The organism is Oceanobacillus salinisoli (assembly GCF_009733865.1).
Lineage (GTDB): Bacteria > Bacillota > Bacilli > Bacillales > Amphibacillaceae > Oceanobacillus > Oceanobacillus salinisoli.
Window position 1 is genome coordinate 1 of sequence record NZ_WOFB01000006.1, and the last position, 115,343, is coordinate 115,343.

General features: G+C 35.4%; 100 protein-coding genes, 9 pseudogenes and 1 riboswitch (1 of these 110 running past the window's edge). Of the genes and pseudogenes, 30 read left to right on the forward strand and 79 right to left on the reverse strand.

All coding sequences use genetic code 11. The features are described from left to right. Positions 1-134: 134 nt before the first annotated feature. Positions 135-275, forward strand: a pseudogene (locus tag GMJ66_RS20995) (hypothetical protein); the annotation flags it as partial. Positions 276-370: 95 nt separating this feature from the next. Further along, a riboswitch (SAM riboswitch) is annotated at positions 371-473 on the forward strand. Between the two features lie 92 nt (positions 474-565). Beyond that, complete coding sequence (locus GMJ66_RS05925) at positions 566-898, forward strand: hypothetical protein (RefSeq protein WP_156289420.1); 333 nt, start codon at positions 566-568, stop codon at positions 896-898. A 95-nt stretch (positions 899-993) separates the two neighbouring features. Here the strand turns inward: GMJ66_RS05925 and GMJ66_RS05930 are convergent, their stop codons facing one another. Further along, complete coding sequence (locus GMJ66_RS05930) at positions 994-2,022, reverse strand: PD-(D/E)XK nuclease family protein (RefSeq protein WP_156289421.1); 1,029 nt, start codon at positions 2,020-2,022, stop codon at positions 994-996. 805 nt (positions 2,023-2,827) lie between these two features. Between GMJ66_RS05930 and GMJ66_RS05935 the strand changes: the two genes are divergently transcribed. Further along, on the forward strand, positions 2,828-4,351 hold the full coding sequence (locus GMJ66_RS05935; protein WP_156289422.1) for a BCCT family transporter: 1,524 nt from the start codon (positions 2,828-2,830) through the stop codon (positions 4,349-4,351). Between the two features lie 511 nt (positions 4,352-4,862). Here GMJ66_RS05935 and aspD read toward each other — a convergent pair. After that, positions 4,863-6,479: an aspartate 4-decarboxylase gene (gene aspD, locus GMJ66_RS05940; RefSeq protein WP_156289423.1), complete on the reverse strand. Its 1,617-nt coding sequence runs from the start codon at positions 6,477-6,479 to the stop codon at positions 4,863-4,865. A gap of 391 nt (positions 6,480-6,870) precedes the next feature. Here aspD and GMJ66_RS05945 point away from each other — a divergent pair, with 391 nt between their 5' ends. Continuing rightward, the gene (locus tag GMJ66_RS05945; RefSeq protein WP_156289424.1) at positions 6,871-7,836 is read left to right on the forward strand and encodes a 3-hydroxyacyl-CoA dehydrogenase family protein; all 966 of its coding nucleotides are present in this window, start codon (positions 6,871-6,873) and stop codon (positions 7,834-7,836) included. Between the two features lie 754 nt (positions 7,837-8,590). Here GMJ66_RS05945 and GMJ66_RS05950 read toward each other — a convergent pair. Together GMJ66_RS05950 and GMJ66_RS05955 are read right to left on the reverse strand one after the other, a co-directional pair. Next, complete coding sequence (locus GMJ66_RS05950) at positions 8,591-9,157, reverse strand: Uma2 family endonuclease (protein WP_156289425.1); 567 nt, start codon at positions 9,155-9,157, stop codon at positions 8,591-8,593. Positions 9,158-9,715: 558 nt separating this feature from the next. Continuing rightward, entirely contained in the window at positions 9,716-10,186 is a 471-nt protein-coding gene (locus GMJ66_RS05955) for a hypothetical protein (RefSeq protein WP_156289426.1), read from the reverse strand. Positions 10,187-10,249: 63 nt separating this feature from the next. On the opposite strand from GMJ66_RS05955, the pseudogene GMJ66_RS21150 reads away from it, so the two are divergent. Continuing rightward, positions 10,250-11,967 (forward strand): annotated as a pseudogene (locus tag GMJ66_RS21150) (hypothetical protein). On the opposite strand, the gene GMJ66_RS05965 reads toward GMJ66_RS21150, so the two are convergent. From GMJ66_RS05965 to GMJ66_RS05980, 4 genes are all read right to left on the reverse strand, one after another. Continuing rightward, positions 11,936-12,742 carry a short-chain dehydrogenase gene (locus GMJ66_RS05965; RefSeq protein WP_156289427.1) on the reverse strand — a complete coding sequence of 269 codons (807 nt, stop codon included), beginning with the start codon at positions 12,740-12,742 and terminating at the stop codon, positions 11,936-11,938. The pseudogene GMJ66_RS21150 and the gene GMJ66_RS05965 overlap by 32 nt on opposite strands. 436 nt (positions 12,743-13,178) lie before the next feature. Further along, complete coding sequence (locus tag GMJ66_RS05970; RefSeq protein WP_156289428.1) at positions 13,179-14,450, reverse strand: MFS transporter; 1,272 nt, start codon at positions 14,448-14,450, stop codon at positions 13,179-13,181. A gap of 868 nt (positions 14,451-15,318) precedes the next feature. Beyond that, a complete protein-coding gene (locus GMJ66_RS05975; RefSeq protein ID WP_156289429.1) occupies positions 15,319-16,422 on the reverse strand; it encodes a metallophosphoesterase family protein in 1,104 nt (367 codons plus the stop codon). Positions 16,423-16,692: 270 nt separating this feature from the next. Then, a complete protein-coding gene (locus GMJ66_RS05980) occupies positions 16,693-17,307 on the reverse strand; it encodes a LysE/ArgO family amino acid transporter (protein WP_156289430.1) in 615 nt (204 codons plus the stop codon). A gap of 118 nt (positions 17,308-17,425) precedes the next feature. Here GMJ66_RS05980 and pdxR point away from each other — a divergent pair, with 118 nt between their 5' ends. Beyond that, positions 17,426-18,898, forward strand: a complete 1,473-nt coding sequence (gene pdxR / locus GMJ66_RS05985) for a MocR-like pyridoxine biosynthesis transcription factor PdxR (RefSeq protein ID WP_156289431.1) — start codon at positions 17,426-17,428, stop codon at positions 18,896-18,898. A 306-nt stretch (positions 18,899-19,204) separates the two neighbouring features. After that, positions 19,205-20,852: pseudogene (locus tag GMJ66_RS21155) on the forward strand (M20/M25/M40 family metallo-hydrolase). A 284-nt stretch (positions 20,853-21,136) separates the two neighbouring features. On the opposite strand, the gene GMJ66_RS05995 reads toward GMJ66_RS21155, so the two are convergent. Beyond that, positions 21,137-22,120, reverse strand: a complete 984-nt coding sequence (locus GMJ66_RS05995; protein WP_156289432.1) for an L-lactate dehydrogenase — start codon at positions 22,118-22,120, stop codon at positions 21,137-21,139. Positions 22,121-22,370: 250 nt separating this feature from the next. On the opposite strand from GMJ66_RS05995, the gene GMJ66_RS06000 reads away from it, so the two are divergent. After that, positions 22,371-23,657, forward strand: coding sequence for a 2-hydroxycarboxylate transporter family protein (locus GMJ66_RS06000; protein ID WP_156289433.1), 1,287 nt, complete (start codon positions 22,371-22,373; stop codon positions 23,655-23,657). 504 nt (positions 23,658-24,161) lie between these two features. Here GMJ66_RS06000 and GMJ66_RS06005 read toward each other — a convergent pair. Next, on the reverse strand, positions 24,162-24,461 hold the full coding sequence (locus GMJ66_RS06005; protein ID WP_156289434.1) for a metallophosphoesterase family protein: 300 nt from the start codon (positions 24,459-24,461) through the stop codon (positions 24,162-24,164). Between the two features lie 386 nt (positions 24,462-24,847). Between GMJ66_RS06005 and GMJ66_RS06010 the strand changes: the two genes are divergently transcribed. Further along, positions 24,848-26,200, forward strand: coding sequence for an MFS transporter (locus GMJ66_RS06010; protein ID WP_156289435.1), 1,353 nt, complete (start codon positions 24,848-24,850; stop codon positions 26,198-26,200). A gap of 9 nt (positions 26,201-26,209) precedes the next feature. On the opposite strand, the gene GMJ66_RS06015 is transcribed toward GMJ66_RS06010, so the two are convergent. The 15 genes from GMJ66_RS06015 to GMJ66_RS06085 form a co-directional block, all read right to left on the reverse strand. Beyond that, positions 26,210-27,490, reverse strand: coding sequence for a hypothetical protein (locus GMJ66_RS06015; RefSeq protein WP_231514832.1), 1,281 nt, complete (start codon positions 27,488-27,490; stop codon positions 26,210-26,212). Positions 27,491-28,003: 513 nt separating this feature from the next. Beyond that, the gene (locus GMJ66_RS06020; RefSeq protein ID WP_156289436.1) at positions 28,004-28,687 is read right to left on the reverse strand and encodes a hypothetical protein; all 684 of its coding nucleotides are present in this window, start codon (positions 28,685-28,687) and stop codon (positions 28,004-28,006) included. Positions 28,688-29,323: 636 nt separating this feature from the next. Further along, on the reverse strand, positions 29,324-30,358 hold the full coding sequence (locus tag GMJ66_RS06025; protein ID WP_156289437.1) for a hypothetical protein: 1,035 nt from the start codon (positions 30,356-30,358) through the stop codon (positions 29,324-29,326). Positions 30,359-31,296: 938 nt separating this feature from the next. Then, on the reverse strand, positions 31,297-32,289 hold the full coding sequence (locus GMJ66_RS06030) for a TAXI family TRAP transporter solute-binding subunit (RefSeq protein WP_156289438.1): 993 nt from the start codon (positions 32,287-32,289) through the stop codon (positions 31,297-31,299). 11 nt (positions 32,290-32,300) lie between these two features. Beyond that, complete coding sequence (locus GMJ66_RS06035) at positions 32,301-34,235, reverse strand: TRAP transporter permease (protein ID WP_156289439.1); 1,935 nt, start codon at positions 34,233-34,235, stop codon at positions 32,301-32,303. 58 nt (positions 34,236-34,293) lie between these two features. Continuing rightward, entirely contained in the window at positions 34,294-35,487 is a 1,194-nt protein-coding gene (locus tag GMJ66_RS06040) for a thiolase family protein (protein WP_156289440.1), read from the reverse strand. Positions 35,488-35,536: 49 nt separating this feature from the next. After that, positions 35,537-36,187, reverse strand: coding sequence for a 3-oxoacid CoA-transferase subunit B (locus tag GMJ66_RS06045; protein WP_156289441.1), 651 nt, complete (start codon positions 36,185-36,187; stop codon positions 35,537-35,539). Continuing rightward, entirely contained in the window at positions 36,184-36,870 is a 687-nt protein-coding gene (locus GMJ66_RS06050) for a CoA transferase subunit A (RefSeq protein WP_156289442.1), read from the reverse strand. Before GMJ66_RS06050 ends, GMJ66_RS06045 begins: the two co-directional genes overlap by 4 nt. A gap of 33 nt (positions 36,871-36,903) precedes the next feature. Beyond that, positions 36,904-37,614: a carboxymuconolactone decarboxylase family protein gene (locus tag GMJ66_RS06055; protein ID WP_156289443.1), complete on the reverse strand. Its 711-nt coding sequence runs from the start codon at positions 37,612-37,614 to the stop codon at positions 36,904-36,906. 11 nt (positions 37,615-37,625) lie between these two features. After that, the gene (locus tag GMJ66_RS06060; protein ID WP_156289444.1) at positions 37,626-38,471 is read right to left on the reverse strand and encodes an alpha/beta fold hydrolase; all 846 of its coding nucleotides are present in this window, start codon (positions 38,469-38,471) and stop codon (positions 37,626-37,628) included. A gap of 46 nt (positions 38,472-38,517) precedes the next feature. Beyond that, the gene (locus GMJ66_RS06065; RefSeq protein WP_156289445.1) at positions 38,518-39,234 is read right to left on the reverse strand and encodes a carboxymuconolactone decarboxylase family protein; all 717 of its coding nucleotides are present in this window, start codon (positions 39,232-39,234) and stop codon (positions 38,518-38,520) included. Between the two features lie 12 nt (positions 39,235-39,246). Next, positions 39,247-39,930 carry a cyclase family protein gene (locus GMJ66_RS06070; protein WP_197046617.1) on the reverse strand — a complete coding sequence of 228 codons (684 nt, stop codon included), beginning with the start codon at positions 39,928-39,930 and terminating at the stop codon, positions 39,247-39,249. 14 nt (positions 39,931-39,944) lie between these two features. Next, positions 39,945-40,997 carry a zinc-dependent alcohol dehydrogenase gene (locus GMJ66_RS06075; RefSeq protein ID WP_197046618.1) on the reverse strand — a complete coding sequence of 351 codons (1,053 nt, stop codon included), beginning with the start codon at positions 40,995-40,997 and terminating at the stop codon, positions 39,945-39,947. Between the two features lie 41 nt (positions 40,998-41,038). Continuing rightward, positions 41,039-42,379: a short-chain fatty acid transporter gene (locus tag GMJ66_RS06080; RefSeq protein ID WP_156289448.1), complete on the reverse strand. Its 1,341-nt coding sequence runs from the start codon at positions 42,377-42,379 to the stop codon at positions 41,039-41,041. An 18-nt stretch (positions 42,380-42,397) separates the two neighbouring features. Further along, positions 42,398-43,321, reverse strand: coding sequence for a 3-hydroxyacyl-CoA dehydrogenase NAD-binding domain-containing protein (locus tag GMJ66_RS06085; RefSeq protein WP_156289449.1), 924 nt, complete (start codon positions 43,319-43,321; stop codon positions 42,398-42,400). A 154-nt stretch (positions 43,322-43,475) separates the two neighbouring features. On the opposite strand from GMJ66_RS06085, the gene GMJ66_RS06090 reads away from it, so the two are divergent. Beyond that, complete coding sequence (locus tag GMJ66_RS06090; protein ID WP_156289450.1) at positions 43,476-44,282, forward strand: IclR family transcriptional regulator domain-containing protein; 807 nt, start codon at positions 43,476-43,478, stop codon at positions 44,280-44,282. 213 nt (positions 44,283-44,495) lie between these two features. On the opposite strand, the pseudogene GMJ66_RS06095 reads toward GMJ66_RS06090, so the two are convergent. The 10 genes and pseudogenes from GMJ66_RS06095 to GMJ66_RS06135 all read right to left on the reverse strand — a co-directional run bounded on the left by GMJ66_RS06095 (position 44,496) and on the right by GMJ66_RS06135 (position 56,558). Further along, positions 44,496-46,326: pseudogene (locus tag GMJ66_RS06095) on the reverse strand (DUF2357 domain-containing protein). Positions 46,327-46,352: 26 nt separating this feature from the next. Beyond that, entirely contained in the window at positions 46,353-46,964 is a 612-nt protein-coding gene (locus tag GMJ66_RS21160; protein WP_407939203.1) for a DUF2357 domain-containing protein, read from the reverse strand. Continuing rightward, on the reverse strand, positions 46,945-47,211 hold the full coding sequence (locus tag GMJ66_RS06100) for a hypothetical protein (RefSeq protein WP_156289451.1): 267 nt from the start codon (positions 47,209-47,211) through the stop codon (positions 46,945-46,947). The genes GMJ66_RS21160 and GMJ66_RS06100 overlap by 20 nt, the downstream gene beginning before the upstream one ends. Positions 47,212-47,621: 410 nt before the next feature. Further along, positions 47,622-48,887, reverse strand: a complete 1,266-nt coding sequence (locus GMJ66_RS06105; RefSeq protein WP_407939204.1) for a DEAD/DEAH box helicase — start codon at positions 48,885-48,887, stop codon at positions 47,622-47,624. 301 nt (positions 48,888-49,188) lie between these two features. Next, entirely contained in the window at positions 49,189-50,154 is a 966-nt protein-coding gene (locus GMJ66_RS06110) for a serine hydrolase domain-containing protein (protein WP_231514833.1), read from the reverse strand. A 1,108-nt stretch (positions 50,155-51,262) separates the two neighbouring features. Continuing rightward, a complete protein-coding gene (locus tag GMJ66_RS06115; RefSeq protein ID WP_156289453.1) occupies positions 51,263-51,619 on the reverse strand; it encodes a hypothetical protein in 357 nt (118 codons plus the stop codon). A 360-nt stretch (positions 51,620-51,979) separates the two neighbouring features. After that, positions 51,980-52,522 carry a LysM peptidoglycan-binding domain-containing protein gene (locus GMJ66_RS06120; protein WP_197046619.1) on the reverse strand — a complete coding sequence of 181 codons (543 nt, stop codon included), beginning with the start codon at positions 52,520-52,522 and terminating at the stop codon, positions 51,980-51,982. 853 nt (positions 52,523-53,375) lie between these two features. Then, entirely contained in the window at positions 53,376-53,855 is a 480-nt protein-coding gene (locus GMJ66_RS06125) for a hypothetical protein (protein WP_156289455.1), read from the reverse strand. A gap of 399 nt (positions 53,856-54,254) precedes the next feature. Beyond that, positions 54,255-55,478 (reverse strand): amidohydrolase family protein, encoded by a 1,224-nt coding sequence (locus GMJ66_RS06130; protein WP_197046620.1) that lies wholly within the window; start codon positions 55,476-55,478, stop codon positions 54,255-54,257. 3 nt (positions 55,479-55,481) lie between these two features. Beyond that, positions 55,482-56,558: a hypothetical protein gene (locus GMJ66_RS06135; protein ID WP_156289457.1), complete on the reverse strand. Its 1,077-nt coding sequence runs from the start codon at positions 56,556-56,558 to the stop codon at positions 55,482-55,484. Between the two features lie 244 nt (positions 56,559-56,802). Here GMJ66_RS06135 and GMJ66_RS06140 point away from each other — a divergent pair. Continuing rightward, positions 56,803-57,656, forward strand: a pseudogene (locus GMJ66_RS06140) (MBL fold metallo-hydrolase). Between the two features lie 124 nt (positions 57,657-57,780). Here GMJ66_RS06140 and nhaC read toward each other — a convergent pair. Beyond that, entirely contained in the window at positions 57,781-59,166 is a 1,386-nt protein-coding gene (gene nhaC, locus GMJ66_RS06145) for a Na+/H+ antiporter NhaC (RefSeq protein WP_231514834.1), read from the reverse strand. Positions 59,167-59,457: 291 nt separating this feature from the next. Between nhaC and GMJ66_RS06150 the strand changes: the two genes are divergently transcribed. Beyond that, on the forward strand, positions 59,458-59,868 hold the full coding sequence (locus tag GMJ66_RS06150) for a zinc-binding dehydrogenase (RefSeq protein WP_231514835.1): 411 nt from the start codon (positions 59,458-59,460) through the stop codon (positions 59,866-59,868). A 1,115-nt stretch (positions 59,869-60,983) separates the two neighbouring features. Here GMJ66_RS06150 and GMJ66_RS06155 read toward each other — a convergent pair. The 14 genes and pseudogenes from GMJ66_RS06155 to GMJ66_RS06225 all read right to left on the reverse strand — a co-directional run bounded on the left by GMJ66_RS06155 (position 60,984) and on the right by GMJ66_RS06225 (position 70,591). Continuing rightward, positions 60,984-61,721 carry an SDR family NAD(P)-dependent oxidoreductase gene (locus GMJ66_RS06155; RefSeq protein WP_156289460.1) on the reverse strand — a complete coding sequence of 246 codons (738 nt, stop codon included), beginning with the start codon at positions 61,719-61,721 and terminating at the stop codon, positions 60,984-60,986. A 1,129-nt stretch (positions 61,722-62,850) separates the two neighbouring features. Then, complete coding sequence (locus GMJ66_RS06160) at positions 62,851-63,852, reverse strand: DUF3231 family protein (protein ID WP_156289461.1); 1,002 nt, start codon at positions 63,850-63,852, stop codon at positions 62,851-62,853. A 142-nt stretch (positions 63,853-63,994) separates the two neighbouring features. Beyond that, a complete protein-coding gene (locus GMJ66_RS06165) occupies positions 63,995-64,231 on the reverse strand; it encodes a glutaredoxin family protein (protein ID WP_156289462.1) in 237 nt (78 codons plus the stop codon). A 460-nt stretch (positions 64,232-64,691) separates the two neighbouring features. Continuing rightward, positions 64,692-65,117: pseudogene (locus tag GMJ66_RS21010) on the reverse strand (class I SAM-dependent methyltransferase). Between the two features lie 60 nt (positions 65,118-65,177). After that, on the reverse strand, positions 65,178-65,564 hold the full coding sequence (locus GMJ66_RS06180; protein WP_156289464.1) for a DUF302 domain-containing protein: 387 nt from the start codon (positions 65,562-65,564) through the stop codon (positions 65,178-65,180). Positions 65,565-65,592: 28 nt separating this feature from the next. Continuing rightward, positions 65,593-65,892: a rhodanese-like domain-containing protein gene (locus GMJ66_RS06185; protein ID WP_156289465.1), complete on the reverse strand. Its 300-nt coding sequence runs from the start codon at positions 65,890-65,892 to the stop codon at positions 65,593-65,595. Between the two features lie 15 nt (positions 65,893-65,907). Continuing rightward, the gene (locus tag GMJ66_RS06190; protein WP_156289466.1) at positions 65,908-66,258 is read right to left on the reverse strand and encodes a rhodanese-like domain-containing protein; all 351 of its coding nucleotides are present in this window, start codon (positions 66,256-66,258) and stop codon (positions 65,908-65,910) included. Between the two features lie 57 nt (positions 66,259-66,315). Further along, complete coding sequence (locus GMJ66_RS06195; RefSeq protein ID WP_156289467.1) at positions 66,316-66,612, reverse strand: rhodanese-like domain-containing protein; 297 nt, start codon at positions 66,610-66,612, stop codon at positions 66,316-66,318. Positions 66,613-66,749: 137 nt separating this feature from the next. Then, entirely contained in the window at positions 66,750-67,532 is a 783-nt protein-coding gene (locus GMJ66_RS06200; protein WP_156289468.1) for a sulfite exporter TauE/SafE family protein, read from the reverse strand. 62 nt (positions 67,533-67,594) lie between these two features. After that, on the reverse strand, positions 67,595-67,822 hold the full coding sequence (locus tag GMJ66_RS06205; RefSeq protein ID WP_156289469.1) for a sulfurtransferase TusA family protein: 228 nt from the start codon (positions 67,820-67,822) through the stop codon (positions 67,595-67,597). A gap of 129 nt (positions 67,823-67,951) precedes the next feature. Then, positions 67,952-69,079: an MBL fold metallo-hydrolase gene (locus GMJ66_RS06210; RefSeq protein ID WP_156289470.1), complete on the reverse strand. Its 1,128-nt coding sequence runs from the start codon at positions 69,077-69,079 to the stop codon at positions 67,952-67,954. Positions 69,080-69,162: 83 nt separating this feature from the next. Beyond that, positions 69,163-69,558 (reverse strand): DsrE/DsrF/DrsH-like family protein, encoded by a 396-nt coding sequence (locus GMJ66_RS06215; RefSeq protein ID WP_156289471.1) that lies wholly within the window; start codon positions 69,556-69,558, stop codon positions 69,163-69,165. Positions 69,559-69,570: 12 nt separating this feature from the next. Next, complete coding sequence (locus GMJ66_RS06220) at positions 69,571-70,122, reverse strand: sulfurtransferase TusA family protein (RefSeq protein WP_156289472.1); 552 nt, start codon at positions 70,120-70,122, stop codon at positions 69,571-69,573. Positions 70,123-70,330: 208 nt separating this feature from the next. Continuing rightward, positions 70,331-70,591: a metal-sensitive transcriptional regulator gene (locus GMJ66_RS06225; protein WP_156289473.1), complete on the reverse strand. Its 261-nt coding sequence runs from the start codon at positions 70,589-70,591 to the stop codon at positions 70,331-70,333. Positions 70,592-71,296: 705 nt separating this feature from the next. Here GMJ66_RS06225 and GMJ66_RS06230 point away from each other — a divergent pair. Next, the gene (locus GMJ66_RS06230; protein WP_156289474.1) at positions 71,297-71,776 is read left to right on the forward strand and encodes a hypothetical protein; all 480 of its coding nucleotides are present in this window, start codon (positions 71,297-71,299) and stop codon (positions 71,774-71,776) included. A 421-nt stretch (positions 71,777-72,197) separates the two neighbouring features. On the opposite strand, the gene GMJ66_RS06235 is transcribed toward GMJ66_RS06230, so the two are convergent. The 6 genes from GMJ66_RS06235 to GMJ66_RS06260 all read right to left on the reverse strand — a co-directional run bounded on the left by GMJ66_RS06235 (position 72,198) and on the right by GMJ66_RS06260 (position 78,173). Continuing rightward, positions 72,198-72,617 carry a hypothetical protein gene (locus GMJ66_RS06235; protein ID WP_156289475.1) on the reverse strand — a complete coding sequence of 140 codons (420 nt, stop codon included), beginning with the start codon at positions 72,615-72,617 and terminating at the stop codon, positions 72,198-72,200. A gap of 13 nt (positions 72,618-72,630) precedes the next feature. Further along, positions 72,631-73,632 carry an ABC transporter ATP-binding protein gene (locus tag GMJ66_RS06240; protein WP_156289476.1) on the reverse strand — a complete coding sequence of 334 codons (1,002 nt, stop codon included), beginning with the start codon at positions 73,630-73,632 and terminating at the stop codon, positions 72,631-72,633. Beyond that, a complete protein-coding gene (locus tag GMJ66_RS06245; protein WP_156289477.1) occupies positions 73,625-74,653 on the reverse strand; it encodes an ABC transporter ATP-binding protein in 1,029 nt (342 codons plus the stop codon). Before GMJ66_RS06245 ends, GMJ66_RS06240 begins: the two co-directional genes overlap by 8 nt. 25 nt (positions 74,654-74,678) lie before the next feature. Then, the gene (locus GMJ66_RS06250) at positions 74,679-75,521 is read right to left on the reverse strand and encodes an ABC transporter permease (protein ID WP_156289478.1); all 843 of its coding nucleotides are present in this window, start codon (positions 75,519-75,521) and stop codon (positions 74,679-74,681) included. Between the two features lie 24 nt (positions 75,522-75,545). Then, positions 75,546-76,490 (reverse strand): ABC transporter permease, encoded by a 945-nt coding sequence (locus GMJ66_RS06255; protein WP_156289479.1) that lies wholly within the window; start codon positions 76,488-76,490, stop codon positions 75,546-75,548. Positions 76,491-76,571: 81 nt separating this feature from the next. Further along, complete coding sequence (locus GMJ66_RS06260; RefSeq protein WP_156289480.1) at positions 76,572-78,173, reverse strand: ABC transporter substrate-binding protein; 1,602 nt, start codon at positions 78,171-78,173, stop codon at positions 76,572-76,574. 268 nt (positions 78,174-78,441) lie between these two features. On the opposite strand from GMJ66_RS06260, the gene GMJ66_RS20880 reads away from it, so the two are divergent. After that, positions 78,442-79,611: an SEC-C metal-binding domain-containing protein gene (locus GMJ66_RS20880; RefSeq protein ID WP_269321863.1), complete on the forward strand. Its 1,170-nt coding sequence runs from the start codon at positions 78,442-78,444 to the stop codon at positions 79,609-79,611. Between the two features lie 260 nt (positions 79,612-79,871). Beyond that, complete coding sequence (locus GMJ66_RS06270) at positions 79,872-80,051, forward strand: hypothetical protein (protein WP_156289481.1); 180 nt, start codon at positions 79,872-79,874, stop codon at positions 80,049-80,051. 280 nt (positions 80,052-80,331) lie between these two features. Here the strand turns inward: GMJ66_RS06270 and GMJ66_RS06275 are convergent. From GMJ66_RS06275 to GMJ66_RS06285, 3 genes and pseudogenes are all read right to left on the reverse strand, one after another. Further along, positions 80,332-80,577: pseudogene (locus tag GMJ66_RS06275) on the reverse strand (aldo/keto reductase); the annotation flags it as partial. A gap of 210 nt (positions 80,578-80,787) precedes the next feature. Next, a complete protein-coding gene (locus GMJ66_RS06280; protein ID WP_231514836.1) occupies positions 80,788-81,711 on the reverse strand; it encodes a DsbA family protein in 924 nt (307 codons plus the stop codon). A 48-nt stretch (positions 81,712-81,759) separates the two neighbouring features. Continuing rightward, entirely contained in the window at positions 81,760-82,317 is a 558-nt protein-coding gene (locus GMJ66_RS06285; protein ID WP_156289482.1) for an NADPH-dependent FMN reductase, read from the reverse strand. A gap of 169 nt (positions 82,318-82,486) precedes the next feature. Between GMJ66_RS06285 and GMJ66_RS06290 the strand changes: the two genes are divergently transcribed. Together GMJ66_RS06290 and GMJ66_RS06295 are read left to right on the forward strand one after the other, a co-directional pair. After that, positions 82,487-83,041, forward strand: coding sequence for a TetR/AcrR family transcriptional regulator (locus GMJ66_RS06290; protein ID WP_156289483.1), 555 nt, complete (start codon positions 82,487-82,489; stop codon positions 83,039-83,041). Between the two features lie 185 nt (positions 83,042-83,226). Then, the gene (locus GMJ66_RS06295; protein ID WP_156289484.1) at positions 83,227-83,514 is read left to right on the forward strand and encodes a hypothetical protein; all 288 of its coding nucleotides are present in this window, start codon (positions 83,227-83,229) and stop codon (positions 83,512-83,514) included. A 30-nt stretch (positions 83,515-83,544) separates the two neighbouring features. On the opposite strand, the pseudogene GMJ66_RS21165 reads toward GMJ66_RS06295, so the two are convergent. From GMJ66_RS21165 to GMJ66_RS06310, 3 genes and pseudogenes are all read right to left on the reverse strand, one after another. Continuing rightward, positions 83,545-83,673: pseudogene (locus tag GMJ66_RS21165) on the reverse strand (nucleotidyltransferase domain-containing protein); the annotation flags it as partial. A 762-nt stretch (positions 83,674-84,435) separates the two neighbouring features. Further along, the gene (locus GMJ66_RS06305) at positions 84,436-85,584 is read right to left on the reverse strand and encodes an ArgE/DapE family deacylase (RefSeq protein WP_156289485.1); all 1,149 of its coding nucleotides are present in this window, start codon (positions 85,582-85,584) and stop codon (positions 84,436-84,438) included. Positions 85,585-85,769: 185 nt separating this feature from the next. Continuing rightward, entirely contained in the window at positions 85,770-88,055 is a 2,286-nt protein-coding gene (locus GMJ66_RS06310) for an ATP-binding cassette domain-containing protein (RefSeq protein WP_156289486.1), read from the reverse strand. 530 nt (positions 88,056-88,585) lie between these two features. Here GMJ66_RS06310 and GMJ66_RS06315 point away from each other — a divergent pair. From GMJ66_RS06315 to GMJ66_RS06335, 5 genes are all read left to right on the forward strand, one after another. Continuing rightward, positions 88,586-89,098, forward strand: coding sequence for a hypothetical protein (locus GMJ66_RS06315; RefSeq protein ID WP_156289487.1), 513 nt, complete (start codon positions 88,586-88,588; stop codon positions 89,096-89,098). Between the two features lie 520 nt (positions 89,099-89,618). Continuing rightward, positions 89,619-90,284 (forward strand): hypothetical protein, encoded by a 666-nt coding sequence (locus tag GMJ66_RS06320; RefSeq protein WP_156289488.1) that lies wholly within the window; start codon positions 89,619-89,621, stop codon positions 90,282-90,284. Between the two features lie 286 nt (positions 90,285-90,570). Next, positions 90,571-90,969: a hypothetical protein gene (locus tag GMJ66_RS20600; RefSeq protein WP_231514837.1), complete on the forward strand. Its 399-nt coding sequence runs from the start codon at positions 90,571-90,573 to the stop codon at positions 90,967-90,969. 145 nt (positions 90,970-91,114) lie between these two features. Next, the gene (locus tag GMJ66_RS06330) at positions 91,115-91,966 is read left to right on the forward strand and encodes a DUF5677 domain-containing protein (protein WP_156289489.1); all 852 of its coding nucleotides are present in this window, start codon (positions 91,115-91,117) and stop codon (positions 91,964-91,966) included. 30 nt (positions 91,967-91,996) lie between these two features. Next, entirely contained in the window at positions 91,997-92,992 is a 996-nt protein-coding gene (locus GMJ66_RS06335) for an AlbA family DNA-binding domain-containing protein (protein WP_197046621.1), read from the forward strand. A gap of 102 nt (positions 92,993-93,094) precedes the next feature. On the opposite strand, the gene GMJ66_RS06340 is transcribed toward GMJ66_RS06335, so the two are convergent. The 7 genes and pseudogenes from GMJ66_RS06340 to GMJ66_RS06370 all read right to left on the reverse strand — a co-directional run bounded on the left by GMJ66_RS06340 (position 93,095) and on the right by GMJ66_RS06370 (position 98,566). After that, positions 93,095-94,333, reverse strand: coding sequence for an IS256 family transposase (locus tag GMJ66_RS06340; protein ID WP_231514838.1), 1,239 nt, complete (start codon positions 94,331-94,333; stop codon positions 93,095-93,097). Between the two features lie 51 nt (positions 94,334-94,384). Further along, a pseudogene (locus GMJ66_RS06345) lies at positions 94,385-95,623 on the reverse strand (DEAD/DEAH box helicase family protein); the annotation flags it as partial. 223 nt (positions 95,624-95,846) lie between these two features. Continuing rightward, positions 95,847-96,314, reverse strand: coding sequence for a VanZ family protein (locus GMJ66_RS06350; protein WP_156289491.1), 468 nt, complete (start codon positions 96,312-96,314; stop codon positions 95,847-95,849). A gap of 551 nt (positions 96,315-96,865) precedes the next feature. After that, positions 96,866-97,132, reverse strand: coding sequence for an outer membrane protein assembly factor BamD (locus GMJ66_RS06355; protein WP_156289492.1), 267 nt, complete (start codon positions 97,130-97,132; stop codon positions 96,866-96,868). Beyond that, on the reverse strand, positions 97,129-97,800 hold the full coding sequence (locus GMJ66_RS06360; protein ID WP_156289493.1) for a hypothetical protein: 672 nt from the start codon (positions 97,798-97,800) through the stop codon (positions 97,129-97,131). The genes GMJ66_RS06355 and GMJ66_RS06360 overlap by 4 nt, the downstream gene beginning before the upstream one ends. 109 nt (positions 97,801-97,909) lie before the next feature. After that, the gene (locus GMJ66_RS06365) at positions 97,910-98,059 is read right to left on the reverse strand and encodes a hypothetical protein (RefSeq protein WP_156289494.1); all 150 of its coding nucleotides are present in this window, start codon (positions 98,057-98,059) and stop codon (positions 97,910-97,912) included. A 297-nt stretch (positions 98,060-98,356) separates the two neighbouring features. Next, the gene (locus GMJ66_RS06370) at positions 98,357-98,566 is read right to left on the reverse strand and encodes a hypothetical protein (protein ID WP_156289495.1); all 210 of its coding nucleotides are present in this window, start codon (positions 98,564-98,566) and stop codon (positions 98,357-98,359) included. 439 nt (positions 98,567-99,005) lie between these two features. On the opposite strand from GMJ66_RS06370, the gene GMJ66_RS06375 reads away from it, so the two are divergent. After that, positions 99,006-99,845, forward strand: a complete 840-nt coding sequence (locus GMJ66_RS06375; RefSeq protein WP_156289496.1) for a tyrosine-type recombinase/integrase — start codon at positions 99,006-99,008, stop codon at positions 99,843-99,845. 70 nt (positions 99,846-99,915) lie between these two features. Here GMJ66_RS06375 and GMJ66_RS06380 read toward each other — a convergent pair whose 3' ends face one another. Both GMJ66_RS06380 and GMJ66_RS06385 read right to left on the reverse strand, forming a co-directional pair. After that, on the reverse strand, positions 99,916-100,512 hold the full coding sequence (locus tag GMJ66_RS06380; protein WP_156289497.1) for a DJ-1/PfpI family protein: 597 nt from the start codon (positions 100,510-100,512) through the stop codon (positions 99,916-99,918). A 202-nt stretch (positions 100,513-100,714) separates the two neighbouring features. After that, entirely contained in the window at positions 100,715-101,698 is a 984-nt protein-coding gene (locus tag GMJ66_RS06385) for a ketoacyl-ACP synthase III (RefSeq protein WP_156289498.1), read from the reverse strand. 428 nt (positions 101,699-102,126) lie between these two features. On the opposite strand from GMJ66_RS06385, the gene GMJ66_RS06390 reads away from it, so the two are divergent. Further along, positions 102,127-102,555: a DUF2383 domain-containing protein gene (locus GMJ66_RS06390; RefSeq protein ID WP_156289499.1), complete on the forward strand. Its 429-nt coding sequence runs from the start codon at positions 102,127-102,129 to the stop codon at positions 102,553-102,555. A 926-nt stretch (positions 102,556-103,481) separates the two neighbouring features. Here GMJ66_RS06390 and GMJ66_RS06395 read toward each other — a convergent pair. Then, entirely contained in the window at positions 103,482-106,712 is a 3,231-nt protein-coding gene (locus tag GMJ66_RS06395; protein WP_156289500.1) for a PIN domain-containing protein, read from the reverse strand. 408 nt (positions 106,713-107,120) lie between these two features. Further along, positions 107,121-108,176, reverse strand: a complete 1,056-nt coding sequence (locus tag GMJ66_RS06400; RefSeq protein ID WP_156289501.1) for a hypothetical protein — start codon at positions 108,174-108,176, stop codon at positions 107,121-107,123. Between the two features lie 759 nt (positions 108,177-108,935). On the opposite strand from GMJ66_RS06400, the gene GMJ66_RS06405 reads away from it, so the two are divergent. The 6 genes from GMJ66_RS06405 to GMJ66_RS06430 all read left to right on the forward strand — a co-directional run bounded on the left by GMJ66_RS06405 (position 108,936) and on the right by GMJ66_RS06430 (position 112,619). Then, complete coding sequence (locus tag GMJ66_RS06405; RefSeq protein ID WP_156289502.1) at positions 108,936-109,193, forward strand: hypothetical protein; 258 nt, start codon at positions 108,936-108,938, stop codon at positions 109,191-109,193. Beyond that, the gene (locus tag GMJ66_RS06410) at positions 109,190-109,588 is read left to right on the forward strand and encodes a hypothetical protein (protein ID WP_156289503.1); all 399 of its coding nucleotides are present in this window, start codon (positions 109,190-109,192) and stop codon (positions 109,586-109,588) included. Before GMJ66_RS06405 ends, GMJ66_RS06410 begins: the two co-directional genes overlap by 4 nt. Before the next feature lie 20 nt (positions 109,589-109,608). After that, positions 109,609-109,977 (forward strand): hypothetical protein, encoded by a 369-nt coding sequence (locus GMJ66_RS06415; protein ID WP_156289504.1) that lies wholly within the window; start codon positions 109,609-109,611, stop codon positions 109,975-109,977. A 53-nt stretch (positions 109,978-110,030) separates the two neighbouring features. After that, positions 110,031-110,948 (forward strand): nuclease-related domain-containing protein, encoded by a 918-nt coding sequence (locus tag GMJ66_RS06420; protein ID WP_156289505.1) that lies wholly within the window; start codon positions 110,031-110,033, stop codon positions 110,946-110,948. Positions 110,949-111,034: 86 nt separating this feature from the next. Beyond that, entirely contained in the window at positions 111,035-111,499 is a 465-nt protein-coding gene (locus GMJ66_RS06425; protein ID WP_156289506.1) for a hypothetical protein, read from the forward strand. A 73-nt stretch (positions 111,500-111,572) separates the two neighbouring features. Beyond that, a complete protein-coding gene (locus GMJ66_RS06430) occupies positions 111,573-112,619 on the forward strand; it encodes a hypothetical protein (RefSeq protein ID WP_156289507.1) in 1,047 nt (348 codons plus the stop codon). A gap of 299 nt (positions 112,620-112,918) precedes the next feature. On the opposite strand, the gene GMJ66_RS06435 is transcribed toward GMJ66_RS06430, so the two are convergent. From GMJ66_RS06435 to GMJ66_RS06460, 6 genes are all read right to left on the reverse strand, one after another. Beyond that, on the reverse strand, positions 112,919-113,128 hold the full coding sequence (locus GMJ66_RS06435; protein ID WP_156289508.1) for a hypothetical protein: 210 nt from the start codon (positions 113,126-113,128) through the stop codon (positions 112,919-112,921). Positions 113,129-113,346: 218 nt separating this feature from the next. Next, the gene (locus tag GMJ66_RS06440) at positions 113,347-113,631 is read right to left on the reverse strand and encodes a hypothetical protein (protein ID WP_156289509.1); all 285 of its coding nucleotides are present in this window, start codon (positions 113,629-113,631) and stop codon (positions 113,347-113,349) included. Positions 113,632-113,669: 38 nt separating this feature from the next. After that, positions 113,670-114,155 carry a hypothetical protein gene (locus GMJ66_RS06445; RefSeq protein WP_156289510.1) on the reverse strand — a complete coding sequence of 162 codons (486 nt, stop codon included), beginning with the start codon at positions 114,153-114,155 and terminating at the stop codon, positions 113,670-113,672. 189 nt (positions 114,156-114,344) lie between these two features. Further along, positions 114,345-114,770 carry a hypothetical protein gene (locus GMJ66_RS06450; RefSeq protein ID WP_156289511.1) on the reverse strand — a complete coding sequence of 142 codons (426 nt, stop codon included), beginning with the start codon at positions 114,768-114,770 and terminating at the stop codon, positions 114,345-114,347. Positions 114,771-114,885: 115 nt separating this feature from the next. Continuing rightward, positions 114,886-115,143, reverse strand: a complete 258-nt coding sequence (locus tag GMJ66_RS06455; RefSeq protein ID WP_156289512.1) for a hypothetical protein — start codon at positions 115,141-115,143, stop codon at positions 114,886-114,888. Between the two features lie 190 nt (positions 115,144-115,333). Further along, positions 115,334-115,343, reverse strand: partial view of an NIPSNAP family protein gene (locus GMJ66_RS06460; protein WP_156289513.1) — the final stretch only. It continues 353 nt past the right edge of the window; only the last 10 of its 363 coding nucleotides appear in the window; its start codon lies off the right edge, out of view; it ends in the stop codon at positions 115,334-115,336.

The window sequence follows — 115,343 nt, forward strand, 5'->3', positions numbered from 1 at the left end:
AAATCTGCCCGTCAACTCAGGAAGCGGACAAGCTGCGTTATCCATGCCAATTATGACGCCGATAGCAAATTTAAACAGCAGTTCTTGCCTTCCAGTTTGGAGATGGATTTACCAACGCCTTTTATCCTACAAACGGAGGATTAATGGCTGGACTAGCCATTGCAGGCGTCTCTTGGTTGAAATGGGCAAGATTTATGTTGCCACTCGTTATTTTGTTATTTATTACTTGTGCGATTATGGTGTCGATTGTACATCTGTTTGTGTGGCCGGTTTGATGAAGGGTGAGGTATCTCTTTCCTCGTGATATGAATGAAATGACGACATACTGGGATTTTTCCACTTTTTATGATAAAATACAACTAATTCAATAAGGTTATCAAGAGTGAACGAGAGTACTGGCTCGATGACTTCACAGCAACCTCCCCCCCGGGTAAGGTGCTCCAACCAGCAAAGCTTGCTTTGAATGATAACGAACGGTGCTTTAGCCCTTTGTATGCATTCATTTGCTGCAGAGGGCTTTTTCATTGGTCTTGAAACCTATTGATAAATCATGGGAGGATGGCAAATGAACACAACAGGATATAATCGTGACTTTATCGCCCAAGATCAGGAAGGGGAAATTTTTTTAAATCATGTAGTTGGGGTGATTGAAAAACAAATCCTAGAGTGGAATGAAAACGATAAAGTCGAAGGACCTAAAACGGAAGGCTATACCACTTCAGTCCAAGGTAATATGCAAATTTCAAAAATATCCATATCAAGTTCCCTGATAGAGTCTCTTCAACTTAAGCTTCAATCCCCTTACACCTTGGACCAGTATATCTGGATAGAACTCAAAGAAAATGGGGTGGAGGTTAGAGATGCGAATGGGAATTATTTAGATTATGTATTTATGTGAGTATCGGGATTTCCGCCCTATTCCCCCTTATATAGAAAGGTGGAATCCCCACTATCCAATTGTGCCACTATGATGTCCCATCTAATCAATATTTATTAAGCCTGCAGATTTTCACTATTTTCCATTAGTTCATACACAAACTTCTCTACTTTTCTAAGTAATTTCACTGTTTCATCTAAATCTATGATTCCTTCATGATCCGTTCTTCTATAATCATCCCGTAATATTGCTACAGTCATTGTATGCCCATTTCCGAAACTTGTGGGTTTTACTGTTTCTAATTGGTATTTCACACTATTATGTACTATTCGTTTATACCAATTATTTCTAAGGCAGGGCCTTTTTTCCTTTTCCGGAACTGCTATTTTAAAACATAGTTCTCCATATGATTTACCATCTTTTACTTTTTGCTCAAGCTGCAGATGAAGCTTGTGGTCTTCTAAGTCATGAAAGTTCCACCAACATCCCAAGAAACCACCATTGGCATTTGCTACATAGCCCCAATTACCATCTATATATTTTTGTATTTCCGTATAAAATCCTTGCCAGCCTAGCCATGTCCATTTGGAAATTAATCGAGATTCATAGCTCTTATAATTTTCATTAATTTCAACTAGATAATCATAATAATCCCTAAATATATCACTTTCCACTCCACGATTTATACCCTCAGAAAGTAGAGACAGGATTTCACTTCTGGTTACTACTTCATAACCCGCTTCTTTTACAGATGAGTAATCGCTTTGATTACCTATCTTAAAATATATTGGCAATAGCTGTTCATATAAATCTTTTTCTTCTATTTTAGATAAGTACCTTCGCAATTGATCCGAATGATTTTTTGTAAATGTTTTGTCCTCAATTAGAATAGCAATGGTCTCATTAACAATGATCAGAACATCTAATCCTTCTACTTGCCTTTTTACATCAATTGATTCTATAGCTTCCGGTATCTTTTTGTTATGCTTTTTAAATATGTATTTGATGAAGTTAACTGAAACGTCATGCAATAGTTTATGTGAATTATTAAATTTCGAATCACCCCAGCGAAATAGCCAGCAAATAAATGCATCTTGAGATAGCTCACTTGTACCATAAGCAAACAAATTTGGTTTAGCCTTCATTGATATTCCTCCTAATACACTTCACACAATGGTTTGGTATTTTGAAACCCGTTTAATCACATGTCAGGATTTACTAGATTATGTATCCACCTTTAATTAATGTTTTAGATGAAGGATACCTCGTAATTTGTGTAACACCGTACCGTATACAAATCTTACATTTTAATTTTATAACGACTCTCCCTCACCATTTCTAATTGATCTCGGATCTGCCCCTTCCCCCTTTCATGGTGAACCTCCTTTAAGGGTTATATATTCTTACAAACAATCATACCATTTTAATTCATTACAAAATGTTAATTTATAGACAAATGATATAGCTATGGGAACAACCTAGATTGTATTCTACTTGTCACCAACACCATTCGACAAATTCCGGGAAGTACCTGGCACCAAAACCGAGGCACCAAAACCGAGGCACCAAAACCGGCACCAATATGGTGATCCAGAGCGCACAAGAATACCCACTCAGGTGACTGCCCAACAACCTCCCTCACGGGTAAGGTACTCCTACCAGCAAAGCTTGCTTTAAATGATATGAATTAGCCCTTAGTATGCATTCAATTGCTGCTATTCATTAATCTTGGAAACCTATTGAATCTTTTTTATGGTATATACATATAAGTTATCCCGAAAAACAGAAAAAGAATAATTTTACAACCTGGTGAAAAGCTATAGTCAGAATTTAGAATGATTTTTTAGCTAGAGGCAAACTGATTAATCCTGAAACGAAAGGGACAAAGCACTTTATTTGCTTTACATGTATCTATTGTAAACCAACAAAAGATAGGAGTTATTCATAAATATGAAAAAATCACCAGTTGTTTTTTACGTATCATTAGCAATCCTTGCAACTCTTGTTCTCATGGGTGTACTGATACCTGAAACGTTAGAGCGTATCACAAATACCACCCAAAGTTTTATAACAAATTCATTTGGCTGGTATTATTTGGGAATTGTATCGGTGTTTGTCATCGTACTTTTTTATTTATTAGTAAGCCCAATAGGTAAAATTAAGCTTGGGCGACCGGATGATAAGCCTGAATTCTCCCGGCCAACTTGGCTCGCTATGCTTTTTAGTGCCGGCATTGGAATTGGCTTACTTTTCTATGGTACATATGAGCCAATTAGTCACTACGCCATCAGTTCACCTACAGGGGAGCTGGGCACGAATCAAGGAATCCTGGATGCTATGAGATTTACCTTCTTACACTACGGGATCCATCCATGGGCAATCTATGGAACAATTGGCTTAACCCTTGCTTACTTTACGTTTCGAAAAGGAGAACGAAGCTTAATTAGTAAGACATTACGACCAATATTCGGAAAACATGCAGATGGAAAAGTTGGTAGGGCAATTGATATCATAGCTGTCATTTCAACGGTTATGGGGGTTGCCACATCACTGGGATTTGGTGCTGCACAAATTAACGGTGGATTAACTTATTTATTTGGAGCCCCAAGCAATATGACTACTCAAACCATCATCATTTTTGTAGTTACCATCCTGTTTATGATATCTGCCTTAACCGGTATAGGAAAAGGGATCAGGATTCTCAGTAACTTTAATATGGGGCTATCACTCCTTCTTTTCTTATTCGTGTTTGTTTTCGGACCGACCATTTTCATTTTAAATTTATTTATGGATACACTAGGGACGTACCTGCATCATTTTGTGGAAATGAGTTTTAGAATGGCACCGGTTAACGAAGAAGCTCGTAGCTGGATTAATGACTGGACCATCTTCTATTGGGCTTGGTGGATAGCTTGGTCTCCATTTGTAGGTGTGTTTATCGCCAGAGTATCCTTAGGAAGGACCATTCGGGAGTTTATTATATACGTACTGATTAGCCCATCCCTGATTAGTTTCCTATGGTTTACGGTATTTGGAGGGGCAGGCATCTCCACCGAGTTATCTGGTTTTTCCATATCTTCCTTATTACCGGAAGAATCCCTTTTTGGACTATTGGAAGGTTATCCACTTAGTATGGTATTTTCCATATTAGCCATCATTATTATTGTGACATTCTTTGTCACATCCGCAGACTCTGGTACATTTGTTTTAGGAATGATGACAACGAACGGATCCCAGAATCCAAGTAGGGGAATTAAAGTAACTTGGGGAATTTTACTTTCTGTTACGGCACTTGCTCTACTTTATTCTGGTGGATTACTAGCTCTTCAAAACACCATGATTATTGCTGCTCTTCCATTTTCAGTTATATTAGCACTCATGGTATTTAGTTTGATTAAATCCTTACAACAGGAAAAGAAGGAGCTGGGAATTGGCCAACTGAGATACGCCGAGAAAAAGGAAAATATCAAGTAGACGACTAAAGAAAAGTGCAAGCGTCCATTAGCGACGTACGGAATGCGCCTGGCCATGCCAGGTGGTTCGATGTTGCTGCGCAAAGCAGCGGTCTTAATCGAACATTCCACTGCCGTAGGAGATAAAGGAAACATGCCCCTTCATAGGGGTATGCCGACGCCTGAGCGCTAGCCCGCTTTTAGTCGGCCTTCCTAAAAAAAACGAGTCGATGTTGACTTTCACAGCAAGGGTATAAGTGCGACTAAGCCTCTGGTTTCACCAATCGGCAAGTCTTCTTTATCGTACGGAGGTTAGGGAAGTTCTCTAGTCGCTGGGCGATGGGGCTAGACATCAAAGCGCAAATTTATACTTTCTTATCTCACAAAAAAGACCAAAGGGACAGGCTACCTCGGTCCACTATGAAATAGAATGGGTGGACCGAAAACCCTGTCTCTTTGGTCCTTATCATGCGGTTTGATAAATTTAAAGGTTCGAAACCGCCACTCCGTTAATTATCATATTGCAATAAATACTACCCTTCCCCCTTCTTCCATTCCTCTACATAATCCTCGAGTACATTTTTAAGTTCCTTTCCTATACGTGAGTAGGCTTCATCATTCAGATTGGCAAGTGACACGCGAATCGACCAAGCTGGGGCTAAAAATCCTTCACCACTCAATAAAACAATGGATGACTTTTCGGCCAGGCGATATAAAATATCTACCGGTTTATAATTCTGTTTAAGATAGTCGAAGAATCCTTTTTCATAATGAAGCTTACACCAGATTTCCAAATCAATCTCTGTGTAATAGTCTGCGTCGTTTGGTAAATGTTTCTTCGGTAAACCCAGTCCTTCGTATAATAAATTCATTCTCCGATGTAAAATGTCAATGGTTTTCTGTTTGTACTCATTGTTAGTATCGAGCATGGCAAAAATGGAAAATAATGCCATTTGCACTTGCTGTGGTGTGGATAGTCCAGCGGTGTGATTCATCGCAACATCCCTGCTATCTGCTACCATCCGATCGATAAACTTCAGGTTTTCCGGATTCTCTGTAAGGGAAGCATACCTTTTATTCAGAACCGCTTTTTCTTCTTCCGGCAACTCTTTTATTAATTTATCAAACACATTGTTCTGGTTGATGGCAATCGTTCCTAATCGCCAGCCTGTCACACCAAAGTATTTGGAAAATGAATACACACCGATAGTATGGAAAGGTAAATCCGCCATAAGAGAGCGGAACCCTTCAACAAAAGTGCCATACACATCATCGGAAATAATCATTAGGTTTGGATTATCCTGTTTTACAATGCTTATGATTTGGTTGATGGATTCTTTTTTTATTGAAACAGATGGTGGATTACTCGGATTAACTAAAAAGAGTGCTTTTATGTCCTGATCCTTTAACTTTTCTAATTCCTCATATGGGTATTGCCATGTACGATTCCCTTCCTCATCTATTTCTGTTGCCTCTATTTTCACAAGTTCATAAGCATTGTTCGGGAGTTCTGGAATCTCTATGTACGGTGGAAAGATTGGAACCATCACCGCTATTTTGGATCCTTTAGGCAGTAAGTGATTTTTATATAATGTTTCAAATATATAGCACATCGCTGCCGTTGCACCTTCTACAGCAAATAAATCATACGTACCACATGACGTGTCCTGACCACACAGCTCTTTCGATAAAAAGTCATGTACCACTTTTTCTGTTCTGACAAGCATTCGGTCCGGGTTAGGGTAGTTATCCCCAATAATTCCGTCTACCAGTTCATAGACCCATGCATCAGCTTCAAACTGCTTTGTGTTGATTCCGTAATCAATGATTTCTTTCAGCAATTGCATTCCTGGCACCTGCTGATTTTCCTCCACATATTTCTGGAATCTTTCTGCTATTCCTTCACGACTTGGCATGCCAGCTAAATTTCCTTCATTCCATCCTCTTCTTGATTCTGTAACAGCAAATTGTCCAAGGGCAAAAAATGCTTCCCGGGGGGTAGCCGCTATCCAATTTGGATTCCCACGACCTGCATCCAGCATCGTTCTGGTCATTCGCTTTTTTCCTTTTGCAAGATCAATGAGTTTATCCTTCAATTCAAACGGGCTTACCTTTTCTAACTGACGCCTTTCTTTTTTTGGTTCATCCATAAAGATCCTCCTAAACATAAACAAACTGCTATCTTCATAAAGAGTATCCCACAATTGAACTGGAATATAATTGGACTTCAGGATTTATTTCGTATCAGTGTAGAGCATCACTATTTTAAAATAAAAAATTCTATATAGTTGCACATAGAGGAACAATAGTATTTATAAATAACGAAATATTTCTTAAGATGGATGTAAACGTTATCAACGCAGATAGAAAAATATGTCATACTATTAATAAGTCGCAACCCCAGGGAGACCAATTTTTCGATTATGTCATACCTGGTGTCGAAGCACAGATTGATATTAGTTGCCATAGTTATTAAGATGCCTCTGATGTACACAGGGGATTTAAGTCCAGTTAAAAAAATATACGAAAAGGGGTATTGAAATGAAAAATATTACAGTACTTGGAGCAGGTGTTATGGGACATGGTGCCGCTCAATTATTTGCCCAAGCAGGGAAAAATGTACGGATTCGAGCTAGACGCGAGTCATCACTGGAAGAAGCAAAAGAACGCATGACGAACAGCTTAAAAATTATGGTTGAAAAGAACATGCTGACCCAAAGCGATATGGAGCAAGCGTTAGATCGTATAACCTATACTACAGATTTGCATGAAGCGATTCAGGATGCTGATTTCATTTTCGAATCCATTCCAGAAGTTCTTGAAAAAAAGTTGGATACTTACGAAATTATCGAAAGCACTGTCTCAGACAAAACGATTATTTCGTCTAATACTTCCACTTTCCCATTAAAAGAATTAACTCAAAAAGCAAAGAATCCCGAAAGATTTATCATTACTCACTTCTTTAACCCACCACAACTTGTGCCAATTGTGGAGATTGTTAAAGTGGAAAACACAAAGGATAACGTCGTTCAATCCACCTATGACTTAATGAAAGAGATAGGGAAATCTCCAGTAGTTCTTAAAAAAGAGATTACAGGCTTTATCGTTAACCGTGTTCAAGTTGCCATGCTTCGTGAAGCGTTTCATTTAATGGAGATGGGAGTAGCTACCGCAGAAGATATCGATATCGCTATGAAAGGGAGCCTGGGCTTTAAATGGGCATTTTGCGGTCCAATGGAAAGTCAGGATTTAGCTGGCCTGCAAACAACAAAAGCAATGGTTGGAAATATATTACAGGATTTATCTAATACAAGAGAGGTTCCATCCTTCTTAACGGAAATGGTAGAAAACGACCAGCTTGGTATTCGAACAAATGAAGGTTTTTACAAATATGATGATAACGGTGAAAAAGCAATCCATACTCGAGACGATCACTTCTTGGATCTCCTAAAGTTATTACAGCAAAAGGCAGAGAACAACAAAGATAAGGTGTCATCTACCAAATAATAGATCCAGAGGGGCAGGTTCACCAGTCCAAGAATACAAAGAAACCTTTAACACATATTCCGAATTCTTTGAAATACTATATTTTAATCTTCCCATTTTAGAAAGGATAAGAAAAAAATCGGCATTCGCTTCGTCCTTTGGCGAATAGTAAGGTTAATTAGTGTTGTGTCGTTGAAATTTTATAGTGCTATCATAAAATAAATTTTCAATGATTGGTGGGGCTCTTCCTTTCCCATAAAACAAAGAATCCTCACAAATGTTGATGGAACAACATTTATGAGGATTCTAACTTTATTAAACGAATGAATTTCTATATAAGTATTGAATCATCATGCCAGGAATGGCATACATACATTAATTATCTACGTTTCGTGCTGTTGATTTTCCCTTGCTTCTCCTTTGTTCATCTGGTCTTTTGGCTTTGTTATTCTTTTTCTTTGGCGCATGTGAATCTTTGACCATGTTCATCCCTCCAATGTTTTAAAGTATCATTCTTAGTTTTATCGGATGGAGAGGAAATATTCAGTGAAGCGCGGGGACGATTCTTTAGAGAGGACAATCGGAAGTTTTGCACAAAAGAAAGCACAACTAGCGGATTACATCTGCCAGGTGTGCTATTTTGCTTCGTTTTAATATTAAATTAGAAATTGGTTCCTCTATGACACGGTCTGGGCGTTAGACTCAGCTATGTTCGGTAACTGTCCCTGTGGTCCCTCAGACAAGGCAGGCTAGCTAATACCAAGGAAGAGATACATTAACTATTAAAAATGGGTGCTAAGTCAACCCGAAATCCATCCAAAAATTTCGATGTAATTTCCCCTTTATCTGTTTTGATATCGTGTTGCTCATACATTTTTTCATCATTCAAGGCATACACAGTTACCGTATTTAACATGGGATTGACAATCCAATACTCCTTGACACCATAATTCATATAAAGGTTTAACTTTATAACCAAATCATGTGACTGATTGGAAGGGCTTAATATTTCAACGATTAATTCAGGAACCCCAACATATCTAGCATCTGTAAAACCACTTTTATCACAAATAATACTTATGTCTGGTATAACAATTTTGGTTCCTTCGATTGTGTCGTCTTTCAATTCAATATCATATGGTGCTGGAAATACTTCACAACACTTTCCTTCTAAGTAATTTCCCAATTTAATCTGCAATTTGCTGGAAACACGTTGATGCTTTGTCGATGGTGATGGCGACATATAAACAAATCCGTCAATATATTCTAATAAAGCATCGGAGTTTTCTCGAATTTGAAAGTACTCGTTTACTGATATAGGATCATTACGGTATGGATGCATCTTATCACCCTTTTTCCGATATTTGTTACTACCATTTTACCACGTTTACATTGTAAAAGGGGATGATTATATAGGGCTAGTTTGAGTCAGACCACACTATGTTCGGGTACCCCACGATTTATTCCAAACACAGAGGATTAAAAATAACCGGAACAGCTTTATCCAGTATTAAATCCTCCTTTGTTACAACCGTATAATATAAAGCTATAATCTTCCCCTAGCTCCGAAGCTCTGCCCAAATTATTCCCTTCCCTAACCGTTGCCCCGTAAAAAATACTTTTCTACCTTCACTTTCCTTTTTCAAGGTTCGAGCAAGATATCCATCTACCCATTTCAGAAAAGCAATTAAAAAAACTCGGCATTTCAGACCGTAGCGAATGTCGAGTTTTTGTTATGCTTGGTACTTTAAAAATTACTACATTTATCTACTTTTTGATAAAGTGAATCTTCAATCAGTGGTTTTTTTTCATCCCCACTGAGTGTTAGTACATGATCAGTTGAAAATAGTTGAAGTATACGAAGTTGAATAATTGAATAGAGGGAGTCGTTAGGCTCCCTTTAATAATAAAACCGGTCTTTAATTTGGTTTTCCCAGAGCTTGGTTAATCCATAACAAATGGGTATTACTACCAGAAAAAATACACTTAAAAATTTAAAAAGATATATTGTAACTACTATTAACAATAACCAAGAGCCTAGATATACCCCAATACCTCCACGATACGAAAAGTCATAAGATTCTAGTACTGGTAGGTATTGAATGAAAGCAATAATAAGACCACAAAATACTAAAGCTATAGATAAGAACCAAAGAAAAGGCGTCCATTTTTCTATAGTATTCAAAATTGTGTTATTCAATGTGAGTATTTCGTTAGGTACATTAAAGTTAAAATCTTGATTCATAATCCCAAAAAGTTTATATAAGGCATTGATCATTAAATAGTATAACAATATTAACCAAAGATATTGAGGAATTAGATAAATATTTAATTTCCTAACCCTAGTTAAAAATTCATTTGTAATATCCATAATTAATACCTCCTTTCTAAAAGTATATCGACAAGAAATTATATATTTACAGTTGGTGAAGAAGTGCTCTTTTATGACTTTGAAGTATTTTCTCATGATTGGCTAGTAGTTATTACGGATACCGACACCAAGTCAGTCAGAAAAAGTTTTTGTTAACGATGAACAGGGTTTGATAGATTACTATAACCCCATCGTAATGACATTTGGATAGGATATAACAGTCGCCACTATGACCAATATATTATAAAAGCTATCATTTGTGGATTTAGTCCACAGGAAATAAATCACTGGATAATCGTAAAAAGGGAACCAGGATGGAAGTTCTTTAAAGAATTCTGGAAGATACAGCTTTTCAATTATGACGTAATGACAAATAAGTTTAGATTCTTGAAGCAACTGGAAGGTTTTCAAGGCCATGACATTAGAGAAACACTTGTTGACTTTACCATTAATCGAGAATTAACCGAAGTAGAAATCCAAGAAGTCATTAAATATTGTAGGCATGATGTACATGAAACCATGCACATATTTAGTGAGAATATCAGTGAATTTGAATCACAATTGGAACTTCTAAAGATGTTCAATTTACCGTTACGTAACATATCCAAAACAAAAGCGCAACTGTCAGCAGTTATCTTGGAAGCCAAACAACCAAAAGTACAACGTAATGATGAATTTGATTTTCAATTTCCTCCTACTTTGAACATAAATAAATATACCGAGGTCTTAAATTTTTATAAGGAAAATAAAGATTATGGCAAGGTTTTAGAAGTTGATGTAGCTGGAGTGCCGCATTTGTTTGCTTGGGGAGGTCTTCATGGTGCTAGGAACAATTATATTGACACAGGTTACTTCATTGACGTTGCTTCCTATTACCCGGATCTAATGATTGAGTATGATTATCTATCACGAAACGTCAAAAATAAAGCCAAATTTAGGGAAATTCGAGATACGAGACTTAAATATAAAGTAAAGAAAGATAAACGACAGGCTCCTTTGAAAATTGTTATAAATGGGAGTATGGAGCCATGAAAGATAAATATAACGGATTATATGACCCATTACAAGCAAACAATGTTTGTATAGGTGGAATGACTTTGCTTCTTGATTTGATAGAAAAGTTGGAACCGCACTGTACTTTAATACAGAGTAATACAGACGGTCTGCTAGTTAAATTAAATCATCCAGATGACTATGAGTTAATAAATGATATTTGTTATGAGTGGGAGCAACGTACCAAGATGGAATTAGAGTTTGAGAAGTTCGTCAAGGTCATTCAAAAGGACGTTAATAATTATATTCTAGTGGAAACAGATGGAAGTTATAAGTCCAAAGGTTCTTATGTAAAGAAATTAAATCCACTCGATAATGATTTACCAATAGTAAATGAAGCTGTCGTTAATTATTTTATGAAAGGGATAGACCCGGAAGATACCATATTTAATTGTGACCAGCTAATCAAGTTCCAAAAGATAGTGAAAATCAGTAGTAAATATGAATACGCTAGGTAAGGAACCAAGAGAATGTCAGAAAACGTATTTCGAGTTTTCGCTTCAGTAGATAAAAATGATGGTGAATTATTAAAAGTTCGTGATGGTTCTGCAAGCAAAATAGGATACACACCAGACAGATGTTTCATTATCAATGATGAGGTAAGAGGTATGAAAGTACCGTTAAAGCTAGACTACTGGTGGTATCTCGAATTGGCAAATAAGCGATTAATGATTTTTCAGGAAATGGGGAGTAATGTTATTTCAATGTTTCTACAGTTGAAGAAATAAATTTTCTTAGCTGCTGAACTTTACTTGCTTTTTCTTTTTCTGCAAGTTTTTCGTCTAGAATAAGTTCAATAGCAAGCTTAACTTTAGGAATAATCTCTAAACATTCATCTTCAGAGAGTTCATGTATTCCTTTACTTAGTATCGCGTACAATTTTTTATTCTCTACTAATATATTAGGTAAGTAATTACTAAGTAATTCTATTTTCTCATCCATACGAGATTGTTGGTATAGTTCTTTATCAATACTGATTTCTTGAAGCGCTAATTGATGAGATTCTTCAATAAGATTTTCAAATATTCTACGAAGGTATACAAAAGAGCCTATACCAATGCCGTGAGAATATAATCCAATAGCTTTTGAAAATTCTTGATAGTTATCTTTTAAGATTCTTCTATATTTTTTAATCGAGTTGATTTCTATAGAAGCTGTCGAAGGATATTGACCAACTTTTTCAATTTTATAATCAGTGATTCTAAAAATGTATGAATATTTGTGGGAGTGGTTTCTTTGGCAAGTAAACTCATATTGAAAAGGTGTTTTATAGTTATTCAACTGCTCTACATCAAACTTCACATAATAAACAGTGTTTATTTTACTAGATAATTTAAAGGTAGATTCCTCTTCACATTCTATACAAAAACAATCAAACTGAATATCTTCATTCTCATTAAATATGTAACTTAAATTTTCATCATCTGTCCAATCAAAGGATAATTGCTGATACAAGCCCATTTTCAAAAAAATATATTCAGTGTTAATTAGTTCATTTGTCATTTACTGCAACCCCAATCTAGTAATTTTAAGACTATTCTACCATGAAAGTAGGTGATTAACATTTACAAGGGTTATCTCAAAGGAAACGGTAAACATGCAGCTACTAAATTTAAAAATGGTGCAAAACTATTATCCTATCATACAGCACGAAAAGAAGATTCCTATGTTGGTATTTTGGATACAAGGGTATGAGCTAAAGGCCTCTGAGCGAATCAGGAGTTTACTGGCTTCCCGACCCCCCACTTATAATTATTGAAGCTCTCGAATTCTTAAAGTGGGGGTCTTACAGCCAGTTAATCACGTGTTAAAATTTTATATTTTTGGGAGTAAAAAAGGCTTTTTTTCAATGGCCCGAGGCGCTAAGTCCGTATCCAATCATCAATAGAATGGACCGGTGTCCCTATGGTTTATCTCAGGAAAGATGATTAAAAGATCTCTATGCAACACTTTCCACATCATCATGTGAGTATTTCTTTCTTGAGATCATGTAGGATAGAGAAATACATATCATGGATAGTAAGGCTGCGACCGTTAAGCCGATCCATGCCCATGTATAGGAACCCATCACATCATATACTGCTGCAGTAAGTACTCCGCCTAATGCCATGCCGACCTGGAAAGCGCTGTTTGTTACCCCCATCATTACTCCGTAGTTGTTTGTGCCAAAAATATGACTGGCAAACAGTGGAGTCGAAACACTTGCAACAGCATTTCCAAATGCAAAGAAAACAGCCATCAGGATGAGAAGAGATTGGTTTTCTCCAAATAACAACAGGATAAATGAAATCGATATCGCTATGTAACCCATGACCCCAGATTTTATAATGCCAAATTTATCACTAAACCATCCAAGCATTAATTTACCAAAAATCCCCAATACAGAATATAAGGAAACGATGGTAGCAGCGTAAACCATTCCATGCATGTCACTGACATATGGATTAATTTGTTGAATAGATCCGGTTGTAATCAATCCAAGCGTAAAAATCCCAATCATATAAATATAGAAAAAAGGTTTTTTCTTGGCTTCAGCTGGGGTGATGTCTATTTCAATTTCTTCCTTGTCCTTCGCGGATTGATCTTTTTCATCTGCTTCCCCCTCTCCCAATGGTTTTAACCCAATCTCTTGAGGAGTTTTTTTCATGACAAACAATGCAATAGGCAGACCTACAATCAAGATAATAAGTCCCATAATAAAGTAGGTTTGTCTCCAGCCAAAATCTATAATCAGATTTGCAATAACCGGACTCATTATGAAACCACCTAAACCAATACCTGAAATGGCAATGCTCATTGCTAACCCTCTACTCTTTTTAAACCAATTCACAATAATGATTTGTGTCGCTAAATTCCCGCAGAATGAGAAGGATATGCCAAGAAAAGCTGCTGAAATATACAAGTGATATACAGATTGTGCGATTCCATAAGACATATAGGAAAGGGAAAATACGATAATACTGATTGATAAAATCCATCTAACATTATATTTGTCAATGATTTTCCCTGCAACTGGGGACAAAATAATGCCGCATACAGCAATGATAGTCGTCGTAAGTGTAAAGGCGCTTCGTGGAATATTGAATTCTTCCGTTATAGGGATCATATACAGACTAACCAGTGCACTTGTAAATGGAACTGTTAGTGTTATTAATAATAGGCCAGCTAATACAATCCACCATCCATAAAATATCCCTTTTCTTTTTGGCATACAAACTCCTCCGATTGATTATTAAACTTGAAATCGCTTGCAATTTTGTTCTCTCTTTTTAAGGTTGATCATTAAAAAATAAAATCTTATTCAGCTGAATTCATAAAAACGAAAAATATCTCACTATTTATTTTAAATTATATTAGTTTGTTGTGTCAATAATTTATCGACAATATTCGGGAAGTGACAGGCACCAATTCGTTAAGGTTCTCGCCTTTCTTTTATGAAATAATGGACTTTTTCAGTGACCTCGGACATGTAACTTGCCCCATTATTTGGAGAAGACACAAGGATAGTGAACTTCTCTTCGTCCTTTGGCTGAATTATCAGCTTATTCGGGCGCCTTGGATCCTTCCTACGTTCCCTTTTGGATGAATTCCGAGTTCATTCGGGCACTTAGAACCTCTCTACGTTACCTTTCAAATGATTCCTAAGCTCATTCGGGCACCTAGAACCTTCCTACGTTTCCTTGCAAATGATTCCTTAGTTCATTCAGGCACTTAGAACCTCTCTACGTTACCTTTTAAATAATTCCTAAGCTCATTCGGGCACCTAGAACCTTCCTACGTTTCCTTTCAAATAATTCCCAAGTTCATTCGGGCACCTTTAAGGTGCCTGTCACTTCCCGGTTTTTGTCAATTTTTGTCGAATGTTTATTTTTCTATAAAAGTTACAAGCCTGCTCGATTCTAAGGCATACTCGAGCAGGCTTCCAACTTACATATTAGTTAGCTTTTGCCAATTCTTTATCCTTCTTCTTCATTTCAGCGATTCCAGATTGCACTTCGACCATTTTCTTATCTAGTGGATAGAATTTCATCGCTTATAAGAATAATGCGATATTTCCTGTAAGAATGTGATATTCCACTTTATTGAATTCCATAATCTTCTGCGTAAAGCATTTCTGTATCTACTAATACATCTTCTGCTTTTTCATCTAGGTTAAATACTCTTGCTCCGCGTAATCGATGGTTTTCTTCTCCACCAAGACCATAGGCTCCAAATCCCGCACTTCCTGCATAGCCAAGTTTAATGCCATAATAGTCACCAACATAAGTATTAATATGATCGTGACCAGCGAAAACTCCTTGTACATCTCCTCTTTCTAACATGGCAGCAAACATTCCACTATTAAATGGTCCCGTGCAGACACACTCATTTTTTTCCCCGATAATATTATGCTTTTCTATAGCACGCTCATGACCTTCTTCCGTTCCTTGGTATGGTGCTGCATACCACATATACTCGAATTCTGGAAGTGGTATATGCATAAATGCAAGGGAAGGAACTTTATGTCCTGCTGTTTGTTCTAATTTTTCAGAGGTTTCCACATACCATTGAACCTGATCATGACGAAGCCAATCCCATGTTTGATATCCTTTAAAATCCTGGCCTGCTATTTCATCCGGTGCATATCTGCCACTATCAAATAACCAAACATTATATGCTGGTTCTGCATTTTTAGAATGATTGATAACTAAGTTTGCATTACCAGTTCCAGTAATATCTTTGGAATCCGGCTTGTTTACATTGTATTCATAAGACATGTAAACATCGAGCATTGCTTCTTCGTCCATTCCGGTTTTCTCGGTATGATCTTCATCATGATTACCAAATGTTACTGCCCAATTCACTTCATTTTCTTCCATAGGTTTAGAAATGGTATCAATCGCTTGTTTCACTTCTTCTGCTGTATCCAAACCAGCATTTAACATATCCCCATTTAGAATGACCAAATCTGGACTTTGGTCCTGAATGACAGTATTCATAAGTTCCATTGTACGCGGGTCAACTTCTTCATCATCTTGAATATCATTAAATTGGACAATTCTATACTTCCCATCCTCATTAAACTGGAGTTTTTTGTTTTCGTTTGTTTTTCCTTGAATGGTAGAACTGAAGAGATTTGTCGTAACAAGAATAACTGTGGTGAAAAAAACCCCGATTACGCTAATAATTGGTTTTAATTTCATTTCATAACCTCCTATTTATTTATTTTTCCAGTCAATTGCATTATATAAAGAAAATATTAATACTCTATTAAATTAGTTTGTTTTTACAATAAACTAATTCGGTTCCAATGTACTAGCAAATAATAGGTAGAATTGTACTATTTCCAAAACATATTCTCGAAGGTGCCTGTCACTTCCTGATTTTTGTCAATTTTTGTCGAACGTTTATCTTTCTATAATGTTACAAGCCTGATCGATTCTAAATGGAATTTAACCTTTACAAAGCCCAGATTACAAAGAAATCAATTGAAATCCCATATAAATTGCCATCGCCCAAATAATTAGAGCAGAAACCTGGTTCATTCGTTTTAACAGCTGTCCGCTTCTATCAACTTGACCAACTTTTCTACCAGTTATCGCTAAAGCAAAAAACCAAATCCATGAAACTCCTATACATGCTACCGTAAAAATCCATTTTTCATATCCCGTGTAGACCAGAGAACTGGTTCCAATCACTCCTATTGTATCCATTATCGCATGCGGATTAAGTAGCGAAACGGAGGAAGCAAATGTTATCTGCTGCTTTGCCGAAAATCTATTTGAGGATTGTCTATCATGCTGTTCAGGCTTGCTTTTCCACATAACCCATCCCATATATACTAAGAAAATGAATCCTACGACAAACAGCGTAGCCTTTAACCACACAAAGCTAAAAACAATGATGGATACACCAGCCACTGCCAAATAGATTAAAAGACTATCACAAACACCAGCTGTAATAATTGCAGGTAAAGCATTCGTAAGTTTTCTATGGGTTGCCCCTTGGTTAAATACAAATACGTTTTGTACGCCTAGAGGCAATATTAAACCAAATGCCAATACCACTCCATGAAGAAATGCCTCCACTATTATCCCTCCTTTTCTTATTTAGAATAGCGAAAGATACTCCATTTGTCTCCAACCAATTGGATGGAAATTAAACCAACCATTTTGTATAATCAAAGAAAAGAATGGAGTTTGGCCTATGTCTGAAATAGATTGGAAACCACACAAATCATCAACAATGCCTTTACATCAGCAAATCTCTAACTATATGAAAAAGAAAATCATGAATGGTGAATGGACAATAGGTACGAAAATACCTCCGCAAAGAACCTTAGCGGAACTATTTGAAGTTAACAGGAGTACCATTGTATCAGCACTTGAAGAATTGGCTGCCGATGGTTTGATTGAATCAAAAGTTGGAAGAGGGACAAAAGTGGTTAACAATACTTGGAGCCTACTCGCTTCAACTCCTCCACCTGATTGGGTTAGTTATGTACATTCTGGCATTCATGAACCGAACATAAAGCTCATCCAAGAAATTAATAAGGCAGAAGCAAATCCAAACATAATAAGGCTTGGAACTGGTGAACTTTCACCTGATTTATTACCAAATGAAAAGATGAAAGAAGTATTACAACTAAATATGACAGAGAATTTATCACTAGGATATGTTGAACCCAAGGGAGATCTTTCTTTACGTAAAACTGTCAGAGACTATATAAAAACAAAAGGGATTGAAGTATCTCCTTCTTCTATATTGATTGTTTCTGGAGGTCTTCAAGCATTGCAATTGATTTCAATTGGATTATTAAAGAGAGGTTCAACCATATTTCATGAGACACCTTCGTACCTTAATTCTATACATGTATTTCAGTCAGCGGGAATGAATTTATTCGGTATTCCTTTGGACAATGAGGGAATTCGATGTGATTCAATTGAACGTTTAAAACGACAGCATAATGGGGCATTACTTTATACAATTCCTTCTTTTAACAACCCAACTGGTACAGTAATGTCTGATAGAAGACGGAATCAGTTATTGGAGATTTCCAATAAGGATTCTCTTCCTATTATTGAGGATGATGTTTATGGTGAGCTGTGGTTGGATAGTCCCCCACCAAAGCCTTTGAAAGCAAGAGATAAGCAAGGCAATATTCTGTATATTGGAAGCATATCCAAAACATTGAGTCCGGGGTTACGAATTGGCTGGCTTGTCGGACCTGAGCCTGTTATTGAGCGTTTATCCGATATAAAAATGCAAACCGATTATGGCTCAAGTTCCCTATCACAGTATGCTGTTAATAAATGGCTTAAAAGTGGAATATATGAGGATTATTTAACACAGATAAGGAAGAAACTGAAATTTAGAAGGGACCTAACTATTCAAATTTTAACTAAATACTTTTCAGAATTAGCAACTTGGAGTATTCCAAGTGGAGGTTTTTATATTTGGCTTCGTATGCAAACAGGTATTTCAACTCGAAAATTATTTGATTTAGCCCTCCGAGAAGGGATTTTGCTCAATCCGGGAAGTATATATGATAAAAATGACCAAGAGCATTTACGCTTATCCTATTCTTACGCTTCAATAGAAGAATTGGAGCATGGATTGATACGTCTTTCAGAACTTATTTCAGGGCTTTCCGACGACCAGCGCCCTGAGTTAGACTGATCATGCATTAGGGGCCTGACACCTTATTAAAGTAACAACCGCAAAATACTGAAACGGTATTTCATATTCATAGCCAAGATAGAAAAGACTCCCTCTCTCTATTTCATGATATAGCTTCTTCCCATTCAATGAATAAGTGGTTTTATCTAGGGGGAAAGAAGCCAGTTATATTTACATCGTCACGGCTTGGCAAATCTATGACCCCTCCTTTGCTCTTTAAAAATAATCATATAACACTTGACGTTTCCTATCTTTTTAGTTAACCATGGATATGTTATTAATTTACAGGAAAAGAGGTAAATCAACATGTTGCAGTGCCGTGAGGATGTACTGAATTACACGAAACAACTTGTTCATATTGAAAGTATCGTTAACACGGATGGGGAAAAAGTTATAGCCCATTCGATTTATAATATGGTTTTATCTTTCCCATATTTTTCACAAAACCCTAGCTATATCACTTTGGAAAAGACCCTCCAAGATGATCAGGAACGCTATAATGTTCTCGCATTTGTTAAAGGAAAAAAGGGAAACAGCAATCGGACCGTTATTTTAATGGGGCATATCGACACGGTTGGAGTAGAAGATTTTAATCAATTAAAAGAGAAAGCTTTCTCTCCGGAAGACTTGATGGAGTCACTGAAAAATGAGGAACTGCCTACTTCTGCTAAAGAGCATTTATATTCTGGGGATTGGTTATTTGGCCGTGGGGTCCTTGATATGAAAAGTGGGGTAGCCAGTAATCTTTATCTCCTAAAATATTATTCCGAGCATCCCGAGGAATTAGAAGGAAATATTGTCTTTTTGGCGGAATGTGACGAAGAGGACAGTTCACACGGTATCCTTTCTGCTTTAAAAACATTGAACCACTGGAAAAAAGAACACGGATTTGAATATGCAGCAGCTGTAAATGCAGACTTTGTAGCGCCACGATTTGAAGGAGATGAAAATCGTTATATTTATAAGGGAACGGTTGGAAAGCTTTTACCATCCTTCTTCATTACCGGCGCAGAAACACATGTAGGCTCTGCATTTGAAGGTTTGGATCCAAACTTTATAGCCGCCCACCTAACAACGCAAATTAATTATAATCCGGAACTATGTAACGAAGCATATGGTGAGACGACTATTCCGCCTGTATCCCTAAAACAAACGGATTTAAAACCCACCTATACCGTTCAAACAGCACTATCTGCTTTTGTTTACTATAATTTCTTTATCCATTCATGGTCACCCAAGACTTGAAAAGCTAAAAGAACACGCATTTATCGCATTTAATAATGCCCTTCGTTCCTATGAAGAAAGATATAAACAATATTGCAAATCCACTGGGGCCCCTTTTGTACAGCACGATTGGAAGCCCAGAGTATTGACCTATGAAGAAATGGAACAATTATTAATCAAAGAGAATGGCAATACGTTCACAACCCACATGAACGAGTTTAAGGAGAAGCTGTTAACCAATACGGAATTGGATACGCGTATGTTTGCCGCACGAGTAGTGGAGGAAGCATGGAAATGGATGAAGGACAAGAGCCCGGCGATTATTCTGTTTTACTCGTCATTATATTCTCCCAGAATAGAATTATCGGGAAAAACCGAAGATGAATTAAACTTAATTCATGCTTTAGATAAAGCAGTGGAAGAAATACAGCCAAAATATCCATATCCGATTGTTACTCGTAACTTTTTCCTGTTTATTTCAGATATGAGTTTTGTTGCTCTTAGTGATGATGAAGGGGGCATTAACGCGGTTTCAAAAAATAACCCAGGCTGGGGAACAAAGCACTATGTAGAGTATCAGGACATTCGGGATTTAAATGTACCAGTTATTAACATCGGCCCTTATGGTGTGGATGGGCATAAGAAACTGGAAAGAATGGAAATGACATACTCACTGGAAATGGTACCTAATCTAACCAACCTTGTTATTTTAAACCTTTTAAATAATTAAGAAAAGCGCAAGCGCCCGTTTAGCGACATACGGACTGCGCCTGACTAAACATAAGGGTCAGTCCCCACTCTGCTAACTCGTTAGCATAATGAGGAACTGCCCCTTTAACAAGTATCTCGGTCCTGTTAAAGCCCTGGCAGAGTTGGCCGCACTGTCTGTCCTTATGACTCATCATACTTAGTCATTGTTAATCCAGTTATACCAAAATAGAAGCATCATATCGTAAAGTTGAGTGGTTATTTGGGTTCCAACTATCCGACTACGAAACCTGTTCTATCGGTCATTCAGTTTACTTTCTTCTCTTTTCCAGTTTGTGCTATTTTCATCGTTTCTTGTATATATGCAGCCGATTTATGTAACAGATCCATTTCTTGTTCATCTAATTCTATTTCCAACTGCTTTTCCACACCGTTTTTACCAATAATGCAAGGCATGCTTAAAGCGACATCCCCATCATAACCATACTGACCGTTTAGTGTGGTACAAACTGGATAAACACTTTTTTCATCCAAAATAATAGCCTTTGCCAGCGTAATTGCTGCCTGGGCAATTGCTGCATTGGTCCAACCTTTACTAGTAATGACATCATAAGCGGTATTTACAACTTTTTGACCGAAAACTTCTCGATCAAGGGCTTCTTTCCCCTGGAAGTAAGTGTCCAATTCTCTTTCTCCGAATCCTTGAACGTTCAAGCGGCTAAAGACTGGGAATGCAGTCATTCCATGTTCCCCCATCATATAACCAGTAACGCTTTTAGGATCGATATTGTAATTCGATGCTACCGCATGACGCAAACGGGCGGAGTCAAGCATCGTTCCTGTTCCAAATACCCGCCCTCTCGGATAACCGAATTCATTTTCTGCAATATATACCATGGTATCCAATGGGTTCGTAATTAAAAGGACAATCGCATCTTTCGTATAGGTTGTAATACCTGTCATGACTTCGCGAATGACTTCTGCGTTTTCTTCCGCAAGTAAAGCCCTGTCTGGTTTTGCATTTTTATCCGTGATAATCACACTTGGTCCAGCTGCAATGATAATGACATCTGCACCTTTGACATCTTCATAATCTCCAGCATATACATTCACATTTGACATATAGGTGAGAGCTGTTGCGTGAGCCTGATCAAGTGCCTCCCCGAACGCCACATCTTTATCCTTATCAATCACAACGATTTCAGAAAAAAGGCCCATCTTCATTGCATCGGCAAGCACATAAGAACCAACATGCCCGACACCCACAATAGCAAGTTTATTATTCTTCATCATTTTCCTCCTTCTTACGTCTATCACTTTGAAGTAGACTCATAAACTATTCCTTTTCTTTATTCTAACTGTTTTGAATGAAATGTCTATTTATGTTTAAGAAAAACAGAAGAAATTTAGAAAAAATCATCAAATTTTATCGATTTTTATCGAAAATAAGCTAAATATTGTATAGACTTCTGAATCTTCCTATACTAAAATAATATTTTAATAGAGTTTAGATTAGAATAGTTTAGAAAAGAGGAAAACAATGTCACAGGATGGAAAAGCACTAGATTTACACAAACAAAAAATAACAATCTTTCACATTCCCATTGTTTGGTTTTTAGTAATATTGTTGATAACACTATTTGCCATGTACACTGGGAATCTACCTGCAGGAATGGTCGGAGCTATGCTTCTTATGATGGTTCTAGGTGAGTTTTTCGGATGGGTTGGGGATAAAACTCCCATTGTTAGAAGTTACCTAGGTGGCGGCGCCATTCTTTCTATTTTTGGAGCTGCTTTCATGGTACATATGAACATTATGCCTAAGGAAACAGCGGGAATGATAACGGATTTCATGCAATCAGGTGGTTTTTTAAATTTTTACATAGCAGGATTAATAACTGGTAGCATTCTTGGAATTGATTCAAAAATTTTGCTGAAAGTAGGCAGTCGATTTGCCGTACCTTTGCTCGCATCTGTAACCACTGCTATCTTATTCGGAGGGATTGCCGGCTTCATTTTTGGAAATGGCTTTATCCAAACCATCTTAGTTATTGTGCTCCCAATTATGGGTGGCGGTATGGGCATTGGTGGGGTACCGCTGTCTCAATTGTACTCGGATGTTCTAGGAAATGATCCAAGTTATTATATATCTCTTTTAGTTCCAGCTATTGCGTTAGGTAATTTATTTGCCATCGTGATCGCAAGTATATTAAATGCCATTGGTAAAAAGCATCCACATTTAACTGGGAATGGAGTCATGATGCCAGGACTTCATTTTGAAAACAAAAAAACGACGTATAACATAAATCAAATGGGAGTTGGTTTAATTACTGGGCTTCTCATTTTAGTCATCAGTCAAATGTTAGGAGTATTCATCCCTCTTCATCCGTTTGCAGTCATGATTATCTTATTATCCATTTTAAGGATATCCGGTATTCTTCCCCCAATGATCGTGGACGGAGCAAAGGCATGGTACCAATTCGTCGTAGAAAATTGGACATTTGCACTATTAGTTGGAATTGGTATTACATTTACTGACCTTAATGTGATCATTCAGGCACTAACGCTCGAATACATTATCGTCGTCGCTACTGCCGTAATAGGCGCGACTCTAGGTGCTGGATTAATTGGAAAATTAGTCGGTTTTTATCCCATTGAAGCAGCGATTACCACAGGTTTGGGTATGACGAACATGGGAGGTACGGGAGATGTATCTGTTTTAGCAGCAGCCAAAAGAATGGAGTTAATGCCATTTTGTCAGATTTCATCCACATTGGGTGCAGCACTGATTTTATTTTTGGCTAGTATTTTTGTGAACTTACTTTAAAGGAAGACGGTATTTTTATTGCAGTATAACTGGTTGGTCGCATTAGAACGAATAGAGAAAACTGGGAGCACCCCCAGTTTTTCCTCCTCTCTTCTCAGTTCATCAAAATTGGACGCAGGGATAGGAGAATTTTCCGCTATAAACAGGTAATTACCGGACGCAGCACCTGTCCTCTGTCCCTGTTGCATGGTTGTATACTTCTTTCGGTATAAAACTACTGAGAGGAGTATTTTTCTATAATTTGGTAATCTTGTCATAAGAAATGCTTAACATTGATGGCTATGGGGCCGTTCTCTACGTTTTACACACAATTATCAGACATTCTTCTATGAAAAAAATGGACTTCTAAACACTTCCAGCAATGTTTGTCACCACAATCATTGGTGATATAATGAACAATACCAACAGTCTTAAAGGAGTACGAATACATTCAATCATTAGACAAGCTTTCCAATCGACTCTTCTACCTGCCTCCATATCCAAAAACAGATTGTCTAATATTAGCTACTGTTGGGTTACTGCCCAATTCACTTTATTTTCTTCCATCGGTTTAGCAATCGTATCTATGGCTTGTTTCACTTCATCTGCTGTATCTAAATCAGCATTTAACATATCTCCATTTATAATAACCAAATCTGGATTTTGTTCTTGAATGACCGTATTCATTAGTTCAATGGTACGCGGGTCTACTTCTTCATCATCTTGAATATCATTATATTGAACAATTCCATACTTCCCATCCTCATTAAATTGGCGGTTTTTTGTTTCCGTTTGTTTTACCTTGGACAGTAGAGCTGAAGACATTTGTCGTCATAAGAATAGCTGAGGTAAAAACAACTCCGATTACGATAAAAATGGGATTTTAATTTCATTTCATTACCTCCTATTTATTTTATTTGCAGTCCATTTCATTATATAGAGAATATACTAATACTCTATAAAATTAGTTTGTTTTTCCGATAAACTATTTCGGTTCGAATGTACTCGCAAATAATTAGAGGGGTTCTACTAATTTCAAAGGACGAAGGAGGCCGGTGCAGCAGTCCGCTCTAAGATAACGAACTCGTTTTTTTTTACTTTTTCTACAAATAATATTTTTATTAAGTATCCTCACCATCGGGATTGTTGTCCTTTTCAACATACAAATATGATAAAATGAAAAAATAATAACTTCATAGAGGAGTATCAAAATGACGTTGAAGAATAAAGAAAGATTTATCATACTAGCTGTATCCATAGGCGTTATTCTTAATCCATTAAATACAACGATGATTACTGTTGCCTTACCAGACATTCAAAAGGACTTTCAACTGAGCGCAGCAGAAATTTCTTGGTTAATTGCGTCTTATTTTATTATTAGTGCCATTTTCACACCGTTAATTGGAAAATTGAGTGATATTTATGGAAGGAGATTCATCTTTTTAATAGGGCTCGGACTCGTTGTCGTGTCCTCGATTTTAGCTCCATTGTCTCCAAATTTGATTATATTACTTGCCATGCGAGGAATTCAGGCCATTGGGACTTCGGCACTCTTTCCAGCTGGAGTTGGAATTATTCGTCATACCATCGAACATAACCAAAATCGAGTGATTGGGACATTAGCGGTTTTCGCAACAACATCTGCAGCATTTGGACCAACCATTGGTGGAATGCTTATTCCATTTGGTGGATGGCCGATTCTTTTTTATGTGAACTTGCCAATACTTGCAATAGGAATCATATTAACATTCATGTTTATCCCGAAAGATAAGACAAACAAGGATGCATCCTATAAGTTAGATGGGCTTGGAATTCTTTTATTTAGTTTATTTATTACGTGTTGGATGATCTTTTTACTAGGACTCGAGGAACGTGTGCAATTCGGAACATTGATTCTAGCCGTTGTACTAACCATTGTTTTCTACATGTATGAGAAAAGAAGAGATGATGCCTTTATCAATGTGAATTTTTTCCGGAAAAACTTGAATGTAGCACTTATCTTTGTACAGTATATTTTATCAACGGTCATCTTCTTTGCTTTACTTCTATCCTTTCCAACCTTTATCCAAAGTACGTTAGGGGGAAGCTCTCAGATGGCAGGAATCGTCATGTTATCCCTTTCTATCTTTGCAATGATAATGACCCCAGTCGCCACGAGATGGATGGAGCGTTCTGGGTTTCGCATTCCATTATTCGTCAGTGTGGTCATAGGATTCGTCGGTGTCATTTTGTTATTCACCATTGAGGAAAATTCCTCTCTATTCTGGGTAGGTGTCGTTCTGGCGGTTACAGGAATTAGTAATGGGATTCAAAATATTGGACTGCAAAACTTGTTATTTTCCTTCATTCGTGTAGAGGAAAGTGGAATTGCGTCTGGACTGTTGATGACTTCAAGATTTATAGGAAATATATTAGCTTCGAGTATTTATGGTGTCGCATTTGCAACAGGAATGAGCGTAGAAAATCTAGATACGATGACGATGATATTAATCTTCGTTGCTATCGTATTAATCCCTGGTATGCTTTATGTTACGATGCCTAAGAAAGAGAAGTCAGAAGCATAGGGATTAAGCTTAGAAACTGGGGTCGAAACTGGGGTCACTGACCCCACATCCCTGTACTTCTAATGGCAGTTCCTTCAAATCCGCTAACGAAAACGCCTTGTACGTTTGGAGATATTGGAACACATAGCTCCATGCCTTCACAACGGAATCCCAGTTCGTGATGCGCTCGTGAACGATATGCTCTGTCTCCTCCTCGTCTTCGATCACTTCCATTTCCTCTTTCTCATTGAATTCCTGTTCGCCCCATATCCAATCCAGTGGCAAAATAAACTCATTTTTTGGTGAGAATAAGGGCGACAGAATGGTTTCAACCGTTGAAAACGACTCTACCCCCTCTTTCATAAAGCCATTTTCATAAATATGTTCCTTGAAGGACACCAAACTGTTTTCCCAAAAAAGGGACGGATTTTCTGCCTTTAATTTCATTTCATACGATATATTTTGAATGACGAGTTTGGCAAAGCGATCATGCAACCCGCGGGAATGGCCAATCTTTTCCTGAAGCAGAACCAGTTCCCGATGAATGAGATCATCCTCGGCATTTTGACGTTTCGTTCGTTCAATCATACTCATAATCGTCCGAAAGTGATCCTTCTCTTCTTCAAATTGCTTTTCAATTTCCATCCGATTATCAGCACGTTGCCTTTCTGCTTCAATTAAAAGGATTTTGGGATTATGAATCATTTCCTGCCCGAAGGAGAATTCTTTAGCCATTAAGCGGTTTACCCGTGAAATGAGGTGATCGAGGTTTCGTGTGGCTTTCTTAAAATTACCATTTTTAATTAACTGGATACTATAGAGTTGTTCAATTGTAATGGAAAATTCTTCTGCCATTTCCCTACTCATAAAAATCATTTCCTGCGCAACATCTGTCAGCTTATAAACGATGGAATGACCCATCTCTAAATTCGTATAGAGATCATCCATCGTCACATAACGAAAAACTTGTGTCTCCCAAGCTTGCCTGACTTCATCATAATAATAAGCTTCAAATGGTTGACTATATTCTTCTTTCCCTGAATATAACAGCCCGCTCGTAATCCGTTCGATTTGCTTCTCATCGGCGAGTAGCTTCATTTCTTTCATGGTGTCTTCTACCATATATTTAATATCTGATTTGCGCCGATGGTCATCATCATTTAACTCCCGGTAAAAGATCTTCAGGAGCACTTGCATGAGGATGGTTTGGAGATAGGGTTTTAACTCGCCCACTTCCATTCCTCGCCCTAGCTCAAACAGTGGATTGAGTCTTCTTATTCGTCCTGCAGAACCTTCCCATGATTCGTTCACAGCCAACGCCTCCATGTTTCAATAGTTAATACTTCTCGGGGAATTCGTTTATTCTCTTGCCATAGTTGGTTTAAAACCTGTTGTTCCTCTTTCGTAAAACACTGGAAGAATGCATCTCGGTATGACGCGTTTTGGGTTTGTGCCTGGTGGGGAAAGGGAATTGTTTGGGGGATTTTAATAGAGTGTTTGGATTAGATGATAGACCAAGAACAAGCTCTGATGTATACTTTGACGTATTAAAATACTAAGAAAAAAGAAGGAAAAATACCCCGATAGTTAGAGTTTAAATCTAAACTTCGAGGTCACTACCAAATTAATTGGTGGTTTTGTTAATTTAATCTGAAAAAGATTTTTGGGTTAATTATATAAATTATAGAGGTGCAATCTAATTATGAGTTCTACATAGGAACGCTTTTATCCCTGAAATACCCTTTTAATAGATGTCTTAATCCTTATTTACATTTTGTTCCATTTCAAAGATATTATCACTTATTTTTTATTTAAAATCGCAATTTACTGTGCTAGTTTTTTATTTATTATCTCACTATTAGATAAAAGGAATTTCTCATCAGGATTTAAATATTCCTTATATTTTTCTTTTGAAAGGTAACAACTTTTTGCTTCGTCCCAAAGTTCCGTAAATAACTGTTGTAAATCAATACCCTCTTGCTTTAAATCTGGTACATAATTTAATAAGGTAATTAGTCTCATTATTTTTAAGACTAATATCGAATAGTACTCCATATGTTTTGATTTTAGTTCATATATATTATCTTTAAGTTCTTTTTCCTTTTCGGGAGATTCCTTATTATTCACAATATCGGTAAAAGTTACGTATCTCACGAATTGATTACTTATTTCTATATTCAAATCTGCTAATTGATTACATACTTCTATCAATTGTTCATACTTGCCTAATTTATTTGTTATTAAAAACTGTCTCATTTCTCGCTTTGTTGAATGTTCATTCTCTAACTTAATCCCTCTAATTTGTTGTTCATATTGCTTGTTGATTTGTAAACGAGCTACAAAATATACTACGCTTGCTCCAATTATTGCACCAACATAACTACCCCAAAAGGTGATCCATGAATCTACCTGACCAGATGCGAAATTAAATATAGGAAAATCCATTAGTATTGTAAGTACTATCGGAAATCCAATTAAGGATAATACAGCGATAATTATTTTAATCATTTGACTTCCCCTTCTATACCAATAATACAAGAAAATGACTAATCTCGATGGACACAGAGACAGGTACCTCGGTCCACTCTAAGATAGAATTATTGGAACGATAACCTTTCCAATATTGTTTTATAGAGAAACATTTGAATTAAAACATGGTTAAGATTAAGTTGAATGAACAGCTATATATATATATATAATTTTTCCATCCGGAACATATTTTTCAAATTCATACGTATATGCTCGATTTAATTGACCTTCTTCTTCCTTTTTCCATATTTTATTCCATGTATTTAATATACCATCCTCTTCATCTGGATTGACATTGAATATCTCATAATTTGTGTTATTAGGAATAACGATAAAAGATTCATAGTTTCCTTAAATAGCAATGCCTAACGTATAATCTCCTTTATAGAATGCATTAGTAATACAGTAACCCCAAAACGCAAAACTAGACGTAATAGTTATAATCAAGCAAACTATAATAATCGTTCTTTTTAAACTACTAGTAATTCTCAGTCCCTACTTTAAATGGGACGAGGGACCTGTCCCTGTGGCTCCATGATGGAGGTGGAGTGTTTAATAACGACTTTTAAATACTAGAAACGACCATATTTAACAAGTAATTTAAAAATCATGTTCTTATTCTTTGGTACTTTCAACTGATTTTTTTTCGTTTAAAAACGAGAAATATGCTGCCAATATTGCTGAAAACAATGTTACTAGTATTGTTTCAAGATTTTTATTAAGAAACTTTATTAAGGATGGTAATAATGAGCGGTTAGCTGCTTTTAGTTCATTAACTTCTCCAACTATATCAACCTTAAAACCATCATTAATTAAGACATCAATGTTTAGTTTGCCTGAGCCGCTTAAATTAGTTTTTGGTAGTTCATATTTAACTTGCTCTTCTATTGTAAACATAGTTAAATCTGATTTTACAAAAGGAGTATTAGAAAAACTCATATGTGCATCTTTGCTTTCATGATTGAAAGAAAAGGTATTTGATAGGTTGCCACTAATAGTTGTATTATCAGAGCCTTCGAAATTTAAGATTATAGGTTCTATTGGTTCACCATTTAAGGTATGTTGGAAATTATTTAAAGGGTAAATAGCCAGTCCCATATCGTCTAATTCTTCATTATTAATAATTATATTTTCATGATTATACTTATAAAAATATAAAACAAATTGTTGATTATTGTTACTAAACTCAAGTTTAGTATTATTGGACCAGTTTCTAAAATTAATATTATGGGATTTGTTATCTTCATTTTGTTTAATCTCAATGAACTTTGGGTTACCAACGTTTTGTACAGTGAGATTATCATTTAAAGGAAATTCAAAATTATTACCTTTTGATATTATTTGTAGTTCTCCTTTCTGAAGAATAATCTCATTACCGTCTTTAAGTATAATTACAGGGGTTACGTTCGTGATTTTTTTAAATCCGTTGTTTATATTAAGTTTATCACTTTGAAAACTGAAAGATGCTTCTCCTTCACTATTTGTTTTGGAGATATTATCTAAAACAAGATTCTCTGAATCAGAAGAATATACAATCCAAGAAGTTTTATCTATCGAGTAAAAGGAAGCAAATATAACGACAATAATCAAAAACACACCAAGTCCTGTAATAATGGTTTTTGACCATTTAAATATTCTCCATTTTGTCATTTTAATAACTCCATTCTTATTTTCAGGATACAATTAGGTTTAAAACTGATCTTGTTCAATCCTATTTTTTCATGATATACCTTTTCTTTTCAAGCGATTATTTTTCTACTTGACATTCTCTATGTATCACCTTAACTTTAATCTATCTATTATTCTGGTTATTGCTTTTTTACCTTTAATTATCTACTGAAAAAACTCCTTAAACCGAAACCATAAAGTTGATACTTGTACTACAATCTACCTTCATCATATGGAGTTTTTTCAATGTCATTAAAAAAAGTAGGCAAAGTATGGTCATTTCGCATTAATGCGGGCAAAGATAAACGAACTGGAAAACGCAAAAAATTTACCGCAGCGACTTCGCAGTGGGGGACTGACCCCATACCCTCTCTTCCATTGCTTTTGTCCCTCCGTACTACCCATTTATCGTAATATGTTTGTCTTCAACATCCGCAATGTTTACTAAAATGAAAAACCATTCTTGTCTTTTTAGATATGCTTTAAAAATAATTACCGAATTCACCGCTTCCACATTATACAGTATCTAGCTCTAGGAGTGATACTAGTAATTCCCGATTGCAATGTATCTGCAATAGAGATCCCAACATAAAGAATACCTAGATGGTCTTCCCCTGCAATCGTTCGAAAATCCGCTTAATTCCACTTTGGGCCTTTGACATCTACATGAAAATCCCCTCTTTTTCAGCGAGATAGATTAGTACTTATTTACTATTATACTAGTTTTAATTATTTATTTGTTTTGGAAAAATTGGGCAGTTATCTATATTAATACTTCTGCTAGGATTTGACCTCAATTCTAAATTGTTAAGATGCAAAAAAAGTAAAATGAACCCCATGGTTATGTTCCATAAGGTTCATTTCTATTTAGATAATTTAATCAATTCGTCACTTTTCTAAGTCCACCACCTAATGAATACTTACTCTTCTTCTGCTACCCCTTGATTCTGAAAATATTTTAATGCTCCAGGATGAATAGGTCCTACAATATTATCGTAGGCGTAATTCACATCGAAATCTTCAAATACAACAGATAAATTCCTTAATTCATCTTTATTGTCTAAGATTGACTCTACCATATGATACGCTTCTTCGTCTGGAGTATCTTTATGCGTGATTATTAGTGTTATAGAACCAGGAACAGTAATATCTTCCTCATTTCCAGAGTAAGTCCCTCCTGGAATTACCATTTCCTTATAACCTGGATTAATTTCTCTCAAATTGTCGATTCTCTCACTGTCAATCGGTAGTATGCGAATACCCATAGTTGTATCTAATTCCTGATAAGCACTAAAAGGAATAGGGAACATAGCAGAAATAGCATCAATATGTCTATCTTGCATTAAACTGGATGCATCTGCTGTTGATGTAAATTGGACATCCTCTAAATCATCATACGTAACACCATATTCATCTAGTACAACTTGAGCTAAAGCTTCTGCGGAATAACCTTTAACGCCTGGACTTAAGCTTTTACCTTTTAGGTCTTCTATGGAATAGATATCACTTTCAGATCTTACTGCTACTTGTAAGTAACCTCCGTATAATGCTGCTAGTACTCGGAAATCCTTAAGTTCCTTATCAAAATTATTCTCACCCTTTAAAGCATCTTCTATATCTTGACTAAAAACTAATCCATATTCAAATTGCTTATTGTCAACTCCCATTAAGTTAGCTATACCGCCACCCTCTAATACATCTAAATTAGAACCATCCTGTTTATTAATTATGTTACCGATTGATGCACCCACAGAATACATAAATCCACCAGATGTAGCAGCACTTAGTGTCGCATTTACTGTTCCATCAAATTCCTTAGGCTCTGCTTCACTAGACCCTTCTTCGGCTGATCCACAAGCCACCAACCCAAATAATAAACCTACCATTAAACTAACCATTAGAAATTTCTTCATATTCCTTCCTCCTATCCTATTTTTCTACTATTTTTATCAATTTTAAATTTCATAGTAGACTTCTGAGTCAAAAATGCTACAGCGATTAATATAAGCCCCAATAAATCTGTTAATAGACCTGGGAAGATCATAGTAATTGAACCAGCTGCCATAATAAACCTTTCAAAAATATTCAATTTTCCTAACCACCAACCCTCAACGACAGCTGCAAAAATATAGATTGCAAAAATTGCTGTAGTTACTGCCAATGCTATTTCAAAAATATTCCCAATTAATATTAATTCATTTCCATAAACAAACATAAAAGGAATAATGAATCCCGCAATTCCTAAACGTATAGAAGCAACGGAAGTTTGAATTGGGTTTGAATTTGCAATTCCAGAAGCAGCATAAGAAGCAAGAGCAACTGGTGGTGTAATATTTGCTAAAATTGCAAAATAGAAAATAAATAGATGTGCAGCCATTACTGGAACACCTAATTCCACTAATGCTGGTACAGTTAGAGAAACCTGAACGATATAAGCAGCAACTGTTGGTAGCCCCATTCCTAAAATCATCGATGTAATCATAGTAAATATAAGCACTAATAGCAGGTTCTCACCAGCAAGATTAATGATAATCCCACTAAACTTTAAACCGATACCTGTTAATGACACAACACCGATAATAAACCCTGCAGCAGCACAAGCAACTGCTGTCTCAATCATTGCTCTAGCACCTAAATCTAGTGCTTTAAAAATTATTTTTAAATTCATTTTCCCATATCTTGCAAGGAAGCTAACAACAATGACAGAAGCTATTCCTAATAAACCTGCTCGCATCGGCGAATAACCTTGAACAAGCATGAAAACGATTACTATTAATGGCAAAAAATAAAGGTATCCATCTCTCAAAACTTTCTTAAGATTAGGCAATTCACTCTTACTAACACCACGTAAATCTAGTTTTTTAGACCTGAAATCGATCTGGAAGAATAAACATAAGTAATATAAAATCGCAGGGATAAGCGCTCCGATTGCAACCTCTATAAAAGGAACCCCAATATAAGATGCTATAACAAATGCCGCTGCCCCCATGATTGGTGGCATAATTTGCCCTCCAGTTGAAGATACTGCTTCAACTGCACCTGCGAAAGATGACTTATACCCTGTCTTTTTCATAAGTGGAATAGTAATTGATCCTGTCGAAACAGTATTAGCAACTGCGCTTCCTGAGATAGAGCCCATAAGCGAACTCGCCACAACCGCGGTCTTAGCAGGCCCACCCCTATATTTCCCCATTGCTGAATTCGCTATATCAATGAAAAATTTCCCTGCACCTGTTAGCTCTAAGAACTTTCCAAACAACACAAACATAAAAATAAATGTTGCTGATACACCCAAAGCTACACTATAAATACTAGAAGTTGTAAAAAACAAATGATCTATTATCCACATAAATGTAAATCCTTGGTGACCAAAAGTGTCTCCCAAATATTGCCCAAAAAAAGCATATAAAAGGACAGCCAAAATTATGATGACAAGAGCGTTTCCTATTGTCCGTCTAGTAGCCTCAAGCAATAACACTCCTGCTACCACCCCGGCAACTAATCCCCATGTGCTTATCTCTTGTATATACGAAATACGTTCTGCAATTGCACTCCCATTTACAACAAAGTATCCTAAGCTACCCATGACTAATAAGATTAAAATCCAATCTAAAACACTTACCTTGTTCTGTTTATTCTTATTAGAAATAGGATAAATCAAAAAAGTAAGTACCAATGCAAATGTCAAATGGGCGGACCGCTGAACAATCGAATCGAATACCCCAAAAATAGATGTATATATATGGAATATAGACATTAATATTGCCACGCTACTTAATATTAATTTTGCTTTACCTTCGATGTTTCTAGTTTTAACAATTTCCTCCTCGACATTTCGCGTACTAACATTTTGTGACACTATTATCCCTCCTTACAAATTTATTTTTGGAACAACAATAAATCAATATTAATATTTTTTAAACTTGAAGGTTCTCAATAATGGTAGCTATCCCCATTCCACCAGCAATACATAAGGTCACTAAGCCGTATTTCTTTCCAGTTCTTTCTAGTTCATGAAGTAGTTTCGTAAATAAAATTGCACCGGTTGCTCCAATCGGATGTCCTAATGCAATCGCCCCGCCATTTGGATTGACCTTATTAATATCTAGCCCCAGTTCATTAATACATCCAATAGACTGTGCTGCGAATGCCTCATTTAATTCAATAACATCTAGATCATGAATAGATAAATTGGTTTGCATTAGTACCTTTAGCGTAGCTTGAACTGGTCCCATTCCCATTAATTCAGGTGAACATCCTGTAGCTGCCTGAGCTATGAGCCGGGCCTTCGGTTTATACCCCCGTCCTAAGGCCTCCTCTTCAGACATGACGAGTAATGCTGCAGCCCCATCATTTCTTCCACTTGCATTTCCTGCTGTAACAGTACCATCCGCTTTAAAAGCAGGTTTTAATTTGCCTAACTTTTCCAAGTTCGTTTCTCTTGGATGCTCATCTACTTTAAAGGTTATTTCTCCTTTTCTAGTTTGAATTGTGTATGGAGCAATTTCTTTTTCAAAGTAGCCTTTACTAATGGCATTTTTGGCATTTTCCTGACTTCGTAGAGCAAATTCATCCTGTTCTTCTCTTGAAATTCCGTATTTACTAGCAATATTCTCAGCAGTTATTCCCATATTAAGTTCACCATAAGTTTCCACCGGTTGAGAACCTGGTTGACTAGCAGTATTTGGATCTTTCAGTGATACATTGCCTGATTTCACACCAAATCTGACGCCATTTACGTAATATGGTGCTGTACTCATTGATTCAACTCCACCAGCTATAATGACATCACTTAAACCAGATTTGATTTGTTGAGCAGCAGAATTTACCGCTTGTACTCCTGACCCGCATTGTCTGTGTACGGTATAAGCAGGTATTTCCTCCGGTAACCCCGCACGTAATTGGGCAACCCTAGCAACATTTGAAGCATCCGCACTCTGCTTTGCCTGCCCTAAAATAACTTCTTCAATTTCATCTTTTTCAATTTTCGACCGCTTTAAAAGATGTTCAATGACATGAGAACCCAAATAGTCTGCAGTCTCATTACCTATAGTTCCTCCCAATTTTCCGATCGCTGTTCGAACAGAGTCAACTATAACAACGTTTTTCATGTCGTTAGCCCCCTTGTAATTTCTTCAATTGACAAACTACAGCACTATCCTATTCTTCTACATAAGTGAAATTTGCCTCTGTCTTTTCTTCTACTTCTTTTAATGTAGAACCTGGCATGAGTTCCACCAATTGTAATTGTTTATCGACAACTTTAAAGACAGCTAATTCCGTAATAATCATGTCCACACTACGAGTAGAGGTAATTGGGTACGTACACTTCTTTAGAATTTTACTACTTCCATCTTTAGACGTATGACTCATGGTAACGATGACTTTTTTAGCACCAACAAGTAAATCCATCGCACCACCAACACCCATTATATTTTTTCCAGGTACAGCCCAGTTTGCAATTATACCAGTCTGATCAACCTGTAATGCCCCTAATATGGCGACATCAACATGCCCACCACGAATCATGGCGAATGAATCAGAGCTGTTAAAATAAGATGCACCTATACTTTCACCAACTGGAAGTTTTCCGGCATTCACTAGATTAGGATCAATATCTTCTTCTGCAACATCGGTAACTCCTAACAGACCATTTTCTGTATGAAGTTGGATATCATCACTTTCTAAGTACTCTGGAACTAATGTTGGAATTCCAATCCCAAGGTTAACTGTAAGTGATCCTTTTAGTTCTTTTGCCACTCGTTTAGCAATTAAATGCTTCATTTCATTTTTATCCTTTATCAAACTCATTTGCTAACTACCCCCTCTTTCGTCAGAATTTGTTTTGCTTCAACGATGGTATTTACAAAGATCTGAGGGGTTATGACTTCCTCTGGATTCAATTCTCCTGGTTCCACAACTTCATCCACTTCGACTATCACGTTTTTTGCCGCTGTGGCCATAATTGGATTGAAATTTCGAGCAGTTTTATAGTATACAAGATTTCCCAATCTATCTGCCTTATACGCACGAATTAATGCTACGTCTGCAAAAATAGATTTCTCAAAAATATACTTAACACCATCAATTTCACGTTCTTCTTTTCCTATTGCCAAATCAGTTCCCACACCTGTAGTTGTATAGTATCCTCCTAAACCAGCACCGCCAGCTCGTATTGATTCAGATAATGTACCTTGAGGTAACAATTCTAATTCAATTTCACCTTTTTGGTATTTGTCACCAACATCTCTATTACTCGTAAAGTAAGAGCCGATTCCCTTTTTAATCTTATTTTGATTTAATAAAGCCCCTAATCCTTTACCTGATTCACCTAAATTATTACTTACAATTGTTAAATCTTTAACGTCCTTCTGAATTAAACCATCAATTAATGTTAAAGGTGCTCCAACTAAACCGAATCCTCCGACTAGAATTGTTTGACCTGATTGAATACAAGATAAAGCGTCCTGTATATCTTCTTTAAATTTAGACATACTTTCCCCTCCGTAATAACAGTACTAATCCATTTATTTTAATGAATCGCTAAGTTCAAACCAAGATGGAATCCCAGCAGTCAAGATGCAAATATACCCAATATCTGCTAATTCTGCCTCACTCGCTCCAGCATCCCTCGCCTTTTCTATCCATGGGACAGCATCCTTACCACGTAATTCTGCGATATAATTTCCGACCATATTAAGATGTTTTAATTTAGACGAAACGTTTCCATCCCCAAGTATCTTTTCCTCTAATTTTTTCGAATCTTCTAATCTGACTATGTCCAACATTTCTTCTATAAATAATGTGTCTTCATCTTTCATCCAACGTAGAATAATATTAAGAATATCCACTAAAGTTTCAGGAGCCTTTTCCGGTTCTGAAACCTCTTTCCCTTGTAGTTCTAGCGCATAGGATATTGCTGCCAATGATGTTCTTAGTGATGGGACTCCGCCATATAAATAGGAAACGAAGAAGTATTCGACAAGTTCTGGAACAGTAGAACCAAAATCTATCGCACCTTTTGTATGATAAACCATACTCCTTGAATAAAGACGTGCTGCATTCATACTTGCAATAAGTACATCTTTCTCTTTTCGGGATAGGGTACCATCTTGCATAATAGTTCCGCGAATACCCGTGTAATGGTCCAGAACACTCGGATCATGGTCATGCATTTTCTGAACCCAGTCAGGAACTTGGCCATATACTTCCTTAAAATATTGTAATCCGTTGTTCATTTACTCACCCCTTATTTTTTTGTATAGGATTTCTCCAAAAACATTTCAATTGCCTCATTAATTTCTTGTCTATTTTCAAACACCATGGTGTAATGATTACTTTCTGAAATAACCGTTTCTATATTTGTTGCATATTTGAGCGTTTCTTCATAATCACTTACATAAAACAACGGTGGCATTGTACCAATCTCACCCTTTGCATAAACTAACAGCACTGGACATTTAACCTGTGAGAAAGTTTCTTTCGGATTGAACTTATAAAAACTTTCAAAATCAGCCTTAATCAACGACTCTGTTGACTTATTTTCCCAGTGGTCTTCCACTTGGGCTACCTCATATTCCACTACATCTTGCATTACTTCGTTCCAAGAAATCCCTAAATTATTGTAAATACTTTTAATTGCTTCAACATAATGTTCTTTTGATTTATATTTTTCACTAATTCTACCTAAGGACGGAAGTACAATCTTTTGTTGATGTTCTGACATTGAAGCAGCACCATCAAGTAAAATTACGGCTTTAGTATCCTCTAACTTACTCGCTACAATGGATGAGATAAAAGCCCCCATTGAATGGCCCATTAAAATAGGATTCTTTATGTTCAGCTCTTTAATAAGGCCTATAATATCGTCCGCATGATTAAATATCGAAGGGCTAGGATCCATTTGACCACTATTTCCTCGTCCTCTTAAATCTACCGAGATAAAGCGATATTCCCCTTTAAATTTCTCCGCATAATAATGCATATTTTTATGGGTTCCTGTTAAACCATGAATGGCAATAATTGTTCCCTTTTCTCCGGGATAATCTGCAATGATAATGTTTTTTCCATTAATGTCTTTCTTGTATAATTCCATCTTTTCACCTCATAAATAGTACTCAGAAAATCAAATTCTCATATATTTACTTTAAAAACATACTCCCCTCAAACCATGCAGGAATACCAGCTGTTAAAAGACTAGTTATAGCAACCTCCGCGATTTCTTCATTGGTTGCACCTAGCTTTCTTGCAGAGCTTATATGCAATTCCGCTCCTTTTTCATAGCGCTCGGCTATATTAATTCCGATTAATACAAATTCCTTTATCTTTCTAGGAACCTTTCCATCATTTAAAATAGAAGCTCTTAGGTTACCATAATTTAGTAAAACTTCCGAAACTTCCTTCTCCATTACCTCTATCCATTCACTCTTTACGCCGTCTGCTTCTGTTTTAAAATATTCAATTGCTTCGTCAACGCTTTGAAAATCCATGTCAATTGTATGACCGTTCATTTCTTTATTCGTTTCATTTTTATATTCATTAAAGAATTGAATGGCTTTAACTCCTTCAAACCATGCAGGAATACCTCGCGATAATATACAAGGAGTGAGTATTTCGACCAATTCGTTAATCGTTGCTCCACTATCTGCAGCACCTTTTGCGTGATATAACATACTATCTTCATGCCTTCTAGCTGCATTAATCCCAACTAATATCAACTCTTTATCTTTCTTTGAAATTGCACCGTCTGATAGTATTTCTTTTTTTAATTTGTTGAGATGATCCAATGCTTGGGAATGGTATTCATTTAGTTCCTTAAACCAATCTGGAATCTCTAGGAATTTATTTTTTAAATCCAATTAAATTCCTCCTTATTCGTTAACGTAAGCGACAGCTCTAACGGGCGACGCTGTTCCATCCTTTAATTTAAGTGGTAGAGCTACAAACTGAAAACGTTTGTTATTGGGTAATTGATTTAAATTAACTAGATTCTCAACAATATAGATGTTTTTTCCTAAAACTTCTAAATGTACTTCTCTTTTCATATTTTCATTCACATCAATGTTAGCTAAATCAATCCCTACTGACTTAATCTTTTTACTCGTTAACCATTCTCCAGCACTCTTAGCGAAAGCCTTTTCTTGAAAAAAAGAAGTATCTCCCCATTGACCTTTTCTTGCTCGAATTAAAACAATATCACCCTTCTCAACTCTTATACCTTGTTCTTCTTCAGCACGATCTAGCATCTCACTAGTGACTGGTTCATTTGGATCTTTAAAATCTGATACATCGAGTAACAGCGCTTCTCCAAATGTCTTTTCCAAATCCATTTCACTTGTTGATTCTCCGCCTTCTATAAAATGGAGGGGAGCATCAATATGTGTACCACTGTGGTCTGAGAAAGTTATTAATCTCGATTCAAAACCCTTACAAGGCCATTCGTAACGATCCTTTGAGTTTTCAAAGGTTGATTGTTTCTTTATTTCTATAACTGGATGGCTCTTAAATGACTGAAGACCATCATACATCTCTAACGTTAAATCAATTATTTTCATATACTCCATCCCAACTATTTATTTATTTTCAACACAATCTTCCCTGAAGCTTTGTTTAAAGCTGCATCAAATGCTTCTTTGGCATTGGAAATTTTATAACTGGATGATACAAGTCGATCAAAAGGAAAATTAGGATCCGATGCATATTCTAATGTTCTCTGAAAAGATTCCTTCGTTATTCCATAACTACCTATAATCTGAATTTCTCCTCGAACAATTTGATCCATTTGAAGTGGAAATTCACTGGTCGATATACCCACAAGAACTAACTGCCCACCTTTCTTTAATACCTTTACAGCGGTATTAGGTACAGAATGATGACCGGAACAGTCAAACACCATATCGAAACCTTTATTAAATTCTAGTAAGTCTTCTATTAATTCATCGTTAGTGATAAACGTAGAATTCACTCCAATTTCTCTAGCTCTTTCCAATCTGTCCTCATCCCCTGGTACTCCAACCATGATAAGCTTATCTATTTGAAGACCTACTAGGACACTAGCAATCCCTAATCCTATTGGACCTGGTCCAAATATTATTGCGATTTTCCCAGAAATCTTATCTACCTTCTCCACAGCCGTAAGTCCAACCGCAATCGCCTCTGATACAGCTGCCACTTCATCTGAAACATCATCTGGAACAGGAAGAATATTATCCTCAGGTACAGCAATATATTCAGCCATCCCCCCATTTTTCCTAAACCCAAATTGTAAGGACTGAGGAGCTTTTTTTGAAACAAAAAACTGACTATTGTCACAGCGGTTTTCCTCTGAATTCAAGCAATATTCACATTCCCCACATGGTATATATGGATTAATAACAACTCTTTTTCCGAGTAAATTTTTATTACTTGATTCTACTACTTTCCCTGTAACCTCATGTCCTAACACGATAGGGTAAGGAATCCAATCATAACCTGAATGGCCTGCATACATATGCAGATCACTTCCGCAAATACCCACTCCACTAACCTGTACTAACACCTCATTTTTATTTATAGTAGGTTTAGGTAAATCTACTATATCTAATTCATTAGCCTTGTTATTAGGTTTTACTACTGCTTGCATGAAAAACATCCTTCCCTAACTTTTAAAAGTATTAAGATAAATCAACCTAAAAATCCCCAAAGCAAGAATGCACTACCATAAATTAACCCAAGCCATAACATAATAACTACCATATACCCCATAACAGCTTTTAAAGGTAACTTAGAGATGGCAAGAACTGGTAATATCCAAAACGGTTGCACCATATTATTCCAAGCATCACCTAACATAACGGCCATTGCTGTTTGCTCAATGGATGCTCCTATTTCCGATGCAGCCTGTATCATGATAGGACCTTGAACGGCCCATTGTCCTCCACCTGAAGGAGCAAGGATGTTAATAAAAAACGCACTGATTAAGCTCCAGAATGGAAGAGTTGCTTCCGTTGAAAAAGATACAAACCAATTGGCAAAAGTTGTGATTAACCCTGATCCAACTAAAATAGCCATAATACCTGCATAGAAAGGGTATTGAAGGACAATACCAGCAACAGTTTTAATCCCTTCTGCCACAGCTGATAAATATTTAGACGGTTTGCCCATGAATAGAATACCTAAGAATAACATTAAAAAGTTAACAGTATTTAAATCTAGTGAACCACCATTGATAAAATGAGCGATAATATAAATCAACCCTAGTATTCCAATACCTACACCAAATATATAACTATCATTAATTTTATTGGCTAAAGTTAGTTCCTTTGTACTAGCTGTCTCCTCTTTAGCCACTTTTGTTGCTTGTTCTGCAATTTCTGGCTCAATTTCAACTATCTCTTCCTTCTTTTTTGGGTGAAGTTTCGCATTAACTAAAGGTAATAAAATTAGTACTGCCAATGTAGTAAGTAACATAGGTGTTGAAAAGATTGTATCTCCTAAAGAGATGATTCCCATGTTTTCTTCTAAGAAATGACCAGGGGTAGCAATCGTTACTGGAACTGTTCCTGAAAGCCCTGAACCATAAAGAGCAAAACCACTATACCCTGCAGCAATAATTAAGGGATAATGAACTCCTTTCACTCGAATTGCTAGCTTTTGTGCAACAATACCACCGATGATTAATCCAAATCCCCAATTTAATAAACTTCCAATCGCACCAAACAAAGTAGCTGTAATAATGGCTGTAGTTGGCTTTCTAATTCTAGATATTGCTTTATCAATTCCCTTATCAACAATTGGAGTTTTTGCTAAGACAAACCCTGTAAGCAATATGATTGTCATCTGCATAGTAAAGGATAATAAATCCCAAAAACCATTACCCCAAAAAGTTGTTACTTCTATTATCCCAGTGCCTTCTATAGTAATCGCTAGTATAATAGCTACAACGGTTAGTGCTATAGCAATTACAAATGGATCTGGTAGGTATTTATTTACTAAATTTGTAAAAAAACTTGATAACTTTCTCATATGTATCCCCCCTTATTTTTATTTCAACCAATGCACCAAGTCTATTAATTTATTATCCTTATCATTCAAATAACTTTCTTGATGAACATTCTCCCAGTTGTAAAATCCCTTATTAACTTTTAAACCCGTTTCTCCTTTTTCCACCTTTTCTTTCAGTAAAGAAGATGGCGTTAGTTCGTTATTTAGATCTTTATAGAGATAGGATGCAATATCATAATGAACATCTAGCCCATTTATATCTCTCTGTTCGATAGGCCCTGTAAGCACCATTCTTAAACCTATACTCCATTTCACAACAGTATCTATATCTTCCGCTGTCGCTACTCCTGATTCAAGTAATGAGATGGCTTCTCTTGAGATTGCATGTTGTATACGATTTCCAATAAATCCGGGTACCTCTTTATGTAGTAGCACTGGTTTCTTTCCTATATCAGTAAGCATTTCCATTACAACAGTTACAGTTGCTTCTGAAGTTTTCTTCCCTTTAATTACTTCAACAAGAGGTATAATTGCAGCAGGTGTAAAAAAATGAGTTCCAATAAGACGTTCTGGATGATTAAGTTTACTAGCAATTTCGGTGATAGAATGTCCAGAAGTATTTGTTGCAAATATAGTTTCATCACCGCACACTTCTTCCAACTTCATAAATAGTTCTTGTTTTAAATTCAGCTTTTCCGGGATAGCTTCTATAACAAGTCTTGTAGATGTTTCTTCTGGAAAATGATTTGTTATTTCTATATTTGATAGATAATACTTTGGACTTTTACTTAAAAAACCTTTATTTTCCAAAAAAACTAACTGTTTTTCTATCAGTTTTTTAGCTTTATGAAGAGCATTATTATCTTTGTCAAAAAGTAAAACGTTTACATTACTTTGTAAGAATAATTCTGCTATACTTCTCCCCATTGTTCCGGCACCAATAATAATTACAGACTTTTTCATTTTTTCTCCCCTCCCTCCCTTATGTTATTACATGTTGCAAGTTAAGTTTTTTACATCTAGACTTGCTAAACATCTGAAATTAATGTACGATAATCGTACAAAATTATTCATATCGTACATTTATAGTTATTAGTATACTAAGAAGGTGAGAAATATGTCAACAAAAAATTCTAACAACTCTAAACAATCTAAGGATTACATACAATCACTTGACAGAGGATTGCAAGTAATACAAGCTTTTTCAGAAAAAAATCCAACACTTACTATTAGTCAAGCTTCTGAAATAACGGGACTAAATCGACCGACTGTCAGAAGAATTTTACTTACATTAGAAATGCTCGGCTTTGCAGAGTCAAAAAATAAGGTATTCTCACTCACAGCAAGAACACTCACATTGGGGTACGCTTATCTATCTACACAGGACATATGGAGTAATGCCCAGCCATTTATGAAAGATTTTGTTGCTCAAACCGGAGAATCTTGTTCTATCACTGTTTTAGACGATACCGATATTATTTATGTAGCAAGAGTTCCAGCAAAAAGAATAATGAGTATTAATCTTAATGTTGGCTCACGTCTTCCTGCGTCTTCTACGTCTATGGGGCACGTACTTCTAGCTAATCTTCCAAAAGAGAAACTAGAAAATCTTATTGATAAAATGGATCTTAAAAAACACACGGAAAATTCAATTACTGATAAAGAGGAGCTATTAAGTATCCTATCAGTAGTTAAAGAGAAAGATTGGGCTGGTATCGATCAGCAATTTGAAGAAGGAGTTCGTTCGATAGCTGTACCTATTAGAGACGCAGTAGGAAAAGTTATTGCGGCAATTAATTGTTCCGTACATGCTGGGAGAATTAGTAAAGAAGTATTGGAAAAAGAGTTTTTACCTATATTATTTGAAACAAGCAGTAAAATTAGCAAAACTGTTCCTGTTACTTATCAATCAACACAATTTTAACTAAAAATCGTAAATAAAATAAAGTAGAGTAAATCCATAAGGATTTACTCTACTTTATTTATGTAGTATTGCTGGTTTGCAATACATCCAAATAATCCAATTAAATAACAAATGAGAAGTCAAACCATATTGTATAATATAACTTATTGCTAAATCACAAGTAGGGGCTAATCAATTATTAACAAATTATTCTTCACTCACTTTTCTTTGCAATCACTGATTCCCCATCAACCCAACCAACCTCTTAAACACCCTAGAAGGCCTCTCCCTCAAATCCCTCAACGGAATCCGAAGCTCCACTTCATCTTGCTGCTCCACCAAAATATCATGTTCTTTTAAAAACAGTTTCATATCCATAATTCGAAAACTTTCCACACTACTAGCACAATCCAAGCTATAATCATCAAGCTCATACTTCACCCGATCAGAAAGCCTCGCTAATATTCTCCATAATGTGCGTTCTTCCTTCGACTTCATAAACAGTTCCGGTAGTTCTTTAGCTTCCAATAAGTGATTAATTCCAGTAATAACATAATTTGAAATCCCATACCCAACTGGCTTTATCCTGTTGGAGAGTAACTTCCATGTTTCCACTTCAAACCAAACTTTCTCTCCTACAATCCGAACATCCTTCATCTTAGCGTAGTACGTAATGCCATTGCTCTCCTCAACTTCTTTGGTTGTATATAATGCAATATACGTTGCTTCCTGCCAGTTTTTATTTAATAGATGAGCAGCCATTTTAAAGGTCTTATCCTGTATAGAAGATCTGCAATCTGCTTCATCGGACACTTTCACAACAAGTACCTTCTCTTCTATGGTAGATTCCCATTCACTTAAGGTTCCCCTTGGTAGGATCCCTTCTCGCTGTAACTCCTCTGGGTTTTTATCGATCAACCGCTCGACCAATTGTTCGACGATATCCGTCGCGTTTGGAAGAAATGGCAATCCACCAATATTCACTGCCTCGATACTTTTATATAACTTGTGTTCTTGATAGATTTCTTCATTATCCCATGGAAATAATACATAAGCACCAAAGGCTTTTCTTTCAAAGGGACCCTGTTCATTCACCACAATGGAATCACGGTAACGATGCATCGTATTGATATCTTCTTCCATTGGTCCAGGAATGCCATGGTAATTTCGACCATAGCTTGTACCAGGTAAAGCAAAATCGATACGGTACTTTGCATCAAAGACATAGTGATATTCATAGTCTCGTCCTTTTTTCTCAATGCTTAACATCGTATCCGGAAACTGTGTAATCGTAGGTAGTTTTTCTTCTCTTTTTTTGATAGATAAGCGTGATCTTTTCCTTGGTTTGCGGATGGAGATACACACGCCTCGCCTTAGCATTAGGCTGTAAATTGACAAACAATCCTTCTCGATTTACTTTAATCACATCTTGATCTATCATTTCATATTTTTTCCCTAGGATTTGTCCTAGTTTCTGATAAGTCCAATATTCATATAGGGTCGCAACGTCCTTGACCGACATTTTATAGATGTCTCCTTGTAGATTTAGACCTCGGTAGACAAGCAAATAGATCTGAAATGCTTCTCGATAGCCAGGTGCCATTTGGAGAACCAAGCTCATGACAGAGCGGTCCAGCTTTCGAATATTGCGCCAGAATGGAGAATTTGTTTTTCCTTTTTACTTCTGTTTCATTTGACTTAATCGATCGATTAACTCTGGATCAACCGTATTCTCATATCGACTGTTCGGCTTGTTCAATGTTTCTATTAAGTTGTCCAATTTCTCTATTAAACGTTGCATCATATATTTGATAAACCGATTTTCATGCGTATCGTATGTCAATTCCTTTTTTATATTTAACCCACTTGTAGGCATAACACTCCTGTTATGTATCGTTATTCCATTATCTACCTCAACAAAAAGATGCGGCCTTTTGTTTAAATATTGACGAGCCTTTTGATCCTGCCTTCCTAACTGATCTCCCTTACTTGTATGCGTTGTGATCAGGTTGTGATGTGGCTGCCTTTTTTTTAATTCGCCCAATAGCTTGAAACAAGGAATCAAAGCGAGACTTCATTAATCGATAAAACTCACTCATCGAGTGTTCTTTCAAGCTTTGCCCTTGCACCAAGATACGTTTTCTTTATGAAATGGTAAGCGAGATTATAGATCTCATCATTCACTTCTTCTAAAAGCTTTTGATAATCTTTTCGATAGTCTAATTTGGTAGGAAACACTTCGATGGTAACAGTCAACAGCTTCTCATTGTTACACCGAATCTCAAAGGTAGATAGCCCCACTTCATTTTGATACTGAAGATTTCCCATTAGTACATAGCTATCACTAATTGCTATTTTACCGACTGCATTTCTTAACCCTTGATGCTCATGATAGAAAGATAAGTCCTTTGTTCCTTTAGGTGAGACAACCAACTGATATACACCATTTTCAGAGAAAAGGGGTCGGTTAACATACTTTTCTTGTAGCTGATTATGATTTACATCAAATACTTTTACAGACTGTACACCCTCTCCATGAACATTCAACGTCATTGGATCATGGAGATCTAAATTTCGATATTGTGCTAATCCCTCATATTTTTCATGATTAGGTTTCCCCTTCATAACGACAGTCATATCATCCGTTTCAATATAAAGTAACTCGACATCCGTTCTAGCTAATTCAGAAGGAAGTGAAGCCATCTACTAACCTCCTCCTCATTTCTAATAATTTTTCTGCACTATTTGGATATTTGGCATAGCTTAAATCAACATTAGTATCCTCATCCTCCGAAATTTCAAATGCACAAATTTCAATTAACCGATTGATCATGTCACTTACTCGACTATCACTACCAGCAATTCTTGGTAGGATTTTTTGTAGCAAGCAATGGTCAAATGCTTGATTAAACTCCATCAGTGCACCTTGGTTGTTATAAGCAAGGTACATACAAATCTCATCTCTTACACGGTACCCAACTTGCGCATGTATAAGCTGCAGGACTTCATTTTCACCAATTCTTCCGTTACCTGTTGAACCAACTCTGGTTGCTCTGAATATACATCCTTCAAATGTAAATAGTTCGCCGCGAGTACCTCCTGGTTTAACATTACTGGATCTTGCTCCTCGACATCGTTTAAAAAGTCTAAATGACCTAGCTCCACACGATTAAATTCAATCGTGTTCGCTCGATCTAATACTTTCTTACTGAATGGGCTTGTTGCTCTTCACTCATCAATTCGGATGAAATGTATTGTTTCATTCGTTTATGTAACATAGATGTATCCTCCTGAATTTGGTTCCTGCCCCTGATTTGGTAAATACTTTCGTGCATGTTAGGTTTAGCACTCCATTTCGATTTAGCGAGTACGTTTTCTTCCTCTTGTTCTAGAACCTGAATTGCCTTTTGGTCGATTCTTATTAGGTTTTCTACTTGAAGAAGGCGTTGCCGCATTCCTTCCGTTTCTTCTACGACCTTTAGAGCGTTTTGCTTCTTTTACTTGCTTGTCGCTTACTCTCTGATAATCCTCCCAATCGGGGATACTGACTCCTTCAATCACTTGCATTTCCAATTTTTGATGAATCCCTTTTTCAATCATTCGTAGGAACTCTAGATCCTTAGGAGCCACTAACGTAATGGCAACCCCATCGCCACCTGCACGGCCCGTTCGTCCAATCCGGTGAACATAGCTTTCCACATCATGGGGAATATCATAATTGTAGACATGTGTCACCCCTTCGACATCAAGTCCCCTTGCAGCAACATCTGTTGCAACTAAAAACTGGGTTTTCGCATCACGAAAACGTTTCATCGCTTTTTCACGTTTTGACTGGGATAAATCACCGTGCAATTCGTCTGATTCGTACCCGTTGGCAATCAATGCTTCATGAAGTTTTTTGGCACGAATTTTTGTACGACAGAATATGATCGCTAAAAAAGGGCGATGCTCTTCGATTAAATGCAATAAAGTTGCTTGTTTTCTCCGATCTGTAGTTTCAATAACCACTTGTTTAATCTCTTCCACCGTTACCTTTTTCGCTTTCACTTCAATGAATTCAGGCTCTACCATATATTTTTTGGCAAGCGATTTAATTTCTTTTGGGATGGTCGCAGAGAATAACATGGTTTGTCTGGAAGATGGTGTTTCCTGAATGATGTCATCTACCTCTGGAAGAAAACCCATATGTAACATTTGGTCCGCTTCATCTAACACAAGCATCTGAATGGTGGAAAGATCAAGGCTTTCACGACGAATATGATCTAATAACCGACCAGGAGTTGCAACGACAATATGCTGAGCACCTTTTAATTTCTTTAATTGATGCTGTACATCTTGCCCACCGTATACAGCTAACACATGGATGCCTTCTACGTTCTCAACCATTCTATTAATTTCTTTTGAAATTTGCTGAGCCAATTCTCTTGTAGGAGTTAAAATAAGAGCTTGTACATCCGACTTGTTCACATCAATCTTTTCAATAATAGGAAGAACAAAAGCCAACGTCTTTCCGGTTCCCGTTTGTGCTTTTGCAATCACATCTTTTCCCTCTAGTACGGATGGAATCGTCCGTTCTTGGATGGAAGTTGGAGCCACTATTCCTAATGATTTTAATGTATGGTTCATCTGTTTTCGAATACCTAGTTGTAAAAAGTCAAGCAAGGCTAATCACGTCTCTCTTCTTATATTAATGCCGTTGTATTTGTTTTCAAGGCTTTTTTTACTATAGCACATTGGTTAGTATTTACAGAGGGATTGGGATTATTTATGTTGTATTTCCATGGAGGTGCTTCTTTTAAGAAATTGCAAAATGATTTCATAAATACCTTTTATAGCCTTTTTCCTCCAAAACCAAATAACACCCACAAACATTAACGGAAACTGGGTCAGTCCCTTAGTTCGCAATTATGCTTCTCTTCAGTAATGATTAAAATGTCGTCGCAAGCTGCATCGCAAATCGTACGGACAATGGGCTTGCTGCTTGATTGACGTCTCCTACTAAAAAGAGATCCTGCTTTGGATAATAAAAAGCAAAAGAACCCGTAGATCCTGAATGTCCAACTAACTCTCCTTTCCCCATAAAAAGTGTTGAAAGACCACCTAATGGTATCCGCATGTAGCCACCACCATATTGAATTGGATACATGGAAAATTGTAGTTTATTATACTTATCTAGTTGTTGAAAAACATCTTTATTAAACAATCTGCCGCCAAAAAATGATTTCATAAATACCATCAATTCACGTGCTGTGCTAATAACGCCACCACTGGCAGGGCAACTTCGGATGAACTTTGGACGTGAAATAGAGTCTTTTTTATAATAAATGCGGGGAATAAATTCAGCCTCACTTGTAGGCAAATACGTTTTCTCAAGTCCTAAAGGCTCAAAAATGAACGTCTTATATACTTCATTTAACGGGGAATTTGTAATAGATTGGATGATCTCACCCAACATATCAAAATTAACATCTGCGTAATGTGCTTTTTTCTTGGAATCAGGTGCAAAGTGAGGGTTCAATTGTTTCGTCCAAGTTATCATTTCATCAAAAGTGAAGTCGATATCTTCGCGAAGGGCACGTCTCAAAAGGCTATTTTTACCTTCTTCAAATGCATCAGGAAGTCCGCTCGTTTGAAACAATAAACTAGAGATTGTTAATCTAGAGGAATATTCCTCTCCCTTATATACATGAAGTCCGCTGAGTGTGCCATGATCAAAATATTCGGTTACGGGATCGTCCAGTGACACCTTACCTTGCTTGAGCAATTTCAATATACTAGCAGTTATAAACAATTTACTGATACTTGCTATAAGGATTGGTGAGTCTATATTTTTCCCACCATACTCCCATTTGTATGAAAAATCATCATTCGGACCTTCCATCAATAAAACCATTCATGTACTTGCTTTGATTTTATAGCCCGATTGAATATTTTTGCTATTTTAACAGTATCCATTCGTTTCTATATGTCCCCTTTCAACATCTTCCTTTGGTATTCTCGCTTGGGTACACACAATTTCTTTCATCATTTTAGCATATTTACTAATAAAATACTCAAATTGTTTAGATATTTAAGGTAACTCCATACTTAATAATAATAACTAAATAGAGTTTAAAAAACCTGCTTGGAAAATATATACGATTGATGGAAGAAGCGAGCCTCCCTGAGAAAAGGGGGCAGTCCCCCACTTCACGATTTTCATTGAAAGGAAGAATACTATATTCGGGAAGCTAGGGTCATTTTCTCGTTCCATTGAATCTTCTACTAAATAATTATCGATTTATTTACTTCGTCTCTGTGCATTTTAATAAGTGAAAACCGGATCAACTGTTGTGGAATAACGTGGTAACTACTATGGTTTAGGATGATTTTTTGTCATCATTTAAATATGTAACAATTTAAAAACCCTACTTGTATTAATACATTACAAGTAAGGGTTTTATTTGACTTCGACTTCTGATTCTAATGGAAGTTCCGTTTTCAACACGTCCTTTTCTTAAATGTCCAACTTACTATACTCACTGATTTGTTCTTCTGTTAATTGTCCTATAAAGTGATAAAAGCTAACTGACTTCATTCCATATCTTTCACGAATCGACAAGTAACCACGGTATGCTGCAACACAAATATATTCTATTATTTTCTCCTCCCGTATGTTATACAACAGCAATTATATTATGGTTGTAGTATATAACAGTTTTGTGTTTTTGTCAATAACCATATTATAAAAAATTAAAATAATTACTACAGGATAAGGAATGCCGTATATTTAAGTGAATCATCTTTTGGTTTATCAGAAATTATGGACAAGACAATCTGTTATAAACACAAGGACGGTTCTAATGCTTCCGCCAAAAGGAGAAGCAGAAGATCCGTCCCTTTGCTTCCAATAGCACTGATGACCATAATATTTATGCTCAGAACGATGCCATCCTACTTATTAGGCTAAGGCCTCTCTGTTCCTTGAAAAGGGAACTTTCTCCTAAATACGAAAAACAACGTCAGTTGGAGTGAATGAAGAATGGCATGTAGAGGATAATTCCTAGAAGAATCATCGTAATAAGCAACACAATACTTTTCCAGCGTTTTCGCCTCCAGAACAAAAGAGAAACGATGATGCTTTGTACAAATATCATTGTTGCCCCAATGATGACCATCCAAAGAGAGCCAATCAAGGTTCCTAACATATTGATGAGGATCCCAACAGGCATTAATGCGATCACAATGATAGCAACCGGACTTCCTTTAATCCGTTCTAAAATCTTTGTACGTTCGGATTCAGGAAATTGGTCGTATTCCATAAGCGCAAACCACCCAGTGAGGAGAACGATTGCACCTAGTATCGAAATCGAACCCATGTGAAAACCTCCTTTATGATCATACTAACCAATTTCCTATCCAATTGAAACATCATGGAGAACTCGGCTTTCCACAAAAATAACTCTAACCTCTAAAACAAAAAGAAAAAAAACGATATCCAGACTCGGAAATTCGTTCTTTTCTCATGATTTATTCCCAGATGAGGTATTTTCGTTCACAAAGTTGGGTTTTGACTAATTATGTATTAACTTCTGCGAATGATGGAGCCTTAGTAGGTTCTGATATCAAATTCGTGGGACAGAGAGTGAGACAATAGGGGCAAGCCCACTGTCTCACTGCAAAAATAATCGGGTCACATTACATACCTGCCCTGCTTCCCTCCCCTGAAAAATCGCACATTATTTCAAACGAATTTCCGATCCAATTTGTAAGTTTAAGGGGTTAATTCCTGGATTAAGATGATATAGATCTACTAGCGTTACATCTTGATGCACCATAGCAATCGAATAGAGCGTGTCTCCTGACTTAATCGTATAGTACTCATTACCGTAATCACCGTATTTGACTCTAACTTTGGATCCAATTTGTAAATTAAATGGATCCACATTCGGATTCAATACATATAAGTCTGTTAAATTGACATCTTCATACATGGCGGCAATGCTGTAAAAAGTATCTCCGGCAGAAACCGTATGATACCAATCACTTCCTGGATCAATGATAATTTCCGTTCCTACTTTCATATTGTAAGGATCAACCCCTGGATTCCATTCATATAAATCATAGATGGTTACGTTTTCATGAGACGCTGCAATATTCCAAAGTGTATCCCCTTCCTCAACCGTTACTGTAGATACTTCAGCGTGGCCATGACCTACACCTATTCCTAAGATCATCCCTACAGCTAAAATCGGTGCCATAAGGAATTTCAATTTTTTCATCATCATCCTCCTCGGTATAAAATCCTTTGCATTTATCCATTCCGTTTATCTTCGTAAAATAAACGTAATACTTGTAATGAATATGTAATATACATATGCATCCCATCATGATATGGTGATGAAACATGCTATTAAGTTCCATAAACAAACTTATTAATATTGTCTATTTAAGAGAAGAGGTTCATTGTCCCTGTGTTCTCAGAATGGTCCTACACTCCTTTTAAACATTGTACACTTTATGAAAGCTGGGATCAGACCCCTTTTTCCTTCCCCCTCACCCTCTCCACAAACGCCTCCAACGACTTAAGCACTTTCTCCGCATCATACCGATTCAAGTGAACAAGAAAACCGTAATCATACACCTTTCTGTGATTATAAATCATTTACACTAACCACTGACCTTCTTTTTTCATTTACTTAGGGAAGTAGGCCATACCTCTCGACGTTTACCTATTTTACTCATCTTCTTTTCCTCAAAGCATTTCTTCTTTTTCTTTATAAATTGCTCTTTGAGCGGCCTACTGTCAAAGTAATTAACCAATAACTTATTGAGATATTTTTGTAGCTTCGTCATAAGCTGATATAATATTTTTTCTCCTCTTCTGTTAAGCAATCATTGAGAATAGACGTTTGGAAGGTCAGCTAATCCTTCTTGCTCAAAGCGAGTAAGCATACGTGAAATTCCACCCTTAGACAAACTTCAAGCTACATATAGCAATGTTCAGTTAAAAGACATCTTATTGGCTGCTATGGATGAAAATAAGAACATTCATATCTTTCTATACCATTCTTAATTTCAAGGGAATAAAATTGAGCTGTTGCTTTGTCAGTAAGCAACAGCCTAACAAAAATATTAATAGTAACTACTCTCACTCTGCTGTCCACTTCCACTCGAAAAGGAAATTCCCATCGATTTTAAAGCTTCTTTTGCTTGAGATAAACTTGTTTCTGCTTGTCCTTGCCATTGAATGATTACTTGTATAACCTGTTTATATTCAGGACTAGCATTTTCCAACATGATATTTAATCCTTCACGTACTTTTTTATCCTGGTTTTCCGCATTTAAGATACATGCCGTCATGGTATCAATAATCGATTGCTGCTCTTCTCCAACGGAAAGCCGCTGCGCCGAACCAACCGCTGTAATACGATGATAAGAGGCTGGCACTAAATGATTATGCATTTCATTATTTCCTTGTAAATCTTGGGTTTCTGGGATATGGTAAAACTCACTACTCATTGCACATACCATTTCTTCCGCATACAAACTTTGTTGTAACAAATTTAATACCGGATTCCAGTTATTCACTTGACGGTAAAAATACGGATACAAAAAATCATCTCCTTTATAAAATAGAAACTACATATTATATGTATGACTTGGTACTCAATTAGGTGTATGTTCCATGTCTTCAGTCTGTTTTAGGTTAAATAATATAGACTGTTTCCCTCGGATAAGTGACTTTTCCAAAATGAAAATATGAATAAATTAATCATAAATAACCTAAGAAAGGAAGGAAAAGACATGTCAAGACGGGGAAGAAGGCTTGTCACTTGATTCCTTTCTTCCGTATCAAACTGTAATCCCCGAATACCTCTTTCTGTTGTTTGATAATCCATTCCATCTTTCTTATTAAATTTTAATTTCAATAAGTTCTTTAACCCATTAATCTTAGGGACATGGTGGACTGACCTTTTTCACTTTTTTCAAGCCATTACTCCATTTCTATAATTAATTCATCCTACTCACAACCTCCTTCCCACGAAAATAGACCACTTTAATATCCTCAACATCGTTAATATCAATTCCTGGAATACCATCTGCAATGAGAAAATTAGCATCCATACCACGATCAAGTTTTCCAAATCGGTCTTCCTTTCCCAAAATCGCTGCTGGATTTTTTGTAATTAATGCGAGTACTTGATTCTCGTTATATCCATTTTTCACCAGAAGTTTCATTGCTGGTTCCGCAATTTTCATGAGAACATCTGGACCTTGTAAAGATTGATTGGAAAATGGCAACCAGCTAACATTTGGAAAGGGTGGCAAGTATGCATCCGTTGCAATGGAAACCTCAATATCGTTGTTGACCAATTCTAAGATATTTTCCGGCGAATTAGGTTCTATATGTGTTCCGCCCATGGGAGTTGCAACAATTTTTGTACCTTGTGCTTTTGCTTGTTTCATTTGTTTGTTCATCATTCCATGTGCATGATGTAAAACATCCACGCCAGCACGTAATGTCATTTGAATAGCTTCCTCACCCGCAACATGAACACCAATTTGTTTACCTTGCTTATGGAAACGATCTACAATGTGTTTCAATTCATTAAAAGTATATATAATCTCTCCTGATCGTGGTACAGCATCTTTCGTAAAGTTTGCCGGTGTGGCATTGATAAATAGATTTTCACCTGGGTATTCTGATTGCACTGATAACTCATTAACAATATGATTATCCACTAAATCAGTTTGTTTTACAGGCTTTGCCATGGTTATTGCTGTGAAATGGGCCAACTTCTCAAATCCAATCGATATGCTTGTTGCGGCAAAGGATACATGCATCGGGATATCTTTGACAATCTTTCGGTAATCATCGATTGAAAATGTACTCTTCGGATGCCCACAAACTTGTTCACCAAGGGCAGTTATGCCAGATGTCAAAGCCTTTAATAGTAAGGATTTACCAGCAAGTGCCTGTGTCTCATTCGTAATTGGATATAGAGAAGATGGGGCAAATTCTAATAAATGAGTGTGACAATCGACGAAGGATGGTGTCAAAGCGTAATTGGAATAATCTTTGACCTCGATGGTTGGATGTTGATTCCGTAACTGTTGCCATGTTCCAACTGATTGGATTTTCCCATCTTTAATGACCATTGCACCGTCATCAATCGTCCCAACATCCGATACAGTAACTAATTTCTTAGCACGTATCATATAGATATGATTCATCATTCACACCACCAAGAAAGGAGTTAGGAAATAACCTAGTACACAAGCCGTAGCAATCCGTATAACGATTCCAACTAGTGCCGCATAGATAACTTCAAGCTCTCGTAAATCGGATGTTTCTGCCCAGGTCGCTGGTATCTGACCAACAATCACATAGATTGGAAGACCAGAGTTTGCAAGTACAAAGCCACCAACAATGAGACGAGGATCAATGGTCGTAACGAAATCGCCCATTTGGGCTACTGCTAATGTAGGTGCAATTAGAAAGGAAACAATTCCAGAGACTGGTTCGATACTTAACAAGGTAAATACAGAGGCCATACTTGTTTCAATAGGATCCCATACTCCAGAGAATTTTAAAATACCAATTAAAATAAATATAACCGTAACTGCAGGAATAATAACGAGGAGCAGTAAACTCGTTCCTTCTTTAGCAGATGAAAAAGTGGTGTTTAAAAAAGTTGTATTTGGTGTGAATCGTGGTAATTCGTGAAGTGTAACTTTCTTTGTGTCTCGATAAATCGTTCTTGATAGAATAAAAGGAACAAGTATTAATGGTGCAAATATGGATAAGAGAACGAGTAGGAAAGCATTGATACCAAATATAGATAAAGCGATAAGACCCAAGACAAAGGTGGCAAAGGACTGTGGTGATTGAATCATCGTTGCAACAGCTATCTTTTGCTCTGCCTTTGTTGCTTTTGCTTTAACAAGGATTGGTCCCGCGATTTTACCAGCGGCATTAATATCACCAAGAATATTATAGGCACTCGGTATGATAACGGCAGGATTAATTTTAAAAAGCTGCATAATAGGAACCATGAGACGAATTAACCCATCCGTAAAACCAAGACGTTCTAAGATACGGCCAATGATCACACTGACAATAACTGCAATCCCAACTTCACTTGTCAAAAAGGTGTCAACAACTACTGGTGTCACTTCTTTGATAATCGTGTCAAATAATTGTGAAAGTGAATCTGGTGCAAGGAAAAGCAGTACAAGAGCGGTGAAAACAATCAAAACACCAATTACTTCATAAATTTTCCACTTCGTACGGTTTTGGGGTATTTTTTCCATCCCTATCCCTCCTGTACAATATATCTATAGAATATGAATGGATGGAATTTGTGTGAATGCCTATGTAATAGAGATTAGTCAAACAGCGTGGACGCAGTTACAGGTGAATTGTCTACTATTAACAGGTAATTACCGGGCGGTGCACCTGCCCTCTATCCCCGGTAAACACTTCCACCAATGTTTGTCACCACAATCATTGGTGATATAATGAACAATACCAACTGTCTTAAAGGAGTACAAATACATGCAAACATTAGAAAAGCTTTCCAATCGACTCTTCTACCTGCCTCCATATAAAAAAACAGATCGTCCAATATTAGCTGCTGTTGTAGGGGACAATCAGACACTTTTGATTGATGCTGGAAATTCTTCTAGTCATGCTAAACTATTTAAAGAGCAATTAGCTTCCTATCATATTTTTGGAGATATGGTGGCTCTTACACATTGGCATTGGGATCACGTATTTGGCTTAAGTGAAATGGACATGTCTTCCATCACCAATTTCATGACCTATGATAAAATAAAGGAACTACAGGAGTTATCATGGGAAGACAAGAAGTTGGATGAACGTGTCAAAGCAGGGATTGAAATTCCGTTTTGTGCCGATGCGATAAAGCTAGAGCTTGGAAGGAAGCGAGAAATTACCATACCAGATCCCACTATCATTTTTGAAAAGCAAATAAAACTGAATCTCGGCGGAGTTACCTGTATCATGGAACACGTTGGTGGAGATCATTCAACTGACTCGAATCTCCTCTATATACCGGGGAAAAAGCGCTATTTCTTGGTGACTGCCTCTATGCAAATATGTACGCAGAAAAATGGCATTATACCATTGAAAAAATGAGTGAACTTTTAGAGAAAATTGAAAAATATGATGCGGAAACCTACTTCCTATCTCATCATCCAGCACCTTTGACAAAGGACGAATTTACTAGCTTTGTTTCATTATTGAAGACAAGCGCTAGATTAACGAAAAAATATAAAGGCAATCAAGAGAAAATAACAACAGAGATGACCTCGCATTTCCACCGTGCGTTAACGGAAGAAGATTTAGAAATTATCGGGTACTTTGTGAATGGATATCTGTATTATTAATCATTCCCCATTAAAAATGGACATTTGAAGTACACTACAATAAAAGCAATCTTATAAGCCCCCAAGGTGATTACCCTTGGGGGGGCTTATTATAAATTGCTCTCTTTCATTCCTAAATACCGCATTATGATTCTTCATACTTAGTCATTGTTAATCCGGTAATACCGTAAAATAGAGAAACTAACGGCGTAATGAGAGCTAAGAAACAAAACGGTAAATATGTACCAGTTGCCACACCAAGTGTCGTCGCTGTGTAAATACCACTACCTGTCCAAGGTATTAAGGCACCACCCTGTGTACTCGAGTCTTCAATCACCCGGGAAAGATTTTCAGGTCTAAGGTATAATCTATCGAAAATCGGTTTCATTAGCGTACCACTCATGACAGAGGAAAAGTAAATGGATCCACCGATAGCAAGTGTTGCATAACTTACAATGATCGTTACAAGAACTAAAGTCCCAGTGTGTTGAATATTATCCGCAAACGAAGCAATTAATGCCTCCAATACTCCAGTTTCAGCAAGCATGCCACCTAGACCCAGTGCAAATAAGAACAGCACAATAAGTTCTAGCATACTCGTTAAACCACCACGTTGCAGTAAACTATCGACAATTTCAATTCCAGATTCCACCTCATAACCACTATATAAAATATTTAACGTTCTTGATATTCCGAATTGCTGATAGAAGATAGCTACAAGAGCACCTACTGCGGAAGCAATGAAAATAGATGTTATCGGTGGTTTCTTATTTAACAACAAGGCAATTAAAACCACAATAGGAATGAGTGGTATGATCCCTAAATGAAACGTTTCGCTTAAATAAACTGTTAATGCGCTTACATTTCCTGCATCTGCAACACCACTGTATTGGAGTCCAATAAAGGTAAATATTACTGCAGAAATAAGATAAGCAGGGACCGTTGTCCACAGCATATGTTTAATATGAGTCAATAGGTTTCCACCTGTAACAGTTGGTGTTAAGTTAGTCGTATCTGAAAGAGGGGACATTTTATCCCCAAAATATGCTCCACTAATAATTGCACCTGCAGTTATTCCCATTGGGATGCCTAAACTTGTACCAATCCCCATCATGGCTATCCCAGCAGTACCAATCGTCCCCCATGAAGTTCCGGTAGCCACCGATACAATGGAACAAAATAATAAGGTTGTTACTAAAAAGAATCGAGGGGAAATCGTTTCAAGACCATAATAAATTAAAGTAGGGACAGTACCCGAGGCTATCCAGGCACCGATTAAAATACCGACCGATAAAAGAATAATACCAGGATGCAAGGCTTTACTCATGGAAGATATCATTGCTTTTCTTACTTGTTTATACGTGTAGCCTAACCCTAACATAAATGGGATTAACGTAATCATACTAATAAACATCAAAATTTGAATTGGTGCCTCAAATACAATTAACCCAATCGATACAATTATAATAGCTGAAACTAACATCCATAACGCATATAAGAAGGTTGGTTTTTTAACATTATCATATTTCAATAGATCATTCCCCTTTTTGCCTGTCATTTAAGTATCCTGCATATCCTTTTCTATTATGCTTATAAGGATGGATTTTATAAGTGCATAGTAAAAAAGAGTCTTTAAGGTGCCTGTCACTTCCCGGTTTTTGTCAATTTTTGTCGAGTGATCTAGAAGCCATAGGATAGGGTAGTTGTTTCATTAATTGTTGTTCCTTTTTTTATGCAAAACTTAATTGAAGAATTATGTTCCTAAAGGGAGAATCAAATATATAAAAGCATAAGTAGGAAGTTCGATCAAAGTTTCTATACATTGTCATTTCACCTTTCGAAAGATTTTCTATATAAACTTGGAGCAGGTGAAGTAATCAATTACAAAACAACTCCTTTTGAAGAAAAGCTTCGTGATTTTGATGCCGTATTCGATACAATAGGTGGCGATATTCAGTCAAAAAGTTATCAGATACTAAAAAAGGGTGGAAGACTTGTTTCCATCACCCAGGATCCAAATAAAGAGGAGGCAGAGAAATACGGTGCCCAAGCGGAATTTCTCTGGCTAAATCCAAATGGCAAACAGCTTAGTGAGATTGGTGAACTTTTAGAAAGTGGTGCAGTAAAAGCCTGCATTGGCGAAGTATTTCCATTTTCCGAAAAAGGAATTCGGGATGCGCACGCATTAAGCGAAACCCACCATGCAAGAGGAAAAATTGTCATTTCTTTCTAACGCTGAAATTTTCCATTTTTACGGGCGGCTATCGCCCGATTTGGAGTTCTGATCGCGCGACTTCGGGCGGGTGTCGCTCGATTTGGGGTTCCGATCGCTCGACTTCGGACGGGTGTCGCTCGAAATCCTGGAGTGACAGGTTCCTCGTCCCACTATTATAGGATTGATGGGATAGTGTACGCACCTAGAACACTTCTACGTTACCTTTTCGTTGATTCCCAAGTTCATTCGGGCACCTAGAACACTTCTACGTTACCTTTAATTGATTCCCAAGTTCATTCGGGCACCTAGAACACCTCTACATGACCTTTTTGTTGATTCCCAAGTTCATTCGGGCACCTAGATCACCTCTACGTTACCTTTTCATTAATTCCCATGCTCATTCGGGCACCTAGAACACCTCTACGTTACCTTTTCATTGATTCCCATGCTCATTCGGGCACCTAGAATACCTCTACGTTACCTTTTCATGATTCCCATGCTCATTCGGGCACCTAGAACACCTCTACGTTACCTTTTCAGATTAAGTCCATGCTCGCTCGGGCACCTAGAACACTTCTACGTGACCTATTCGTTGATTCCCATACTACTTGGGCACCTTAATTCAAGGTGCCTGTCACTTCCCGAATTTTGTCGAACGAAGGAATACAACAAACGCTTCTGTGACCTTTAGGACTTTTCGTAGAACACTCATTCATAAAGTCGGTTGATGCTTTTTTGATCAATACTCTGAGCAATTCTTCACGTGGTTCGAGTGAAAATTCCTTATTTGTCGTTGGTATATTCGTTTCTCTCTTTATTGTTTATAGTGGTTTATTGACTAAACTGTCTCGTTTCGATATATAGAAATGCCAAGATGACAGTTACTTTTACATCCCGAACTAATTTATATTCCTTTTTAATCTTTGAGTATAAGGTTAATGCCTTACACCTAGTTAATCACGTGATAAAATAAGAAATCCTCACAAATGTTGATGTAACAACATTTATGAGGATTCTAACTATGTTCAAACGAACGAATTTTTATGCAAGAATGGAATACCATCATTTCAGGGTGGTATCCACACAGCTATCATTAAAGTTAATTACGTAGCTAAGTATAAACAAACTTTTCATTATTGTGCTGTATATCCACCGTCTACGATTAAGCTATTTCCAGTCATGAATGAAGAATCAGCACTTGCCATAAATAAGACAGCTTTTGCCATTTCTTCTGGTTTTCCTAGCCGTTTCATAGGTGTAGCGTTGGTCAAAAACTCTCTGTCCGTATCCCCTAAAATTGGTGTTTCAATAAATCCTGGACATAAAGCATTGACACGGATATTACGTTCTGCATATTCTAACCCGAGTGAACGACTTAAGTTAATTACACCCGCTTTTGCTGCGTTATATGCTGCACTTCCAGGTGATCCAACCCACCCATACATGGAAGCTGTATTGACGATTACACCACTACCAGCTTTCAGGAATTCTTTGATTGCTGCTTGTGCAACCAAGAATACGCCATCTAAATCAACTTCTACCGTTTTTCTCCATTCTGCATAAGTTAATTCTTCTGTTGGTTTTACAGCACCAATTCCAGCATTATTAAATAAAATATCCACTTTACCAAAATCAGAAACAGTTGTTTTAAATATATTTTGTACCTGTTCTTCATTGGTTACGTCTGCTTTTATGAAAAGAGCCTCTGCCCCTTGGGATTTCAATTCCTCCTCAAAAGCTGCACCTTTTTCTTCGTTCATATCCACTAGAACAACCTTAGCTCCTTCTGCAACAAATAGACGCGCTGTTGCAGCACCGATCCCAGAAACACCACCAGTGATGATAGCTACTTTATCTTGTAGTTTTCCCAAAATTCGATTCCTCCAGTATAATAGTAATATATAACCATTTAAATCTAAGTGGCTCATACTATAATTTTACACTCATAGTTAAAGTTAACCAATAATCAATCTTTTATTCAGTATGTAAAAAATAGACATGAAATGAAAAAATGTCTATAAATATTAAATAAAAGGCTACCTTACCAGAATTACGTACTAGATTTCCACAAACGGTATTTGAAACGATTAACAACCTACCAGTTGACATGGAGACAAGCACATCATTGTTAACTTTGAAAATAGCTGGTGCAGTATATCTACTCTATCTGGCTTGGCAGGTCGGGCTTCCAAATCCTCCAAGGAGAATTTTAGTGAAGTAAAATCTTCTTTTTTATCCGGTTTTATTTTTCAAATAATAAATGTTAAAAGCATTTTGTTCTTTTTAACCCTAATGAGTGCTTTTATTCTACCATTCAATCATTCTATTAGATCCATTGTTTTCTATGTAACCTTAGCAATTATTATAGGCTGGTTAGCATTGCTTTTGTGGTCAGGGTTTGGCTCGTTATTCAGAAATTACTTTGCCAAGTATGACAAGCCATTTCGGTTCATTATGTCCCTGTTATTCATTTACTCTGCAGTTACTATTTTTCTGTAAGGAAAGAACCACAGGGACAGGTACCCTGGTCCATTCTGAGTTAGACTGATGAGCCCGGTAAACCTGTCCCTATGGTATATTTTCATAGTCAATTATTTCCTTATAAATATTTTAACATTATTAATAGTATTTCACTCGATATACACCAATTAAACAGCTACATGATTACAGTCAATGAAAAATACATCCTTGATATGGTTTTTACATACCATTTAATGACAAAAAATGTACTAATGATGGATGGACTGTTTACACTTCATACATTTTTAAATCCAAATTGTTATACAACTTTGACTGACTATTTTCAATAAAATCAGTCTTCCACAATAGGTACATATTTTTGGCAAAGATCACATAAAAAAGAAAACACACAAGAATCGATCTGTATAGACTTCTTATGTGAGTTTCTTCTTTACATATTAAATTACCGGTGCTTTGGTTTTTTAACAAAAAAACAGCTTTTCCTTTTCCTAATTCTTTTCCTCTAACTAAGCAGTATGTTTATATAAGTTTTTCTCGTTCTTCCATTGGAGGCAGTTCTTCCATCCATCCGTTCCTAATCATAATTTTCGCCCCCTCATGGGCATATTCAAAGATATCCTTTATAAAAACACCAGCTTTAACCGACAAATCATTTCGCAAACTAAAGGCGGTTCCTAGAGAATTACCTCCAATTGCAAAGCTACAGAAAAGGCTTGTACAATACATCATTAGTTTATCAGAAAATGGAGCCACTGTTGAACGTGTAGGATTGCCACCTGATACAGCAGGTGTTTGAATACCGTCTTCGAGAAAGACTTCGTTAAGTTCCTTAATTGTACTTTTAGCAATTTCTCCTCCTTTAGTGAAGTATTTTTTCACTTCAGGTGAATTAGCACATTGAGCAAAACCAGTAATCATTTGGAATCCAGTAATATTTGTTTCAATAGCATGGAACATATTTGCAACTTCTACTGTATTCATTGTTCGCTTTCTGGTTAGTGGATTAAGTCCTCCTCTTAAATAAGAAGTATCTGAAATAAACTCAACCTTCTTAGGCATTGAAACATAAGGAGGCCGAGCATGCATTCCTTTTTCAATTAGATATTGTGTACAAGCATTGTAATATTTTTGCGTAATAGCAGTTAGATCTTTAAAAATCATAATTATGTCTTCACGAGATGCCATGGTAATATTTAGTGTATGCAGGGCCATACTAATTTCCTTTATCAAGCGAATGAACATAATGTCGAAACCATTGTCGTATAGTTTAGGTACCCCTTTGTTGACATCCTCGGAAGTAAACCCAACTGGTATTGCAGCTCCTTCATTTTGGAAAATTACTGTTATTTTCTCTACATATGGGTCAATTTCATCGTATAAGTCAACCATTATGTTTTTTGCCTTTTCGTCATCAGCTTTCTCTATGAAATATTCCAACATCCTTAGAATCATCGTTTTTTGTTGATAAGTTAGCCATAACGTACCAAGTTCTGATGAAGTAAGTCCGGGTTTTTCGGGCATGTAATATTCCTCCCTAATATTTATCCAATGTTTGAGTAGTCTTTAGTATTCCCTAAACTTTGAGATTTATTATCGGTTCTTTGTAAAGAGAAGTTTAGATTATTTCCTTAGAATACCCAAACAGGCTGGCCTTTATTTCCTTTTATTTATTTAGCGCTTTCAACATTTTTTCAGGGTCAAACCCAGAAATCCATTTCCCATTTACATTCGTTTGTGACACTGTTAATTTTCTCGTTTTACCAATTAGTTTCATCAATGCTATAGGATTTGTATCTACATTCACTTCTTTATAAGTAATTTCAAATATATGCAGAAAATTCTTCACCATCCCACATACCGGACATAGCGTTGTTATATATACTGTTACGGATTGATTCATTGATATACTTCCCTTTATTATTTTAGACTGTAGCTTGTTACTATGCTCTATTCCCATAGTTTTTGTTATGTAGCAAAGCTCTTGGCTCAACAAAATCAGGCTCTGGGCATTACATAAAATTCTTTCCCAGTCCAAAAGTTATCCTTGAAAACAGCCATAATGAAAGAGGGAAACGAATTAGTTCCCCTTTCTTTTCATTAAGGTGCTTACAGCCAGTTAATCACGTAATAAAAATCCTTTTAGCATCGTGTAGTAAGGACAAGTTGTCGTTATATAAACGATATTATTATTTACTATAAAATTTTTTCTCTTTTCAACGAGCAACTTCAATTGCATACACATCATGATTAAGGTTGATAACTTCTGCATGAAATCCTTGTTCTACTAGCTCTTTCTTTAAATCTCCCGATGGTATTCTTTCTTTTAGAGGCGCTCCTATATCTGACTCTACCGCTTGCCATTAAATAATTAACACCTTACCATCTTGTTTAAGCAATCTCTTCAGTTCATGGTATAATTTTATTCGGTTAGGAACCTCGTGAACCACAAAAGCAATCAGTATTTTATCGATTTCATGATCATGGATAGATATATTTTCAAGATTCGATTCAATCTACGTAATATTCTTAATACCTAATGCCTTTGCATTTTCTTGTAAAGAATGGAACATTTTAGGCTCAATATCAACCGCATAGACCGTTTGATTGGTATACTCCGCAATAGGAATGGAAAAATAGCCATTCCCAGCACCTAGGTCTGCTACAGTATCTTCTCTACTTAGCCCAATCATTTTTATTACTTCTAAAGGGTCAATAATTTTTTTCCTGCTTGGATCCAATAATTTACTAGCTTTTTCAGGATTAAATCGTTGACCATGCCCACTCATCCAAAACACACCCTTCCGCAAAGTTTTACATCTATTTTCCTTGGTCTTCAAGCTTTTTCATTACTTGCTTTTATCAATGGTAGTAATCAGTCGATTTTCAATATCAATAGCTATTTCTTTCAATGATTCATCCTCCACCATTTGAATTAAAGCACTTGGTTTTGGAAGGCCGATTTTCGTTTTTCCTTCATTGTCCTCGTAAATAACAATTTTACATGGAAGAAAATAACCAACTAATTGGTTACCCGACAACACACGCTCTGCTTCTTTTGCATTACAGACCTCTAAAACAATAAACGGGTGTTCCAGTTCAAATCCTTTATTTTCTAATGTTTCCTTAATATCGAATTGCCATTGAACACCAAACTTTTCTTCCTTTAAATTTCCTTCAAGTGAATCGATGGCATCTTTTATCGATTTGCTCGTTTCCATTGTGTAATGAAACATCTTTCGTTCACTCCTTTAGAATCAAGTTTTATTCCGTTATGTTTTTCCAGTTATTCATTCCGCCAATCATATCCTCTACTTTATATCCTAGCGCCTCTAGGATTCCACAAGCAGCCTTACTTCGGTTACCAGATTGGCAAGTAATAATATAACTTTTATCCTTATCCAGTTCACTCTTTCTCAATGCAATCTGACCTAATGGGATATGCTTTGCACCAGGAATTTTACCTGTTGCTACTTCCCTACTTTCACGAACATCAATAACCGTTACTTCTTCACCATTCTGAAGACGTATAGCTACTTCTTCAGGTGTTACTTGTTTTACCATGATCGTCATCCTTTCTTACATCCAAGCACTCATGCCGCCTTTTACATTGTAGATCTTTTGAAAGCCTTGTTTTTTGAGCATTTTTGCTGCTTTTGCACTTCTCATTCCACTTTGACAGATGACAACCAATTCTTTTTCCTTATCTAATGTATCCACTTTACTCGACAGATTAGAAAGAGGAATATTTTTAAAAGGCTTGCGGTGATTAACTTTATATTCACCAGGTGTACGGACATCAATAAATTGCACATGATTATCCTTAAATTTATTTTTAGCTTCTTGAACAGTAATATTCGTGATACCTTTTATTGGCATAAAACGATTAAAAAAAAACGCAATAATGAAAACTATAGGAATCCATTCCATCTTATTCGTTCACTACTCCCTCATAAATATTTTTTCTTATAAAAAGTGATGAAGTATTTACTCCAATTCTCCTTCCCAATCCAGCATGCCACCTACCATATTCGTTACCTGATAACCATTTTGATTGAGGAACTGACATGCATTACCGCTTCTAGCACCTGAACGACATACCATGTGATAATGTTCATTTTTATCTAATTCTTCTAAGCGTTCTGGAAGTTGACCTAGCGGAATATGTTTTACACCTGGGATTTTTCCTGTACCTACTTCCACATCTTCTCTAACATCGATAATGTTCAATTTTTCTCCTGAAGTTAGTTTTTGTTCTAATTCCTTTGCTGTAATCTCTTTCATGACCAATACCTCCAAATATTTTAATATACCGAAGTAGGTATGTTTTTATTTAAAAGGCTCTTTTCACACGAATTTGCTGAACTTATCTACTCTTCCCTAATAAATATATAGGCACTATATCATTTTATAACTGTCTACTACACTAAAATATCCATCCAAATCTTCACTGCAGTACCCGCAATCATAAGTGCTAAAATAACTTGTAAAATGCTTGTATTCATTTTCTTACCCACTTTTGCTCCAAGTGGTGCAGCTAGTAAACTTGCTATAATCATAATCAGTGCAGGCCCATAATCTACTTGACCAGTTACGAGTTTCCCAACACTTCCTCCAATGGATGAAATAAAGGTTACTGCTAAGCTTGTTGCAATCGTCATGCGAGTTGGTATGTGTAAGACCGTTAACATGATCGGTACGAGTAAAAATCCTCCTGCTGCGCCAACTATTCCAGATCCTATTCCAACAATTAACGCTAATATTGCTGCCAGTGGCTTATTAAATGTCACTTCATTTAGTGGCTTATCATCATCTACTTGTTTTTTCGGTACAAACATCATCACTGCAGCAATGATAGCAAGAATACCATACACGACATTCACCGCTTGTTCCGATAAAAAGCTAGATCCGTAACTACCGATTAAGCTACCAAGTAAAATTGCTCCACCCATATAGATGATGAGTTGTTTGTTTAGGTATCCGCCTTTACGATATGCCCATACGCCAGCGATGGAAGCAAACAATACTTGGACCGCACTAATTCCCGAAACTTCATGGGCGGTAAATGCTACAAGACCAAATAGAGGAGGAATATATAATAGCATCGGATATTTAATGATGGAACCGCCAACACCTAACATACCGGATAAAAAAGAACCGATAAAGCCAATGGCAAAAATGGCAATGATAAATGTTAAATCCATGGATTAACCTTCTTTCTCAATTAGAATAGCGAGTAGTATGGCTACTCGCTATTTGGTTTTACTTATGCTTTTTCAATATAGAAGTATAGAACATCTTCTTCTGTTTTTTGTTCTAACACTTTGTGACCACCTGATTGTGCCCATGCTGGGATATCGTTTAGTGCACCTTTATCGGTTACAAGTACTTCTAATACTTCACCAGAGTTAATCGTGTCCATTGCTCTTTTCGTTTTAACAATAGGCATTGGACATGCTAAGCCTTTTGCTTCTAATGTTTTTGTAATGTTCATGTGAATGACTCCTTTTTATATTTTTGTTTTATATGAGTAAGCTGTTTTTGTTAATGATTAACTGAGAGCTTGGATTATCATACTTTTTTTAGCATCATCAATCGAAATCACGGATTCTTAACGCATAATCTACCGTACAGCACAACGATTTGGTCCGATTTCCATTTCGGTTTGTTCGTCATTGTCTGGAGTGATTTTACCCATGTTTACTTGACGGATTTGTTCGTACGCATTTGGTTGTGGTGGTAAGTTATCCGTAACCGTACGACGGAATTCAGCTTCGTCTTCGATATTTAAGCCATGATTTTCTTTAAATAGATCACCTAGTCGTTTTGCTACTGTACCATCTCCATTTAATTCATCTATGATCATGAAATGTGCAGGTAACACCAGTAGGTCTTCAGCTAGTTCACGGTAACGGGAATATAGGGTTTCACGTAAGTCTCCCACCCAGTCTTCCGCAAGTCCTGCCAAGTCCGGTCGACCAATGGAGTCGATAAATAGAATATCCCCTGTCAATAGGAACTGGTGGTCAACGACAAAAGAAGTGGAACCAATGGTATGGCCAGGTGAGTAAAGTGCATTCACATTTATTTGAGATGAACCGATTTTCACGTTTAGCCCATCTGTAAGGGGTGTGTAATCAAACACTACATCTGTTGCATCTTTCGGTGGCAGATAATAAGTTGCACCGGTTGAAGCTGCGATGTTGCGTCCACCTGAAATATGGTCTGCATGCAGGTGTGTATCAAATACATGCTTGATTTTTACACCTTTTTCATTTGCAAAGTTGGTGAAGACATCTGTGAAACGGACTGCATCAATAATTGCCGCTTCACCTTCAGAAATTACCATATAAGAAAGGCAACCTTTACCGAGGCGAACAAATTGGTATAGCTCGCCACCATTTTCTAAATCCGCAACTTTAACTGGTTCAAGATAGCTACTCCAAGCCTTCATTCCGCCTTCAAGGTATGCTACTTCACGCCCAGCTTCCGATAGCATTTCCGCTACCATGACAGAGGATCCCTCTTTCGCACAAACCACTAATACATCCTTATCCGTTGGAAGTTTTGGTAGAATTTCTTCCACTCCATCTAATAATTCAAAGTAAGGAACATTTAAATACTCAAACTGATGTCCTTCTATTTTCCAATCTTCAAACGCATCTGGATTACGTACGTCTAAAATAAATAGCTCTTCCTTATTTATAACTTTTCTGGCAACTTTTGCTGCTGTCCATTTGTTTACAGTCACCCTTTAATTACCCCCCCAGGTATATTATTGTCGATTTTTTTGCAGTGGAGAATTTCCCCACTGCATATTGTTTTCAAATCAAATTAGAAAGTTAAGGTTGGTGCTGCATCTTTGGCAAAATCCAGGAATGTTACTGCTCCACCAACTTCGATTCCATCTATGAAATCTTCTTTTGTAAGCCCCATAACATCCATTGTCATTTGACATGCAATAAATTCTACACCTAAATCTTGTGCCATTTTTACTAATTCTGGAATACTTGGTACATTCGCTTTTTCAAAACCTTCCGCGAAATGTTCTTTTCCTGCTGGCATTTCTAAGTTGTGCATCCCTTGCTTGTGAATTAAGTTTAGTCCTTCAAACGTGAAGAAGATTTGTACCTCTTTATCTGAAGCTGCTGCCGCTGTTGCGATATTGAATACTTTGTATGCATCAAACATTCCACCGTTTGCTGCGATAATAGCTACCTTTTCTGACATTATAAATTCCTCCTAGACTTCTTTTGTTATGTTACCGTTCCACTCATTCATACCTGGTAGAACGTTATAAACCTTTGTAAAACCATTGTTAGCTAAAAGTTGTGCTGCCAAGTCAGAGCGTTTCCCTGTACGACAGATCACATAAATTTCTTCTTCTTTATCCAGTTCCTCTAGTCGAGATTCCAGTTCTCCCATCGGAATGGATTTCGCACCATCTATATGGCCAAATGCATATTCTGCCGCTTCACGCACGTCTAAAATTAAGCCGTTACATGATTCAATTTCTTCAAGTGAAACAGTGTGTTCGAAGTTTTTTTCTACTTCAGGCTCATTAGAACCTTTGCGAATGTAATGATAAAGGATATCGCCATCTTCCACTGTTCCTAAATATTGGTGTCCAACAGAACTTGCCCATGCAGCTAAATCCGCCTTGGATCCTTTGTCCGTTGCTAGAACTTCCAATACTTCACCTTCTTCAAGTTCGGTGATTGCTTTTTTTGTTTTCACAATCGGCATTGGACATGCAAAACCTTTAGCATCTAGTTGATGATTTGCTTTAATCATACACATTACCCCCTGAGGTATTATTTTTATTAAAAAAAATTAACATTATACCCGAAGGACCACAGGGACAGGTACATCGGTCCACACTGAATTAGATTGATTGGACCGGTTAACCTGTCTTTATAGTCCTTCTTATATCGATTTTTATCATCCACATTCATATACACGTATGGGTATATATTATTCTAAAAAAAAGATGTTCAGCTTATTACCTGCTTTTTACAAGCATGTTAACAGCTTCCTTTACCAAATCATCACCACTTTCTCCCTGTTCTTCTGCGTTTCTCACACACTCTATTAAATTGCTGCTCACTAAAACACCCATTGTACGATCAATTGCTGTTCTACTAGCAGACAATTGAGTAATGATGTCTTTGCACTCTTTGCCCTCATCCATCATTCTTAAGACGCCTCTAATTTGACCTTCAATTCGCTTTAAACGATTTCTTGTCTGAACATCATATTCCATAGTGGGACCTCCATTCTTAATAATTAAAATAAAATTACTTGATTCAAGTTAATTTAGAACCCAGGTATTTGAGATTGAATAAATCGATTATATACCCCGTCTGGTATATTGTCAACATTTAATTCTACTTCACTTATATATACTTCTCTATATATTTTAGCTTTTACTTGTAATAACTCTCATTAAAACTTACTTTTCTTCAGAAGATAGCGAGTAACTGACTACTTTGAACCCTTTCTTTCGTAATATTCGAGTCCCAACGTTTTTTTCCAAAGCATTTGAACATATTAGATGTACTGTTTGATAAGGTATTTCCTTGTAAAATCTATTCAAATAAGCAACTGGAATGTTAATTGCTTCTTTTGCTGGGTGTTTATATGCAACATTGTAATCCCTAATATCTAGTACAACCTTATCGCTTTCTTTATTTATCTCATTTATATCGAAATAGGACATACATAGAACAGGAACGTATCTATTATAAATAACTATTAAGATAGTTATACCTAATAAAATATAGACCAAATTCATCAATACACTTTCACTCCTCCTTAGCACCTGAAACAACTAACACTATATACCCCATGCGGTATTTTGTCAATGAAAGGAGACTTAAAAACTGTTTCCATCTAAAGGGTGCAGGTAGTTAAAATTTTCTGCCTCTTTTTTGTTATAATAAGAGCAAGTAGTGTAAGGGGTGATTTTATGAAAAGTAAAAAAGGAATAATGATTGGACTTATATTTGGACTAATAATCAACCTTTTGAACTGTGCTATCCTTGAAATTCTAGTCTTTGGTTTTTATGGAGGAATTATTAGCGCAACCCTTAATTTTGATTTCGGGATATATTTCTGGGCCGTTAGTATTTCTATATTACCTACTGTATTTTTGTTCATGTGGTTTGGTCATCGATTATCCAAAAAGGAAATGTCTAAAAAACAGGTTTGGTTATATTCAGCAATAGCTGGTTTTGTAGTCATATTTATTTCCGCTTCCATTGGTAATGGTGTTTATTCCTATTTTAATCATAATAATAGTTTATCAGGACAGATGGAAATTATTGTAGATATGTTCAAATACGCCCCAGTTTATGCATTGGCTTTGATGCCATTTACTACCCCAATGTGTGCTTTAGCATTAAAAATACTTTCAAAAATCATAACTACTTCTCTGTTTTCACGATAAAAACAAGAACATACTATAATAAAGTAATAGATACGTCCGTCCCCTATAAAGAATCAGCATTTTTATAAAAAATATAATTTACTTATTTTTCTCTTTATCACCCTTTTAGGTGGATGTAGTGAAAATGTCGCTATGTCCATTCCACGTTCCATAAACCAGATATCCGATACATTTTCTGGTTAGTACCAATTATACTAAATCGTTAATGCGTTATAATACGGGGGTTCAAACATCCTTTCAAGAAAAGTATAGTAATTATACTGGAAGAAATTGAAAAATATCCCCTAATTCTGAAGGGAATATAGCAGTATTTTCATCCATAAAAGGTACGGTTACTTTAATTCAAGATAGTAATCTATCTTTTTTCCATTATAAAAAAGCTGAAATGAAAGATACATCTCTATCATCCCAGCTTTATTATTTATACCAACTCAATATGAAGAATTGGCTTATCGCCCAGTTCTTCCTCATGTACGGTCCAATTTTTAGAAAGAAGACTCGTTAATTGATGGCGTTCTTCCGTATTTAGATATAATCCTCGAATACCGCTTTCCGTAGTTTGATAATCCACTTCATCCATTTTATTAAATTTTAATTTCAACAGGTTCTTTAATCCATTAAACGTAACGAACTTTACTTGATATCCCTCTTCAACCATCGTTTGGAAGGCAATAGGGTCCTTCTCCCTTAACCTTAGTAAATCCTGAAAATCAAAAGACTCATGCAGACGATTCCAAGCACTAATATCCTCACCTTCGATTAATTCTTGATCCGTTACACCCTTACTTCTTAGTGTTTCTATCATATATGCTTCCATTAAAGAAATCTTTGGTATCTCCATACATTTTCTCCTTTCACTGACGAGGGAACTCCCCTTGTTTGTTTTCCATGGGATAGAAGCATGATACGTAATGACTTGATGAATTCTTTCCATCTAAAGTAGGTACATTTCCTTTACAAAACTCTGTAGCAAATGGACATCTTGTATGAAAAACACAACCGCTTGGCGGATGGGATGGAGATGGCAACTCCCCTTTTAAAACAATACGCTCCCGTTTTTTCTCCTTGTCAGGGTATGGTAAAGGAATAGCGGAAAGTAATGCGTTAGTATATGGATGACGGGCATTCTTATACAACGATTCACTATCTGATAACTCCATTATCTTACCTAGATACATCACCCCTACTTTATCTGAAATGTGCCTAATTACCGATAAATCGTGGGCAATAAATAGATAGGTTAGCCCTAACTCTTCTTGTAAATCTTCCAACAAATTAATTACTTGTGCCTGAACAGAAACATCCAGCGCACTCACTGGTTCATCCAATATAATTAATTTTGGATTTAATGCAAGAGCACGAGCAATTCCAATCCTTTGACGTTGTCCCCCGGAAAATTGATGTGGCAATTTGTTATAGTCATCTGCTTTTAACCCTACTAATTCCATTAATTCCATTACGCGTTTTTTTAAATTATTCGTTTGGTTAAATGCTTTTAAAGGGGCGGCAATAATGTCTCCCGCCCTCATTCTTGGATTAAGGCTTGTATATGGGTCCTGATAGACCATTTGGATATCACGTCTTAGTTCGTGTAATTCTTTTTTATTATATTGTAAAATACTTTTCCCTTCGAATAAAATATCGCCGGAAGTTGGTTTTAATAAGCCCACAATCGTGCGGGCTAGCGTACTCTTCCCACATCCGGATTCACCTACAATCCCTAACGTTTCCCCTTTGTTTAACGTAAAATTGACACCATTTACCGCTTTAACATCGTTTGTCGTTCGTTGAAATACACCTTGTTTTATTGGGAAATGCATGTTCAAGTCCTGTATTTCCAATAATGCTTCAGACATGTTTCTGCCTTCCTTCCTGTTCCCGATTCTCTAAACGCTTCTTCGCTTCTTTGAACTCCAATTCAGATAAAATGCAAGCTGCATAGTGATCACCCGATCTTTTCGTCAATTGCGGATACATCGTCTTACATTGTTCCGTAGCGAAAGGGCACCGCGGATGAAAATTACACCCACTTGGTGGATGAACTAAATTTGGGGGTTGCCCTTCTATACTTAGTAGACGATTACGAGTTTCCGAATCGATACGTGGTAGGGAGCGGAGCAATGACCATGTATAAGGCATGGATGTATGATAGAATATATCTTCCACATTCCCCTTTTCTACAATCCTTCCAGAATACATCACAAGAACTTTCTCAGCCATCTGAGCAATGACACCTAAATCATGAGAGATGATAATAATTGCCGTACCATATTTCTCTTGAATACGTTTCATAAGTTCCAATATTTGGGCTTGTATTGTAACATCGAGTGCTGTCGTCGGTTCATCCGCAATTAAAATTTTGGGATTGCACGCCAGCGCAATTGCAATAAGGACACGTTGACGCATACCACCTGAAAATTGATGTGGGTACGCGTCAAACCTTTTTTCAGGATCTGGAATACCTACATCTGTTAATAGTTCAATCGCTCTCTGTCTTGCTTTCCTTTTTGGCATGTGATGATGTGTCAATATCGCTTCGATTAATTGATCCCCAATTTTAAAGACAGGATTTAAACTTGACATTGGATCTTGATAAACCATCGCAATCTCATTACCACGTATTTTTTGAAGTTCCTTTTCTTTTAATTGGAGCAGTTTTTTTCCTTCAAACACAATTTCTCCTTGCGGGTAGAAGGTTGGGGGCTTCGGATTAAGTTGCATAATAGAATGTGCCAGAACACTTTTTCCACTTCCTGATTCACCTACTATGCCAATTGTCTCACCAGGTTCAATGGTAAAGCTTACCCCGTCAACCGCTTTTACTACCCCATCAGGTGTATCAATATGAGCTTTCAAATTCTTTACCTCTAGCACCATCTATCCCTCCAAATAATTATGACGCTTATTGCCTTTTAATCAGTCTTTTTTTCTTTTTTCTTTTCCCTTTTGCGTAAGGATCAAAGGCATCTCTAAGCCCATCTCCTAATAGATTTAATGACAGAACGGTAAGGACGATAAAAATACCAGGAAAAATCGAAAACCAAGGCGCTATTGTAATATAAATCTGCGCTTCCTGTAACATGTTTCCCCAGGTTGGTATAGATGGCTCAACGCCAACACCTAAGAAGCTTAGTGCTGCTTCTGCAAGAATCGATCTTGCAAAAATAAATGTCCCTTGCACAATAATAGGCGATAATACATTAGGAAGGATGTATCTAGATAAAATGACAGGATCCTTCACTCCTGAAGTTTTGGCAGCTTCCACATATTGAATATTTTTAACTTGAAGAACACTAGAACGTACGACACGCGTCATGACAGGCCAGAAGGAAAAGGTTAACGCAATGATAATATTCGTGACACTTCCACCTAAAGCTGCCACAAGAGCTAACGCTAATAATAAAGAGGGAAAAGCCAGCATCCCATCAATAATTCGCATAATGATAGAATCTAATTTTTTGTAATATCCCGCAATAAGACCTGTTATCGTTCCTAATACCGTTGAAAGCACGGCAACCGTAAAGCCGACCAATAAAGAAACCCTTGCAGATATAATCGTTTGACCAAATATATCCCGGCCAAAGTGGTCTGTACCAAACCAATATTCTGAGGATAGTGGCATTAATCGCAGACTTGAATCCATCAAACTTGGTGATACAGGAAGCCACCATGCAGCTGTAATGGTGGATAAAAATAATAAAATTAAAAAGACGAAAGGAATAAGATTTCGTTTTCTTCTTAACATGAGGACACTTCCTTTTTTACTAAATCAATCATAGCGAATTCTCGGATCTAAAAAGGCGTATAAAAGGTCAACAATTAAATTAATGATGACATAAACAAACGCAATAAATAATATAACTCCTTGGATAACTGGATAATCCCTACGATGAATCGAATCAATTAATAACTGGCCAATCCCCGGTATGGTAAATATCGTTTCAATAATGACGGTTCCGCCGAGTAGACCAGCAATAGTTACACCTATAACAGTTGTTGTTGGAATAAGGGCATTGGAAAACACGTGCTTTATTAGGACGGTACTTTCTTTCACACCTTTTCCCCGTGCCGTTTTGGTATAATCTTGATTCACGGATTCCAGCATACTATCCCTGAGCATACGAGCAATTAACCCAATTTCCACGGCTGCCAAAACAATCCCAGGTAACAGTAAGTGATGTAACCAACCCAATATACCATCTGTAATCGGGACATAACCTGCTACTGGAAAAATTGGTACAGTAACTCCTAAACCAAAAACTAACAGTAAGGCTAACCAAAACTCAGGTATGGAAGTTCCTAATAGGGAACCTGATAAAAATATAGGATCCAATACGGTATTCCGTTTCCACACAATAAAAATAGCTGTCGGAATCGCTACAATCAGCGTTAATAGCATGGATATAATCATTAAACTAAATGTCGGGCCAATTCGTTCTGCTATGATTTGTGATACTGGCTGTTCAGAATAAATTGATTCTCCTAAATCTCCAACAAAAACATTTCTTAGCCAGTCAAAATATTGAACAACTTTTGGTTTATCTAATCCTAATTGTTGTTCCAATTGTTCAATTGCTTCTGGAGAACTATCTTCCCCTAAAATAAGGTAAGCTGGATTACCTGGAGTTAAATGAACAATCATAAATACAATAATACTAACGATAAATAGAACAGGAATGATAGCTATTAGTCTTCGTATCGTGTAATGTAACACTTTATTCCCTCCCTTTATTCAATCTGTACATAAAACAAGGGAGCCAGTGTCGTTAAAAACTGACATGACTCCCACTATTGCTTATTCACTCTTCCAAGTATTCCAGAATCGTGGACCAATCCATGCATCATATTCCTGGATTTCGTCACTCATTATATCTAAAGTCGTTTCATTTGCTACTTTTATGATAGGAAGTTCTTCATATACCGTTTGGTTCATTTCAGCTAATATTTCCTGTCTTTCTTCAGAAGATGCTGCTAATCCCCATTGATCCATTAATTCTGACCAGCGTTCACTGTTGTACCAACCACTACTACCGGTATCTTGAACAAGGAATCCTAATTCATTTGGTGAAAATCTAGTAGAATATCCAATAACAACGATATCCCAATTATTAGGGTCTTGCCATCTCTCAAGATACGTTGCCCATTCATATGGATCAAGTTCAACAGTAAACCCTACTTCTTCAAGTTGTTGTTCAGCCACTTGAGAAATACGTTTATATGCTTCATGATTGTTGGAATACATGATTGTAATAGGCTCACCATTATAATTTGATTCATCCAGTAGTTCTTTTGCCTTTTCCGTATCATACGCTAAATAGGAATCTGTTCCTTCTGCTGTATATAATTCGGTTTGAGTTGGATCAAATAGCGCTCCATCCATTTCATAAAATTCTTTATTTCCATAAGTGGATTGTGCAATCTCCTCTTGATCCAGAGCATAGTGTAAAGCCTGGCGAACCTTCAAATCATCAAATGGTGCTTCTGATTTATCCGGTGTAATCATGGAATAACCATTGATATACGAAACAGGGTTTGTATTTGGTGTTGATTCAACGACTTCGTATAAATCTGCCGGAATGTTTTGAGCATAGTCGTATAGGTTTGTTTGTAAACCATTCAATTTCACTTGTGGATCCTTAACAATTAAAAAGTTAATTTGATCAAGAGCTGCTTCCTTTTTACCTGTAAGTCCGCCCCAATCCGTTTCTTCACGCTGTGAATATTCATCGAACCTAGTCAGAACAATCTCATCACCACGTTCCCATTTTTCAAATTGATATGGGCCTGTACCAATCAGCTGTTCTGGAACTAATGGTTTCTCCCCTGCTTCCTCAGCAATTTCTTTAGGAATAATGGCTAATCCAGTTTTTGGTGCAGCCATATCATCAAGAAAACCGTTATACACTTCATTTAAAGTAATTTCTACCGTTAATTCATCTACTTCCTTCACGTCTTCGATATATTCACCTGCAACTTTACCTACTGAAGATACAAGTATCCATCTTTCAAAAGATGCTACTACATCCTCTGCTTCTACAGTTGTACCATCATGAAAATTCACATCTTCTCTAATGGTTATCGTGTAAACCTTTTGATCATTTGAAATGCTATAATCCTCTGCTATCATCGGTTTTACAGCAAAATCATTATCAAGTGCTACTAATGTTTCAAAAATGTGCCAAGCAATGTCTCTTGTCGGACTTGAAGCATTTTGCATAATATCCAGCGTATCCGGTTCACTTGCATAGGCAACATCAAGTGTTCCACCAGTTTGCTGTTCTTCTGCTGCAGTATTTTCTTCCCCTGTTTCTTCACTTGAGCTGTCATTACCACAAGCCACCAAAATAAGTGTCAAAATAAATATGGTAAATAGTTGTAAAGTATGTTTTAAACGCATGATGATCTCTCCTATTAATTAGTTAACTAAATAGTGTTTTTATAAATCCCTGACAATCTATTAATTCTATTTAAAGTTGTAAGAGTTTTAAAGATGTATAAAATATATAATAAACATATTATTCCGGGTTGTCAACTGGGTTTAAACTTAGAAAATCCATGTGACATATCAGCACCCTTATTATTTCGCTTCATTCCTTTATAAATGTAAAAGGATTACAACAGGATGATGAAGTAGTATTATGATGTTATAAAGGAGGATATATATTATGGGGAATACATTCTTAGCAAAAGTTGAACCATATATTCTGAGCGACGATAAATTTTTACGTGATTTTGCGCTGTTTACACTCGATAATTCTCAATTGGGAACAGAGCAAACTTTTTTCTATGCCTTACAAGCATTGGACAAGCTCGAACCTCATCCAATGATGAATCCGATTCTACCTTATACAAAGCACATGCCTGTAACAGAAAATGTGTTAAAAGAGGTAATTCGGCGCCTAAATAAAAAAGATGATAACTATCCTTGGTATTCAACCATTATTGAACGCTGTGACACCGCTCTAATTGCAAAGTATCAACATCAACTTTCTCCATTTGTCAATAAAGAGGCGTTAGAAACAATTGTAAGCTTACGTTGGATGGATACGGAACAGTTATTCAAGGAAGTCACTGGTATCATGAATTCACTGGAGGATGGTGCGTTTAACCAGCATCTTTTCGATTTCGGCAAAAGAATTTTTAAAGAATTGATCCATCGGGGAGAATTTGACGAGGAAAATTATTGGGAGATTGAAGCAGCTATAAAGGAGGAAAGGGACGAGGAGTTCTTTTCCTTTCATGGCATTTATCATGTTTACCTTGCTGGTGAGCAAAAAGTAACTTCCCTGATTCCTCAACTTACTGCATTACTTCCACGGGAGGAAGAGGACTTTTTGTTGGAGGAGGTTTTGGATGCCTTAATTAAGATTGGTACACCTGAAGTCATTCCAGAAGTTGAGAAATATGTTACGAATGAAGATTCGTCTATTTTTGCAATTGGTGTGTTAGAAAATATTAAACATCCTGACGCTGAAGAAATGCTACTCCATCACTTTGATCAAACAACCAATATTAGCTTAAAAACACTGATTGCAGAAGCATTATGTCGCCAACTATCAACACAGGCTATTCCAAAGGTGGCAGCACTTATTGAAGAAGGCTACGATGAAACATTACTTGATTTAAAAGAACCACTATATGCGAATTGTGTCATTAATGGCGTACCTCACCCAAAACTGGAAGAATGGAAAAAAGAACTATTGGAAAAAGATGCGTATTGGCAAGAACAACGGAAAGAAAGAGCGAGACAGGACGCTAAACGCGCGAAAATTGGACGGAATGATCCTTGCCCTTGTGGTAGCGGGAAGAAATTCAAGAAGTGTTGTGGAAAGTAATGGAAATAGAACTTTTAAGGTTTTTAAGGTGCCTGTCACTTCCCGTTTTTTTGTCATTTATTGTCGAACGCTTCTCAAGTTCTAGGCATACTCTGATAAAAAGGGGCAGTCCTACACTCTACTAACACTTTAGTACAATGAGGGACTAGCCCTAATTCGATAATCCATCCCCGAATAGTTCATTGGGTCAAAATTGAACAAACAAAACACATAGCTTGAGTATTTCTTGTAAAGAATAACATTAAGGAGGGATATATTTTATGAAGAAAAAACCAACTGAAACAGAACAAGCAAATATAAAGTTAAACAAAGCTTTTTATGGAGAAAATCATGATGATGAAACAGATTTAGATTTAGATCCTTTGATAAACAATAATAATATTGCTTTAGTTCTCAATAATAGTAAGAAAAATGATAAAGATAATGAAGATATGAGTTAAATTTAAAGAAAATTCCGTGTCTAAACAATGTGTAAAATGATTACAAATCCTACCTTTTTCACCCTACTTCTCAAAAATTAAAAAACACTCACAAAGATTGGTGAGTGTTTTATCGTTTCCTGGAAAAAGAGTCAGACCCGCATTTCCATGTCATTGTGGTACGAAAAAAATTTAAAGAAGTGTTGTGAAAAGTGATTGATAGATGAACCTTTTGGTATGCCTAGCTTTTCTTTATTCTAGAAAAGCTTTTTATAATCTTATACACCACTGCTCCGCTTTAGTAGGAGGAAGTCCAAAGAAAGACATCCTCTCTACGCCCATTAATCGCTTCACCAACTACACATTCTGAACCACCATTTGCATACATTTCCGCCGTATCGATTACCTTCATGCCCAACTCGATTCCGAACTGTAAAGCTTTTATTTCTTTTTCTTTCATCCTGGGATTTTCCCCCATGTACCAAGTGCCCTGTCCTATACTGGGTAGAGTTGTTCCGTCTGGTAGAGTGACTACACGCTTTTCCATGGTATTTTTAGTTTCTCTTTGTTTCTTTTCGTTGTTTAAATCCACTGATAATCATCCTTTCTTTTTTGCACTCCTCTCCCCTAATACATATGTCTTCTATACTTTATAATTAATTCATAAAAAAATTGCACCTCTAATTGTTAGATTTTGTCTAACAAATTGGGTGCAATTTTATCATAATGGAGGATTTTCAAAATAAATAACATACAGTTATTCTTTTACTTTAAGATAATATTTTTCTCCTAAAATCTCTTTTTCTTCATATGTTCCTATTGGTAATTCCTTTTTCACAAAATCACTAATTTCCGATTCATTAAGATTATACATCACTTCTAATTCTTTAGAGAAAAGAAGTTTTTCCTTAGTAAGAAAATCCTTAAGTGAAGGGATATCTTTGGATATAAGTTCTTCCCCATTTAATGTTTGTGTTAAGGCCGAAATGTAATTAACAAGTGGTCGGCCACCTACAACACTAACTCCTTTATTTTCTTTATTTACCATAATTATCGTTGGGAAACCTCTTACCCCTAAATCTCTTGCTAAAGTAAAATCCTCCTCCAGTAATTGTCCTCCTAATGGACCTTCTGCTAAACGAATAATTTCTTCGCCATCAAGTCCCAGGTTATTGACAATCTCAATCATCATCGATTTTTCACCTATATTTTTATTAAATACGAATAGCGCTTCTCTTGCACGTCGTAAGTATTCATTTGCTAGTTCATCATTATGATTATGTTGAATTACTTTATAGACACGAGAAGGAGGAAATGACGATTGCACGGGATTGTCATGCCACAATGTACCATCAATCGGCATACGATAGTGTTCACCTACTTCCCTCCAGTGACTAGCAACATCTGCTGGCTTAAAAATCCCATTACCTGGATCAACTGGTCCTTCCCACTTTTCAAGTAAACCTCCCATCACCGTATGAAAGTTGAAATGATTACCATACTCTTCCCTGAATCGGCCTAGAACTGGCTCTAATGCCCAGAAATGCGAACAAATTGGATCTGTCACATAATATAAATCAATTGTTTTAGTAGATTGGTTCAAATCAATCTCTTTCATTTCTTCTTCTCCTGGCACACCACATACACCTGTTTCTAAATCACAAATCATATTTTTAGCCATTTCATTATCCCTTCCTAATATTACTTCATTAAAAAGATAAAATTCTTATTATCTAATAGTTTTTAATGCTTTAGACCAATCAACCACTTCATCCAATAAATTCATGACAGTTTCTTCATGGAATGGTGCTGGGTTAAACTTGCTCATGTCCTGGAAATCAGTAAAAAGGCTCAATCCCACGTGTGTTCCGACTGTCGCCACCTTAGGTACAGATAAGATTAAGCGCAAGTTGTTCGCTGCTGAAACTCCAAGTGTTGAACCGTAGCTTACAATCCCTGCAGCTTTATTATTCCACTCTTGGTATAGATAATCGATAGCATCCTTTAACCCAGAAGTAATACCTTTATTGTATTCTGCTAATACAAAAACAAATCCATCAAGTGAGTCGATTTTCTCAGACCAAATTTTTGCTTCTGGTGTTTGATAATCACGTGTCATTATTGCGGGAACAGATTCATTATATCGTGGTAAGTTGTAGTCTTTAATGTCGACTAACTCATATTCAGCATCTGTTCTTTGATTTGCGATTGATTTCACCCATTCTGCAACCTGTGTATTTACTCGTGCATCTCTTGTACTTCCTGTAATAATTCCAATTTTAACCATTGTTATTCCTCCTAATTTTTTAAATGTTTTGTGTTGTTAGAAGCATCACACTTGCTTTACAATGTTAGCTTATTACATAATAAAATAAGGAAAAACCAATAGTTCATTAGATGTGTAGTATATACAACACATTGTAAACATTGTTGGAAAACTAGGGAGGGATTATTTGATGACAGAAACGAAGACAGATCCGCGAATTCTCCGGACTCGTAAAATAATTATGGATTCTTTCATTAAGCTTTCAGGAAAAAAAGAATTCAAGGATATCACCATAAAAGATATCACGACGGAAGCCATGATTAACCGTGCAACCTTCTATTATCATTTTGAAGATATTTACGACCTATTAGAAAAGGCGTTATCAGAAGTATTGTTAATCAACTTAAATACTAATCTCTACCAAAATAGCGAATTAAATGAAGATACTATCATTCGTCTATTTCAAGCAATTACTAATTTCCAACTAACACTATCTAATCGTTGTCATAGAGGATACGAGGATACAATTGCTCGAATTATTAGGGAGCAGATTGAGGTAATCATCTTTAATTTATTAGTAAAACAATTTCCTGGTGAAGAAAAAAAAGCTCATAAAGTAACAGCTTCCATGTTAAGCTGGGGAATTTACGGAGCGTCTGTAGAATGGAGAAGAAATAATAATTCAACATCACCTGAAGAATATATTAAACTAGCCATCCCTTATATTATCTATGGGATTAATTAATAAAAATAGGTAACAGTTTTCCAAACAAAAAGAAAGAATAGCAGAAGTAAATGTAGAAAATATGGTTATATTACAGATGATGAAAAATAAGAATGATCATTTGTCTTTCATTTAGCTGTCTCAGAGGAAACAAAAAAAGATGTAGTACAAGTTATACAAAATACCCCTTGGTGGTGGGTATCCCAATGAACAAACTGGAAACATTCAGAAGGGCAAAATTCCAATATCCAAAATTGCAAAGACCATCCTGTTTTCCATGTTTCCTGAAACGACGCTATGACTTACTGCGCGAGTGGAATGGCAAACGATTACCCACAGAGGTAGAGTGGGAATACGTGACAGGAGGAGAACTTGTTCAAAAGCGTTATTCTTGTAGAGAGAATTACATCCTGAAGGCAAGCATATGTGCAGTATCTGGCAAGGTGAATTTCAAATGTAAATCACATGTAACGGGGCAGGTGGAGGGCTTTTAAATTAGCGTTAGTGATAGCGTTATTCCTCGTTCAGTAAATCAGATAACTTAAATAAAGTCTCTGAGTAATACCTTTTCCTGTTATTGCAAGATCTATATCAGATCCTTTTTTATAATTACCTATTGCACTACTTCCAAAAATAATCCCACATTCAATTTCTTCAAATTCCTCAGGGCAATATTTATATAACGTATATCACTCTCAATTAGTCCAAACATATTATCTTTCATTTAGTAATTTTTTATATAGAAAGTTCACAAATCTTTGTTTCCACCGACCATCCTTCATTTCAACCATGTTTTCACTCCTAATTATTTTGCAGTCTTTGCAACGAATGAATCTTTACTCCTATTATAATTAAACTTTCATCCTTAAGAACCAATCCATCCTTTTTTAGAATTATAATAGAAGACAAGGAGTTATACCCTGTCTTGTTTTTAGATTAGATACCGATGGATCGTTCTCTACATCATGCACACAAAGTATTAAAAGTAGTTTCGTATTGTTATCAAAACTCTCTCTAAATCATGTTCATGTAACTTTCCAATTTTAAATAGTAACTCTTTAAAATGCACAGTGTTTTGTTTTGAGCATCTAACATATAGAAGGTTTGTCTAAGCCCGCTTCTTCCCAATATTCAATAACAACATCAAATTCAATTATGCGTAAGTCTGTATGGTAGAAAAATCTTATGCATTCCTATCTTTTATAAAGACTTATACATTCTAGAGATTTTTGCTAGAGCTACTATAGACAAATCACCCCTTTTAATTAAAAATTGAAGGGTTTAATTCAATCAAAAATTTCCTTTCATTTACTACTAATTGTTCATTTTCATCTTTAGGGTTAAATAAAAACCAAAGCAAAAAGAGATGACCACCAGAAATGGTAGTCACCTCATGTTGTTTAAAAAATCTCTTTTTATTTCGATAATCCTAAAATTAACTCCTTATAGATATCGAAGAATGCAAAGTAGTAATCTTTGTAGACATATTCATCTGTTTTGTGTGCCATTTTCGTTTCACCTGGACCAAACATCATGAATGGGAAGTTGTCATCTTTACCTCGTAATAAGTTTGATGCATCCGTCACCCCTGGCGAACCTTTAACAGCAATTTCTAAATCTAAATGTTTTTTACCGAGTTCTTTAGCAAGGTCAACCATTTCAGACTTTCCTGAAGTGAAAACACTTGGTAATGACATGGTCACTTCCACATCAATATTAGAGCCTTCGTTATTGTATTTGTTAGCTGTTTTGTTGAATAAGTCAATCACTTCATCGTTATCAAATTCTGGAATAGTACGCACGTTTATTTCAGCTACTGCTTTTTCTGGAACGGAGTTTACCTGGTTCCCTGCATTAAAAATAGTTGTACTCATAACCAATTTATTTAGAACTTCATTTTTACGATCATCGCCATTCAATTTTTTGTCTACTTCTAATAGGTATTCCATCAATGGATTAATCGCGTTATAACCTTGGTCAGGCATAGAACTATGTGCTGCTTCACCAATAGAAGTAACACGCAAGTTAAGTGATCCTTTGTGAGAGTAAATAATCGTGTCATGAGAAGGTTCAGCTACCCATAGATAATCTACTTCATCCATATAGCCTTCTTCATATAATTTTTTAGAACCTGCGCCACCGACTTCTTCACCAGTAGTTGCCATAAAACGAACAGTACCATTTTTTAGTTCATTATTTTCTTTGAGTTCAATCATCACTAGAGCAAGGTTTACTAGACCTGCTTTCATGTCATTTGTTCCACGTCCGTATAATTTTCCGTCTCTTTCTGTCAATATGAACGGATCAGTTGCCCACTCGCTTTCATCACCAGGAGAAACGACATCCATATGACCGGAAACGCCAATGACTGGACTCCCGCTTCCAATTTCAGCCACTAAGTTAACACGGGTGTCTGTAACTGGAACAATTTTAGATTCAATGCCGTATTCAGCAAATAAATCTTTCAAGTAATTTGCCACTTCGATTTCGTTTTCATTAATGGATTTAATCGCAATAATGTCAGATAAAATCTTTATCTTTTCTTCTTCTGTAAAATGTTTCATACTACATACCTCCGAAATTCTTATCTGTCTATCCTCAGGTGAGAATACAACTGTATTTTACCCAAAAAGTACATTAATTAAGTTAGCCACTAAAATCGGGGTCAGTCCCCAAAGCCATTTTCTTTCCCGGTAACAATAAATTACTTATTTATTGGAATGATAAGGATCCATTCGATAACTACTGACTACATTCTAGCTGAAATGTTTTTAACCCCATCTTTTAACCATTTTGCTGTCAATGTCTCTATATCTAACATCTCTTCCGGTGTACCTTCAAATATGATATGTCCACCTTGTTTTCCTCCTCCTGTACCCAATTCTATTACCCAATCGCTCGCCGCTATAAAGTCTAGATTGTGTTCGATTATGATAACAGAATTTCCTCTGTCCACAAGTTTATGAAAGACGTCTAACAGTTTTCGATTATCTTCTGCATGTAGTCCCATGGATGGCTCGTCCAATAAGTAGATCTGTCCTTCTTTGTGTAAATGGCTTGCAAGTTTTAAACGTTGAATTTCTCCTCCGCTTAGGGAACTCGTTGTTTGTCCTAATGTTAAATACCCTAATCCTACCTCTTTTAGCGTATTCACTCTTTTTATGATCTTGGGTAGTTTAAAATAGTTGGTAGCTTCATCTATCGTTAATTCTAAAATCTCCACTATATTTTTATCCTGATATCGATAGGATAGTGCCTCGTTTGAATATCTCGTACCGCCACATGCTTCACAAGGAAGCGTCACTGGATCGGCAAATGCTACATCAGGTTTTAAGCCCCCTTTTCCTTTGCAAGTAGGACATGCTCCAATAGAATTAAAGCTAAACACCCCTGCAGGACGCGCTGTTTCTTTTGAAAATATGGAACGAATATCATCCATTATCCCCATATATGTAGCTAGTGTCGAACGGTTAGAGACTCCTATACCGCCTTGCCCTACCATGATGGTTTCCGGATACTTTTTAGTAAATGCATCAAACATTAATGAGCTTTTACCTGAACCAGATACTCCACAGATAGAGACTAGAACATTTTTAGGAATATTTACATATATATTTTTTAGGTTATGGTTACTTGCTCCTTTTATTGTAAAGTAACTTTTTATCTCTCTTGGATATTGGTTTATGTTTAACTTTTGGTTTAGGGTTGTGGCGGCATTAGAGTTTTTTAAGCCATCTAATTTGCCTTGATAGACAACTTCTCCTCCGCTTACACCTGCTCCTGGTCCCATCTCTATTATTTCATCCGCTGCTCTTATTACTGATAGATCGTGTTCGATTACGATAACGGTATTATGCTCATCTTTTATATTATTTAGCATTTGTATTAACATATCCACTTCTTCCGGATGGAGTCCTGCACTTGGTTCATCGAAAATATATGTAATATTGTTGAGACTACTCCCTAAATGACGGGCGATTTTTACCCTTTGCGCTTCCCCACCGGACAAAGTGCCCATTTTCCTTGATAGGCTCAAATATCCTAATCCCATGTCAACTAATTGTTTGATATGTGGAATTATTTGCATTGCGATAGATTTCCCCATAGAATCTTTTATTTTCTTTAACTCCTCCAGTAGTCCTGTAAGCTCCAATTGATCATATTCTGCAATATTTAAGTCATTTATTCGGCATTCCAATACCTTTGGATTCAAGCCAGAACCGTGGCAAGTTGGACATAAAGAATGCGTTGATACCGCTAAGACATCATCTTGGGATACTCCTTTTAGCTTTGAAATATCTCTGTTTATATAAAGACGCTTAAATCTAGGTAATAACCCATCCCACTCATGCTTTAGAGGTCCGTTTTTTGTGTGAAATGGCGCATAGACACGTTCTCCTTTACGAGGGCCGTATAATAGAAGATGAAGTTTTTCTTCTGAGTAGTCTTTTATCGGTTTATCTGGGTCGAATAATCCGCAAGTCATCATCCAATTCCCTTGCCAACCTGAAGGCGATAAAGGCTTAAATTTCACTGCATACTCTCGAAGTGACTTATCGTAATCAATCATCTTATTTAAATCTGGTGCAATGACTTCCCCAAAACCACTACATTCCGGACATCTTCCAAAGGAACTTTGACTCAAAAAATCACTAGCAGAACCTATGGATGGCTTTCCTATCCTTGAGAACAAAAGTCTAATTAATGGATTGATATCCATATAGGTACCTACTGTTGAACGAGAATTGCTTCCAGTTGGCCTTTGTTCCACTACTACAACGGGACTTAAGTTTTGCATTAGATCAGCGTGGGGGCGTTCGTATCTTGGCATTTGATATCTAACATAATGAGGATAATTCAAAGTCATTTGTCTTCTGCTTTCTGTTGCTAATGTATCAAAAACAACAGAACTCTTTCCAGACCCTGAAAGACCAGTAAATACGGTGATTTTTTCTTTAGATATGTTTAAATCTATATTCTTTAAATTATTTTCTTTCAGCCCTCTTAAAATAATTTCATCATTTAATCCTGACACTTTATCACCCCTTCTGCTTTTATTTTCTAAAAAAGCATTGCATCAATCAGTCGTGTGAATAAATCCTCAACATCCTTTACTTTTTCCATTTTTCTGTATCCTCAAAACACTATTAATGCAAAGAATAAACACTTGTGGAAAAAAATCAAGGGTAACCCCTTGTACAGAACATTATTATCATTGTACCTTATAATGATAAAATCCTAACATATTGCAAAATAAAAGACAGGAATTTAATTATCCTGTCTTATCTCTTTCGATCATAATATTTTACTATTTGTGTGCTAAGAGTAGATTCCGGTGGTCGGGGTCGAAATATGTTTAGAAATACTTATCTTAAAGGGTTTTATGATAGTGATGTGTAAAATTTGTGTAAAAAATTTGAACTCTATAAAAAAGGGAATAACCTAAATTATGGTGAGCCAATAAGATTATCTATATATGTATATTAAAATATAGTTACCTTAACAAGCCAACAATCTTATAGGGTACCAAAAATTCAAGATGCAGTAAGGAAAGGATTGATTATTTTGTTAATGTTGCCGGAAAAAATAGATTCACCAGGGTTTTACATGTACCAAACAACAAAGGTTAGAGTAAGTAGTTTTTTAGACGAAGGTATTGAGGTTAGTACTCGATCTTACGACAAAAGATGGGGTTTCATTCCATATTGTTATTTAAACAGGACTAATTTGTATGTTGGTAAATCTGTTTACGTGATTTACTTAGGGCAGGATGAAAATAATATTCTATTTGGAGAAGAAGGCACATTCCATGAAAAGCCAGCCCAAGACATACTAGAATATAATAAACTCTGGATACACGAACAAAAAATCCTAGAAAAATATAAGAGAAAGGTTATTTCAAACTTCAATAACATATATGTGGATGCAAATGAGAGAAGCATAGAATTATTGAAAGAACTACTAATCAATTACGAACCGATGGATGTTGCCAATGCTATATCAAAGGTAGCATGTTCATATACTGCAGATTTAGGATTCATTAATATGGTGAAAGACTCGTTAGGTTTAAAGAATTAATTTTTCATTTAAAACTACTTTATCAAATAGTGATCCTAAAACCTCCATTAACATGAATCATGGAGGTTTTAGTTATTATACTTAAAATTAAATCAATATACTTAAATTGTAATATAAGGGAAATTATATAATTGCATTTAGCACCTAGCTGATTTACATCATGCCGCCCGTGTATTAATGGGATAAATATATAGAAATATATTCTGAAAATCCTACAAAATCAACATTCTTCATTTTGTAATCATATTATAATTCGCTGTTTTTAAACATGAATATGAGCAAAACATGAGCATTTTTACCCTATAATTATAATATTCTTTTTTGAGTAAAAAGACCCCTGTGATTAGAAGGTAAACATCCAATCATTGGGGTTTTTTATAGATAATAAGACACGATTTTATGTAAATGTGTACCAGTGATAATATTCTAGTTAATGAATTACAAGTTCTTTTATATTTTAATCCCCATAATTTTAATATGTTAAAATTAGGTGGTAAGATTTACCTAAGGGGGACATAGCATGTTACAAGTTATTCTCATAATAATAGGGCTTATCATTATAGGATTGATAATAAAGTTTGATGACTTAATTAAACTCAACAAGGAATTGACTTTCATAGGTGATTACAACGACAAATATGTAAATTACCTAAATCAATATTTATATACTCAAAATAGAATAAGAGACGAGAAAGAGGCAGAATTATATACGTATCTAGTAAAAAACGCTGGAAAGTGCCAACAGCTATTAGGTTTACTGGGCTATGTTGATTATAGACCACCTTTTGCTGGTTATATGATAAAAAACTATCAAGTAATAGTTAATGTCGTCCCTTCATTACGTAACCCAAAAGGATTATCTGACGAATTTCAATGGGTCAATAATCACTTGCTAATGCAAATATCAAGACATGAAGAGGCAATAAGTGATAGAAAAAGAGAAATAGTTAATCCTTTTTCATTATTACAAGAGGGTGTAAAATTCATTGTAACATTACCTATTACTCTCTTATATTGGACTGGAATAATTAAATACACTACAATGTCTAAGCTATCTAATAACATAGCGGTTAAATTTCTAAACTTTATCGTGATTATCGTTGGGCTTGTTGGGTCTGTTTTAACTATAGTTGCTGGTTGGGATACAGTTATAAATATATACAACGAATTAAAGCAAAGGATTTAATAATTAGTATGGAGGGCTATACATGTTTGCAGTAGAAACCGACCGATATAAATTGGTATAAAGTAATAATTAAGTAAAACCTCTTTAAATAGCTATGATGAAATAAACTTTTGGCCACCTACCCCTTGGAAGTAAAAAGACTCAAAGAGGGCGAAAAGCTGTTATTTATGCTTCACCTTATAGAAAAGTCTGTGGTTTTGGTAGCTTTAAATATTATGAAAACCTTCCTATAAATGAGGCGTGGGAAAAGTTTGGAGAGTTAAATGAGCTAAATAAACTATCGGACTTGGAAGCACGTTATAATACGTATGCTAAAAAACACTCGGTAAATGGTGGTGATGAAAATGATACAAGTATTATTGGTTGTATAGTTTTAAATGAAGTTAAATTCTTTAAAGAACATGAATTTCTTTCAACAGAACAGCTAGGTATATCATTCCCTCCACAGGTCGTTAAATTAAAGTACTTTGACCATGACATTCCAGCTTTAATTAAGAATTTAGATCAAATCGTTCTCCCAGGTGAAGAGACTTCAAATAATAAAGTCCTCATAGAGGGTGGTAAGAAACGAATATTAGTCAACGCTTATGAACGTAACCCCATTGCTAGAAACAAATGTATTGAACCTATGGGTTTAGTTGTGTTGTATGTGATTTTAACTTTGAGGAACATTACGGAGATATAGGGAAAGACTTTATCCCTGTTCAATCAAATAGGTGAGGAATAAGAAGTCAACCCTATAACAGATTTACATCCTGTATGTCCTAATTGCCGTGCTATGTTACATAAAAAAACCGCTTACTCAATTGATGAATTAAAGGAGATTTTATATGGAAATTGAGTTAACTGAAATAGAAAAAGAGTTTAATAATTACGTGCAAGGGCTAGAAAATAAATTTGATGATTTATTATCAAAAAAAGCAGAGGAATATGATCAACCTTTATATTTACTAAAAGCATATTATATGTATATGTGCTTTATTGCAGATAAACCCTATTTAAACAAAAGGCACGATACTGACAAAATACTTTTTGCTAAAACGTCCACTGACATTTTTGGTATATATAATTGCTTGAAAAGTGGTTGTATTTATCAAGCACTTGTAATATTTAGAGGGCTTTTAGAAACTAATGTGACCACTCAGTTTATATATCAAGATTACGATTATAGAACACAGCTTTATTACGACCATAAATATATGGAAAAATACCAACAATATAAGAAAAAGCCCGAAACAGTAAGAAAAAGCGAAATTAAAATGATAAAGAAAAAATACCATGAAATAGTACATAAATATCAATACAATAGACAATGGTACACGAAATTATTAAGAGACATTATAAATAAGGATAATGAGTTAAAAAGAAAATACCGTAATCCTTCTATAAGGGCTATGGCAGATGCCGGGGGTATGCTTGATGCGTATGACAGTATGTATTCAATGATGTCTAAAGCTACTCATGGTTCATCAGTATTAGAACACATTTTTATTCAAGATAGTCGATTAACAACATCACCGAATTATAGTGACAGATGGTTTAACAGTACTATAGGGCTGTCTGTTCAAAATGCACATAACATTTTAAAAACAATTTTAGAACATGATAATGCAATAGAAAAAAAATATGTTGATTTCTCTAATGAATTGCTTTATTATGCCATATTCCAAGGGCGAGATTAGATAACTTAATGTTTCATAGGAGGGTTAAAGGTGTCTGAAAATATAAGTAATCGTGCTAAAACAATTTTAAACAAAGAGGAAGGTTATGACGTTGATTACAAAAGAGATTTGAAAGGGTTAAGTGTAGATGATTTAGTAGCTTTTGCTAATTCCTCTACTGGGGGTGCAATTCTCATAGGTGTAGACGAAGATAAAGATGATAAAGGTAGGCAAGTTGGGAAAGTAGTTGGTTGTAAAATTGGAGACAATGAGAAATTGGCAATAGTACAAAAAGCAAATAATTGTAGACCACCAGTTGATGTAGAAATATTTTTAGAGAATGAGGCTGAAACACCATTCTATAGAATTGAAATACCTACTGGAGAATTCAAGCCATATTCAACACATAAGGGGACATACGTAATACGTGGAGACGCTAGTAACCTCCCTCTTTCAAGAGACAAACTATTACATATGTTCTTAAACGAACAAGGGGAAACGTTTATAAATAGATTTAAACAAGCTACTGAGGATTTAGAGGAAAGCATAGATGACACTAATAGAAAGTTAGATATGTTTGACCAAACAATAGATAACTTACAATGGGAATTAAGTAGTGATATAGAAAATATTACTGATAACTTGGATAACTTAACAGATAATGTTGAACAGGAATTTTCAAGTATTGTAGAAAGTGTAAGAAATACGGAGAGTTTAGCTGATGAAAGTCTTAATTACACAATGGAAACTGTAGGTGAAATAATAGATAAAATAAAGGATTTAGACTTAGACATTAATGAAACTAAATTAGTTACAAATTCGATCTTGGAACACTTGGGAATAGAACATCCTTATACCACTAATTATAAAAGCCAAATCTCAGGTTTAGTTAAGGTTGCTTTTAGTAGTTGGAAAGATATTATTATAAGAGATAACCCTAGTGCTAATAAAGAACAAATAATAAGTGAATATAAAAAGAAAAAAATAGAGATGTTTACAGAGTTTTACGAAAAGAATGCTTATTTAAGTGAACAAATGATTTTTTGATACTGTAAACTCAGCTATTGAGGATATAGATTTTTCCGATTTAGACGAGTTAGACAATGATAGTGAATGGGTTTGTCAAATAAAGTGTGTAAGTTAAAAAACTTACTCTAAGTATTTTAAAACCCTATCTTTTAGATTCTCATGGAGAAGAAGTTGGTTCATAACCATTGACCAGTTTTGGATGTGGCCACCTCTCCACTTTGTTTCGAGTTCTCTCACACGTAAAAATAATACTTTCAAAAGAGCGTTCTCGTTGGGGAATGCTCCTTTTTTAGTTACCTTTCTAAAGCTGGAGTGGATGCTCTCAACCGCATTTGTGGTGTACATAACTTTACGGATAGCACTTCCGTAATCATAGAGTTGCTCGACATGACTAAAATTCCTCGTCCATACATCAATGGCTCCTGGATAGGCTGCCCATTGTTGCTGGAACGATTCAAATGCGCTCTGACAAGCTTTCAGACTCGGTGCCCCATATACTTTCTTTAAGGCTTTGGTGAAGGCTTTATAATCCTTACTTGGGACGTATTTGATGGAGTTACGGATTAAATGAACGATACATCTTTGGACGATGACGTCAGGAAAAATAGCACGTGCTCCTTCCTCCAAACCACTCACACCATCCATCGATATAAAGAAAATATCTTCCACACCTCTGGCCTTGATTTCATCAAAAATCTGCATCCACTTGTGCTTACTTTCCGTTTCATTTAACCATAAACCGAGGATTTCTTTATTGCCTTCTATGGTGTATCCCAAGATTGTATAGACGGCATATTTCTTTGTTTCATATTGGTTGCGAATGGTGGTATACATACAGTCCACAAATACAAATGCGTAACAGTTACTTAATGGACGAGACTGCCATTCTTCTAGCTCAGGAAGGACTTGGTCGGTAATATCTGAAACCATTTCATGGGAAACTGAAAAGCCATAAATGTCCTCAATTGTAGAAGAAATATCCCGTTGAGACATCCCGCGTGCATACATGGAGATCACTTTATTCTCAATCGCAGAGACATCCTTTTTCCTTTTTGGTATCAGTTCAGGATTATAGGAACCGTCGCGATCCCGTGGAACCTTGATATCCACTTCGCCCGAACTCGTTTTGATGGTTTTCTTCCCATAACCATTCCGTCTGTTTTTTGTCTCTTTTTCCTCTTTATCGTTCGATTCATAGCCCAAATGATGATTCATTTCACCCTTCAACATGGATTCAAACATCGGGCCAAATATATCTTTTAGTGCGTTCTGCATGTCTTCTACAGTCTCTGGTTGGTAGTTTTCTAGTATTTGGTTCGCTAATTCAGCTGATTTTTGATCTCGCTTTGTTTTAGCCAATAGAACAACCTCCCAATCGTTATATTTTTATTCTAACAATAAAAAAACTAAACTGCGAAAGAATTCTTTCATACTTTCCATTCCTTCAGCACTTAATGCCCGATGACATTCATCCACGATAAAAACGATGTGTTGTCCTAGTAATTTCTTAAAGCGTTGCATACCTTTTTTCTCTTCGACCTTTTGTGCATGACGTAAAGCTGATTCTAGCTTTTGACGAGTGGTGATAATTACTGTATTTGAATTAGCGTCAGATAGTAACGTACTACTTAGTTCTTTCGCACTGCCAGTTCCGACAATCAAGCTGTTAGAACTCGCATTACCAGAAGAAATGCCAGTATTAAATTCAGAAGCAAATTTAGTGAATTCAGAAGTCGTTTGGTTATCCAAGTCTTTACGATCAATCAGCATAATGGTACGGTCTACACCGGCTTTACGAGCTAATAACTTGGTAGAAACAAAACTTGTTAATGTTTTTCCTGAACCAGTCGCATGCCAAACAAATCCAGATTTATGTTTCATTGCAGATTTAAATAAAGCTTCTATTGCATGAACTTGGTATGGGTGTAAAACCATAAGAGTCTTGTTGTCTTGATCCTCACTAACAATCGTATAATGGGCAATTAATCGATGTGCATCTGGAATATTTAAAACCTGTTTCACAAATTCATAGAGATTTTCTACTCTTTGATTATCCGTCGTTCGCCAACTAAATAGAAATTTTCTATGCATATCTTTTGGCATCGCATTCGCAAAATAGCGCGTCGTTTGTTCATTGGAAACAACAAATAATTGTAGTGTGGAAAAAATATTCCCTCGAAACATACCTTCCTCTGCATATTTCTTAATTTGATTAAACGCTTGGAACACACCATCTTTTGCACTAGCCTGTTTTAACTCTATTTGAACAATTGGTAACCCATTGATTAATAGTGTTACGTCAAATCGACGATCCCAATAATCATCGTTTGCCTTTTGTTTCGCAATCTGATGAACGACTTCGTATGTAGAGATTCCTCCGCCTATGTCATGATTCTAATACAGTACCAACGACATCGGACCTAAAGAAACATTTTCCCGTTCAATCGTAATACGAGCAATTCCATTCTCCCCTTTGAGCCATCTTGCAGCATCAAAAGGGGTTTTTGTTTTTAATAAGAGTTCTGTTTTAATCGTGTCAAATTCTTTATCCGTAATCGGATTTTCCCCAATTTCGGATAAGTTGTTTTGTGTGATTTTTTTACGCAAGTTATTCCATAGGTCATCTTCAGATTTTAAATCGGGGCGGGCGACTCCAAAAAAGAAGTCGCTCCATTCATTTCAACACTATCTTGTATTACTCCCGAATTCTACTGATACACTTATGACACTAAGTTATGACATCTATTGACCACTCTAGAAACCACTATTTTAAAAACAGCGTCAATACCTCTGAGTTATGACACTTTCACTTTAACAAAAAAGCCGATATTTTGAGAACGGCTTTTAATTCCTTATTAAACTAAAGCACCAATTAGTTGAATAACCTTTTTTTAAATGAAACTAAAATCATATAGCCTAAAAATCCACCCAATGTATTTAATATAATATCATCTACATTAAATACCCCTAATTGAGTAGCGTATTGCATTATTTCAATAGTGCAACTTAATAGCAATATTATAACAATCGTTGAAAATAACCTCATTAGCTTAGCAGATAAGATTGGAAGGAAAATTCCCATTGGGATAAATAATAAAATATTACCAAAAATATTATTAAACCAAGTATTAAAATTATAGCTATGGAAATTAACTAGATATGTACTAATCGTAGTAAAAGGTACGATATTATGGGAAATTCCTTTGTACGTATTTCCTATATGTCTACTTAGTATAAAAGTAGTATTATCACTTACAAAGTTTGCAAATAACACAATAGAGATGTACACCAAAAATAAAAAGATAACAAACCATCTTAATTTTAAATTTCCAACTAACATCTTAGCCCCCCCTCAATAAAAGAGGATATGTCCAAGCAATGTTAATTATTACTGCATTATCCAGATGGTTAGGCATAATAAAAAGGAATTTCCAGTTTTTTCAGAAACGAGCCAGTTGGCAAAATATCGTTACCAATTAAATACCACCATTACTAACCTGTGTAACTTCTTTATAATCGAACACCGTTAAATTAAAAGTAATGCCCTGAATATTGGTAACGATAAAATGTCAAACTTAAAAGTTAAGTTAATTAAATGTTCCAAGTAATAATAAGCCAACAATAATGTTGGCTTTTGACATCCTTACTACCTAAAAATAACTATTAAAATTCCCTTTAATTATCTACTGTTTTAATAAAATAGGAATTGCTCCAAGTAGAACTGAATGGGTAGAAATTTGAATGGACTGAAGTTGCAGATATTTATGATAGGAAATTATTGATCCCCCATTTTATAAATTATCGAGATGGGAAAATGAATTTTGATATTGAGAAATAATTAGAGAAAGACGGTATTTAATATATTAATGTTATGGTGATTACACAATACTTTCATATAACAAGAACAAAATTAGCGTTTGATAAACTTAGTTTTGAAAATGTATATTTCAGCACATCGTTATCGTCAGTTTTAGCATCATAATCATAAAGGTGTAATTGTTCAAACGCTTTTTCATAATCTTCATCTATAATTGCTTGATAATAATCCTTAATAATACCTTCTGCTTCCTGTTCTTTAATTTGTTTTTCAATGTAACTACATCCTGTTAACATAATGCTCAATGTAAAGGTTAACATAATTAGAATTGATTTCTTCACAATTGTCCCCCTATATCCATTGATTCTTGCCATAAAATTGAACCGTTTTCATCAAGAGCTTCGATTCTCAATTTTTCAGGTCTATCGTTTTCAAATATACTGTACCATCCATAAATATCATCTTCTACTTTAAAAATGTTGGCTTTATGAACCTTCGCATTTTGTAATACTTGTACATTTTTAATCTCTTTATCCGTTATAATACCACCAAAATAGTTGTATTCGTTATAACCTTTATAATCCATATTAATTCCATTGGCTGGGTCTAAAGAAGGTATGGTTAGGGTAACTTCAAAATTGGGATTCACGGATGCAACAAGTAGGTAATTTTTTATCTGATTATCCACCTCACTCCCGTAAAGGATAACGTACTTTGTATCTTCAATTTTTTTATATAGAATTTCTGTTCCTGAAAAGGGTAGATAATCATTCGCTAACTCCGATTCATATATAAATTTCTCAACATGAAATAAAGATTCCTTTAAATGTTCAATTTCCATTTTTAGCTTTTCGTTTTCACTTTCTAATTCATAGTTATCTAAGTTAGTTTCATTATTATTCGTTTTGTCTGGTGAAACATTATTTTCATTAGGTTCTTTGAAATAAGTAGCCGCAACAAAGAAAACAACAATGATAATAACCAAAATCACCTTTTTATTACCTTTCACTTTTCCACCTCATTTCCTATTGCATTTCTTCTTCCACTATTCTGCCCCTTTTCTACAATAAAGGAAAAGAGCTGCGTTTGAACGGCAATTTCTTGTTAAATTTGCCCCGTTAATTGAATAATAAGTTATATACAATTAACAAAATAATAAGTCCAACTACAATAAATCCGCCAAGTGTTGGACTTCCATAAAATGTCCTATTAAAATTGTCATCAGTTTCAATCGCACTTTCATCTACATTTGAATTGTTTCTAAACAAATAATAGCCTATTATAGTCCAAACAACAGCAACTAATAAAAGAAAAAAACCTTAATATTGAATCCCCCCTTAACACTAAAAGGCATATATTCAAGCCGGAATAACATAATAAAAAATTCTTGCTATTCATAACGTAATTCAACCGTAAAAAGTTTCACTCTTTCCTTCCTGAATTTATTTAACTCATCTGCCCCATTAGTTCAATAACTCTATACAATATTACCATAATATTCAAACATATAGTTCAATTAAAAAGACGATCATTTTGGTGATCGCCTTGTTTAACAATTGTACCCGTTAATTTAATAACTCCTTCAACTCAACCACTGAATCATTCTTGTAGAAATAAGTTAGTTCGGCAGGAAAAGGTTTCTCTATATCATTAGGCAGATGTTTATACCTTACAAACATTTCATCGGTGGATACATCCGCTGTAAAATTAAAATTTTCATAATACAAATCTGCTTTAATACGGCCAATTGTTAAGTCAGGATTTTTTCCAACCAATATACCGTACAGTCCTTTATTTGTTTTAATTTTTTCATACGATACTATATTAGTCCCATGTCCGGAATGGTCAATTGTAAATTTCCCATTCCACCCTTTGATAAAATGTGCATATCCAATATTACCGTTTTTTATCTGGAATAATTATAGCCCCACAAATGATGATAAAAAATCCAACCATTACAAACCCATACACAAAGCCTTTCCCCATAGAAAATAAGTTAAAAACATATCTTTAAAAGTATAAAGAACCTTAAACATAAATTCCCCCCCTAACATTATGAAACTTTAGTCATTGAAAGAAACCGCCCATTTAACTGAATTGTCTTATTCAATGGTAACATTAATTTCCTTTTTTTATTTAAATAATTTAAAATAAATTATTATTTTCTGTTAGGTGGATATCCTTATTTAAAAAACTAAATAGGGAGTGATTATTTTGTTATTGTCGGAAGCGATAAAATCTTTTGTGGCTGATAAAAGAATTGAGGGATTTTCCCCACAAACTTTAAGAGCATATGAGCTGCAAGCAAAGTTATTAGTTAACTACTTTGGTAATACAAATATGAAGAAATTTTCAACGAAACAACTAAAGCAATATCTATCCGAATCAGGTAAAGACCTGAAACCATCTAGTTTATCCCACCGAATTAGGTTTTTACGATCCTTATTTCGATGGTCACACGAAGAAGGGATTATTGATAATAATCCTGCTAGTAAAATAAAAGAACCAAAAGTTGGGAAACGTATTCCAAAATTTTTAACAGAAAGAGAGATTGAATATTTACGGGATGCTTGTTTAAAACCATTGGAGAAAGCCTTGTTTGAATTTATGTTTTCAACGGGTTGTCGTATAGGAGAAATTGTAACATTAGACCGTAATAGCATAAATTGGGGTAGTCAATCGGCAATTGTTCGAGGGAAGGGAGATAAGGAAAGAGAGGTTTATTTCAATATCAGTTGTGATATTTGGTTGAAGAAATACTTAAACAGCAGGAATGACAATGACCCAGCTATATTTGTTACAGAACGTTCTCCACATAGGATGAGTATTGCTCAAATGAGATACATTATTAAACGTATTTCCGACCGTGCAGGGATTAATAAAACTATTCATCCTCACCAATTAAGACATAGCTATGCAACGCATCTATTAAATAATGGTGCTCCACTTGAAGTTATACAAAGCCTTTTAGGTCACGAAAAAAGTGAAACAACTCGAATCTATGCCCAATTAAGCGGAAGACTCCGCCAAGAGTTTTACAGAAAATATTTTTAGAATGAAAAGAGCAACGTCTAAAGATCAACGTTGCCCCCTTCCATTATTGCACCCTATTGTTAAATAAAAATTAGATAATAATATCGTATTCCATTCTTTTAGCCGTTGTTTTAGCTATTTCGGAACCTAATAAACGTTTGACGATATGAAAAGACATATTAATGCCTGCTGAAATGCCACCCGATGTAACTATGTTTCCTTCATCAACAAATTTAACTTCCCGTTGTACTTTAACCTCTGGAAATTCTGTTTCCAATCTTTCAAGACTTGCCCAATGAGTCGTTGCCATTTTACCTTTAAGTAATCCCGCCTTTGCTAATAGTAAAGCACCAGTACATACAGATGTCATAAGTTGGACATTTCTCATTTCATTTCTTATCCAGGTTATTACATTATTGTTATGTATTTCTCGTTCCCTCGCACCTAATCCACCAGGAATAATTAAAATATCAAATCGTGGCATATTGTCTAGGCTATAATCAGGTTGTACTCTTAACCCATTACGAGCAACTATTGGATTACCTTTTTCTGATATAGTTTTAACAATAAATGGCTTGTTGCCATTTTCTAATGCGGTGACTGAAAAAACTTCAAATGGACCAGCAAAGTCTAAAACTTCGACATCATAAAATAGAAAAATTCCTACTTTCCATTGGTCAATATTCATTTGAATTCCCCTTTAAATCCTTCTTGAGCTAAACTGCCCCTACAGTGCAATAAGAAAAAAACAATATTTAACTCTTCTCAAATGAACGAACTGATAATATACCAGAAACAACGGTTAAAATAGCTTTGATATCTGGATATATAAATGGAATATATCGATAAGGAAATCATAGTCCAAACCACAAAACCCACCTTAATATCACTTAAAGTGCCCATTTAATAAGTAAACCTGCGTGGGCTAAGCCACCGCCAAATCCATATAATAAAACTTTTTCACCTTTTTTTAGCTTTTTTTCGGAAAGTCCTTTATCTAATGACAATGGAATTGTCGCAGACGAGGTATTTCCATAATCCACAAGGCTATATAGTGTTTTTTCGATAGGAAATTCACTTTTTTCACATATAGACTCAATCATCCTCATATTGGCACTATGAGGGACAAACCAATCAATATCATTTAATGAAATCGAAGCATTTGCCATTACACTTTTCATCCCTTTTGGAACAGTTGAAACAGCCCATTTATAAACCTCACGCCCATTTTGAACAATTTTACCACTACCGACTAACTTCTCTTCAAACATATGATTTGAAAGATTTGAACAGTATAAATTTTTTCCTTTTTCTCCTTCCGAACCTATATATGAAGAATAAAAACTTGGGTTTTCATCATCAAATTCTACAAGAACAGCGCCTCCTCCATCACCAAACAATATGCAAGTCGTTCTGTCCTCATAATCCGTAATTTTAGATAGTGTTTCTGCTCCAATAACTAAAATTTTCTTATTTAAACCAGAAGTTATCAGTCCATTGGCAATATGCAAGCCATAAGTGAAACCAGCACAAGCTGCATTTAAATCAATTGCACCAGAATTCCTTATACCTAACTTTGCTTGAACAATAGAAGCTACACTTGGAGTTTTAAAATCAGGAGTCAATGTGCAAACAATAATCATATCAACATCTTCAACAGTTTTATCAAAACGCTCCATTAAATTTCTTACAGCCTTATAACTGATATCACTTGTAAACTCATCTTCATTTGCTATCCTTCTTTCTTTAATACCAGTACGTTGAACAATCCATTCGTCATTCGTTTCAACCATTTTTTCTAACTGCAAATTTGTTAGTCTTTTTTTGGGAACATAAGAGCCTATTGCCGTAATTCGTGCTTTTGAGTTAGACATAAACAATCACCTCATATTAATTAAATTATTCTATTTTATATTTTATCACTTACTATTATAACCTAGTACTAATTTCAAAGCAAAAAAATTTAAAATAATTCGATTTTTTTAATTAAGTATGTTTTTACATCAGGATAGTCTTTAATTGCAAGAAGTGTTTTTATTCTTATTAAACAAACTGCCCCATTAGTTCAATAACTCTATAGTTAATATTACCACAAGAACAGGGAGTTCGATTAAAAAGACGATCATTTTGGTGATCGCCTTGTTTAACTCTTGCACCCTTTAGTTTAATAAGGACTCTGAACATAACCTTTGATTATAAAGGGGGAATACATCATAAACACAGCGTAAGGAAATATACAAATTGGGGTATCCTACTAATCATAGCCGTAAACAGCAAAAATAGGGAAAAGGATGTGTTTAATATGACAAATGATATTGTTATTGAGGAATTGAACACTTTACTGAGAGGAACTTATATGGGAGTACGTGGATTTGAGCATTATATATCAGAGCTAGATAATACTGAGTTGAGGGAGAACTTTCAAACTATTCAACAGGAGTTAAAGCAGAATGCCTCCAAAATAGCTGAGCGTATTCAGAACCTCGAAGGAACCCCAGTCGATAGCGAAGGGATTTCAGGTTCAATGCAGAGCTATATGCATAAAGTGATGCTGCCTCATGACACAATGAAAATCATAGAGGATGCGTTAGAAGGATTAGATAAATATGGAGTACAATATTCAGAGGAAATTGTTAAAGGAGATTTAGACGCAACAAGCCAACAAATTGTTGAAGAAGTTCTTAACACGAACCGAAGAAATGCTGAAAAGTTAAGGCAATTACTCCATTAAACTTGAATAGACCATCAAAGCATTTTGATGGTCCCTCCTTGTACCTTCCTCTTCTTCATCTCTAAATTTAGTAATCCTGTCAGAAAAAAGTAGCGATTAACTTCTTCAAATTCTGTTCATTTATTAGTAATTCAACTAAACTGCCCGTTAGTTTAAGTGTATCACTTCACATTACACATTCAAATTACATTCGAACTACTAGTGGCACAACTCTTAAGTTATGACACTGAATAAAATAAATAGTCTAAAAAGTTGCAGGTCTCTCATATACACTTGTCCATTAGTGGTATCTGACAATCTTTCCCACAATATTAATCACAAACATTATAATTAGCATAGCATTTGCAATCAGACGCGTTAGTGAAAAAGGTATATAACATATTTAATATGAAAATATGTTATATACCTTTGTTTGGAGTATTATTTTATGGTTTAGAAAAGCATAACGTTTGTACAGGGTCGTTATGAAAAGCTATCTATCAAAAGTTGAGAGATAAATATGCATGCCTACTCGTAGTTAATGAGTTTAAGTATAATTTTATTAGAACATCAAGTTGAAATATCTATCTTTAGCGAAGAAGATATAGAACTGTAAGATTTTACACTCCCTCCAAATATTTAATTTAGCAAGTTATTATGTTTTATAAAATCCCTCAATTTCTTAGTGACAGTATTTCTTTCATTCTCGATACAATTTTTTCAGATGTTATTTTTTCACAATCAGTAGTAAACTTATCTAATCCACCCTTAATTTTGTCTTGATGACATAAAATAATGTCACATAGCATATGGATAACCTGGTCTATTTCATCTCTAGTATTTATACCAAGCCAAATTAATACACCTTTTACATTTGACAAGATATGTGCTAGATTCAAATCATCTCGTTTAAGATGGTTAAAAAGACGCTCTACTTTTTCGTTGACCTAACAATTATTTTTGTTTAACAAGTAGATATACAAACTAGGTTCAGTACGAATGTAGCTATAACCCATGATTATTAATTCTGAAGTGTATTCATAATACTGATTTTTTGTTATCTTTCCTTCAATGAATAAATAACGCACAAAATCCATTACGTTAAATGTTTCTACATTGTGTTCAGCTGCATATATATCAAATAAAAAATTATCAATCATTAATGATGCTAAACCTTGTTGGCATATTAAAGTTGGATTTTCAATATTTTTAATAAATTTCTTTTCTTTTGATTTGTTATCATCAAATACTGCCCTACCAACCTTTTTACAGTTTTGGTCAATCCAATGAATTATTTTTTCTAGTGTTTCAATATCCTTTTGGACTTCCTTAGGCGTTGCCTCATGTGAATAAATCCTTCCGTCTAGGTATGAAATTGTTTTAATTCCTTCATCCCCAGTAAGCAATAAATCTGTGTGTTCTTTACACAAATCCAAATAACTCTTTTGATCAAAATAAATATGAAATTCACCAGCAAGATTATTTAGTAAGTTCAACTCATTTAACGTAAACAATGAAAAGATATCAAGCAGTATATTTTTCGCTTTTATCACTTTTTTAATACCTTGTGATTCTTCAAGGATGCTTCCTTGTTGATTAACCCAAAAATAAAGAGATTTGTCATTAGCAATAAAACTCCAAGTTAAGTGGTTCCCTTTGCCTAAAACCATAGCCAGAAATGAGCCGTGCAAGCGATTTTTTTTAAATGTTTTTATTATTTCTGATTGTGTCTTTCGATCTTCTTCTAACATGTTTACTATATCACTATGCAATTGGTCATTCTCAATTATTTGTTTCCTTTGCATAAATGGTTCTTCATCTGGAAAATATTTATCGAATTCAGTTAACACCTTTTGAAAATCTTCTATAAATTCCTTTTTTGGATCTTTAACAAATTTATTTATGTGCAGAAAAACGGAAGCATAATATTTCCAAACATCTGGATTTTTTTCTCCTAGTTTATAAGCTGCATAAGCGTATTTTAATGCCATATCATACTCTCTTGCATCTAGATAAGCAGAAGACAACAATTGAAGGTCATTCACCGTTTCGTTGTCTAATATTTGTTTTTCGGCAATCTTCAATGCTTGATAGTACTTCTTCTTGTTTCCAAGGTTAAAATCACTGCTTGCTGCCATTAACAAATAATTTATGTCCTGGGTTTCATGATATAGTTTTTCATAAATTTCTTTTGATAGCTCGTACCAATAATTGTTAAAATAAATTGCTGCTACGACTTCTTTCACCATAATACTTGGATTGGTTAATGAATTATAGTATATATCAAGAATTAAGTCATAATTTTCCAAGCGATAATGTGACATTACGTAATAATTAACCATCTGTTCATGGTTTTTCCAATATGGAATGGTTGGTACAATTTTTACAATTGAATTTAAATCGGTTATTTTTCCTCTTTTTGAATACGAATTTAGGAGCTTTAATTTTATCTCAATTAAAAGTTCTCCCTCTGCCTTTTCTAATAACGGTTCTAGATGTTTTATAGCATTTTCCCAATCATGTGTTAATGCAGAATAATATCCTTTGATTGTATTCATAATTAATTTACTACTTTGTTTCTCTTCGACTTCTTCAATAAACTGATGAAGTTCATTATATTTCCTTAGTACATACAGTGTCTCTAACTTTAATAAGCAAAATTCAATTATTATATTTTCATTTTCTGAAATATAATTACTTTCGTATTTTTCTAGAGTATAATAAGCATTTTCAGGATCACCTTTTTCTAAATATATCCTAACCAAAAATGTAATAAAATCAATGTTAGATTGTTCTGAAATCTTATCTTCTAATTGTTCAATTGCTTTTTGCCAATCTTCGTTGATGTAATAACAAAAAATTAAATTAGTTACATAAATGTTGTTATTACGATTAAACACATCATTACTTTTTTGCACAATGAATTTATAGTGTTCAGCAGCTATTCCAAACTGTTTTTCTCGAAAGTAAACCGCAGCTTTTAACTCATTTACTTTTATTAACTGCCTTATGTTTTCGGTTTTATTTTGTACCTTATCTAATATTGGTATAACAATTGAGCTCAATCTATTTAAATCCACTACATCGTCATTTTGTAAGGTTGATTCCATCCGATGAACCATTGCATCAGCTTTAAATAAGAGTAAGTCATTAGAGTCCGGATTCTTAGAGAGCAATTCTGTACAAAGAGATAAAGCATCCTCAAACATGTTCAATGCAATGTATATTTGAATTTTAATGGTTTCTGCGCCCTCACCATGTTCTTGTAATATAGATAGGCACTCTTCATACTTTTGTTGATTAAATTTAATCGTTACAAGTATTTCTACATTTTGGCTTTTGTAACCTTCTGATAATAAATTCTTCTCTATCACCATTAATGCTTCTTCGTAATTTTCTTCGTTCATTTTTACTATAGACAATAATCTGTTTTTTGTATATTCATCATTGCAATTAGAAATAGATGTATATAAGTGTGGAATAGCCTCACTCGTTAATCCTGAAGCCATATAGCTATTAGCAATAACTAACTGTAGTTGTAATATTTCTTCCTGTGTTTTAGCATATTTTAGTCTTTCAGTTGCTTTTTCCCTGGCAGTGATTACGTGGTCATTGGAATTTAATTCTTTAAGATCTTCATAACCAACAGGTAATAGAGCGTTAGAAATTAATGTTGTAATTTCACCTTGATTTTGTATTATTTGATTGTTTTGGCTACTGATTTGATTTAAATCCGAACGAAATTCCTCTTGCATCATTTCTAGTTTATTTAAGATTTCTAGAAATTCCGGGTCCCATTCTTTCTCTTTATATTCGTCGATATTTGCTAATATAAGTTGAAAAAATGGAATTAGTTGGTCTTGATATGTTGGATATCTCTCGTAATAAGGCTCTAAAAACAATGATTCTCGATTAAAATCATCCAGTTTCTTTCCTTCGATAATCCATAAAAATATTTCTTCCCTAATTTGCTTGTCGTTCAGTAATTCATCTATTAATTCATCCGGTAGATCTAAAGATGCTTTAGCATCTGCTATACCAGCTTCAAACATAAGCTTTGTTTTAAGTGCATAATTATCCCGCATCCATTTGTCTTTAAAATCACGGATGATTTTACTATTCTTTATCCTTGGTAAAACAAAAGAAAATAACAATGACCCTATTTTTGACAAATCCATATAATTTTTAATCCACCAATCTTTTACAAATACATTACAAATCTATCTTATCACAGCATGACTACGTCAACTATAAAAAAGGGAATGGATATACTGATTTATGTAACAGAAAAACTTATCATGAGCGAGATTTTTAAAATTTGTAATATATAAACTACCTCTGTCGTTAAATACTCTGGACCTTACCTTGAATATTTTTTGTCCCAAAATCTGATTAAGAAGCATTGCATGAACCATTACTTACTTAAATCCATGCCTTTTTATCTAGTCTCTCTATTTGGTACAAGTAAATGGGACACTATGAAGACAAGAAAATCGAAAACAAAAACCATCCCAATAGAGTGTACTCTATTGGGATGGTTTTTCCTTCCTATAGGAATTCTTAATTAAGTTTTCATTCTTTAGAATCTACATGAAAGTTCCACATTTTTCACTTTCAAACCATCTTATAAAACTATCTGTCCCTTTATCTAAACTATGAACTGCCTCCATAGCAAAATTAAAATCCTCATGATGAATATAATCCACTACCTTTTTAAGTAGGTCTTTACATGTTGTGGTATTTATTTGCAGTTTACAGTAAACGTATGCTAGGTCAATTAATGTATCAGTATAAAGAAAATAGCCCTTTAAATCCTCTTTATTTTCTAATTCATAATCAAGCTTTGCTTTCTCAAGGTTTCTTTTTGCCTTTCCCCACTCTCCTTTTGTTATATGAGCTTCTGCTAGAAATTGATATATATCTGGAATTGGGGTCTCTGAATTCACATTACTTCGCTTAATCAAATAATGTGCAAATCTTAAATTTTGCCGGTAGGACCAATTTATCTTACTATTAATCATGATATCATCATAAACAAAATCTTCATTTAAATTGTCACACCCATCGGAACTGTACCCATTTTTCTTACTTTCTACCTCCCTAGTAATATACTTTTCAACTTTTTTTAAATCATATATTCTATCTAACTGAAGGACTCTTCGAAATTCCTCTGCCTGTCCTACGGTCCATAATGGGTTGTTACCTAAATGCTGGATTGGCTTTGGAAACTCACGATTTTTTCGTTTATATTCTTCAAATTTTTTATGATCTATTCCGAGAACATCAACAAATTCATCCGGCCCAATTCTATTCATTAAACGATAGAATTCATAGGAATATGATTCGTTTAAACCATATTGTAAACTAACAAATAAAAAATCTTTAGGCATACGGATATAAATTGATAGAAGGTCCTTAATTTCTTCCGCCCATACCATCCAGTATTCATTATAATAAAAATACCCATGTTGCTTTAAACCTCGAATAAAATCTTGTAAGGATCCACCACTTCCAAAATTCATCACAATTTGATCAAAGTGCACTGCTTTTGATTTATCTCCCCACCCCAATAATATCTCATGTTTCATCATAGCGAGATACCATGCAAAATAAACACTATCTTTCAATTCATCTTTTCTCATAACTATCATAACCTCCTGTATAATTTTTAACTCCTCTTATATAAAAAAAGCCAAGTGAAAATAAAAAGACATAAATCAAAGTCTTTATTCTCACTTGGCTTTTTAGCCCATTTTTAAAACAGTTCATTACAGAAAATGAACTTTAATATATTTTTCCAAACATTGGCATGGTAGATTATAATCTAACTTTGTAACCTAAGGTCTATTTCATAGTCAATTCGATTAAACGCTAGCCGACTCGTGTCCGCTGCTAATATAAAAAAATTAAATTTTATAAAACTAGTATAAAAAGAAATAAGTGGGTTGTCTAGGGATAACACCAAAATGGTTTTATTTAAACAAATAAATATTTCATTCACTCAGTATAGATTAATAAAATTTTACCTATCGAAAATTTTCTTCCTTAAACGGATACCGATACAATATAAGAAACACTGTAGAAATGAAAAAGAACTTATGAAAAGAAAAGATTAAGAAGACATAGTTGTATTGAATGTGATATATACCGTTTCACAGAAAACTCGCCCTTAACTAGTCAGTCAACAAATTCGGAATTTCACTTTAAGAAACCACATAGGGATATTCAATTTGGTTTATTTAAACCAAATTCGATCTATCATTCCATATTTTCAAATTCCTTATTCTTTGGCTACAATTCATATTATATTTGTGTGTAATTTTACCTATTGAAACTTTTATTTCCAATACAAATACCGATATAATATAAGAACACTTAAAAATAAAAGGGGGGACAATATCTTGGCAAATTTAGAATCTACTCCTATTATCCAAGGATTTAACACCCTAGAGTTGGCCGTATTAATGGAGAAATACATATTAATTCTAGGAATGATTAACTACGGAACTATAAAACAAAAACGACAAGCAAGAAAAGAATTAAAAACAATTGAAGAGTACATTCATCATCATGCTAATGATGATGCTTTTGAGTTGGCAAATCTTAGACTTCAATTAACAGAGGAAGAATTGAAAACAATTAAAGGAGTCGAATTATGAGTAATTCAACACCATTTTATCCACCTTCTAAAATGTGGCTATGGCTTATAACACCAAGCCTGGCTATCGCATTAATATGGACTATTTATTATACATATCTTTTCATCCAAATAGATTTACCTACGTTTGCACTTAGGATGAAATTAGTATCTGGCATTATATGCTTGTTTCTAACAATCTACTTATTTAAAGGATATCGTTATGTATGTTGGGCAACAAAACAGAAAAATCTACTATTTGAGTTACTCCAAGAAAATCCAAAAATACTTTACGAAGAATTCAACAGAGTTTTTCTAAATAAAACTCTATTGAATGATAATGGCATTGACCCAAAGGTGTTCAGACGACTACATCAACATGATTACCGAGAGGTCTTTGAAAAAATAACTAGATAGTAAGAATTGGGGTGAAATATATGTCTAAAATAGATTTCAGCAAATACCCTAAGATCCTTGAATTAATATTAGATACTTCTATAGAGGATATAAAAGATGATATTCAATGGATTCGAACAAGTAATAGCGAGACAGCCGTCTTGATTGCTGAAATGCACCAAATGTGTAAGGCGGGATTGAGTAGTAACATACCTCTAAGAAAACGTTCCAAGAATTCTTCTAACTTTTATCATGGAGCTGTTGGAGATAGTTTACATGTATTTGCTAAAGAACAGGGTAGAGTTGATCTAGGCTTAACTAAAGATGAAGTAAAGAATTTGTTTAAGCACAAAAGCTTTTTAGGTGGTATACATTCACAAAGTTACGTGGACGTTCCAGTAGATGAGTAAAGTCCCTATGGGTCATTGAATGTTTCACACAAATAATTGAAAGAGGTAATACCATGTTCTATATAGTTTGTACTATTGATGCAATTGTTTTTGGTTTCATATTAGGGACTAGAGAAGATTCCTTTTTTATTGGTTTATTGGTTGCAATACTAACATTAGTCCTTTCAGCATGTTTATATAGGCCTTATCAAGTGTTTTCTGCGGGAGTATGGGGATACCTCTTATATACATGGCTAAGTCCTGAACAACCTGAGTTTAAAATAGTAGTAATTATAACAGCAGTAGTGCTAGGGAGATGGCTGCTTGCTTGGCTTAATTTCCTTTTTGATGATCATAGTACAGGTACGCCATTACCATCCACAATACCAGTAGAGGAAAATGATTTATCCTACTCTTATCCGAATGGACACTCAGAAATTCATCAAAAAGATTTGTATGTAGGTAAAAAGAATACTCAATCTCTAAATAGCGGCCTGTTAGGAGAACAAGAAACTGCCTATCATTTAAGGTTCATCCGTAACGAGTATAAAATATTTAACGGAATCTATTTAAGGGGTGGAGGAGAAACACAAGAATTTGACCATCTAGTTGTTGGACCTACAGGAGTTTTTCATATTGAAACGAAGAACTATTATGGTCGTGTAGAATTCTCAGACCAAGGAATGAGAAGAATTGGTGGGAAAGTACATGAAGATCCACGTTCACAAATGCACAGGCATGACTATGTACTAAAAGAACTATTAAAGGGAAATGGAATAAACACTAGTGTAGTCGGTATTATATGCTTTACAAATCCAGAATGTGTGCTTATAGGTTCAGATCCCTTTTTTAAAATAATTAAAGTGGGGGTATTAGTAAATACCATAAAAGGACATACACCAAATCGACAATTAACTAAAGAAAAAATTAACAGAATAGCTTCACTTATTGAATCAAAATGCAAGTCTAGTAACGCTTATATGAAGTATTAAAAATCATAAATCTATTATAATGATTTGAAAGGAGGTACTACGCAATTGTCCCTAAGTCCACAAAAGGGACTATTGTGTAAAAGCTTATGAATAGAAAGCGAAGATTAATTCTAACATGTACACTTTGTTCTAACTTTGATCCAAACCGCTCTATTTGTCGTATAAACAGTGAAGTAAGAGACCCTATATCAGATCAGTATGCTCCAACCTGCAAAAGGAAAGGTGATTTTGTTCGATACATGAATGTATTGCCTGATGCCTATAATTACTTTTCCGCAGACGAGGAAATACCAAACGACTTTCAGATTGATTTATCTAAACTTCCTAAAGATAATGATGAGATACCTTTATTTGTACATACAAACCGAGGGATAGAAAGAGCAATTCCAGCAAATGAATCTGTTACATTAAAGGGACATGCAGCTTTTGGTGTTGAACTAATTTATACACTGCAAGGTCAACAACAACTCATTTATGAGATAGGAATAGAAAAAGCAAGAGAAGAAGCAAATAATGCGGGAGTAGAACTTACTAAAATACATGAATATTAATCAACAATTTATATGAACAAATTTAAACATGCAATTATCATTTCTTTTTTTATATAAAAGTGGGGTGAACGAAATGAAATGGATAAGAGATTTAATCATGCGTTTAGGGATAGGTATATTTATAGTTTTTATTATGGCCTTTCCAATCCTCGGTTTTATTCAATGGTTTGGACCTGATAACGCAGTTCCTTACGATAAATATAAAGAATTACTATCAGAATCGTGGGTTCATGTAAATAAATATGGCGATTGGGCAATTGTATTCTTTCTAACTGTCTTCCTTATGGGAGCAGTTGGTAACTACCATCTCCATGCGGAACAAGTTCGAATGAGGAGATTAAACATGGAATATAAAAGATGGAGAAAGACTCCATACATATCTCCATATATTTACTTTAATTTAATATCTCCTAGGGGGGCGCTATCAAATGAACTCAAATCTATAGTTTATGATGAACACTATAAACAAGTAGTAAGTATGTTTAGAAATCGCGTTTTTGTTAATGGTAGCTTTTCAAATGATTCACCTGAGAAAAAACCTAACTGGATTCAAGTAGCAGGTTTATCCATAATTGTACCAACTATCTTTTGTGTGGCGTTGGTAATGGGATTTTTCATTATCATGTGGCAAGTGAAATCTCCTAACCTATGGTTTACCGGCTGGGAAAAATTCGCTATCCCTTTTATTGCTTTTGTATTTACTTGGTTAGGTAATTTACTTTACGCTTCTTTTCATATTGGTAGTTTCAGAGATATAAAAGAGGATATGGATGATTACTTTCAGGAAGAAGAACCGAAGATTACATGGCGGGACGTATATCCTGATCGAAAAAAAGGTCAAACTATCTTATTAGCTTGGAAACACGAAACAAAGGATAGACAAGAAAAGTTTCGTGAATACCAAACGCAAATGAATATATCTCCTGCTGCATTTATTGAGTGTCCAGCATTAGCACCCTATCCATTCCCTAGTAATGAAATACCCGAATGGGCAGATGGAATGGAAGAAGATATATATAATTCTATTGGTCGTTGGAAAGAAGATAAGATGGTTCATCAACAAAAAGTAATCAATCAATCAAAAGGAAAAGTTGTATCATTTAATAAAAAGCGTCGTTAATTAGTTGCTCCTACAAATTTATAGGAGCTTATATTTTTCCTCATCATTTATCACTCTTTGGTTTGTTGACATACGCTACATATGGATTTATAGTCTAACTAAGAGGAGATGCTTGAGTTTTAAACTCTGCACTTTGTCCCTTTTTAAAAGTGGTTTAATTTGGTTTAGTACATGAAAATGTACGGTTTGGGGAAAATCCTGTTAGAAGTTGCAACTTCTAACAGGATTTACTTACTTTTATACCATACTATGATATGCAGTTTACGATTAATTAAAGTTCTGATAGATTCCTTTAAGTTTTAACCCTTTCTTTTACTTAAATAGTCTCTTACTTCCTCTTTAATAATTTCTCTATCAATAGAAGTTTCAGCCTTTTTAATCCTTTGATAAAATGCAAATAACGTGTCTAGCTCACGGTGTTCTTGGTTACTGTAACTATCAATAAATTCGTGATTCCGCCCATATTTTATTAGGTCTTTTAATTGTTCTTCTCTTTTCTCCTTTAACAAAGGGGTATCAGCTTCTAGGTAGGATATATACAAATCAATTAATATTTTTTTATATTTATATAACTCTATTGTAAACTCCTCCCATAGTTGAAAAGATGTGGTAAATACTTGTATAGATTTTAGTTACTTTATAACTCTATCTATTCCACGCTCTAAATAGGATATATATAACTCGGTCTTTCAAAAATAAGATAAACATAGTACATTCTCTTACAACATCAATGTATCTTTAATATCTGCTCAATTTTCTTAGTTTCTTTCTTTATTAAAGGTTCAAGGCTTAATAAAACTGCTATGTCTTTCTTTTCCTGAATCTCTCTATGATAATCTAGCAATTTTATGCTAGAATCTATTACATCTTTTGGAACATCTGTATAATCAATCTTTGTATTTTTTATAAGTGCATCCATTTGCTCTTCAACCAATTCTTTACTTCCATTCCCTACATCACCATAAATGTTATATAGTTTATAGAACTTTTGGAAGAAGTCATAAAAGTGCATATAATTCACCTCCGTCCTAATCAAAATCTTTCACAATATTACTCCCCACCGAAATGTTTCTTTTTATATTCTCTTAGAGTGTAATATTGATCTGCTCTTTTTTCGATCTCCTCATCTGTATCTGCGAATTTCAAATAATCTAAACACTCTTGGATTAGGAGTTCAACATCCTCAAGTGAATACTTTGGTTGCTTATTTGTTATTATTTCTTCAACAATACCTTGAATCGCATCTATATTATCTTTATCCTTTATTTGCTCAGCCAATTTATTAAACTCCTGAATTTTGAGATGAATCTGCTCTTCTAATTCGCTTTTTTCTATATCTGGTTCATGTTTATGAATTTCACCATATAATTGTAGGATCTCTATATAAAGGTTTTGTATTTCAATAGGAATTTTACTATCATATTCTCCTTTATTGCTTATTAATTCTGTAAACAGATCTTTTAAAACATCCCTCGAATAATCGTTCTCAGCTTTTAAAAATCCTTTATACAATCGAAATAGCTTTTCATAATCCATTGAAATCCCCCTCGTATATCCTACATTGTTTTAACATACTTCATACTCATTGATCATCACTTTTATTTTAGAAACCTCTTTAACTCCTCTCTATTATAACTTACAAAAATAAAAAACAAAAAAATCACCCGACAAATGTTTGTGGGGTGACTTTCGTTAAATGTTATCAATTTAAATAACTTGCTGTTTTTATTTCATTTCATGACTTCCATATAGAACCGTGTCGTTTTGAGTTTCATTACACCAAGTTTCCAGCCGAGCAGGTAATTCCCGCTCGGTTTTCCTTAACCTTTGAATTATAGCATCTTTGTGTCCACTCAACGCCTTCACTGGGATCTCAAGAGGAAATGTATCAGTAATCCCATTAAATCGCACTAAGCATATAATTTTATTACTTGAAGTAGTGTAACTTTTTTGGATTTCTCCCCAATTACTCTTTGTTACATTCTTTAGTGTTCCATTCTCGATCAAACGTTTTATAAGCATCCCACCGATACAAACTGCTCTGTGCTGAACAACATTTTCCCCTAGTGGTGGTATTGCTAAAGAAATTCTTGCTGCACTTACTTCCAGCTCCATACTTTTGGCAACATCCTCAAATTTTAGTGGCTTCATTTCAAACTCCTCTTTTAATTGTATATCCCTAATGGTATATAGTTATCCTCTGCGGAGAATTCATTCCCTCGTCATAGGGAGGATCCTCTATAAATATGTATTTTCACTGTAATTATTATGGTAATGGAAAGAGTTTAGTTAATTCTATATTATCAAGTGGCTTTTTAGGTCGATTAACACAATGAAAACAGTCTGGATCATTACATGTGCTTTCCGTCCATTCATTACATTGAGGGCAGAATTCTGAATCATATATCTCAAAGAACACAATTTTGGATTCACAATTCTTACAAGTATACTCTCTAATAATCCCATCTATTTTATGTTCTCCTATCATAACTCTTGCACCATCTTCAGACTTTTTCACTTTCATCCAGATCCCTCTTTTCTTGATAATAATATATTTTAACCTCTTTCAGTTTTATGTCCAAATTTAATTGCCTTGGTTTACCGTCTATGCAGTACGAAAACATTAACCTTTGTTGAGCAAATGTGGCAGTAATTATAATAAAGAAAGATATTCCTTTCTTAAAGAATAGCACCCTTTAATGTAACAAGGATAATTAGTCTTTT

Bases quoted from the DNA above. Each gene is read 5' to 3' on its own strand.
- GMJ66_RS06270 (WP_156289481.1), top strand. From the start codon at position 79,872: ATGAAGAAAAAACCAACTGAAACAGAACAAGCAAATATAAAGTTAAAC.
- GMJ66_RS06195 (WP_156289467.1), bottom strand. From the start codon at position 66,612: ATGAAAGAGATTACAGCAAAGGAATTAGAACAAAAACTAACTTCAGGA.
- GMJ66_RS06225 (WP_156289473.1), bottom strand. From the start codon at position 70,591: ATGGAATATGATGTTCAGACAAGAAATCGTTTAAAGCGAATTGAAGGT.
- GMJ66_RS06180 (WP_156289464.1), bottom strand. From the start codon at position 65,564: ATGTTTCATTACACAATGGAAACGAGCAAATCGATAAAAGATGCCATC.
- GMJ66_RS06385 (WP_156289498.1), bottom strand. From the start codon at position 101,698: ATGTCTAACTCAAAAGCACGAATTACGGCAATAGGCTCTTATGTTCCC.
- GMJ66_RS05950 (WP_156289425.1), bottom strand. From the start codon at position 9,157: ATGCATCCATACCGTAATGATCCTATATCAGTAAACGAGTACTTTCAA.
- GMJ66_RS05975 (WP_156289429.1), bottom strand. From the start codon at position 16,422: ATGAAATTAAAACCAATTATTAGCGTAATCGGGGTTTTTTTCACCACA.
- GMJ66_RS06185 (WP_156289465.1), bottom strand. From the start codon at position 65,892: ATGGTAAAACAAGTAACACCTGAAGAAGTAGCTATACGTCTTCAGAAT.
- GMJ66_RS06395 (WP_156289500.1), bottom strand. From the start codon at position 106,712: ATGGATTTGTCAAAAATAGGGTCATTGTTATTTTCTTTTGTTTTACCA.
- aspD (WP_156289423.1), bottom strand. From the start codon at position 6,479: ATGGATGAACCAAAAAAAGAAAGGCGTCAGTTAGAAAAGGTAAGCCCG.
- GMJ66_RS06445 (WP_156289510.1), bottom strand. From the start codon at position 114,155: ATGGATTATGAAAAGCTATTTCGATTGTATAAAGGATTTTTAAAAGCT.
- GMJ66_RS06390 (WP_156289499.1), top strand. From the start codon at position 102,127: ATGACAAATGATATTGTTATTGAGGAATTGAACACTTTACTGAGAGGA.
- GMJ66_RS06290 (WP_156289483.1), top strand. From the start codon at position 82,487: ATGACAGAAACGAAGACAGATCCGCGAATTCTCCGGACTCGTAAAATA.
- GMJ66_RS06415 (WP_156289504.1), top strand. From the start codon at position 109,609: ATGTCTAAAATAGATTTCAGCAAATACCCTAAGATCCTTGAATTAATA.
- GMJ66_RS06285 (WP_156289482.1), bottom strand. From the start codon at position 82,317: ATGGTTAAAATTGGAATTATTACAGGAAGTACAAGAGATGCACGAGTA.
- GMJ66_RS05995 (WP_156289432.1), bottom strand. From the start codon at position 22,120: ATGAAGAATAATAAACTTGCTATTGTGGGTGTCGGGCATGTTGGTTCT.
- GMJ66_RS05965 (WP_156289427.1), bottom strand. From the start codon at position 12,742: ATGACAAATGAACTAATTAACACTGAATATATTTTTTTGAAAATGGGC.
- GMJ66_RS21160 (WP_407939203.1), bottom strand. From the start codon at position 46,964: ATGGCTTCACTTCCTTCTGAATTAGCTAGAACGGATGTCGAGTTACTT.
- GMJ66_RS20880 (WP_269321863.1), top strand. From the start codon at position 78,442: ATGGGGAATACATTCTTAGCAAAAGTTGAACCATATATTCTGAGCGAC.
- GMJ66_RS06230 (WP_156289474.1), top strand. From the start codon at position 71,297: ATGAAAAGTAAAAAAGGAATAATGATTGGACTTATATTTGGACTAATA.
- GMJ66_RS06250 (WP_156289478.1), bottom strand. From the start codon at position 75,521: ATGTTAAGAAGAAAACGAAATCTTATTCCTTTCGTCTTTTTAATTTTA.
- GMJ66_RS05925 (WP_156289420.1), top strand. From the start codon at position 566: ATGAACACAACAGGATATAATCGTGACTTTATCGCCCAAGATCAGGAA.
- GMJ66_RS06030 (WP_156289438.1), bottom strand. From the start codon at position 32,289: ATGAAGAAATTTCTAATGGTTAGTTTAATGGTAGGTTTATTATTTGGG.
- GMJ66_RS06450 (WP_156289511.1), bottom strand. From the start codon at position 114,770: ATGAAGCCACTAAAATTTGAGGATGTTGCCAAAAGTATGGAGCTGGAA.
- GMJ66_RS06025 (WP_156289437.1), bottom strand. From the start codon at position 30,358: ATGACAAAATGGAGAATATTTAAATGGTCAAAAACCATTATTACAGGA.
- GMJ66_RS06320 (WP_156289488.1), top strand. From the start codon at position 89,619: ATGTTACAAGTTATTCTCATAATAATAGGGCTTATCATTATAGGATTG.
- GMJ66_RS06160 (WP_156289461.1), bottom strand. From the start codon at position 63,852: ATGCCCGAAAAACCCGGACTTACTTCATCAGAACTTGGTACGTTATGG.
- GMJ66_RS06260 (WP_156289480.1), bottom strand. From the start codon at position 78,173: ATGCGTTTAAAACATACTTTACAACTATTTACCATATTTATTTTGACA.
- GMJ66_RS06075 (WP_197046618.1), bottom strand. From the start codon at position 40,997: ATGCAAGCAGTAGTAAAACCTAATAACAAGGCTAATGAATTAGATATA.
- GMJ66_RS06000 (WP_156289433.1), top strand. From the start codon at position 22,371: ATGTCACAGGATGGAAAAGCACTAGATTTACACAAACAAAAAATAACA.
- GMJ66_RS06110 (WP_231514833.1), bottom strand. From the start codon at position 50,154: ATGGTTTTATTGATGGAAGGTCCGAATGATGATTTTTCATACAAATGG.
- GMJ66_RS06220 (WP_156289472.1), bottom strand. From the start codon at position 70,122: ATGATTAAAGCAAATCATCAACTAGATGCTAAAGGTTTTGCATGTCCA.
- GMJ66_RS06280 (WP_231514836.1), bottom strand. From the start codon at position 81,711: ATGGCTAAAAATATGATTTGTGATTTAGAAACAGGTGTATGTGGTGTG.
- GMJ66_RS06090 (WP_156289450.1), top strand. From the start codon at position 43,476: ATGTCAACAAAAAATTCTAACAACTCTAAACAATCTAAGGATTACATA.
- GMJ66_RS06215 (WP_156289471.1), bottom strand. From the start codon at position 69,558: ATGTCAGAAAAGGTAGCTATTATCGCAGCAAACGGTGGAATGTTTGAT.
- GMJ66_RS06240 (WP_156289476.1), bottom strand. From the start codon at position 73,632: ATGTCTGAAGCATTATTGGAAATACAGGACTTGAACATGCATTTCCCA.
- GMJ66_RS05930 (WP_156289421.1), bottom strand. From the start codon at position 2,022: ATGAAGGCTAAACCAAATTTGTTTGCTTATGGTACAAGTGAGCTATCT.
- GMJ66_RS05970 (WP_156289428.1), bottom strand. From the start codon at position 14,450: ATGCCAAAAAGAAAAGGGATATTTTATGGATGGTGGATTGTATTAGCT.
- GMJ66_RS06120 (WP_197046619.1), bottom strand. From the start codon at position 52,522: ATGAAAAAATTGAAATTCCTTATGGCACCGATTTTAGCTGTAGGGATG.
- GMJ66_RS06245 (WP_156289477.1), bottom strand. From the start codon at position 74,653: ATGGTGCTAGAGGTAAAGAATTTGAAAGCTCATATTGATACACCTGAT.
- GMJ66_RS06440 (WP_156289509.1), bottom strand. From the start codon at position 113,631: ATGCACTTTTATGACTTCTTCCAAAAGTTCTATAAACTATATAACATT.
- GMJ66_RS06430 (WP_156289507.1), top strand. From the start codon at position 111,573: ATGAAATGGATAAGAGATTTAATCATGCGTTTAGGGATAGGTATATTT.
- GMJ66_RS06420 (WP_156289505.1), top strand. From the start codon at position 110,031: ATGTTCTATATAGTTTGTACTATTGATGCAATTGTTTTTGGTTTCATA.
- GMJ66_RS06330 (WP_156289489.1), top strand. From the start codon at position 91,115: ATGGAAATTGAGTTAACTGAAATAGAAAAAGAGTTTAATAATTACGTG.
- GMJ66_RS06235 (WP_156289475.1), bottom strand. From the start codon at position 72,617: ATGGAGATACCAAAGATTTCTTTAATGGAAGCATATATGATAGAAACA.
- GMJ66_RS06350 (WP_156289491.1), bottom strand. From the start codon at position 96,314: ATGTTAGTTGGAAATTTAAAATTAAGATGGTTTGTTATCTTTTTATTT.
- GMJ66_RS06200 (WP_156289468.1), bottom strand. From the start codon at position 67,532: ATGGATTTAACATTTATCATTGCCATTTTTGCCATTGGCTTTATCGGT.
- GMJ66_RS06295 (WP_156289484.1), top strand. From the start codon at position 83,227: ATGAACAAACTGGAAACATTCAGAAGGGCAAAATTCCAATATCCAAAA.
- GMJ66_RS06305 (WP_156289485.1), bottom strand. From the start codon at position 85,584: ATGAAACATTTTACAGAAGAAGAAAAGATAAAGATTTTATCTGACATT.
- GMJ66_RS06060 (WP_156289444.1), bottom strand. From the start codon at position 38,471: ATGGAATTATACAAGAAAGACATTAATGGAAAAAACATTATCATTGCA.
- pdxR (WP_156289431.1), top strand. From the start codon at position 17,426: ATGTCTGAAATAGATTGGAAACCACACAAATCATCAACAATGCCTTTA.
- GMJ66_RS06425 (WP_156289506.1), top strand. From the start codon at position 111,035: ATGAATAGAAAGCGAAGATTAATTCTAACATGTACACTTTGTTCTAAC.
- GMJ66_RS06105 (WP_407939204.1), bottom strand. From the start codon at position 48,887: ATGAACCATACATTAAAATCATTAGGAATAGTGGCTCCAACTTCCATC.
- GMJ66_RS05955 (WP_156289426.1), bottom strand. From the start codon at position 10,186: ATGGATATTACAAATGAATTTTTAACTAGGGTTAGGAAATTAAATATT.
- GMJ66_RS06100 (WP_156289451.1), bottom strand. From the start codon at position 47,211: ATGTACCTTGCTTATAACAACCAAGGTGCACTGATGGAGTTTAATCAA.
- GMJ66_RS05935 (WP_156289422.1), top strand. From the start codon at position 2,828: ATGAAAAAATCACCAGTTGTTTTTTACGTATCATTAGCAATCCTTGCA.
- GMJ66_RS06205 (WP_156289469.1), bottom strand. From the start codon at position 67,822: ATGAACATTACAAAAACATTAGAAGCAAAAGGCTTAGCATGTCCAATG.
- GMJ66_RS06040 (WP_156289440.1), bottom strand. From the start codon at position 35,487: ATGAAAAACGTTGTTATAGTTGACTCTGTTCGAACAGCGATCGGAAAA.
- GMJ66_RS06080 (WP_156289448.1), bottom strand. From the start codon at position 42,379: ATGAGAAAGTTATCAAGTTTTTTTACAAATTTAGTAAATAAATACCTA.
- GMJ66_RS06115 (WP_156289453.1), bottom strand. From the start codon at position 51,619: ATGGGTTCGATTTCGATACTAGGTGCAATCGTTCTCCTCACTGGGTGG.
- GMJ66_RS06410 (WP_156289503.1), top strand. From the start codon at position 109,190: ATGAGTAATTCAACACCATTTTATCCACCTTCTAAAATGTGGCTATGG.
- GMJ66_RS06380 (WP_156289497.1), bottom strand. From the start codon at position 100,512: ATGAATATTGACCAATGGAAAGTAGGAATTTTTCTATTTTATGATGTC.
- GMJ66_RS06085 (WP_156289449.1), bottom strand. From the start codon at position 43,321: ATGAAAAAGTCTGTAATTATTATTGGTGCCGGAACAATGGGGAGAAGT.
- GMJ66_RS06400 (WP_156289501.1), bottom strand. From the start codon at position 108,176: ATGAGAAAAGATGAATTGAAAGATAGTGTTTATTTTGCATGGTATCTC.
- GMJ66_RS06005 (WP_156289434.1), bottom strand. From the start codon at position 24,461: ATGTCTTCAGCTCTACTGTCCAAGGTAAAACAAACGGAAACAAAAAAC.
- GMJ66_RS06130 (WP_197046620.1), bottom strand. From the start codon at position 55,478: ATGAATCATATCTATATGATACGTGCTAAGAAATTAGTTACTGTATCG.
- GMJ66_RS06190 (WP_156289466.1), bottom strand. From the start codon at position 66,258: ATGGAATGGATTCCTATAGTTTTCATTATTGCGTTTTTTTTTAATCGT.
- GMJ66_RS06165 (WP_156289462.1), bottom strand. From the start codon at position 64,231: ATGAATCAATCCGTAACAGTATATATAACAACGCTATGTCCGGTATGT.
- GMJ66_RS06010 (WP_156289435.1), top strand. From the start codon at position 24,848: ATGACGTTGAAGAATAAAGAAAGATTTATCATACTAGCTGTATCCATA.
- GMJ66_RS05945 (WP_156289424.1), top strand. From the start codon at position 6,871: ATGAAAAATATTACAGTACTTGGAGCAGGTGTTATGGGACATGGTGCC.
- GMJ66_RS06045 (WP_156289441.1), bottom strand. From the start codon at position 36,187: ATGAGTTTGATAAAGGATAAAAATGAAATGAAGCATTTAATTGCTAAA.
- GMJ66_RS06020 (WP_156289436.1), bottom strand. From the start codon at position 28,687: ATGATTAAAATAATTATCGCTGTATTATCCTTAATTGGATTTCCGATA.
- GMJ66_RS06455 (WP_156289512.1), bottom strand. From the start codon at position 115,143: ATGAAAGTGAAAAAGTCTGAAGATGGTGCAAGAGTTATGATAGGAGAA.
- GMJ66_RS06055 (WP_156289443.1), bottom strand. From the start codon at position 37,614: ATGAACAACGGATTACAATATTTTAAGGAAGTATATGGCCAAGTTCCT.
- GMJ66_RS06050 (WP_156289442.1), bottom strand. From the start codon at position 36,870: ATGTCTAAATTTAAAGAAGATATACAGGACGCTTTATCTTGTATTCAA.
- GMJ66_RS06135 (WP_156289457.1), bottom strand. From the start codon at position 56,558: ATGGAAAAAATACCCCAAAACCGTACGAAGTGGAAAATTTATGAAGTA.
- GMJ66_RS06070 (WP_197046617.1), bottom strand. From the start codon at position 39,930: ATGAAAATAATTGATTTAACGTTAGAGATGTATGATGGTCTTCAGTCA.